Source organism: Paracidovorax konjaci (assembly GCF_900112675.1).
Taxonomy (GTDB): Bacteria; Pseudomonadota; Gammaproteobacteria; order Burkholderiales; family Burkholderiaceae_C; genus Paracidovorax; species Paracidovorax konjaci.
This window is the reverse complement of the sequence record NZ_FOMQ01000006.1, coordinates 222,290-336,264: the sequence shown is the minus strand read 5'-3', so window position 1 is coordinate 336,264 and position 113,975 is coordinate 222,290. Positions and strand designations below refer to the sequence as shown.

The 113,975-nt window shown below is 70.1% G+C and carries 99 protein-coding genes and 2 pseudogenes (2 of these 101 running past the window's edge); 51 read left to right on the top strand and 50 right to left on the bottom strand.

Annotated features, from left to right (window positions below; genetic code table 11):
* Positions 1–1,407: the 5' portion of a lytic transglycosylase domain-containing protein gene (locus BM144_RS11895; RefSeq protein ID WP_092952432.1), read on the bottom strand. It extends 579 nt beyond the left edge of the window; only the first 1,407 of its 1,986 coding nucleotides appear in the window; its start codon is at positions 1,405–1,407; its stop codon lies off the left edge, out of view.
* A gap of 14 nt (positions 1,408–1,421) precedes the next feature.
* On the opposite strand from BM144_RS11895, the gene BM144_RS11890 reads away from it, so the two are divergent.
* Positions 1,422–1,997 (top strand): 5-formyltetrahydrofolate cyclo-ligase, encoded by a 576-nt coding sequence (locus BM144_RS11890; protein ID WP_092952430.1) that lies wholly within the window; start codon positions 1,422–1,424, stop codon positions 1,995–1,997.
* A 338-nt stretch (positions 1,998–2,335) separates the two neighbouring features.
* On the opposite strand, the gene BM144_RS11885 is transcribed toward BM144_RS11890, so the two are convergent.
* Positions 2,336–4,108: a diguanylate cyclase gene (locus BM144_RS11885; protein WP_245783634.1), complete on the bottom strand. Its 1,773-nt coding sequence runs from the start codon at positions 4,106–4,108 to the stop codon at positions 2,336–2,338.
* A 297-nt stretch (positions 4,109–4,405) separates the two neighbouring features.
* On the opposite strand from BM144_RS11885, the gene BM144_RS11880 reads away from it, so the two are divergent.
* The gene (locus BM144_RS11880) at positions 4,406–5,092 is read left to right on the top strand and encodes a glutathione S-transferase family protein (RefSeq protein WP_092952426.1); all 687 of its coding nucleotides are present in this window, start codon (positions 4,406–4,408) and stop codon (positions 5,090–5,092) included.
* Positions 5,093–5,109: 17 nt separating this feature from the next.
* Here the strand turns inward: BM144_RS11880 and BM144_RS11875 are convergent, their stop codons facing one another.
* Both BM144_RS11875 and BM144_RS22730 read right to left on the bottom strand, forming a co-directional pair.
* Positions 5,110–5,571, bottom strand: a complete 462-nt coding sequence (locus BM144_RS11875) for a hypothetical protein (protein ID WP_092952424.1) — start codon at positions 5,569–5,571, stop codon at positions 5,110–5,112.
* Positions 5,572–5,820: 249 nt separating this feature from the next.
* On the bottom strand, positions 5,821–6,543 hold the full coding sequence (locus tag BM144_RS22730; protein WP_139225697.1) for a hypothetical protein: 723 nt from the start codon (positions 6,541–6,543) through the stop codon (positions 5,821–5,823).
* 316 nt (positions 6,544–6,859) lie between these two features.
* On the opposite strand from BM144_RS22730, the gene BM144_RS11865 reads away from it, so the two are divergent.
* Positions 6,860–8,101, top strand: coding sequence for a multifunctional CCA addition/repair protein (locus tag BM144_RS11865; RefSeq protein ID WP_092952419.1), 1,242 nt, complete (start codon positions 6,860–6,862; stop codon positions 8,099–8,101).
* A 22-nt stretch (positions 8,102–8,123) separates the two neighbouring features.
* Here the strand turns inward: BM144_RS11865 and trxC are convergent, their stop codons facing one another.
* Positions 8,124–8,582 (bottom strand): thioredoxin TrxC, encoded by a 459-nt coding sequence (gene trxC / locus BM144_RS11860; protein ID WP_092952417.1) that lies wholly within the window; start codon positions 8,580–8,582, stop codon positions 8,124–8,126.
* A gap of 111 nt (positions 8,583–8,693) precedes the next feature.
* Here trxC and otsB point away from each other — a divergent pair, with 111 nt between their 5' ends.
* The 4 genes from otsB to BM144_RS11840 all read left to right on the top strand — a co-directional run bounded on the left by otsB (position 8,694) and on the right by BM144_RS11840 (position 13,262).
* A complete protein-coding gene (otsB, locus tag BM144_RS11855; protein ID WP_092952415.1) occupies positions 8,694–9,431 on the top strand; it encodes a trehalose-phosphatase in 738 nt (245 codons plus the stop codon).
* Complete coding sequence (locus BM144_RS11850; protein WP_434802659.1) at positions 9,428–11,326, top strand: glycoside hydrolase family 15 protein; 1,899 nt, start codon at positions 9,428–9,430, stop codon at positions 11,324–11,326. Before otsB ends, BM144_RS11850 begins: the two co-directional genes overlap by 4 nt.
* Positions 11,327–11,596: 270 nt before the next feature.
* Positions 11,597–12,976 carry an alpha,alpha-trehalose-phosphate synthase (UDP-forming) gene (gene otsA / locus BM144_RS11845; protein WP_092952413.1) on the top strand — a complete coding sequence of 460 codons (1,380 nt, stop codon included), beginning with the start codon at positions 11,597–11,599 and terminating at the stop codon, positions 12,974–12,976.
* Positions 12,977–13,001: 25 nt separating this feature from the next.
* Positions 13,002–13,262, top strand: coding sequence for a helix-turn-helix transcriptional regulator (locus BM144_RS11840; RefSeq protein WP_092952411.1), 261 nt, complete (start codon positions 13,002–13,004; stop codon positions 13,260–13,262).
* Between the two features lie 16 nt (positions 13,263–13,278).
* Here BM144_RS11840 and BM144_RS11835 read toward each other — a convergent pair whose 3' ends face one another.
* The 9 genes from BM144_RS11835 to BM144_RS11795 all read right to left on the bottom strand — a co-directional run bounded on the left by BM144_RS11835 (position 13,279) and on the right by BM144_RS11795 (position 23,000).
* The gene (locus BM144_RS11835) at positions 13,279–14,214 is read right to left on the bottom strand and encodes an ROK family protein (protein WP_092952409.1); all 936 of its coding nucleotides are present in this window, start codon (positions 14,212–14,214) and stop codon (positions 13,279–13,281) included.
* Positions 14,215–14,341: 127 nt separating this feature from the next.
* Entirely contained in the window at positions 14,342–15,253 is a 912-nt protein-coding gene (locus BM144_RS11830) for an amino acid ABC transporter substrate-binding protein (RefSeq protein ID WP_092952407.1), read from the bottom strand.
* An 85-nt stretch (positions 15,254–15,338) separates the two neighbouring features.
* The gene (locus BM144_RS11825) at positions 15,339–15,533 is read right to left on the bottom strand and encodes a DUF2905 domain-containing protein (protein ID WP_092952405.1); all 195 of its coding nucleotides are present in this window, start codon (positions 15,531–15,533) and stop codon (positions 15,339–15,341) included.
* Between the two features lie 184 nt (positions 15,534–15,717).
* Entirely contained in the window at positions 15,718–17,898 is a 2,181-nt protein-coding gene (locus BM144_RS11820; RefSeq protein WP_092952403.1) for a putative bifunctional diguanylate cyclase/phosphodiesterase, read from the bottom strand.
* Between the two features lie 5 nt (positions 17,899–17,903).
* Positions 17,904–18,830: an ABC transporter permease gene (locus tag BM144_RS11815; protein ID WP_245783633.1), complete on the bottom strand. Its 927-nt coding sequence runs from the start codon at positions 18,828–18,830 to the stop codon at positions 17,904–17,906.
* Positions 18,827–19,855: an ABC transporter ATP-binding protein gene (locus tag BM144_RS11810; RefSeq protein ID WP_245783632.1), complete on the bottom strand. Its 1,029-nt coding sequence runs from the start codon at positions 19,853–19,855 to the stop codon at positions 18,827–18,829. Before BM144_RS11810 ends, BM144_RS11815 begins: the two co-directional genes overlap by 4 nt.
* A 2-nt stretch (positions 19,856–19,857) precedes the next feature.
* Complete coding sequence (locus tag BM144_RS11805; RefSeq protein WP_092952401.1) at positions 19,858–20,898, bottom strand: ABC transporter substrate-binding protein; 1,041 nt, start codon at positions 20,896–20,898, stop codon at positions 19,858–19,860.
* 28 nt (positions 20,899–20,926) lie between these two features.
* The gene (locus tag BM144_RS11800; protein WP_092952399.1) at positions 20,927–21,991 is read right to left on the bottom strand and encodes an ABC transporter substrate-binding protein; all 1,065 of its coding nucleotides are present in this window, start codon (positions 21,989–21,991) and stop codon (positions 20,927–20,929) included.
* Positions 21,992–22,106: 115 nt separating this feature from the next.
* Positions 22,107–23,000 (bottom strand): TauD/TfdA dioxygenase family protein, encoded by an 894-nt coding sequence (locus BM144_RS11795; protein ID WP_092952397.1) that lies wholly within the window; start codon positions 22,998–23,000, stop codon positions 22,107–22,109.
* A gap of 392 nt (positions 23,001–23,392) precedes the next feature.
* On the opposite strand from BM144_RS11795, the gene BM144_RS11790 reads away from it, so the two are divergent.
* From BM144_RS11790 to BM144_RS11770, 5 genes are read left to right on the top strand one after another with little or no spacing between them, the layout of a single operon-like run.
* Positions 23,393–24,349 (top strand): TauD/TfdA dioxygenase family protein, encoded by a 957-nt coding sequence (locus tag BM144_RS11790; RefSeq protein ID WP_092952395.1) that lies wholly within the window; start codon positions 23,393–23,395, stop codon positions 24,347–24,349.
* Positions 24,350–24,396: 47 nt separating this feature from the next.
* Complete coding sequence (locus BM144_RS11785) at positions 24,397–25,731, top strand: ABC transporter substrate-binding protein (RefSeq protein ID WP_092952393.1); 1,335 nt, start codon at positions 24,397–24,399, stop codon at positions 25,729–25,731.
* A 7-nt stretch (positions 25,732–25,738) separates the two neighbouring features.
* A complete protein-coding gene (locus BM144_RS11780; protein ID WP_092952391.1) occupies positions 25,739–26,662 on the top strand; it encodes a carbohydrate ABC transporter permease in 924 nt (307 codons plus the stop codon).
* Positions 26,649–27,536 carry a carbohydrate ABC transporter permease gene (locus tag BM144_RS11775; RefSeq protein WP_092952389.1) on the top strand — a complete coding sequence of 296 codons (888 nt, stop codon included), beginning with the start codon at positions 26,649–26,651 and terminating at the stop codon, positions 27,534–27,536. Before BM144_RS11780 ends, BM144_RS11775 begins: the two co-directional genes overlap by 14 nt.
* Before the next feature lie 22 nt (positions 27,537–27,558).
* Complete coding sequence (locus BM144_RS11770) at positions 27,559–28,650, top strand: ABC transporter ATP-binding protein (protein WP_092952387.1); 1,092 nt, start codon at positions 27,559–27,561, stop codon at positions 28,648–28,650.
* Between the two features lie 11 nt (positions 28,651–28,661).
* On the opposite strand, the gene BM144_RS11765 is transcribed toward BM144_RS11770, so the two are convergent.
* Positions 28,662–29,816: a class I SAM-dependent methyltransferase gene (locus BM144_RS11765; RefSeq protein ID WP_092952385.1), complete on the bottom strand. Its 1,155-nt coding sequence runs from the start codon at positions 29,814–29,816 to the stop codon at positions 28,662–28,664.
* Between BM144_RS11765 and BM144_RS11760 the strand changes: the two genes are divergently transcribed.
* The 4 genes from BM144_RS11760 (at position 29,815) to BM144_RS11745 (ending at position 33,225) form a co-directional block, all read left to right on the top strand.
* On the top strand, positions 29,815–30,621 hold the full coding sequence (locus BM144_RS11760) for an SDR family oxidoreductase (RefSeq protein ID WP_092952383.1): 807 nt from the start codon (positions 29,815–29,817) through the stop codon (positions 30,619–30,621). The two genes, BM144_RS11765 and BM144_RS11760, sit on opposite strands and share 2 nt — an antisense overlap.
* A 64-nt stretch (positions 30,622–30,685) precedes the next feature.
* Complete coding sequence (locus BM144_RS11755) at positions 30,686–31,057, top strand: dihydroneopterin aldolase (protein ID WP_092952381.1); 372 nt, start codon at positions 30,686–30,688, stop codon at positions 31,055–31,057.
* Positions 31,058–31,221: 164 nt separating this feature from the next.
* Positions 31,222–32,232 carry an AraC family transcriptional regulator gene (locus BM144_RS11750; protein ID WP_092952379.1) on the top strand — a complete coding sequence of 337 codons (1,011 nt, stop codon included), beginning with the start codon at positions 31,222–31,224 and terminating at the stop codon, positions 32,230–32,232.
* 153 nt (positions 32,233–32,385) lie between these two features.
* A complete protein-coding gene (locus tag BM144_RS11745) occupies positions 32,386–33,225 on the top strand; it encodes an oxidoreductase (protein WP_092952377.1) in 840 nt (279 codons plus the stop codon).
* A 26-nt stretch (positions 33,226–33,251) separates the two neighbouring features.
* On the opposite strand, the gene BM144_RS23425 is transcribed toward BM144_RS11745, so the two are convergent.
* The 4 genes from BM144_RS23425 to BM144_RS11725 form a co-directional block, all read right to left on the bottom strand.
* The gene (locus tag BM144_RS23425; RefSeq protein WP_281246087.1) at positions 33,252–33,449 is read right to left on the bottom strand and encodes a YbdD/YjiX family protein; all 198 of its coding nucleotides are present in this window, start codon (positions 33,447–33,449) and stop codon (positions 33,252–33,254) included.
* Positions 33,450–33,517: 68 nt separating this feature from the next.
* Positions 33,518–35,581, bottom strand: coding sequence for a carbon starvation CstA family protein (locus BM144_RS11735; RefSeq protein ID WP_092952373.1), 2,064 nt, complete (start codon positions 35,579–35,581; stop codon positions 33,518–33,520).
* 189 nt (positions 35,582–35,770) lie between these two features.
* Entirely contained in the window at positions 35,771–36,427 is a 657-nt protein-coding gene (locus tag BM144_RS11730; RefSeq protein ID WP_092952371.1) for a response regulator, read from the bottom strand.
* The gene (locus tag BM144_RS11725) at positions 36,424–37,875 is read right to left on the bottom strand and encodes a cache domain-containing protein (protein WP_245783631.1); all 1,452 of its coding nucleotides are present in this window, start codon (positions 37,873–37,875) and stop codon (positions 36,424–36,426) included. The genes BM144_RS11730 and BM144_RS11725 overlap by 4 nt, the downstream gene beginning before the upstream one ends.
* A gap of 193 nt (positions 37,876–38,068) precedes the next feature.
* Here BM144_RS11725 and ttcA point away from each other — a divergent pair, with 193 nt between their 5' ends.
* From ttcA to BM144_RS11705, 4 genes are all read left to right on the top strand, one after another.
* Positions 38,069–39,001 (top strand): tRNA 2-thiocytidine(32) synthetase TtcA, encoded by a 933-nt coding sequence (ttcA, locus tag BM144_RS11720; RefSeq protein WP_092952369.1) that lies wholly within the window; start codon positions 38,069–38,071, stop codon positions 38,999–39,001.
* A gap of 66 nt (positions 39,002–39,067) precedes the next feature.
* Entirely contained in the window at positions 39,068–39,703 is a 636-nt protein-coding gene (locus BM144_RS11715; protein ID WP_092952367.1) for a DUF4136 domain-containing protein, read from the top strand.
* 24 nt (positions 39,704–39,727) lie between these two features.
* The gene (locus tag BM144_RS11710) at positions 39,728–40,366 is read left to right on the top strand and encodes a histidine phosphatase family protein (protein WP_092952365.1); all 639 of its coding nucleotides are present in this window, start codon (positions 39,728–39,730) and stop codon (positions 40,364–40,366) included.
* On the top strand, positions 40,350–41,528 hold the full coding sequence (locus BM144_RS11705) for a DSD1 family PLP-dependent enzyme (RefSeq protein WP_092952363.1): 1,179 nt from the start codon (positions 40,350–40,352) through the stop codon (positions 41,526–41,528). Before BM144_RS11710 ends, BM144_RS11705 begins: the two co-directional genes overlap by 17 nt.
* Positions 41,529–41,570: 42 nt before the next feature.
* On the opposite strand, the gene BM144_RS11700 is transcribed toward BM144_RS11705, so the two are convergent.
* The 6 genes from BM144_RS11700 to ruvA form a co-directional block, all read right to left on the bottom strand.
* Positions 41,571–42,182: a phage tail protein gene (locus BM144_RS11700; protein WP_092952361.1), complete on the bottom strand. Its 612-nt coding sequence runs from the start codon at positions 42,180–42,182 to the stop codon at positions 41,571–41,573.
* Positions 42,183–42,198: 16 nt separating this feature from the next.
* A complete protein-coding gene (locus BM144_RS11695; RefSeq protein ID WP_092952359.1) occupies positions 42,199–42,810 on the bottom strand; it encodes a phage tail protein in 612 nt (203 codons plus the stop codon).
* A gap of 356 nt (positions 42,811–43,166) precedes the next feature.
* The gene (locus tag BM144_RS11690) at positions 43,167–43,778 is read right to left on the bottom strand and encodes a phage tail protein (RefSeq protein WP_092952357.1); all 612 of its coding nucleotides are present in this window, start codon (positions 43,776–43,778) and stop codon (positions 43,167–43,169) included.
* Positions 43,779–44,047: 269 nt separating this feature from the next.
* Entirely contained in the window at positions 44,048–45,115 is a 1,068-nt protein-coding gene (gene ruvB, locus BM144_RS11685; RefSeq protein ID WP_092952355.1) for a Holliday junction branch migration DNA helicase RuvB, read from the bottom strand.
* A gap of 41 nt (positions 45,116–45,156) precedes the next feature.
* Entirely contained in the window at positions 45,157–47,097 is a 1,941-nt protein-coding gene (locus BM144_RS11680) for a trypsin-like peptidase domain-containing protein (protein ID WP_092952353.1), read from the bottom strand.
* Between the two features lie 163 nt (positions 47,098–47,260).
* Positions 47,261–47,833 (bottom strand): Holliday junction branch migration protein RuvA, encoded by a 573-nt coding sequence (ruvA, locus tag BM144_RS11675; RefSeq protein ID WP_092952351.1) that lies wholly within the window; start codon positions 47,831–47,833, stop codon positions 47,261–47,263.
* 46 nt (positions 47,834–47,879) lie between these two features.
* Here ruvA and BM144_RS11670 point away from each other — a divergent pair, with 46 nt between their 5' ends.
* Both BM144_RS11670 and ybeY read left to right on the top strand, forming a co-directional pair.
* Positions 47,880–48,830, top strand: coding sequence for a PhoH family protein (locus BM144_RS11670; RefSeq protein WP_092952349.1), 951 nt, complete (start codon positions 47,880–47,882; stop codon positions 48,828–48,830).
* A gap of 64 nt (positions 48,831–48,894) precedes the next feature.
* Entirely contained in the window at positions 48,895–49,353 is a 459-nt protein-coding gene (gene ybeY, locus BM144_RS11665; protein WP_092952347.1) for an rRNA maturation RNase YbeY, read from the top strand.
* 88 nt (positions 49,354–49,441) lie between these two features.
* Here the strand turns inward: ybeY and dtd are convergent, their stop codons facing one another.
* The 6 genes and pseudogenes from dtd to dbpA all read right to left on the bottom strand — a co-directional run bounded on the left by dtd (position 49,442) and on the right by dbpA (position 55,590).
* Positions 49,442–49,915 (bottom strand): D-aminoacyl-tRNA deacylase, encoded by a 474-nt coding sequence (dtd, locus tag BM144_RS11660; RefSeq protein ID WP_092952345.1) that lies wholly within the window; start codon positions 49,913–49,915, stop codon positions 49,442–49,444.
* Between the two features lie 91 nt (positions 49,916–50,006).
* Positions 50,007–50,906, bottom strand: a pseudogene (locus BM144_RS11655) (cation diffusion facilitator family transporter); the annotation flags it as partial.
* Between the two features lie 183 nt (positions 50,907–51,089).
* Positions 51,090–51,908 (bottom strand): amidohydrolase family protein, encoded by an 819-nt coding sequence (locus tag BM144_RS11650; protein WP_092952343.1) that lies wholly within the window; start codon positions 51,906–51,908, stop codon positions 51,090–51,092.
* A gap of 5 nt (positions 51,909–51,913) precedes the next feature.
* Complete coding sequence (locus BM144_RS11645) at positions 51,914–52,930, bottom strand: tripartite tricarboxylate transporter substrate binding protein (RefSeq protein WP_092952341.1); 1,017 nt, start codon at positions 52,928–52,930, stop codon at positions 51,914–51,916.
* Positions 52,931–52,943: 13 nt separating this feature from the next.
* Positions 52,944–53,687, bottom strand: coding sequence for a GntR family transcriptional regulator (locus BM144_RS11640; RefSeq protein ID WP_092952339.1), 744 nt, complete (start codon positions 53,685–53,687; stop codon positions 52,944–52,946).
* A gap of 475 nt (positions 53,688–54,162) precedes the next feature.
* Positions 54,163–55,590 carry an ATP-dependent RNA helicase DbpA gene (gene dbpA, locus BM144_RS11630; protein WP_092952337.1) on the bottom strand — a complete coding sequence of 476 codons (1,428 nt, stop codon included), beginning with the start codon at positions 55,588–55,590 and terminating at the stop codon, positions 54,163–54,165.
* Between the two features lie 63 nt (positions 55,591–55,653).
* Between dbpA and BM144_RS11625 the strand changes: the two genes are divergently transcribed.
* The gene (locus BM144_RS11625; protein ID WP_092952335.1) at positions 55,654–57,135 is read left to right on the top strand and encodes an AMP nucleosidase; all 1,482 of its coding nucleotides are present in this window, start codon (positions 55,654–55,656) and stop codon (positions 57,133–57,135) included.
* A 62-nt stretch (positions 57,136–57,197) separates the two neighbouring features.
* Positions 57,198–58,364, top strand: a complete 1,167-nt coding sequence (locus BM144_RS11620; protein ID WP_092952333.1) for a GGDEF domain-containing protein — start codon at positions 57,198–57,200, stop codon at positions 58,362–58,364.
* A 31-nt stretch (positions 58,365–58,395) separates the two neighbouring features.
* Here the strand turns inward: BM144_RS11620 and BM144_RS11615 are convergent, their stop codons facing one another.
* From BM144_RS11615 to ptsP, 3 genes are all read right to left on the bottom strand, one after another.
* Entirely contained in the window at positions 58,396–60,177 is a 1,782-nt protein-coding gene (locus BM144_RS11615; RefSeq protein WP_092952331.1) for a PTS fructose transporter subunit IIC, read from the bottom strand.
* 21 nt (positions 60,178–60,198) lie between these two features.
* Positions 60,199–61,194: a 1-phosphofructokinase family hexose kinase gene (locus BM144_RS11610; RefSeq protein ID WP_092952329.1), complete on the bottom strand. Its 996-nt coding sequence runs from the start codon at positions 61,192–61,194 to the stop codon at positions 60,199–60,201.
* Between the two features lie 99 nt (positions 61,195–61,293).
* Positions 61,294–63,855 (bottom strand): phosphoenolpyruvate--protein phosphotransferase, encoded by a 2,562-nt coding sequence (gene ptsP / locus BM144_RS11605; protein WP_092952327.1) that lies wholly within the window; start codon positions 63,853–63,855, stop codon positions 61,294–61,296.
* 325 nt (positions 63,856–64,180) lie between these two features.
* Here ptsP and BM144_RS11600 point away from each other — a divergent pair, with 325 nt between their 5' ends.
* Positions 64,181–65,188: a LacI family DNA-binding transcriptional regulator gene (locus tag BM144_RS11600; protein ID WP_092952325.1), complete on the top strand. Its 1,008-nt coding sequence runs from the start codon at positions 64,181–64,183 to the stop codon at positions 65,186–65,188.
* A 363-nt stretch (positions 65,189–65,551) separates the two neighbouring features.
* On the opposite strand, the gene BM144_RS11595 is transcribed toward BM144_RS11600, so the two are convergent.
* Positions 65,552–67,456: a S8 family peptidase gene (locus tag BM144_RS11595; RefSeq protein ID WP_092952323.1), complete on the bottom strand. Its 1,905-nt coding sequence runs from the start codon at positions 67,454–67,456 to the stop codon at positions 65,552–65,554.
* 338 nt (positions 67,457–67,794) lie between these two features.
* On the opposite strand from BM144_RS11595, the gene xopAE reads away from it, so the two are divergent.
* Positions 67,795–69,813: a type III secretion system effector XopAE gene (gene xopAE / locus BM144_RS11590; RefSeq protein ID WP_217644340.1), complete on the top strand. Its 2,019-nt coding sequence runs from the start codon at positions 67,795–67,797 to the stop codon at positions 69,811–69,813.
* Between the two features lie 63 nt (positions 69,814–69,876).
* Here xopAE and purT read toward each other — a convergent pair whose 3' ends face one another.
* From purT to BM144_RS11570, 4 genes are all read right to left on the bottom strand, one after another.
* Entirely contained in the window at positions 69,877–71,082 is a 1,206-nt protein-coding gene (gene purT, locus BM144_RS11585) for a formate-dependent phosphoribosylglycinamide formyltransferase (protein WP_092952321.1), read from the bottom strand.
* A gap of 138 nt (positions 71,083–71,220) precedes the next feature.
* On the bottom strand, positions 71,221–72,027 hold the full coding sequence (locus BM144_RS11580; RefSeq protein WP_092952319.1) for an alpha/beta fold hydrolase: 807 nt from the start codon (positions 72,025–72,027) through the stop codon (positions 71,221–71,223).
* Entirely contained in the window at positions 72,024–72,332 is a 309-nt protein-coding gene (locus BM144_RS11575; RefSeq protein ID WP_092952317.1) for a YciI family protein, read from the bottom strand. The genes BM144_RS11580 and BM144_RS11575 overlap by 4 nt, the downstream gene beginning before the upstream one ends.
* Positions 72,333–72,381: 49 nt before the next feature.
* Positions 72,382–73,008, bottom strand: coding sequence for an FMN-dependent NADH-azoreductase (locus BM144_RS11570; protein WP_092952315.1), 627 nt, complete (start codon positions 73,006–73,008; stop codon positions 72,382–72,384).
* A 124-nt stretch (positions 73,009–73,132) separates the two neighbouring features.
* Between BM144_RS11570 and BM144_RS11565 the strand changes: the two genes are divergently transcribed.
* Complete coding sequence (locus BM144_RS11565; protein ID WP_092952526.1) at positions 73,133–74,086, top strand: LysR substrate-binding domain-containing protein; 954 nt, start codon at positions 73,133–73,135, stop codon at positions 74,084–74,086.
* 81 nt (positions 74,087–74,167) lie between these two features.
* Positions 74,168–75,016 (top strand): 3-hydroxybutyryl-CoA dehydrogenase, encoded by an 849-nt coding sequence (locus BM144_RS11560; protein ID WP_092952313.1) that lies wholly within the window; start codon positions 74,168–74,170, stop codon positions 75,014–75,016.
* On the opposite strand, the gene BM144_RS11555 is transcribed toward BM144_RS11560, so the two are convergent.
* Together BM144_RS11555 and BM144_RS11550 are read right to left on the bottom strand one after the other, a co-directional pair.
* On the bottom strand, positions 75,010–75,822 hold the full coding sequence (locus BM144_RS11555; RefSeq protein WP_092952311.1) for an IclR family transcriptional regulator: 813 nt from the start codon (positions 75,820–75,822) through the stop codon (positions 75,010–75,012). The two genes, BM144_RS11560 and BM144_RS11555, sit on opposite strands and share 7 nt — an antisense overlap.
* Positions 75,823–75,838: 16 nt before the next feature.
* Complete coding sequence (locus BM144_RS11550) at positions 75,839–76,471, bottom strand: flavin reductase family protein (protein WP_092952309.1); 633 nt, start codon at positions 76,469–76,471, stop codon at positions 75,839–75,841.
* Positions 76,472–76,681: 210 nt separating this feature from the next.
* On the opposite strand from BM144_RS11550, the gene BM144_RS11545 reads away from it, so the two are divergent.
* The 14 genes from BM144_RS11545 to BM144_RS22725 all read left to right on the top strand — a co-directional run bounded on the left by BM144_RS11545 (position 76,682) and on the right by BM144_RS22725 (position 90,080).
* The gene (locus BM144_RS11545) at positions 76,682–77,671 is read left to right on the top strand and encodes a Bug family tripartite tricarboxylate transporter substrate binding protein (RefSeq protein WP_092952307.1); all 990 of its coding nucleotides are present in this window, start codon (positions 76,682–76,684) and stop codon (positions 77,669–77,671) included.
* A complete protein-coding gene (locus BM144_RS11540; protein ID WP_092952305.1) occupies positions 77,668–78,075 on the top strand; it encodes a RidA family protein in 408 nt (135 codons plus the stop codon). Before BM144_RS11545 ends, BM144_RS11540 begins: the two co-directional genes overlap by 4 nt.
* 101 nt (positions 78,076–78,176) lie before the next feature.
* Positions 78,177–79,067, top strand: a complete 891-nt coding sequence (locus tag BM144_RS11535) for an amidohydrolase family protein (RefSeq protein ID WP_092952303.1) — start codon at positions 78,177–78,179, stop codon at positions 79,065–79,067.
* On the top strand, positions 79,064–79,930 hold the full coding sequence (locus BM144_RS11530; protein ID WP_092952301.1) for a fumarylacetoacetate hydrolase family protein: 867 nt from the start codon (positions 79,064–79,066) through the stop codon (positions 79,928–79,930). Before BM144_RS11535 ends, BM144_RS11530 begins: the two co-directional genes overlap by 4 nt.
* Positions 79,927–80,757, top strand: a complete 831-nt coding sequence (hpaH, locus tag BM144_RS11525) for a 2-oxo-hept-4-ene-1,7-dioate hydratase (RefSeq protein WP_092952299.1) — start codon at positions 79,927–79,929, stop codon at positions 80,755–80,757. The genes BM144_RS11530 and hpaH overlap by 4 nt, the downstream gene beginning before the upstream one ends.
* Before the next feature lie 37 nt (positions 80,758–80,794).
* Positions 80,795–81,589 carry an aldolase/citrate lyase family protein gene (locus BM144_RS11520; protein ID WP_092952297.1) on the top strand — a complete coding sequence of 265 codons (795 nt, stop codon included), beginning with the start codon at positions 80,795–80,797 and terminating at the stop codon, positions 81,587–81,589.
* A gap of 102 nt (positions 81,590–81,691) precedes the next feature.
* Positions 81,692–82,162 (top strand): MarR family winged helix-turn-helix transcriptional regulator, encoded by a 471-nt coding sequence (locus BM144_RS11515; protein ID WP_092952295.1) that lies wholly within the window; start codon positions 81,692–81,694, stop codon positions 82,160–82,162.
* 61 nt (positions 82,163–82,223) lie between these two features.
* Positions 82,224–82,640, top strand: coding sequence for an organic hydroperoxide resistance protein (locus BM144_RS11510; RefSeq protein WP_092952293.1), 417 nt, complete (start codon positions 82,224–82,226; stop codon positions 82,638–82,640).
* Positions 82,641–83,066: 426 nt separating this feature from the next.
* Complete coding sequence (locus BM144_RS11505; protein WP_092952291.1) at positions 83,067–85,310, top strand: type VI secretion system Vgr family protein; 2,244 nt, start codon at positions 83,067–83,069, stop codon at positions 85,308–85,310.
* A 6-nt stretch (positions 85,311–85,316) separates the two neighbouring features.
* A complete protein-coding gene (locus tag BM144_RS11500) occupies positions 85,317–86,630 on the top strand; it encodes a DUF2169 family type VI secretion system accessory protein (protein WP_092952289.1) in 1,314 nt (437 codons plus the stop codon).
* A complete protein-coding gene (locus tag BM144_RS23725; protein WP_353615076.1) occupies positions 86,620–87,561 on the top strand; it encodes a DUF4150 domain-containing protein in 942 nt (313 codons plus the stop codon). Before BM144_RS11500 ends, BM144_RS23725 begins: the two co-directional genes overlap by 11 nt.
* An 11-nt stretch (positions 87,562–87,572) precedes the next feature.
* Positions 87,573–87,998, top strand: coding sequence for a hypothetical protein (locus tag BM144_RS11490; RefSeq protein ID WP_139225696.1), 426 nt, complete (start codon positions 87,573–87,575; stop codon positions 87,996–87,998).
* Positions 87,999–88,077: 79 nt separating this feature from the next.
* A complete protein-coding gene (locus BM144_RS23130; RefSeq protein ID WP_175525996.1) occupies positions 88,078–89,100 on the top strand; it encodes a hypothetical protein in 1,023 nt (340 codons plus the stop codon).
* Between the two features lie 8 nt (positions 89,101–89,108).
* Positions 89,109–90,080, top strand: coding sequence for a beta propeller repeat protein (locus BM144_RS22725; protein WP_139225695.1), 972 nt, complete (start codon positions 89,109–89,111; stop codon positions 90,078–90,080).
* 3 nt (positions 90,081–90,083) lie between these two features.
* Here BM144_RS22725 and BM144_RS22720 read toward each other — a convergent pair.
* Positions 90,084–90,188 (bottom strand): annotated as a pseudogene (locus tag BM144_RS22720) (helix-turn-helix domain-containing protein); the annotation flags it as partial.
* A gap of 196 nt (positions 90,189–90,384) precedes the next feature.
* Here BM144_RS22720 and BM144_RS11480 point away from each other — a divergent pair.
* From BM144_RS11480 to BM144_RS11460, 5 genes are all read left to right on the top strand, one after another.
* Positions 90,385–90,801 (top strand): hypothetical protein, encoded by a 417-nt coding sequence (locus BM144_RS11480; protein WP_245783630.1) that lies wholly within the window; start codon positions 90,385–90,387, stop codon positions 90,799–90,801.
* Between the two features lie 295 nt (positions 90,802–91,096).
* On the top strand, positions 91,097–91,855 hold the full coding sequence (locus tag BM144_RS11475; protein ID WP_092952285.1) for a metallophosphoesterase family protein: 759 nt from the start codon (positions 91,097–91,099) through the stop codon (positions 91,853–91,855).
* Between the two features lie 32 nt (positions 91,856–91,887).
* Positions 91,888–93,348, top strand: coding sequence for a serine/threonine protein kinase (locus BM144_RS11470; protein ID WP_092952283.1), 1,461 nt, complete (start codon positions 91,888–91,890; stop codon positions 93,346–93,348).
* Positions 93,317–94,372, top strand: a complete 1,056-nt coding sequence (locus tag BM144_RS11465) for a serine/threonine protein kinase (RefSeq protein ID WP_092952281.1) — start codon at positions 93,317–93,319, stop codon at positions 94,370–94,372. Before BM144_RS11470 ends, BM144_RS11465 begins: the two co-directional genes overlap by 32 nt.
* Before the next feature lie 151 nt (positions 94,373–94,523).
* Complete coding sequence (locus BM144_RS11460; protein WP_092952279.1) at positions 94,524–95,213, top strand: response regulator transcription factor; 690 nt, start codon at positions 94,524–94,526, stop codon at positions 95,211–95,213.
* Positions 95,214–95,370: 157 nt separating this feature from the next.
* Here the strand turns inward: BM144_RS11460 and BM144_RS11455 are convergent, their stop codons facing one another.
* Complete coding sequence (locus BM144_RS11455) at positions 95,371–99,042, bottom strand: IPTL-CTERM sorting domain-containing protein (protein ID WP_092952277.1); 3,672 nt, start codon at positions 99,040–99,042, stop codon at positions 95,371–95,373.
* Between the two features lie 317 nt (positions 99,043–99,359).
* On the opposite strand from BM144_RS11455, the gene BM144_RS11450 reads away from it, so the two are divergent.
* Both BM144_RS11450 and BM144_RS11445 read left to right on the top strand, forming a co-directional pair.
* On the top strand, positions 99,360–100,694 hold the full coding sequence (locus BM144_RS11450) for an ABC transporter substrate-binding protein (RefSeq protein WP_217644339.1): 1,335 nt from the start codon (positions 99,360–99,362) through the stop codon (positions 100,692–100,694).
* A gap of 47 nt (positions 100,695–100,741) precedes the next feature.
* Complete coding sequence (locus tag BM144_RS11445) at positions 100,742–103,657, top strand: hybrid sensor histidine kinase/response regulator (RefSeq protein ID WP_092952275.1); 2,916 nt, start codon at positions 100,742–100,744, stop codon at positions 103,655–103,657.
* Positions 103,658–103,670: 13 nt separating this feature from the next.
* Here the strand turns inward: BM144_RS11445 and BM144_RS11440 are convergent, their stop codons facing one another.
* From BM144_RS11440 to xrtH, 3 genes are all read right to left on the bottom strand, one after another.
* Complete coding sequence (locus tag BM144_RS11440) at positions 103,671–105,095, bottom strand: carbohydrate porin (RefSeq protein WP_092952273.1); 1,425 nt, start codon at positions 105,093–105,095, stop codon at positions 103,671–103,673.
* An 86-nt stretch (positions 105,096–105,181) separates the two neighbouring features.
* The gene (locus tag BM144_RS11435) at positions 105,182–105,994 is read right to left on the bottom strand and encodes an exosortase H-associated membrane protein (protein ID WP_092952522.1); all 813 of its coding nucleotides are present in this window, start codon (positions 105,992–105,994) and stop codon (positions 105,182–105,184) included.
* Between the two features lie 14 nt (positions 105,995–106,008).
* Positions 106,009–106,545 carry an exosortase H gene (gene xrtH, locus BM144_RS11430; RefSeq protein ID WP_092952271.1) on the bottom strand — a complete coding sequence of 179 codons (537 nt, stop codon included), beginning with the start codon at positions 106,543–106,545 and terminating at the stop codon, positions 106,009–106,011.
* Positions 106,546–106,853: 308 nt separating this feature from the next.
* Here xrtH and BM144_RS11425 point away from each other — a divergent pair, with 308 nt between their 5' ends.
* Both BM144_RS11425 and BM144_RS11420 read left to right on the top strand, forming a co-directional pair.
* Positions 106,854–107,510: a peptidoglycan recognition protein family protein gene (locus BM144_RS11425; protein WP_092952269.1), complete on the top strand. Its 657-nt coding sequence runs from the start codon at positions 106,854–106,856 to the stop codon at positions 107,508–107,510.
* Positions 107,501–107,971: a hypothetical protein gene (locus BM144_RS11420; RefSeq protein ID WP_092952267.1), complete on the top strand. Its 471-nt coding sequence runs from the start codon at positions 107,501–107,503 to the stop codon at positions 107,969–107,971. Before BM144_RS11425 ends, BM144_RS11420 begins: the two co-directional genes overlap by 10 nt.
* A gap of 109 nt (positions 107,972–108,080) precedes the next feature.
* On the opposite strand, the gene htpG is transcribed toward BM144_RS11420, so the two are convergent.
* The 4 genes from htpG to BM144_RS11400 form a co-directional block, all read right to left on the bottom strand.
* Positions 108,081–110,036 carry a molecular chaperone HtpG gene (htpG, locus tag BM144_RS11415; RefSeq protein WP_092952265.1) on the bottom strand — a complete coding sequence of 652 codons (1,956 nt, stop codon included), beginning with the start codon at positions 110,034–110,036 and terminating at the stop codon, positions 108,081–108,083.
* Between the two features lie 273 nt (positions 110,037–110,309).
* Positions 110,310–111,038, bottom strand: a complete 729-nt coding sequence (locus tag BM144_RS11410) for a pseudouridine synthase (protein ID WP_434802661.1) — start codon at positions 111,036–111,038, stop codon at positions 110,310–110,312.
* 343 nt (positions 111,039–111,381) lie between these two features.
* A complete protein-coding gene (locus BM144_RS11405; protein WP_092952261.1) occupies positions 111,382–113,721 on the bottom strand; it encodes a putative bifunctional diguanylate cyclase/phosphodiesterase in 2,340 nt (779 codons plus the stop codon).
* Positions 113,718–113,975 carry the final stretch of a methylamine utilization protein gene (locus tag BM144_RS11400; RefSeq protein WP_245783629.1) on the bottom strand. Its footprint extends 357 nt past the window's final position, so the window shows 258 of its 615 coding nt (coding positions 358–615); its start codon lies beyond the right edge, outside the window; its stop codon occupies positions 113,718–113,720. The genes BM144_RS11405 and BM144_RS11400 overlap by 4 nt, the downstream gene beginning before the upstream one ends.

Below are 113,975 nucleotides of genomic sequence, written 5' to 3'. Positions count from 1 at the left end.
GCTGGTGTTGATGCAGCGGTCCCAGATCTCGCGCTGGCAGGCGAGGTCGGCGGCGGCCAGCAGCTCGCGGTCGCCCAGGCCGCCCGGCGTGTGCAGGTTGGCGGTGTAGTTCCACTCGCGCACGCCCTCGTGCCGCAGCCCCAGCCCGATGGCGTAGAGGCTGCGCACGAAGCCCGGGTTGGCGCGCGCCGCCGCCTTCTCTTCCGCCGTGGGCGGCAGGGGCGCGAGCGGAGCGGTGACACGCTGGCCCAGTTCCTCCAGCGCCAGCTGCTCGTAGAAGCCGCCGGGGCCGGCGATGCGCTCGAGCAGTTCGCGTGCCTTGGCGCGGTCTTCGTCGCCCGGGCGGTTGGAGAGGTGGACCCGGGCGCGCCAGTAGGTCCAGGTGCTGTCCTGGCGGGCCGCCGGGCCCATGGCGTCGATGGCGCGGGCCACCACCTTCCACTGGCCGGCGCGCAGAGCGGCGCGCACCTTCCAGCCCAGCATGTCGTCGTTCAGGTCGCCATCCTTGGTGACGTTGCCGAAATACCCCATGGCGTCCGGCGAGAGCGCGATGGCCGCCTGCTTGCCGATCACGCCCCAGACCCAGTTGCGCTCCTCGGGGCTGAGCTGCACGCCCCACTTGGCATCCAGCAGCCGCGCGGCGGCGGCATGGTCGGCCATCGCCATCTTGATGAGGGCCAGCACCACCAGCTCCTGCCGCACGCGGCCCGGCGCCGTGGCACGGCCGGCGAGGAACTTGACCGGCGCATCGAACACCTCGCGCAGCATCGGCAGCGCATCGGGCGCCACGATCTCCACCGCATTGCGGGTCACGCGCGCCCGGTTGGCCTCGGCGGCCAGCCGCGCCTTGCGCCACACGTCCATGGCGTTGATGCGCTTGTCGGCCAGGAATTCGGCCGCGGCATGCGTGCAGCCGTCGTCGGCCTCGCGCAGCGCATACCAGTTGCGCAGCACCTCGTCGGCCGCGCCGGCCGGGGCGCTGCCCTTGATCTGGTCCACCAGCAGCGCGTAGCAGCGCACCTCGCGGTCGTCGTTCATGCGGTAGAGGGGGTGCAGCTCGCTGAACTGCGCCCAGTCGCGCCGCTGGCCGAGCAGCAGCAGCCAGTCGTTGCGCAGCCGGTCTTCCTGGTAGGTGCCCGCGAAGCGCTGCAGGAAGGCCGCCACCTCCTGCGGGGTGGCCTGGTCGAGGCGCGCGCGCAGTTCCCAGTAGGCGCCCCACGGCTCCAGCACGTGGCCGCGCAGGTCGGGCAGCAGCTGGGCGAGCCGCGCGCGGTCGCCCTTGCGGTAGGCCTGCTGCATCTGCAGCAGGGCGTCGTCGCCCCGGTTTTGTTGCGCCAAGGCAGGCGGCGTGGCGACCGCGAACACGGCGGCGGCCACCAGCGGTGTCAGAATCGTGAGCAATTGCATTGGGGAATTATGTGATGGACAAAGCAGCCCTGCGACGCGCATTGATCGAGGAACGCCTGAACCTGCCGGACCGCCTACAGCGGGCCGACCTGCTGCAGCGCGTGATGCGCATTTGGCTGGTGGACCGGCCGGACATCTCCATCGGCGCCTATTGGCCGATCAAGGGCGAGTTCGATCCCCTGCCCGCCCTGCACCGCTGGAAGGAAGATGGCGAACTGCTGGACGAACCCCAGCGCCGCCGCATCGGCCTGCCCGTGGTCAACAAGGAACACAAGACCCTCACCTTCCATGTCTGGTACCCCGGCTGCCCCATGGAGGAAGACGCCTACGGCATCCCCAAGCCCAAGGACACCGAGGTCATCGTGCCCACCCTGCTCTTCGTGCCCTGCGTGGGCTACGGTCCCGGCGGCTACCGCCTAGGGTATGGCGGCGGCTTCTACGACCGCACGCTGGCCACGCTGCAGCCGCAGCCCACCACCGTGGGCCTGGGCTTCACGCACGGCTTCCTGGAGGATTTCGACCCCGAGCCGCACGACCTGCCGCTGGACGCGATCCTGAACGACAACGGGGTGGTCTGGCCGGTGAAGTGAGATCCCCCCTGAGTCGCCTTCGGCGCCTTCCCCCCAGGGGGACGACGCCAGCGGCCCGGCGGAGCCGGTTCCGCGGCGTCTGCTGGCGTGGCCTGCTCCGCGGCCCTCTGACGGGTGAAACCCTGCGCTGGCCCGGAAGCGCTCGCCCCGCCATCGCTCTCGGAATTTGACCGCTTCGGCGTTTTCCCCCCAGGGGGACGACGCCAGCGGCCCGGCGGAGCCGGTTCCGCGGCGTCAGCTGGCGTGGCCTGCTCCGCGGCCCTCTGACGGGTGAAGCCCTGCGCTGGCCCGGGAGCGCTCGCCCCGCCATCGCTCTTGACCCCGAATCGCCTCAGACTTCAAGGACACCGGCAATGCGGCGGCGCCAGGTCGCTCGCGAAGGCGAAGGATTCGGCGCGGTCGGCCGGGCCCCGGCGCTTGCTGGCGTACATGGCGGTGTCGGCGGCGCGCAGCAGCGCTTCCAGGGTGTGGCCGTCGTCCGGGGTGCGGGCGATGCCCACGCTGAGGCCCACGGACAGGCTGCGGCCTTCGAAGTCGAGCGGCACGGCCACGGCCTGGGCCATGGCGCGGGCCTTGGCCGCGAGCGCCGCGCGCGGGGGAGCGCCGGCCAGCAGCACGGCGAACTCGTCGCCGCCCAGGCGCGCCACGAGGTCATCGGCGCGCAGCGTGGCACGCAGGCGCTGCACCAGGGCCACCAGCACCGCATCGCCGGCCGCGTGGCCGTGGGTGTCGTTCACGGCCTTGAAGCCGTCGAGGTCGAGCAGCATGAGCGCGAACGGCTGGCCCGCCTCCAGCGCCGCGCCGGCACGCCGCGCCAGGCCCGCGCGGTTGGCGGCGCCGGTGAGCGCATCGGTGCCCAGCACCTCGACCAGCTCGCGCGTGCGCTGGCCCAGGGCCTGCTCCGACACGCGCAGCATGCGCACCCGCGAGGCCATCGCGGCCGCGAACACCACCGATTCGGCCACGAGCGCGGCCTGCGTCAGGTCCATCTGGCCGGGGGTCCACACCACCCAGCCCCAGCTTGCGACGATGATGGCGCAGATCCCCAGCAGCAGCACCACGATGCCGATGCAATAGAACACGGCCGGCCAGTAGCGCCGCCGCATCGCGATCAGCGCCCCTGCGGCCAGCACCACGGTGGAGACCATCACCGACGCCTGCACCGCACGGAACAGCCACAGCGGATGCGAGCCGGCGAACCCGTACACCGTGGCCGCCGCCAGGGCGGCGACCAGCGCCAGCACCAGCCGGTCCAGGCGCGGCGCATAGTGCGCAAGGCGCAGCAAATGGCGCCCGAACATCAGCTTGGAGATCGCCCAGAGGGGCGGCGCGAGCGCGTAGGTCAGCCCCGCCGCGGCCGGCCAGTGCGCGAACGGGTAGCGCAGCGTGTGCCCGTTGAAGCCGGCCAGGGCCAGCAGCGCGCACAGGCACGAGAGCGAATACCACGCATAGATCCCCTCGCGGAACACCAGCAGCATCGCGAGGCTGAACACCAGCAGCCCCGCCAGCAGGCCGTAGCAGGCGCCGTCGAACATGCGCTTGTCCTGCGTGCCCTCCAGGTAGGCCGCGAGGTCCCAGGCCCTCGCGGCGTAGAAGCGGGCGAAGGTGGATTCCACCCGGAAATACGCCGTGTAGGTCTGCGCGTCCGGCAGGCGGAAGCGCCAGGCCATCTGCTCGGAGCCCGCCGGCCGCGTCGCCCACGGGTGGCGCATGCCCGTGACCACGGGGGGCGCCAGTGCGCGCCCGTCGGCGCCGAACGGTCCGTAGAAGCGCAGTTCATGCGTGGAGACAGTGGGCACGACCAGCAGCCATTCGCGCGCGGCATCCGCCGGGTCGGCCAGGCGCATCTGCACGCGGAACCACAGCACGCGGTCGGCCTCGGCGCCCTGCAGCGGGTTCTCGGGGTGTGTGAACCGGCCCGCCGGCCCTGGCGCGCGGACATCGTCGATCCCCCACTGGCGGCCGGCATCCTCCAGCACCTCCATGTGCGGGACAAGATCGACCCCGCCATCCCGCAGGGCGAGCACCGCCGGCACGGTGCCCGAAGCCGCAGCGGCGGTGGCCAGCGCCAGGGTCGGCCACAGCAGGCACGACAGGACGCACAGCAGCACGAGGCGCAGGGCCCGGGCGGGCCCGGAAAATGGCGCAGAAAAGGCGGAAGACACCGGCGGCACGGCGCGCCCTCGCAAGGGCGCAGACAACAGGAGGAAACGGCGGGAAGAAAAAGGGGGCGCGGGGCCGCGGCGGATTGTGCCGCACCCACCTGCCCGCACCACGCCCCGCGTGGCGGCGTTCCATTTCCGCATTGATGCGCTCCGCGTATCAATGCAGGGGCCAGACGGCATTGGCAGGCGGCGCCGGCTCCCCTAGCATCGGCATCCCTTCTGTTCCCTCCAGCGGTCTGCACCATGCTCCAGCTCTACATCGGCAACAAGAATTACTCGTCCTGGTCCATGCGCCCGTGGGTGCTGCTGCGCGAAGCCGGCATCCCGTTCGAAGAGGTGCGCGTGCGCTTCGACAGCTTCGAGCCCGGCTCGCGCTTCAAGCAGACCCTGCAGCCGGTGAGCCCCACCGGCAAGGTGCCCGTGCTGGTGGATGGCGGAATCACCGTCTGGGACACGCTCGCCATTGCCGAGTACGCGGCGGAAACGCACCCGGACAAGGGCCTGTGGCCGCAGGACCCTGCCGCCCGCGCCTGTGCGCGCAGCATCGCCGCCGAGATGCACAGCGGGTTCACCGCCCTGCGCGGCGCCTGCCCCATGAACATCGAGGCCCACCTGCCCGACGTGGGCGCCCTGCTCTGGCGCGACCGCGCCGACGTGCGCGCCGACGTGCAGCGCCTGGTGGACATGTGGGGCGGGCTGCTGCGCCAGCACGGCGGGCCGCTGCTCTTCGGCACGCAGTTCACCATCGCCGACGCATTCTTCGCGCCCGTGTGCATGCGCCTGCACACCTACGCCCTGCCGCTGCCCGAACCCATCGCCGCCTACGTGCAGACGGTGCGCGCACGTCCCGGCGTGAAGGCGTGGATCGACGACGCCCTGGCCGAGCAGGACTTCCTGGATTTCGAAGAACCCTACCGGCTGCGCCGCTGAGCCCGGCGGGCGGATGCTCAGCCCGGCCGGAACTGCTTGCGCAGGAACGGCCGGTGCCGCGCGATGTGCGCCATTTGCGCTGGGGCGATGGAGCCGCCCAGGTCTTCGTCCTCGGTATTGAGCACCTGGTTGGCGCGCGCCAGCGCACGCGCCACAACCGTCTCCTCGGCCACGCCCTGCGCCGCGGCCAGTTCCATGGCCACGTGGCGCATGGCGCGCTGCGACAGCACCCACATCGCGGCGAAGGCATCCCACGCGGCCGCCGTCTCCTTGAAACGGTCGCGCTCGGCCAGGATCTCGCTGAGCGGCTTGTCCAGCACCTCCTGCAGCGCCTGCATGCGCTCCGTCAGCGCCTCCACCGCCTCCTCGCGCCGCAGCGCCTCCACGGCCGCGTTGGCCGCGGCATCCGGCGACTCGGGCACCGGCACGCTGCCGTCGGGGTTCATCTGGGCGATCGTGAGCGAGGAGGAGAGGGACATTGAGAGGGTGATAGGAAAAGCGCTGACGACTATACGCCCCAGGCTACTACGCTTGTGTCGGCATACGCGACCTCGAGGATTTGCCTAGGTCATAGGCCGACTCGATGTTCGAACCTGCCCGCAGCGGACCCAGCCGGGAGCCCCCAAACCTAGCCACCAAAGGCCGCCGGCTCCAGTCCTGGCAGACACCGCACAGCAGCTTGTAGAAACCACCAGCTCACTCGTACGTTCAGATCGCTGAGGTGCCGTCTAGAGCATTTTTCGGCCTTCCAAAACAGCGTCTACCCAATTCTTATCGGTAGGCAGAACGAAGCCCTCTGGTGGATTGCCTACCAGTTTGCCGGCCTTTTCCCACTTCACCATCTTTGAGGCGAACTCCTTTGGATACTCCCTGGCACTGCACGCGATATTGCACCAGGGATCGCAGACATAAACGTCCGGATGCCAAGTCGTCATGTCCGCAGGCAAAGGATTCGAAGCCGGGCCGATGATGGCGACTTCGTGTACCGCGTCCTCTTCGTCTCCGCCAAGAAGGAGGCTTTGGGCTTCCAGCCCACGCTCCTTCAGGTGATGCATCGCCAGAAGCGTCAACTCTCCACATTGGTGCGCCTTGCCCGCCATGGTGGCAGCGAGTTCATCCTCTTCGTCACGAATCCGCTCAACCTCTTTTGTCGCCAACATCTGACGACGTTCCTCAGCAGGTCCACCTTCGGCCTTCACCTTGTTGCCCGACTTCAGATTGGGTTTGTAATAGGTTTCCCGCACAAACTTGAGGACGTCTGTGACCGCCTGCCGCATTTCAGGCGCGTTGCCTCGCCGTGTCAGCAGTAGCGCTGAAGTCTGCTGCCGCTGAGGACTCGCAGCCCCGGTGCCAGGATGTTCGGGCCTGCTGCGGCTTAAATTGCTTAAATATCCGAGATGCGCATCGGCATGGGTGTCTGCACGCTTCGATGGCGAACGCTCAAATGGCACGCTTGAACTCCCCGGGGAGTCTGATCTACGGACAGTGACATTGGAATGTCCATCCAATTTCGAAGAACTTGAGCCCATGATTGGCTACCTACCTTAATGCAGACTTCCTGTAGCATGGCTGCCAGCACGGCGTTGACAACGAAGCAGAGCGAAAAGGTCCGCATCTGCACGAACCGACGCCGCCGTTTCCCACACTGACCCGTCGGGCAGGCTGCTCGGCAGGCCGACCCGCCCCCCGATCCGGCCATCACCATGGCAGCAACGGGACTACCGGACCCGCAGCCAGCGAACAGCCTCCCAACGTACACTGCCCCGCATGCAGATCTACATGGTGGGCGGCGCCGTGCGCGACCGGCTTCTGGGCCGCCCGGTGAACGACCGCGACTGGGTGGTGGTGGGCGCCACGCCGGACGCGATGGTGGCGCGCGGCTTCCTGCCCGTGGGGCGCGATTTCCCGGTGTTCCTCCACCCCGAGACGCGCGAGGAATACGCCCTGGCGCGCACCGAGCGCAAGAGCGGCCGCGGCTACCGTGGCTTCGTGGTGGACGCCGATCCCGGCGTGACGCTGGAGCAGGATCTCTCGCGCCGCGACCTCACTATCAATTCAATAGCAGCAATCCCAATGGATTCGGCGGCATGGGAGCTTTTTGACCCCTATGGCGGCGAGCGCGACCTGCAGGCGCGCGTGCTGCGCCACGTGACCGATGCGTTCCGCGAGGACCCCGTGCGCATCCTGCGCGTGGCGCGCTTCGCCGCGCGCTTCACCGATTTCACGGTCGCGCCCGAGACGATGGCACTGATGCGCGAAATGGTGGAGGCCGGCGAGGCGTCCGACCTCGTGCCCGAGCGCGTCTGGCAGGAGATCGCCCGGGGGCTCATGGAGGCCGCGCCGTCGCGCATGTTCGGCGTGCTGCGCGACTGCGGCGCTCTGGCCGTGCTGCTGCCCGAGGTGGACCGCCTCTGGGGCGTGCCGCAACGCGCCGAATACCACCCCGAGGTGGACACCGGTGTGCACGTGATGATGGTGCTGGACATGGCCGCGCGCCTGCGGGCTCCGCTCGCCGTGCGCTTCGCCTGCCTGGCCCATGACCTCGGCAAGGGCACCACGCCCGCCGACGTGCTGCCGCGCCACATCGGCCACGAGCAGCGCAGTGCCGATCTGCTGGCCGGGGTCTGCGAACGCCTGCGCGTGCCGGCCGAATGCCGGGAGACCGCCGACGTGGTGGCGCGCGAGCACGGCAACATCCACCGCAGCGGCGAGCTGAACGCCGCCGCCCTGGTGCGACTGCTGGAGCGCTGCGACGCGCTGCGCAAGCCGGCGCGCTTCGCCGACGTGCTGCTCGCCTGCGAGTGCGACGCGCGCGGCCGGCTCGGATTCGAGGAGCGCCCCTACCCTGCGCGCGAGCGCCTGCTGCGCGTGCTGGAGGCCGCGCGCTCGGTGGACACCGCCAGCGTGGCCGCGCAGGCACAGGCGCGCGGCGCAGCAGGGCCGCAGGTCGGCGAATGGATACGCCGCGCGCGCACCGAGGCGGTGGGCGCCTTGCCCGCTTCGGTGTGAAGGCCGGCCTGCCGGGCTGCGGCTACTGCCCGCCGCCCATCGAACGCACCCAGCGCGCGATGTCGGCCGCGCCCATCGCCCCCGACGCGCGGCCCACCTCCTGCCCCTGGCGGAACATCACCATCGTCGGGATGCTGCGGATCGCGTAGCGCGTGCCGATGCCGGGGTACGCCTCGGTATCGAGCTTGGCGAGCCGCACCGCGGGCTCCAGCGCGCGGGCGGCCTGCGCGAAGGCGGGCGCCATCGTGCGGCAGGGCCCGCACCATGGCGCCCAGAAGTCCACCACCACCGGGATGTGGCTGCGCTCCACGTGGCGCGCGAACGAAGCGTCGTCCAGCGCCACGGGCTCGCCGGTGAAGAGCGGCCGGTGGCACTGACCGCAGTCGGCCTGCAGCGTGCCCGGTGGCGCAGCCAGGCGTTCGGCTGCGATGCGGTTGGTGGTGTGGCAATGCGGACAGACGATGTGCAGGGATTCGGCCATGCCCGCACATGCAGCGCCGCAGGGCGGTTTTCAAGGCGCTCGGCGCTGCCTACGGCCCGCCGGCCTTGCGGCCTACAGGCTCTGCAATGCCATCTGGTAAGGTACGTGCCAATGCAAAAGCCCCCGTTGCTGACCGCGCGACACGCGCTGTTTCTCGACTTCGACGGCACGCTTGCCGACATCGCACCGCACCCCGACGCGGTGCAGGTTCACCCGGGCGTCGTGCCGGCCCTGCAGGCCCTGCACAGCCGCCTGGACGGTGCCCTGGCCATCGCCACGGGCCGCACGCAAGCCGACATCGACCATTTCCTCAGCCCCCTGAAGCTGCCCCTGGCCAGCGAGCACGGCGCCCAGTACCGCCTGGGCAGCGGCGTCGCCGGCGGCGTGCCCCCGCCCGATCTCTCGCCCGTGGTGCGCGTGGTGCAGCCGCTGCTCGACCGCTACCCTGCGCTCGTGCTGGAACGCAAGAGCGCGGGCATGGCGCTGCACTACCGCCAGGCGGTGGAGCTGGAGCCGCTGTGCCGCGCGGCGCTCGAGCACGCCATCGCCCAGGCCCCGGGCCTGGAACTCATGCAAGGCAAGTGCGTGCTGGAGGTCAAGCCGTCCGGCCCCAACAAGGGCCGCGCCATCGCCGACTTCATGCAGCACGCGCCGTTCGCCGGCCGCATACCCGTGTTCGCGGGCGACGACGTGACCGACGAGCACGGTTTCGTGGCGGCCCAGGCGCTCGGCGGCATCGGCATCAAGGTCGGCCCCGGAGACAGCAGCGCGCTGGCCCGCTGCGAGGACACCACCATGCTGCGCGAGTGGCTCTTCCAGATGGCATCGCCGGAAGGATTTCCTGTATGAGCCACAGCGAATCCATGGCCCGGGCCAGTGCCGCCGCCGCGCCCCCGTACGCCGATGGCCACCGCGGCCTGTCGCGCGAGCCGTTCCCGCGGCCACCGGGGTTCGCGGAGCCGGGAGAGTCCTCGCTCGCGCTGGGCATGATCGGAAACTGCGCGGTCAGTGCGCTGGTGGATGCCAATGCGCACATCGTCTGGTGCTGCCTGCCCCGCTTCGACGGCGACCCGGTCTTCAACGCGCTCATCCAGCCCGGAGAACAGGGCAGCCGCTTCGCCATCGAGCTGGAGGACCAGGTCGAAAGCCGGCAGTGGTACGAGCCCAATACCGCCGTGCTGCGCACGCGGCTCACCGACCGCTCGGGCAACAGCATCGAGGTCACCGATTTCGCGCCGCGCTTCTATGCCCGCTCGCGCTTCTTCCGGCCGATGCTGCTCGTGCGCCGCATCCGGCCCGTGCAGGGCTCGCCGCGCATCCGCGTCACCGCGAACGTGCGGTTCGGATGGGGCAGCGAAAAGCCCGAGATCACGCAGGGCAGCAACCATGTGCGCTTCGTGGGCGCCGACCTCACGCTGCGCCTGAACACCGACGCGCCGCTGTCGCACGTGCTCTCGGGCCAGCCCTTCGTGCTGTCGCGGGAGTACAGCTTCCTGCTGGGCGCCGACGAGTCGCTGCCGGGTGGCATCGCGGACACCGCGCGCTCCTACGAGCAGGAAACCGTCGCCTACTGGCGGCAATGGACGCAGCGCCTCGCCGTGCCGCTGGAATGGCAGGAGGCCGTGATCCGCGCGGCCATCACGCTCAAGCTCTCGCTCTACGAGGACACGGGCGCGATCGTCGCGGCCATGACCACGAGCATCCCCGAATCCGCGCACAGCGGCCGCAACTGGGACTACCGCTATTGCTGGCTGCGCGACGCGTTCTTCGTCGTGCGGGCGCTCAACAGCCTGTCCGAGACCGCCACGATGGAAGACTACCTGCGCTGGCTCAGCAACGTGGTGGTGGAAGCGAGCGGCGGTCATATCCAGCCGCTCTACGGCATCGGCCTGGAGCGCGAGCTGCCCGAGTTCTTCGTGCCGCAGCTCGCCGGCTACCGGGGCATGGGCCCCGTGCGCGTGGGCAACCAGGCGGCGGAGCACTTCCAGCACGACGTGTACGGCAACATCATCCTCGGCGCGGCGCAGGCATTCCACGACAAGCGCCTGCTGCACGTGGGCGGCCCGGCCGAATTCGCGCGCATGGAGCAGATCGGCGAGCTGGCGGTGAAGGTCTATGGCACGCCCGATGCGGGCATGTGGGAGCTGCGCACGCGCGCCCGGGTGCACACTTCTTCGGCGCTGATGAGCTGGGCCGCCTGCGACCGCCTGGCCAAGATCGCCGATGCATTGCAGATCGCCGACCGCGCGGCCTACTGGTACGACCATGCCCGGCGCATGCAGAGCGAGATCCTGGAGAAGTCATGGAGCGACAAGCGCCAGGCCTTCGCCGAGAGCTTCGGCGGGCACGAGCTGGACGCCAGCGTGCTGCTGATGGCCGAGGTCGGTCTCATCGATCCGCGCGATCCGCGCTTCGTGAGCACCGTGGACGCCATGGAGGTCACGCTCTGCGATGGACCGTACATGCGGCGCTACGAGGCGGCCGACGATTTCGGCAAGCCCGACACGGCCTTCAACATCTGCACGTTCTGGCGCATCGATGCGCTGGCGCGCATCGGCCGCCGCGCGCAGGCGCGCGAAATCTTCGAATCCATGCTCGCGGCCCGCAACCCGCTGGGGCTGCTCTCCGAAGACACGCATGCGCAGACCGGAGAGATGTGGGGCAACTTCCCGCAGACCTACTCCATGGTCGGCATCATCAATGCCGCGATGCGCCTTTCGGCGCCTTGGGACAGCGTGATATGAAGGGGCATCCCCCTGAGGCGCTGCGCGTCGTCCCCCTTCTCTCGCCGCGCTGCGCGCGGCGGGAAGGGAGACGACGCCGGTGGCCCGGCGAAGCCGGTTCCAAGGCGTCCGCTGGCGTGGCCTGCTCCGCGGCCTTCGGAAGGGATGCGCCGGGGTCGATCGACCGGCAGCGCGTGTCGCCTTCTCCCTGCCCCGCGGTTCTCGGAGCGGGTGTACCGGCGCGGTACCTGCGGGCCGTGCCCCGCTGAATCGAATAACCCAGGAATCCCCATGAGCCGCCTCGTCGTCATTTCCAATCGCATTGCCGATCCCCGCAAGCCCGCGGCAGGTGGGCTGGCCGTCGCCCTGGGCGAAACCCTGAACCGCACCGGCGGCATGTGGTTCGGCTGGAGCGGCACCATCGCGGAGGACGGCGTGCCGGGCGAAGGCAAGCTGCAGACGCGCCAGGCCGGTGCGGTCACGCTCGCCACGGTGGACCTGTGCCGCGAGGACCACGACACCTACTACGGCGGCTACAGCAACAGCGTGCTGTGGCCGGTCTTCCACTACCGGCTTGACCTGGCCGACTTCAACGCGGGCTACATCGCGGGCTACCGCCGCGTGAACCAGATGTTCGCGCGCAAGCTGCTGCCGCTGCTGAAAGAGGACGACATCCTCTGGGTGCACGACTACCACCTGATCCCGCTCGCAGCCGAGCTGCGGGCGCTGGGCTGCCGCCAGCGCATCGGCTTCTTCCTGCACATCCCCGTGCCGCCGCCGCTCATCATGGCGGCCATCCCGCAGCACGAATGGCTCATGCGCTCGCTGTTCGCCTACGACCTCGTGGGCCTGCAGAGCGAGGCCGACGTCTCGCATTTCACGCAGTACCTGCGCACCGAGGGCGGTGCCGAGAGCGTGGGGCCGCAGCGCCTGCGCGCCTTCGGCGGCACCGTGCAGGTGGGGGCTTTCCCCATCGGCATCGACGTGGACGAATTCACGCGCCTCGCCAGCGCCCCCGAAGCGGTGCAGACCCACGAAGCGATGAAGAACGAGTATTCGCGCCGGCGGCTGCTCATGGGCATCGACCGGCTCGACTATTCCAAGGGCATTCCGCAGCGGGTGCGCGCCTTCCGCGAGCTGCTGGCGCGCTACCCCGAAAACCAGCACAGCGCCACGCTCATCATGATCGCCTCGCCCACGCGCGACAGCGTGGATGCGTACGCCGACCTGCGCCACGAACTCGAAGGCCTGTGCGGCGCCATCAACGGCGACCACGGCGACCTCGACTGGATGCCCGTGCGCTACATCCACCGCACCGTGGCACGCAAGCGCGTGCCCGGGCTGTGCCGCGCGGCGGCCGTGGGCCTCGTCACCCCGCTGCGCGACGGCATGAACCTGGTGGCCAAGGAATACGTGGTGGCGCAGGACCCCGAAGACCCGGGCGTGCTGGTGCTGTCGCGCTTCGCGGGGGCGGCAGAGCAGCTCAAGGAGGCCCTGCTCGTGAACCCCTACGACACCCAGGGCATGGCCGACTGCATCCAGACGGCCCTGCGCATGCCGCTGGAAGAGCGCCAGCAGCGCCACCGCGCGCTCATGGACCGCATCCGCAGCCAGGACATCCACTGGTGGCGGCGCACCTTCCTCGAAGCGCTGGAAAAGGCGCAGGACTGACGCTCCGGCACTGCACAATCCGCCGATGGCTCAAGGCAAACGCATCTCCGTGGACATTGCAGACAGTGCGCTCGAAGCGATCAAGGCGCTGGGCGCTGCGGCAAAGCAGGCCCGCCTGGCGTCGGGCGAGGGGCAGGCCGCCGCGGCGACACGCCTGGGCGTGCATGTGCAGACCATCGCCCGCATCGAATCCGGCGAGCCCGGCGTGGCCATCGGGCATGTGCTGGGCCTTCTGGCGCTCTACGGGGTCACGGTGGAAAGCTCAGGCCCCGCAGCACCGGCGTGAACGGGCCGCGCCGCCCTCAGCTGGCGACGGCCAGCGCAGCGTAGTCACCGACCCGGTGCCCCAGCCCCGCAGGCACCACCTGCACCCCTGACGTGAGCGAGGGCAGGTGGCCCGACACCTCGGCCTGCAGCCGGGGCAGCAGGAATTCCTGGTGGTGCAGGAACACGCTGCCGCCCACGCTGATGCGCTGCAGATCCAGCGTGGCCACCAGGTTGTAGAGCATGCGGCCGAGCACGCGGCACATCTGCGCGACGGCGTCGTCCGCCGCGGCCTCTCCGGCGCGCGCGGCACCGACGAGATCGCTCGCATCGCGGCCCCAGCGGCGCGGGATGGCGTTGCCGGCCACCAGCGATTCGACATCGCCCACGTTGCCGCAGCCGCACCTCGCATCGGGCGGCCCGTCGCTGGAAAAACTGTGGCCGGCATGGCCGGCGTTGCCGTTCTTGCCACGCAGCACGCGGCCATCCACGCACAGGCCCACCCCCACGCCCGTGCTCCAGGTGACATACGCACAGTGGTCCAGCCCCTGCAGCGCACCCCAGCGGCGCTCGGCCACCAGGGCCGCCACGGCGTCGTTTTGCACATGCACGGTGCCCAGCGCCTCGGCCAGCGGCGCCTGCAGGGGGATGCGCGTCCAGTCGTTGGGCAGCAGGCTCCGGTCCGCCCCGGGAAGGCCGCCGCAGATATTGGGGGTGGAGACTTCGACGAACCCGTCCTGCAGCGCGAACGGTCCGCAGCACGCCACTCCGGTGGACTGCAACTGCGCGCGCGATATGCCGGCTTCGGCGCAGGCCGCATCCACCATGCGCAGGGCCTGGCGCGCCAGGGCGTCGGGCGGGCCCTCCTTCACGGTCGCCTCGCTGCGGCGCGCCACCAACTCCGCCAGGTCGGTCCCGCCGGGGGCCAGCGCCACCGCGATCTTCGTGCCCCCTATGTCGATACAAGCTCTCATCGCCACCTCGGTCGTTCAGGATGGGCGGAGCGCAGCGGGGCGCACCGCAAAAACAACGAGCCGACAGTATGGGCGGCCCGGCCCGGGGGTCCGTGTAGGCCGGGGGCGCTGACGGGTCAGGCGCGCGTCAGAGCGAGTAGCCCAGCATCATGGCCACGCCGGCTTCCTTGTTGGGGCGGCTGAAGCTCTCGCGCGTGAGGCGGCCCACCGGGATCGTGATCTGCCCGGTGGCGAACCACTTCTTGTAGAACTGGTCGATCTCGCGGCTCGCGTAGAGCTTGCCCAGGGCCTTGTCGACCACGCCCATGAGCGCCGTATCGTTCTTGCGCATCATGATGGCGTAGGGCTCGACGGAGAGTGCGAAGTTGCCGAGCACGAGGGCGTCCTGCGCCTTGTTGCGGGCCACCAGCCCGAGCAGCAGCGAATCGTCCTGCGCGAAGGCCTTCACCGTGCCGGCCCGCAGCGCCTTGAAGGCCTCGTCGTTGTTCTCGAACACCTTCACGGTGGCCTTCACTTCGCTCACGGTGAGCTGGGTGAGCAGCTTCTCGGAGGTGGATCCCTTGCTCACGGCCACCGTCATGCCTGCCAGGTCCTGCACCGTCTCGGCCTTGGTGCCCTTGGGCACCAGCACGCGGATGCCCGCCACGAACATCGTCGGGCCGAAGGCCACGCGGTCCTGCCGGGCCTTGGTGTTGGTGGTGGAGCCGCATTCGAGGTCGATCTCGCCCGATTCGAGCTTCGGTATGCGCTCGGAAGCGCTCACCGTGCGGTACTTGACGTCCAGCTCCTTGAGCTTGAGCGTGCTCTTGATCTCTTCGACGGCCGCAAGGCACAGGTCGACCGAATAGCCCGCAGGCTTGCCGGCATTCTGCGCATCCACGAACGAGAACGGCCAGGCCGACTCGCGCACCCCGAGGGTGATCGTGTGCGTCTGCTGGATGCGGGCCAGCGTGTCGGCAGGCGCCTGGGCCAGCACAGGGGTGGAGAGGGCGGCGAAGGCCGTGGCGAGCGCCAGCAGCCGGAAGGAACGGCGGATCATGGGGGCAACCGGGAGGTGTAGGTAGGGTGGGGAAGTGAGGCAATCACCGTGCCAGGAGGGAAGGCCGGGCATGTGACGGGCCGGTTCATAGCCACTTGGCGATGAGGCCCGCGGCGGCGCTGAGCAGCAGGGTGCTGCCCAGCGGCAGGTTCCATTCGCGCCCGAAAAAGCGGAAATGGAAGTCGCCCGGCAGGCGCCCCACACCCAGGCGCTGCAGGAACGGCGCGAGCCCCTGGATCAGCAGCAGGGCCAGGACAACGACGATCAGCCAGCGCAACATGCCGCGAGTGTAGGTGCAGACCCCTCTTTTCCCATACCCCCACGGGGCCGTGGGCCGCCCCGTCCCGGCGTGCATTCCGCGTGCGGGAACGCCAGGGCCGCTCCACGGTGCGGATTCCGTGCGAAGCATCCTGCACCCTTCGGTCCCGGAGGGCCCGGTGCCCCGGGACCCGGTGGAGCCCCGCTCAGACCGCGAAGCGCAGCCGGCCGTCGCCCACGAAAGGCGCCCAGGGCGCCCTCACGTCGCTGCCCGCGGCCCCGGCCGCCTCGCGCTGCTGCGCATGTGCGCCCAGGAACGCCGTGATGCCGTCGCGGTCGAGCGGCCGGCTGAAGTAGTAACCCTGCACCCCATCGCATTCGAGGTGGTGCAGGTACTGGAGCTGCTCGCCCTCCTCCACCCCCTCGGCCACCACCGCCAGCCCCAGCCGCCGAGCCATCCCGACGATGGCGCCCAGGATCACCTGCACGCTATGGTCGTGTTCCACGCCCTGGATGAACGTGCGGTCGATCTTGATCTTGTCCACCGGCAGGCGGCTGAGCAGGCTCAGCGAGGAATAGCCGGTACCGAAATCGTCGATGGAGAACCGTACCCCGCGCTCGCGGCAGCCGTGCATGAAGGCCAGCACCACATCGGGGTGCCGCATCATCGTGCTTTCGGTGATCTCCCATTCCAGGCAATGCGCGGGCACGCCGCTGGCGTCCACCAGAGACAGGAAGCGCGCGAGGAAATTCTGCTCCTGCAGCTGCCGCAGCGAAAGATTCAAGGCCACGGGCACCCACGACTGGCCGAGGGCCTTCCAGTGAAGGATGTCGCGGCAGGCCTGCGCGATGATCCACCGACCCAGCGGCTGGATCAGCCGCGACCTCTCCATGGCGGGGATGAACGCCGCCGGGGGCACCAGGCCGCGCTGGGGATGCTGCCAGCGGATCAGCGCTTCCACGCCGCCCACACGGCCGTTGCGCAGGTCGATCTGCGGCTGGTAGTGCAGCACGAACTGCCCCGTCTCCAGCGCGTGGCGCAATTCGTTTTCGAGCGCATAGGGGTGCTCGATGCGGCTCGCCATGCCGGCATCGAAGAAGCGGTGGCCGCGCCCGGACTCCTTGGCGTGGTACATGGCGGCATCCGCGTTGCGCGTGAGCGCCATGCGGTCCGCGCCGTCTTCCGGGTACACGCTGATGCCGATGCTCGCCTGCACGGAAAGCAGCTCGCCTTCGATCTCGAACGGCTCGTCGACCAGACGCCCCACCTTCTGCGCCACATGGGCGGCCGCCGCACGCCCCGCGCCGGGCAGGACGATGATGAACTCGTCCCCGCCCAGGCGACCGACGGTGTCGCTCTCCCGCACGCCCTGCTGCAGGCGCTGCGCCAGCTGGCGCAGCAGCAGGTCGCCCATCGCATGACCGAGCGAATCGTTGATGTGCTTGAAGTCGTTCAAATCGACGAACAGCACGGCCACATGTCCCCGCACGAGCCGGGCCTGGGCGATGGACTGGTCGATGCGCTGCTGCACCAGCACGCGGTTGGGCAGATCGGTCAGTGCGTCGTAGTGCGCCAGGCGGTGAATCTGGCGCTGCGAGCGCACGCGCGCCGTGATGTCGAGCAGCGTCACCACCACTTCGCGCACGCGGCCCGTCCACTCCAGGTCCGGGAAGGCATTGACGATGACCCAGGCCGGCTCCTCGCCGGGCGCGCGGCGCATGCCCAGCGTCTGGTTCTCCAGCACGCGGCGCTCGCGCACCACCACGGTCGGCGGCCAGGCATCGGCCGGCAGCGGCGCTCCGTCCTCGTCCAGCCACAGGCTGTGCAGGCTGCCGGGCTCCTGCGCGGCCAGCACCTGCGCGGACCGCCCCAGCAGGGCCTCGGCCTGCCGGTTGGCATAGCCGATGCGGCCATCGGCCGTGTAGACCAGCACACCGGCATTGATGTGGTCGAGCAGAAAGCGGTGCTTGGCTTCGCTGTTGCGCAGCGTTTCCTCGGCGCCGATCAGCTCGGTGATGTCGTTCCAGGAACCGACGATCTCCTCGTTGCCGTCCGCACCCACGCGCCGCGCGCGCTCGCGGATCCACTTCCAGCTGCCGTCCGCGCAGCGCATGCGGTACTTGCGCAGCAGCAGATCGCCGGGCGCCAGTGCACGGCGTTCGGCCACGATGTCGTCCCGGTCCTCCGGATGGAGATGGGCCATCCAGAAATCCGGCTGGGCCAGGAAGGCCGAGGGCGCATGCCCCAGGAGTTCGGTGACGGTGGCCGACACGAAGGCCAGCGCGAACATGCCGCCCGGTCGGCAGACGAACAGCGTGACGGGCGCCTGCGCCAGCAGATCGGCCAGCGGCCGCAGGCCGACCTCGTCAGGCAGAGGAGGTGCCATGGATGTCAACGCTGCACGCCCCAGCGGCGCACGGTCAGCCGCTCCAGCGTGTGGAAGCCCAGGCTTTCGACCAGCAGGCCGATGATGATGACCAGCGCCAGACCGGCGAACACCTTGTCGGTGTAGAGCTCATTGCGGTTCTGGAAGATGTACCAGCCCAGCCCGCCCTTGCCCGAGGACGCGCCGAACACCAGCTCCGCCGCGATGAGCGTGCGCCACGCGAAGGCCCACCCGATCTTCAGCCCCGACAGGATGGACGGCAGCGCGGCCGGCACCAGGATCTGCAGCACGTAGCGGATGCCCGTGAGCCCGTAGTTGCGCCCGGCCATGCGCAGGGTCTCCGGCACGGCCTGGAAGCCGGCGTAGGTGTTCAGCGCCAGCGGCCACAGCACGGAATGGATCAGCACGAAGACCAGGCTCCCCTGCCCCAGCCCGAACCACAACAGCGCCAGCGGCAACAGCGCGATGGCCGGCAGTGGATTGAACATGGAGGTGAGCGTGGAGAGCAAATCGCGGCCGAACTGCGTGGACACGGCCAGCGTGGTCAGCACGAAGGCGCCCGCGATGCCGGCGATGTAGCCCTTCAGCAGCACGGACAGCGAGATGGCCGTCTTCGCCAGCAGCTCTCCCGACGCCAGGCCTTCGCCGAGCGCACGCGCGGTCTGCAGGAAAGTGGGCAGCAGCAGGTCGTTGTCCTGCCAGCGGGCCAGCGCCTCCCACAGCAGGGCCAGCACGGCCAGGATGGCGAAGCGGCGCACGGTGCCCACCTGCCACGCGCGCGCCGTCCAGGGCAGCGCCTGTTCGGGGGCGAAGCCGGTGAGCGGCGGCAGAGTGTGCTCGACGTCGGGGCGCACGGGCGGCACGCGAGGCGCAGGCAGGGCGGTTGCAGGCAGGGCGGTTGCAGGCACGGCGGAGGCAGAGGGTAGGCTCATATGGCGATCCGGAAAGGCAAGGCGGCAGCGGGGCGCTGCGCCAACGCGGCGGCATCGGCCGCGACGGAGCCAGGCGCGCCGGGCGCACTGCCATCCGCGGCGGGCTCGTCGAACAGCAGCCGGTGGATGCGCTGGGCGGTGGACTGGAATTCCGCCCCGCCCAGGCTGTGCAGCCCGAACTGGTGGCTGTTGATCTCCGCGCGCAGCCGGCCCGGATGGGGCGACAGAATGGCCACGCGGTTGCCCACCACGAGCGCCTCTTCGATGGAATGGGTGACGAAGATCAGCGTGAAGCGGAACTCGTCCCAAAGCGCCAGCAGCTCCTCCTGCATGCGCCGGCGGGTGAGCGCGTCGAGGGCGGCGAACGGCTCGTCCATCAGCAGCACGCGCGGCTGCATGGCCAGCGCCCTCGCAATGGCCACGCGCTGTTTCATACCGCCCGAGAGCTGGTGCGGATGCACGTCGGCGAAAGGCGCCAGCCCCACCTTGTCCAGATACAGGGCCGCGCGCTCGGCGGCCTCGGCGCGGCCCACGCGGCGCGAGGCGAGCAGCGGGAACATCACGTTCTCGCGCACCGTCTTCCAGGGCGGCAGTTGGTCGAACTCCTGGAACACGACCACGCGATCGGGCCCCGGCCGGGTGACGGCACGGCCATCCAGCAGGATGCGCCCCTCGGTCGGAGGGATGAACCCGGCGATGGATTTGAGCAGCGTGGACTTGCCGCAGCCCGATGCACCCAGCAGCACCAGCCGGTCGGCCTCGTGCACGTCGAAACCCACGCGGTGCGTGGCGCGCACGGAGCGCTGCGGTGTGCGGTAGTCGATGCTCACGCCATCCACGCGCAGCAGCGGCGGCGGCACGAAGGCCGCGCCGGGAGCACGCGGCACGGCCGGTGCGGCTGCGGCTGGATCGCCGCGGCCCGGGTTGCCCCACAACGCCTCGCCGCCGGTTTCCTCGTCCACGCGGTCCAGCAGCACGCTGGCCATCGGGCCGAGCCGCAGGGTCAGGTCTCCGTTGCGTGCCATGGTCAGCTCCCCGCCCCGCCGTGCGCCTCGGGGAAGAAATAGTCCTTCCACGAAGCAGCCGGATGCTGCAGGACACCCAGGTGGTGCAACTCCCGCGCATACACGAAGGTGCGGTGCGGCACGATGGTGAAATCATTTTCCGGGTCGTCCAGAATCCTGCGGACGAAATCCGGCGACAGTTTGGACTGCTGCACCCGGATGAAGGTCTCTGCGGCCTGCGCCTTGTTGGCACGGATCCATTGCGCCGCCTCGTCCAGCGCGCGATAGAACGCCTGGTAGGTCTTGGGGTTCCCGTCGTGGAACTTGCGCGTGGTGTAGAGCACGTTGAACGTCGCCGGCCCGCCCAGGATGTCGTACGAGCTGATCACCTTGTGCACCGCGGGGTTGGCCTGCAGCGCCTGGTAGTAGAACGGCGCGCTGGAGAAATGCGTGTTCACCTCGGTGCCGCCCGAGATCAGCGCGGCCGTGGCATCCGGATGCGGCATGCTGACCGAGAGGGCGTCGAAGCGCTTGAACTCCGCGCGCCCGAACACCTTGGCCGTCTCGATCTGCAGGGTGCGCGACTGGAAGCCCACCCCGGCCGCCGGCACGGCGATGCGATCCCTGGGCCCCAGGTCCTTGAGCGTCTTCACGGCCGGATTCGTCGTGATGAGGTAGTTGGGCAGCGAGCCCAGCGCGGCCACGGCCTTCACGTCCTGCTTCCCGCGGGTGCGGTCCCACAGCGTGAGCAGCGGCGGCACGCCGGCCGACACCACGTCGATGGCGCCGGCAAGAAGCGCTTCATTCATGGCCGTGGCACCCGAGATGCTGGCCCACTCGACGGCCACGGGCTGGCCCAGCGCCTGCGCATGCTTTTCGATCAGTTGCTGATCGCGCACCACGTCGAGGATCAGGTAGGCGATACCGAACTGCTGCGCGATGCGGATACGCCCCTCGGCATGGGCGAGCGGCGCCTGGACGAATGCGGCCGCCGCGGCGAGCGCCGCGACGGCGCGGCGCAGCCGCGGGCCGCGCGGGGAAGTGGCAGTGGGGAGGGACGGCATGGCGTGGGCAGGCAGGTGGAGAACGCGATCAGCTGCCGCGCGCGGTCAACGCATCGTCGAAGAAGTAGTCCTTGAGGGACTCCGGCTTGTTCTTGATCGCACCCACGCGGTGCAGGAACTGGCCCAGCCCCAGCGTGTTCTCGGGCTGCACCTTGAACTGCACTTCGGGGTTCTTGATGATCTGCAGCAGCAGGGCGCGATCGGTCTTCGCGCCCGTCACCTTGAGGTAGAAGTCGGCCGCCTTCTCGGGCTGTGCGGTGACGAATTGCGCCGCCTCGTTCAACCCGTCGACGAACGCCTTGTAGGTCTTGGGGCTTTCGTTCCTGAACTTCTCGGTGGCGTAGAGCACCGTGGCCGACGAAGGGCCGCCCAGCACGTCGTAGGACCTGAGCACGATGCGCGCATTGGGGTTGCCGGCCAACTCCTGCTCCTGGAACGGCGGGTTGCCGAAATGGCCGGTGATCTCGGTACCGCCCTTGATGATGGCCGCCGCCGCATCGGGGTGCGGAACGGCGACCTGGATCTTGTCGAGCCGGTTGAATTCCTTGTCGCCCCACAGCTTGGCGGATGCGAACTGCAGCACGCGCGATTGCACCGAGACACCCACGGCCGGCAACGCGATGCGGTCCTTGTCGGTGAAGTCGGCGATGGTCTTCACCGCCGGGTTGTTGCTGACCAGGTAGTACGGGAAGTTGCCGAGCGAAGCCACGCCCTTCACGTTCTGGCGGCCCCGGGTGCGGTCCCACAGCGTGAAGAGCGGGCCCACGCCGGCACCGGCGATGTCGATGTTGCCCGACAGCAGCGCATCGTTCACGGCGGACCCGCCTGACAACTGCAGGTACTCGACCTGGATGTCCACGCCCGCGGCCTTGCCGTGCTTCTCGATCAGTTTCTGTTCCTGCGCCACGTTGAGCAGCAGGTAGACGATGCCGAACTGCTGAGCGATGCGCAGCCGGCCCTCCTCGGCCCGCGCCATGCCCGGCAGGGCCCACCCTGCTGCGAGCAGGCCGGTGGCCGTGGCCAGCGAGGCAGCCTTTCGCAGCAGGGAGCGGCGCAGGAAAGGGATGGCGGTGGCGTGGACAGAGCGCGGCATGGGCGGGGGCTTTCGGGAAAGTTCGGGAAAGGTGACGTGGGGCTGGAGGCGGCCGGACGCGGGCAGCGGCACGGCGAATGGCTGGGCGGGGAGCAGGCTGCGGACCCGCCCCTTTTCAGAGCGGCAGATCGCCCTCGACGGTGGTGCGGTAGAGCTTGCGGCGCTGCGTATCGGGCGTGCCGGCGGCCAGGTGCTGCACCGAACGGTTGTCCCAGAAGACCAGATCATGCGGCCGCCAGGCATGGCGGTAGACGAACTCCGGCCGCACGCTGGCGGCGAACAGCTCCTGCAGCAACTGCTGGCTCTCGTCCTCGGGCAGGTCGACGATGCGGGTGGTGAAGTGCTCGTTCACGAAGAGCGCGCGGCGGCCGGTCTCCGGATGGGTGCGCACGACAGGGTGCACGGCAGGCGCCACCTCGGCGATCTGCGCGGGAGTGAGTTTGGGCCGCCAGGGGCTGCGCGCGCGCAGTTCCTCGTATTTGGCAAGGTAGCTGTGCTCGGCGCGCAGCGGCGCGATGTTCTTCTTCAGTGCTTCGGGCAGCGCGTCATAGGCGGCATGCTGGTCGGCAAACAGCGTATCCCCCCCTTCGGAAGGCAGCTCCTGCGCGTGCAGCAGCGACCCCAGGCTCGGGCGCTCCTTGTAGGAGAGGTCGGAGTGCCAGAAGTGGCCCGCATCTCCCAGGCCCACGGGCTCGCCGTCCGCGTTCTTGATGTTCGACACGATGAGGATTTCAGGATGGCCCGCGAGCTGGAAGTTCTTCAGCACATGGATCTGCAGCGGTCCGAAGCGGCGGCTGAACTCCACATGCTGGTGCGGCGTGATGCGCTGGTCCCGGAAAACGACCACATGGTGCTCCAGGTGCGCGCGGTGCAGCCGCGCGAAGTCGGCATCGCCCAAGGGCCGCGACAAATCCAGCCCCAGCACCTCCGCGCCCAGCGCGGCACCGGGCAAGGGACGAATCTCGAAATCTTGCAGGGGCACTGCGGCGGGGGACAGGACTGCGGACATGGCGAGGGATCTCCGGGTGGCTGGCGCCGGGCTCGCCCATCGGGCCGCAGACGCGTGAGATCGCACTCTATGCAGCACGCTTCATACCGGGAACGAATGATTTTTCAGTTGTTAACTACGAAAACAGCTAAAAGCGGCTGGCAAGACGCAGCGAGGCGGTTCTGGCCAGACGTCGCTCGCAGGCAGTACGGGCAGTGCGACAAGACGCGGCAACAACGCCAGAAGAGTTTTGTCAGCTCGCTCCGAGCAACGCTTTTCCGCGCGCTTCGGATATTTGCCGCATGTGCTTGTGCACACACGTTCTTCGCGCATGCATGGCCGGAAAACGCGCTTCCCGCCGCAGGCACGGACTTCCAGAATCCGCCGGACATTCCCCTCTTCTGGAGACTTCCGTGAGCCTTGCTTCCGACGATTCGATTGACACCTCCTTCGGCGATCTGCGCATCCGCCGCGTGGCCGGCGCGCTCGGGGGCGAGGTGCAGGACCTGCAGTTGTCCGAGAGCCTGGACGACACCACGGTCGCCCACCTCACCGCCGCGCTGGTGCGCCACAAGGTACTGTTCTTCCGCGGCCAGGACCATCTGGACGATGCCCGCCACCAGGCATTCGGCGAGCGCCTGGGCAGGACGGTGGCCCACCCGACGGTGCCGGCACGCGAGGGCACGCGCATCTTCGAGCTGGACGCGTCCAAGGGCGGCGGACGGGCCGATTCGTGGCACACCGACGTGACCTTTCTCGATGCCTTCCCCAAATACGGCATCCTGCGCGCCGTCACGGTGCCGGCCTATGGGGGCGACACGGTCTGGGCCAATACGGCAGCGGCGTATGCCCGCCTGCCAGAAGATCTGAAACGCCTGGCCGACAGCCTCTGGGCCGTGCACAGCAACAACTACGACTACGGCGCCGACCGCCTGGTGGTGGAGGAATCGCGCCTCAGCCACCACCGCGATGTCTTCGCCTCGGCGGTCTACGAGGCCGAACACCCGCTGGTGCACGTGCACCCGGTGTCGGGCGAACGGGCACTGCTGCTGGGCCACTTCATCCAGCGCATCCAGGGTTTTTCCAGCACCGAATCGGCACGCCTTTTCGAGTTGCTGCAGAACCGCGTCACGCGGCTGGAGAACACCGTGCGCTGGAGCTGGCGCCAGAACGACGTGGCCATCTGGGACAACCGCGCCACGCAGCACATCGCCATCAACGACTACGGGCAGCAACCCCGCGTGGTGCGCCGCGTCACCGTGCACGGCGACGCGGCCGTGGCGGTCGACGGGCGGCGCAGCCGCACCCGCCGCCGGCCCGAGGCGACGAACGACGCGCACATCGACACGCTCATCGCCACCACGGCCTGACGCCTTTACTCTCCCGCTCCACCGCTCCAACGACTGCCTCCGCACCCATGACGCAACGCCGCCACCTTCTGCAAGCCGCCACCGGCATCGGTGCTTCCCTGCTGCTGCCGGGCCTGGCCTCCGCCCAGGCGGGGGGCGCCCGCAGGTTCCAGGGTGTCACGCTGAACGTGTCCACCTTCAGCGCCGCCTACCCCAAGCTGCTGCAGCAGTGGCTGCCCGAGTTCGAGGCGCAGACGGGCGCCAAGGTCAACTTCGACGCGCCGTCCTTCCCCGTCTACAACCAGCGCGCGGACCTGGAGCTGTCCACCAAGGGCTCGGCCTACGACGTGGTGAACGTGACGTTCATCTACTCCAGCCGCTGGATCAACTCCGGCTGGCTCACACCCCTGGACGAATTCATCGCCAACCCGCAGCTCACCGCGGCCGACTGGGACGTGAACGATTTCCTGGGCGGCGCGCGCGCCCCCGAAACCGGCCGCGACGGCAAGCTCTACGGCATTCCGTGGACGGCCGAGGCGCTGCTGTCGGTGTCGTCGCGCTTCGATCTCGTGCAGCAGGCGGGGCTGGAGTTTCCCGATACCACCGACGACCTGGTCAAGGTGCTGCGCGCCGTGAACAAGAAGGAACGCGTGGCCGGCTTCGTGTCCGACAGCCACTACGGCTGGACTTTCGTGCCCTACCTGCATGCCTTCGGCGGCGATGTGTTCCGCAAGGCGCCCGACGACCTCTTTCCCACGCTGGACACGCCCGAGGCCATTGCCGCAGCCGACTACTACGCCCAGCTGATCCGCGAGTTCGGCCCTGATGGCGCCGTGACCTACCAGCCGGACCAGGTCACGCAGGCGCTGAAGCTCGGGCGCGTCAACTTCTCCGACGCGGGCCAGTTGCACCTCGCCCAGCTGGGCGATGCGGCCACCAGCAAGACCTTGAAGACGGTGAAGTTCGGCTTCGTCCCCAAGGGCCCGGCCGGGCGCTTTCCGGGCACCGCCGTGCACGGGCTGGGCATTCCTGCCGGCTCGCGCAACAAGGAAGCCGCGTGGGCATTCATCCAGTGGGCGCTGTCCAAGCAGACCACGCGGCGCGCCGTGGCGGCCGGCTATGGCTCGCCCTCGCGGCGATCCGACATCGATTCGGCGGAATTCCGCAGCCGCCAGCGCATCAACGGCAGCGACCTCGCGCAGTTGTCGCTCGACACCATCACCCAGGCGGAGCGCACGGGCCACATGAAGTACCGCACCGTGTCGGTCTACCCGCAGGTGGACCAGCAGCTCAACAAGGCCATCGCGCTCATCGCCACAGGCCAGGCCAACGCGCGGCAGGCGATGCAGCAGGCGCAGGCGCAGTCCATCGCCGAGCTGCGCCGCGCAGGCCAGAAGATCTGAGCCACCCATGGCCGATGCCACCGTGCTCGCCCCGCCCGCATCGCAAGGTTGGCAGGCCACCCGGCGCCGCGCCTTCGCGCTCGGGCTGGCGCCGTCGCTCATCGTGCTGCTGGCGATCACCCTGGTGCCCGCAGCGGCCCTGCTGGTGGCCAGCTTCACGCCGCTGAGCCTGACCGACCCGGCAGGCACCTTCCACTTCCGCGACCCGCTGGGCAACTACCGGCACCTGCTGGAGGACGCGCGCTTCCTCGGCTCCATCGCCACGCAGCTGAAACTGTCGGCTGCCAGCGTGGCGCTGCAGCTGGCCGTGGGGCTGGGCCTGGCGCTGCTGCTCAACGGGCCGTCGCGCGTGCTGGGCGCGGCGCGGGGCGGGTTCCTCATCCCGATGGTGCTGCCGCCCATCGTCGTGGCGCTGATCTGGAAGATCATGTTCACGCCCGACGTGAGCCCGCTGCACCGGGCGCTCGATGCGGTCGGCTGGCCGGTGCGCTCGGTCATCGCCAACCCCGACACCGCCCTCTGGGCCATCGCCTTCGCCGATACCTGGCAGTGGTTTCCGTTCACCATGCTCATGGTGCTGGCCGCGCTGCAGATGATGCCCGCCGACCCGATCGAAGCCGCCAGCCTGGACGGCGCCGACCGCTGGCAGCTCTTTCGCTACATCGTGTTCCCGCACATCCGCCCCGTGCTGGTGGTGTGCGGCCTCTTCCGGCTCATCGACAGCTTCAAGGCCTTCCCGCTGATCTTCGTGCTGACCGACGGCGGGCCGGGCACGGTGACCGAGGTCACCAACTACTACGGCTTCATCCAGGCCTTCAACTTCTCCTACTGGGGCTACGCCAGCGCGATTGCCATGGTGATCCTGGCAGGCGTTTTCACGCTGAGCTGGCTGGTGGGGCGACTGGGATGGAACGATCATGACAAGCGCTGACGCCGCACTGCCCGCCCGCACCCTGGAGGCCGCCCCCGCGGCACACCATCGCGCGCCGCGCCGGCCTTCCTTCGTGCGGCGCCATGGGCGCGCCATCGCCGCACTGGCGCTGCTGGCGGTGGTGATGTTCCCGTTCCTCTGGCTGGTGCACCTGGCCTTCAAGCCGGCGGCCGACCTGTTCGAGGACAGCCTGCTGTTCACCCCCACGCTGGACGGCTTCCGCGCGCTGCTGCAGGGCAACTTCCTGCGCTCGTTCCTCAACAGCCTGGCGGTGAGCACGCTCTCCACCGGCCTGTCGCTCGCCATCGGCGTGCCGGCGGCCTATGCACTCACGCGCTGGCGCTTTCCGGGCCGCAGGCACGTGGCGCTGTGGATCCTGGTGACGCGCATGGCGCCGCCCATCGCGTTCACCATTCCGTTCTTCCTGGCCTACCGGTGGCTGGGGCTGCAGGACACCATCCTCGGCCTGGCGCTGGTCTATCTCACCTTCAACCTCGCCATCGTCATCTGGCTCATGCAGACCTTCTTCGAGGCCGTGCCCACGGCGCTGGAAGAGGCCGCCTACATCGACGGCTGCGGCGTGTGGCAGGCGTTCTGGCGCATCACGCTGCCGCTGGCCGCGCCGGGCGTGGCCGCCACGGCGGTGCTCTGCTTCATCTTCGCGTGGAACGACTTCTTCTACGCCCTCATCCTCACCCGCACGCAGGCGGTGACGGCCCCGGTGGCCATCGTCAACTTCCTGCAGTACGAGGGCTGGGAGTGGTCCAAGATCGCCGCCGCCGGAACGCTGGTGATGCTGCCGGTGGTGGTGTTCACCGTGCTCGTGCGCAAGTACCTCGTGCGCGGCCTCACGGCCGGCGGTGTCAAGGACTGAACCCTTTTCCCCCCAAAGAACCATGGCCGCCCTCACCCTGCACCAGATCACCAAGCACTACGGCGACACCCCGGTCATCCACGGCGTGGACATCGGCATCCAGGACGGCGAGTTCGTCGCGCTGGTCGGCCCGTCGGGCTGCGGAAAATCCACGCTGCTGCGCATGATCGCGGGCCTGGAGGCGGTGACCGGCGGCGAGATCCGCCTGGGCGGCCGCACCATCAACGACACGCCGCCGCGCGAGCGCAACATCGCCATGGTGTTCCAGAACTACGCGCTGTACCCGCACATGACCGTGGCCGAGAACCTGGGCTTCGCGCTCAAGCTGCAGGGCCAGCCGAAAGACGCCATCCAGCGCCGCGTGGGCGAGGTGGCGGACATCCTGGGCCTGGGCCCGCTGCTCTCGCGCACCCCGCGCCAGCTCTCCGGCGGCCAGCGCCAGCGCGTGGCCATGGGCCGCGCCATCGTGCGCCAGCCCGATGCCTTCCTCTTCGACGAGCCGCTCTCCAACCTGGACGCCCAGCTGCGCGTGCAGGTGCGCACCGAGATCAAGGCGTTGCACCAGCGGCTGGGCACCACCACCGTCTACGTGACCCACGACCAGGTCGAGGCCATGACGCTGGCCGACCGCATCGTGGTGCTGAAGGACGGCCGCGTGGAACAGGCCGGCTCGCCCCTGGAGCTGTACGACCGCCCGCACAACGCCTTCGTGGCCGGCTTCATCGGCTCGCCATCGATGAACTTCATCCCCGGCCGGCTGGAGCTGGAAGGCGGCCCCCGTGTCGTGACCGACGACGGGCTGCACCTGCCGCTGGTGCAGCCCCCGCGCGCACGCCAGGGCGACCGCGTGCTGTACGGCACCCGGCCCGAGCACTTCGCGCTGGCGGACGGCCAGGACGGCGCGCTGCCCGCCCGCGTGGTGGTGGTGGAACCCACCGGCGCCGAAACCCAGGTGGCGCTGTCGGTGGGCGGCAGCGGCGGCAGCAACGGGCACGGTGTGCTGGCCGCTTTCCGCGACCGCATCGCGGTGCGGCCCGGCGAGGCGCTGTGGCTGCGGCCGCAGGCGGCGCAGGCGCACCTGTTCGACGCGGCGAGCGGCGCCCGGTTGAACTGACGCAAAGGCAGCTACAGCCGGTGCGTGCGGTCCCCGCGCGCGAAGCCCATGGGCGCCCAGGCCTCGGGGCCCGTGCCCACGGCCAGCACCTTGAAAAGCTCGCCCATTTCGTGCTCCATCATCAGCTTGGCCGCCTGGGCCCGCTCTGCCTGGGGCAGCGGCTCCAGCAGCGACAACAGGCCGCAGTTGATGAGGAAGTGCGCCTGCGTGGTGTAGCCCAGCACCTGCAGGCCGGCCTCCTGCGCCGCCAGCGCCATGGCGGTGAAGTTCACGTGGGCGGTGATGTCCTTGGCCCCCACGTCCGCCAGCGGATCGGAATCGACCTGGTGGGCCCGGTGGCAGACCAGGGTGCCCATGTGGCGCTGCGGGTGGTAGTACTCCGCCTCGGGAAAGCCGTAGTCGATGAGGAAGGCGGCGCCGCGTGCCAGGCGCTGCGCCAGCATGCGCAGGAAGCCTTCGCCCTGCGCATGGATCTCGGTCAGGTAGTCCTGCGGGCCTTCGGGCTCCACCGGCGGGCGCAGCAGGGTGGGACGGTCGGCCCACCCGAATTGCGGAGCCTCCCCGGTGGATGCCGGCCGGGCCACCACCACGCCGCGCTCGTGCCACACGCCGTCCGCGGCACCGCCATGGCGGGCCAGCAGTTGCACGGGCATCGCATCCAGCACCTCGTTGCCCACCACCACGCCCTCGAAGCGCTCCGGCAGGGACTGGGCCCACTGCACGCGCGCCCCCCATGGGGCGAGCCGTTCCCGCTGGCGTTCGCGCAGGCTGCCGGACAGATCCACGATGGTGTAGCGCCGCACGCGGTCGCCCAGGGCTTCGAGCAGTTGCGCGGCCAGTGCGCCCGAGCCCGCGCCGAATTCCCACACGTCGTGCGTGCCGGTCACGTCCAGGGCCTCGGCCACCTGCCGCGCCAGTGCACGGCCAAAGACCGGCGAGAGCTCCGGGGCCGTCACGAAGTCGCTGCCCGATTGCGGGAGGGTGCCGAATTTCGGCGATGCATTGGCGTAGTAGCCAAGGCCGGGTGCATAGAGCGCCCATTCCATGAACCGGTCGAAACCGACCCATCCTCCGGCGCCGGCGATGCCGTCCGCCACCTGCTGCGCCAGGGCGCTCGATAAACTGGGGTGCTGTTCTGTCGTCGTCACCGCCCGATTGTCCCCCATGCCCCTTCCCGCCCCTCCCCGCACCGTGCTGGTCACCGGCGCCGCCCGGCGCCTTGGCCGCGAAATCGCCCTGGCACTCGCCGCAGCGGGCTGGCAGGTGGCCGTGCACTACCGCGGCTCGCGCGAAGACGCTATGAAAACAGTAGCAGATTGTTCAATGTTTACGGCGGCATGCGCGGCATTCGATGCCGATTTCCAGGACGAGGCCGCCGTACGGGGCCTGCTGCCGCGCGTGGCGGCGCACTTCGGTTCGGTGGATGCGGTGGTGAACAGCGCCTCGCTCTTCGAGCACGACGACGCGGCCAGCTTCGGCTTCGCGGCGCTCGAGAGGCACCTGCGCAGCAACACGGCCGCGCCCATCCTGCTCGCGCAGGCGCTGCATGCGCACCTCGCCTCGCGCAGCGACGGTCCCGATGGCGGCGGCAGCACGGTGGGGCCGGAGCCCCAGGGCGCCGTCGTGAACCTGCTGGACCAGAAGCTCTGGAACCCGAACCCCGACTTCCTCAGCTACACGCTGTCGAAGGCAGCGCTGGAATCGGCCACCACCCTGCTCGCCCAGGCGCTCGCGCCGCGCGTGCGCGTGGTGGGCGTGGCGCCAGGACTCACGCTCACGAGCCACATGCTCTCGGACGAGAAATTCCGCGAACTCCACAGGCAGAGTCCCCTGGGCCGTTCCTCCACTCCGGAGGACGTGGCGGCCACCGTGCGTTTCGCGCTGGAGAACCGCTCGATCACGGGCACGACCTTGCTCGTGGACGGCGGCCAGCACCTCATGCGGTTCGAGCGCGATTTCTCGCTCATGTAGGGCGCCGTCGCCGCGCCCCCTCCACCCCTTTTCCCCCTTACGTTCTTTTCCCTGCCCGATGCAAATGCACCACGACGGCGGCCTCCAGATCCTCACGCTCACCGGTTTGCGCTTCGACGCCAACCTGGGCATCCTCGACCATGAGAAGGCCGCGCCCCAGCCCATCCAGGTCGATGCCGAACTCAACCAGGGCCGCCAGCCGCTGCTGCCGCATGACGACGACATCGGCCACGTGCTCGACTACCGCAAAGTGCGCCAGATCATCATCGACGAATGCACGGCCGAGCACGTGAACCTGCTCGAGAGCCTGATCGGCAAGCTCACCCGGCGGCTGATGCAGCTGCCCGGCGTGATCGGCGTGCGCGTGAAAATCGCCAAGCTGGAGATCTTCAGCGACTGCGAGGTGGCGATCCGGATGGAATGCGGGGAGTGGTGAGGCGTGCCCTGGAGACTGGACAGGCCGCCCGCCGATGGTGCCGTGGCGCAATCAGCAGCCCGGATGGCACGCCGTGCGAGCCCGCCGCCGAAACCGGGCGCCTACACTGCCTTCCCATGCCCGGCTGAGCAGATCGCCGGAGAAGGACAGCGATTGGAGACCCGATGACGAGCAACAAGACCTTTTTGCTGTCCATGGGCTGGCAGACCCTCCTGAAGGATTTCGGCCTCCGGCCCGACCATGTGCTGCGCCGCGCAGGGCTGCCGGAAGACCTGCTGACGCGCGCGGAGCACGGCCTGCGCACCGACGAGTATTTCCGCTTCTGGCGCGGTCTGGAAGCAGAAGCCGCCGATCCGTTGTTCCCCTTGCGCATCGTCGAGACGGTATCTGCCGAGTCGTTCGATCCGCCGCTCTTCGCGGCCCTGTGCAGTGCCCACCTCATGCAGGCCGTGCAGCGCCTCGCGAAGTACAAGCAGCTCATGGCGCCGGTGCGTCTGGACGTGTCCGTCGGAGCCGGGGGCGAGCTTTCCGTGTCCCCCCAGTGGCTGCAGGCGCGCAACGATGTCCCGTATTCGCTGCAGGTGGCCGAAATCGCCTTCTTCCTGCGGTTGGCGCGGCTTGCCACGCGGGAGCCCGTCCAGGCCCTGCGCGTGGCCCTGCCGCAATTGCCGCCCGCATCCTGCGCAAAGCGGTACGAGGACTTCTTCGGCGTGCCGGTGCAGCAGGCGCCTGCGCCCTGCATCGCATTCAGCGCGGCCGACGCCCTGCGCCCGTTCCTCACGGTGAATGAAAGCATGTGGCACGTCTTCGAACCCGTATTGCGCCGCCGGCTGAGCGAACTCGATGCCACGGCGAGCACCGCGGAGCGCGTGCGCGCCCTGCTGCTGGAAATGCTGCCCGGCAACGCCGCCACCATCGACAGCGTCGCCGGCCGGCTGGCATTGAGCCGGCGCACGCTGCAGCGCCGGCTGGAAAGCGAAGGAGAGAGCTTCCGCACGCTGGTCAATAGCACGCGCGAGGGCCTGGCGCGGCATTACCTGGAAAACACCACGATCTCCGGGGGGGAGATCGCCTTCCTGCTGGGCTTTGAAGACCCCAACTCCTTTTACCGGGCCTTTCAGGACTGGACCGGTCAGACCCCCGACAGCGCGCGGCATGCCATGCGCCTGAATTGACGGGGCTTTCGCCGCAATGGCGCATTTCGCCTGGACGGTGGCACCCATTGCCAGAGCCCTGGCGCCCTTCGCTCCCTACAGTAAAGGCCAGCCCGGACGGGTCTGTCACCCAGCACCGTCCGCCGCTCCCACCCACCACTGAAGGACCATTCCATGAACGCCAAGACCGCTCTCGTGACAGGCGCGTCATCGGGCATCGGCGAAGCCGCCGCGCTCAAACTGAAAGCCCTCGGCTACACCGTGTACGCCGCCGCACGCCGCACCGACCGGATGCGCCACCTGGCGAATGCCGGCATCCACGTCCTCGCGATGGACGTGACCGACGACGAATCGATGCAGGCCGGCATCCAACGGATCGTCGCCCTTTCGGGCCGGATCGACGTCCTGGTCAACAACGCGGGATATGGCTCGTATGGGGCCGTGGAGGATGTGTCCCTCGATGAAGCCCGGGCCCAGTTCGACGTCAATGTGTTCGGCGCCGCGCGCCTCATCCAGCTGGTACTGCCGCACATGCGCAGGCAGGCCTCGGGCACCATCGTCAACATCACCTCGATGGGCGGCAAGATCCACACGCCGCTGGGTGCCTGGTACCACGGCACCAAGTTCGCGCTGGAGGCGATCAGCGACTGCCTGCGCATGGAGGTGGAGCCCTTCGGCATCGATGTGGTGGTGATCGAGCCGGGCGGCATCAAGACCGAATGGGCCGGCATCGCAGCCGACAAGCTGCGTGCCGTCTCCGGCCACGGACCCTATGCCGCCCAGGCCCGGGCCATGGCACAGTCGATGGACGGCGAGGCCAGCCGCAAGCGCCAGTCGCCGCCCGAATTGATCGCGGAGACCATCGCGCGGGCCGTCACTGCCCGCCGTCCGAAAACACGCTATGCCGCCGGGTTCGGCGCCAAGCCCATAATTTTCCTGCGCGGCTGGATGTCCGACCGCGTCTTCGACGGCTTCATGCGCATGGCCACCGGCATGTCGCGCCAAAAATCCTGAAAGGTGCGGACCGGCGGGGCGCCGCATCAGCAGCAGCGCCCGATCCGCCCCTTGCCGCCGTACCGCGCGTCATGCCGCTCGCGGAAGAATTCGGCATAGCTCATGACCGGTTCCCCGGGATGCGTGCGTTCCTGGTGGGTCAGGTAGGTATCGTAGTCGGGCAGGCCCACCATGAGGCGCAGCGACTGCGCGAGGTAGCGACCGCCCGTGGCGACGGCCTGCACGGCCCCGCGGGCGGCCTGCAGCGGGCGGCCTGCGCGGCTGCCGCCGTCGCCATCGGTGACCGCTTCCTTCACCGCGCGCCCTCCGGCAGCGCCTCGAACGGCGTTTCCTGCGCCGTGGGGCGGTTCGCCGCGCGGGCCTGCAGGCAGGCGCGCACGCTGTAGGCCAGCACGCTCAGCACCACGAAGATGAACAGCGCGCACAGGCCGGCGTTGATGCGGTCGTTGAGGACGATGCGCGACATGGCTTCGGCCGTCTTGGCGGGTGCGATCACCGTGCCCTGGGCCAGGCCCTCGGCGTATTTCGCGGCGTGCGACAGGAAGCCGATCTTCGGGTCGGCCGAGAAGATCTTCTGCCAGCCGGCCGTGAGCGTGCAGGCCAGCAGCCAGGCGGCCGGGGCGATGGTGACCCAGGCGAAGCGCTCGCGCTTCATGCGGAACAGCACCACGGTGCCCAGCATCAGCGCCACGGCGGCGAGCATCTGGTTGGAGATGCCGAAGAGCGGCCACAGCGTGTTGATGCCGCCCAGCGGATCGACCACGCCCTGGTAGAGGAAGTAGCCCCACGCCCCCACGCAAAGCGCCGTCGCGATCAGGTTGGCGGGCAGCGAATCGGTGCGCTTGAGCGCGGGCACGAAGCTGCCCAGCAGGTCCTGCAGCATGAAGCGGCCCGCGCGCGTTCCGGCATCGACCGCGGTGAGGATGAAGAGTGCCTCGAACAGGATCGCGAAGTGGTACCAGAAGGCCATCATGGCCGGCCCGCCCACCACCTGGTGGAGGATGTGGGCCATGCCGACGGCCAGCGTCGGCGCGCCGCCGGCGCGGCCCAGGATGGTGGATTCGCCCACGTCCCTGGCGGTCTGCACCAGCATCTCGGGGGTGACCACGAAGCCCCAGGTGGAGAGCGTCTGGGCCACGGCTTCGGGCGTGGTGCCCACGAGGGCCGCCGGGCTGTTCATCGCGAAGTAGATCCCGGGATTGATGCACGAGGCCGCCACCAGCGCCATCACCGCCACGAACGATTCGGCCAGCATGCCGCCGTAGCCGATGTAGCGCGCGTGGGTTTCGTTCTCCAGCATCTTGGGCGTGGTGCCCGAGGAGATCAGCGCGTGGAAGCCCGACACCGCGCCGCAGGCGATGGTGATGAAGAGGAACGGGAACAGGCTGCCCGACCACACCGGGCCGTTGCCCTGCGCGAATTGCGTGATGGGTGGCATCTCCAGCGTGGGCGCCACGAACACGATGCCGACGGCCAGCGCCACGATGGTGCCGATCTTCAGGAAGGTGGAGAGGTAGTCGCGCGGCGCGAGCAGCAGCCACACCGGCAGCGATGCGGCCACGAAGCCGTAGCCGATCAGCATCCAGGTGAGCGTGGTGCCCGAGAAGGTGAAGGCCGGACCCCAGGTGGGGTGCGCGGCCACGGCCTGCCCGCCGAAGATGGCGGCCATCAGCAGCACGAAGCCGATGATGGACACCTCGGCGATGCGCCCGGGTCGCAGGAACCGCAGGTACACGCCCATGAAGAGCGCCACCGGGATGGTGGCCGCCACGGTGAATGCGCCCCAGGGCGATTCGGCCAGGGCCTTCACCACGATCAGGGCCAGCACCGCCAGGATGATGATCATGATCATGAAGGTGCCGAAGAGCGCGATCAGGCCCGGCACGGTGCCCATCTCCTGCTTGACGAGATCGCCCAGCGAGCGGCCGTCGCGCCGCGTGGAGATGAACAGCACGATGAAATCCTGCACCGCACCGGCGAACACCACGCCCGCCAGCAGCCACAGCAGCCCCGGCACGTAGCCCATCTGCGCGGCCAGCACCGGCCCCACCAGCGGCCCCGCGCCCGCGATGGCGGCGAAGTGGTGGCCGAAGAGCACGTGCTTGTTGGTGGGCACGTAGTCCAGCCCGTCGTTGTGGCGCCACGCGGGGGTGGAGCGCCGGGCATCGAGCCCCAGCACCCGCTGGGCGATGAACAGGCTGTAGTACCGGTAGGCGATGAGGTACACGCAGACCGCCGCGACGACGATCCAGAGCGCGCTGATGGCCTCGCCGCGGCTGAGCGCGACGGTGCCGAGCGCCCAGGCACCGAGCAGGGCGATGCAGAACCACACGAGGTGGCGGCGGATGATGGACATGGTTTTTTGTCTCCTGGCTGGATGCATGGTCGCCCCCAGGGCCCGGGGGTGGGCCAGTATCCCGGCGCGCGGGGCGGCGCGCATCCGTCGCGCCACGTAGGCACCGCGGGTGGCATTTCGTAAGGGACAACCCTCTCGGTATTTACCCGGAGCGACCGGCCGACGCGGCCAGCACGCAGCGGTGCGCGCTCAGCGGCCGGCGTCGAACCCGTTCGCGTGCTCGACCGCGTAGCGGATCAGCTCGGCCAGGCTGCCCAGCTCCAGGCGCCGCCGGATGTTCTGCCGGTGGGCCTCCACCGTGCGCACACTCAGGCCCAGTTCGGCGGCGATCTGCTTGCTCGATGCGCCACGGCCCAGGGCGGCGAGGATCTCGCTCTCGCGGGGTGTGAGCAGCGGCTTGGGCGCCTGGTTGCGAAAGAGCCGCTGGGAGACGGCCGGGCTCAGGAAGGTCCCGCCGGCCGCCACCGCTTCCAGCGCCGCGACCAGTTCGGAGGCGGGCGCATCCTTGAGCACATAGCCGCGCGCGCCCACCTGCAGGGCCCGCTGCACGTATTCGGGGTTGTCGTACATGCTCAGCATGAGCACCCGCAGGTCGGGATGGCGCGCCAGCAGCCGTGCGGCGAAGTCCAGGCCGTTCACGTCCTTCATGCCGACATCCATGAGGACCACGCCGGGCGCGAGCCGGGCCAGCGGTGCCTCGGCCTCGGCCGCGCCGGAGGCCTCGCCGACCACGTCCACCCAGTCGAGGCTGCCCAGGCGGGCGCGCAGCCCGTCGCGCACGAGCGCGTGGTCGTCCACGAGGAAGAGTCGGACGGGGCGGTCCAGCGGGGCGAAGGCGGCGGTCATGCGGAAGGCATCCTATCGCCTGGCACCTCCGCCACGACGCGCGTGCCCCCGGGGCCGGAGCGCACCTGCAGGCGGCCACCGATGGCTTCCATGCGTTCATGCATGTTGCGCAGCCCGATGCCGCGGTGCGGATCGTGCTGCAGCGCGGCCGGGTCGAAGCCGCGGCCGTCGTCGCGCACCTCCAGCTGCACGCCCCCGCCCACGCATTCGAGCGTCACATGCACGTTCCGCGCATGGGCATGCTTGCGCACGTTGGTGAGCGCTTCCTGCGCCACGCGGAACAGCGCGGTGGTCACGTCCCGGGGCAGCGGCTGCGGCGGCTGGGCCACGTCCGCGGCGGCGGCCACGGGGCCGTGCTCGCCGAACGCGCGTGCCAAGTGCTCCAGCGCCGCGGGCAGGCCCAGCGTGTCCAGCAGCGCGGGCCGCAGTTCGTGCGAGAGGCGCCGCACCTCGCCGAGCGCTTCGTTCAGGTGCTGCAGCGCGGTGCCCAGGGTGGCGGGCGCCGGGCGCTCGCGCTCGATGTCTTCCACGGCCGATTCGATGAGCAGCTTGGCGGAAACCAGCGTCTGGCTGGTGCCGTCGTGCAGCTCGCGCGCCAGGTGGCCGCGCTCCTCCTCCTGCGACTGCACCACGCGCCGCGCGAGCAGGCGCATGCGCGCCTCCGCCGTGCGGTGCTCGCTGAGGTTGAGCAGCAGCCCGCAGGCGCTGATCGCCCCGAGCCCCAGCGCCGCGAAGCCCGCGATCCACCACATGGTGGCGCCCACGTTGGCGCCCACTTGGCGCTCCAGGCCGGCCTGCGTGGCTTCGATGTCGTCGAGGTACAGGCCCGTGCCGACCATCCAGTTCCAGTGCGGCAGCGCGATCACGTAGCCCAGCTTGGGCGCGAGACGGCCGCCGCCGGACGGCTTGGGCCAGGCGTATTCCACGAAGCCGCCGCCCGCGTTCGCCCGCTCGATCAGTTGCTGGATCGTAGGCCGCCCCTGCGGATCGCGCAGGTCCCAGAGCAGCTGCCCCACGAGTTCGGGCTGGCGCGAATGCATGAGGGAGCGGCCCTGCAGGTCGTAGACGAAAAAATAGCCGTCGCTGCCGTAGTCCAGCGCGGCCAGCCGGCGCATGGCCTCTTCGCGCAGCTGCGGGTCGTCCCGCCCGCTCTCGTAGAGGGGGCGCACCGTGCTCACGGCCAGCTCCACGTAGCTGCGCAGCTCGCTGCGGCGCTGCTCCAGGTACGACTGCTCCACCAGGGCCCGCTCGCGCTGCGCGAGGTCGTGGGCCTGGTAGCGCACCACGGCCGTCACCAGGGCCAGCGTGATGAGCAGCGGCACCACGGCCAGCGCCACGATCTTCGTGCGCAGGCGCGCCGCGGCGTCGGCGCCCTGGCCGCCCTGCGGCGGTGCGCCCGCTGCGCCTGCCGTGGCCCCGAAGGGCGGTGATGCCTTGTCTGTCGCCATGCGCTTTTGTCCGAATCCATTCCCGGGCCGGGGCGGTCAGCCCGCCGGACCCGGCGATCCACTAAAATCCGCGGTCCTCCGGACCTTTCCCGCCCCAGCGCCGCCGCACGTGCCGCGGCGCCCGCGCGGGCCAGGAGGCGCGCCGCCGGCCTGCCTTCCCTCCACCGCACGGACCCGATTGTCCCCCGCTTCCATGACCGCCCTGCCCCAAGACACCGACTGGACCGCCGACGCCGCGCGCCCCGCACAGGCCAAGATCGAGCGCGAGGCGCACAAGCTGGAAAAGCGCCTGTGCCGCGAGACGGGCCGCGCCATCGTGGACTACCGCATGATCGAAGAAGGCGACAAGGTCATGGTGTGCATGTCCGGCGGCAAGGACAGCTACACCCTGCTGGACATCCTCATCAAGCTGCAAAAGCGCGCCCCCATCCATTTCGACCTGGTGGCCGTGAACCTCGACCAGAAGCAGCCCGGCTTCCCGGAACACATCCTGCCCGAATACCTGAAATCCACGGGCGTGCCGTTCCACATCGAGAACCAGGACACCTACAGCATCGTCCGCCGCGTGGTGCCCGAGGGCAAGACCACCTGCGGCCTGTGCAGCCGGCTGCGCCGCGGCATCCTCTACCGCGTGGCCGACGAACTGGGCTGCACCAAGATCGCGCTGGGCCACCACCGCGACGACATCCTGCAGACGCTGCTGCTCAACATGTTCTTCGGCGGCAAGCTGAAGGCCATGCCCCCGAAGCTCGTCAGCGATGACGGCCGCCACGTGGTGATCCGCCCGCTGGCCTACGTGACCGAGAAGGACACCACGCGCTGGGCTCAGCAGCAACAGTTCCCGATCATTCCGTGCAACCTCTGCGGCAGCCAGGAGAACCTGCAGCGCAAGCAGGTCGGCGAGATGCTGCGCGACTGGGACAAGCGCTTCCCCGGCCGCGTGGACAACATGTTCAATGCCCTGCAGAACATCGTCCCCTCCCACCTGCTCGATGGAACGCTGCACGACTTCCAGCATCTGAAGGCCACGGGCACCCCCAGCGAAGACGGCGACAAGGCTTTCGACACCGAGGAGTTCCCGGCGGCGCCTGCCCTGCCGGGCCTGCAGGTGGTGCAGATCTCCTGACACTCCGCGGCCCTCCGAGCGACCCGTGAAGCCCATCCCTTCGAACCGGATTCCAGGAGACCGCCCATGAACGCCACCCCCGCCGGATTCCCCCGGTACCTGCGCTGCCTCTGGCTGCTGCTTGCCGCCGCCCTGCTGGCGGGCTGTGCCACCACCCGCACGGTGGACAGCACCGTGTCCACCTTCTCCACGCTGCCCGGACTGCCGTCGCCGCCCACCTACCGGCTGGAGCGCCTGCCCTCGCAGCAGGCGTACGCCGCGCAGTTCGCGCCCATCGAGGCGCTGGCCCAGCAGTCGCTCGCGCGCGTGGGCCTGCAGCGCGACGACGCCAACGCCCGGCTGGTGCTGCAGATCGGTGCCAGCGCCAGCACCACATGGCCCTCTTCCTGGCCTTACTACGGCGCTGCCTACCCCGGTTGGGGTTGGGGGCTCGGCTGGGGCGGCCGCGGCGGCTGGGGATGGGGCGTGGGCGGCAGCTGGATGGTGGACCGCCCCCCGACGCTCTACCGGCGCGAGGCCAGCCTGGTGCTGCGCGATGCCGGCACGCAGCAGATCGTCTACGAAACCTCCGCGGTGTACGAAGACATCCGGGCCGACGACCCGGCCATCTTCGGCATCCTCTTCGACGCGGCCCTCACCGGATTCCCGCAGCCGCCGGCCGGGCCGCGGCAGGTCCGCACCACGCTCACTCCGGTGCCCTGACGGCCGGACGCCCCACCCTCCCCCATGGACGCCACCCGCATCATCGCCATCCGCCACGGAGAGACCGCCTGGAACGTGGACACGCGCATCCAGGGCCACCTCGACATCCCCCTCAACGACACGGGCCTCTGGCAGGCGCGGCAGTTGGGGCAGGCCCTGGCGGACGAGCCGGTGGCGGCCATCTACGCCAGCGACCTGCTGCGTGCCCGCGCCACGGCCCAGGCCGTGGCCGATGCCACGGGTGCGCCCCTGGCTACCGACACCCGGCTGCGCGAGCGCGCCTTCGGGCAGATGGAGGGCCGCACCTTCCGCGAGATCGAGGCCGAGCTGCCCGAGCAGGCCCGCCGCTGGCGGCAGCGCGACCCGCATTTCGAGCCCGAGGGCGGCGAATCGCTCATCGCCTTCCGCGAGCGCATCACGCAGGCCACCCATGCCATCGCCCGCAACCACCCCGGCGAGCTGATCGCGCTGGTGGCGCACGGCGGCGTGATGGACGTGCTCTACCGTGCCGCGACAGGCCAGGAACTGCAGGCCCCGCGCACGTGGCTCCTGGCCAACGCGGCCATCAACCGACTCCTCTGGACCGAAGACGGGCTCACCCTGGTGGGATGGGCCGACACGCAGCACCTCGAAGACGCCTCCCGCGATGAAAAACATGCCTGACCCCGCCACCGCACTGCACGCCACCATCGGCCAGCGCGTGGACCTGATCGACACCCCCGCGCCCGTCGTGGACCTCGATGCCATGGACCGCAACATCCAGCGCATGGCCGACTTCGCGCGCAAGCACCAGGTGCGCTGGCGCCCGCACGCGAAGATGCACAAGTGCGCCGAGCTGGCGCTGCGGCTGCAGCAGTCCGGTGCCGGTGGCGCCTGCGTGCAGAAGGTCTCCGAGGCCGAGGCGCTCGCCGCCGGCGGCGTGACCGACATCTACATCAGCAACGAAGTCATCGCGCCGGCCAAGCTGGCGCGGGTGGCGCGCCTGGCGCAGCAGCTGGCCGTGCGCGGCGGCCGCCTGGCCATCGCGGTCGACAGCCTGGAGGGCATCACGCGCCTGGCCGAGGCCATGGAGAGCGCGATGAGCGATGCCGGCATCGACGTGTTCGTGGAGATCGATGTGGGGCAGGGCCGCTGCGGCGTGCTGCCGGGCGAGCCCGCGGTGGCCCTCGCCCAGGCGGTCACCCAGCATGCGCGGCTGCATTTCGCGGGGCTGCATGCCTACCATGGCCGGGCCCAGCATCTGCGCGGCGCCGCCGAGCGGCGCGAGGCCATCGCCGTGGCCGTGCTGGCCGCGCGCGCCACGCGCGACGCCCTGCTGGTAGCCGGGTTGCCCGTGCCGCTGGTCACCGGCGCCGGCACGGGCACGCTGGTACACGAAGCAGCGAGCGGCATCTACGGCGAACTGCAGGCGGGCTCGTTCCTCTTCATGGATGCCGACTACGCCTCCAACGAACGCGAGCCCGCGCAGCCCGCGTTCGAGCATGCGCTGTTCATCAAGACCCAGGTGATCTCGTGCCGTGACACGCATGCCGTCTGCGACGCAGGCCACAAGAGCCACGCCATCGATTCCGGGCTGCCCCAGGTGGCCTTCCTGCCGCCCGACCGGGCGCTGCGCTACGCCAATGGCGGCGACGAACATGGCCTGCTTTTCACCGACAGCCCCAAGGCGCGGTTGCCGTCCATCGGCCGCATGCTCTGGCTGATTCCGGGGCACTGCGACCCGACGGTGAACCTGCATGGCCACCTCATCGGCGTGCGCGGCGGGCTGGCCCACGGGGTGGTGGAGCGCATCCTGCGCGTGGACGCGCGCGGCGCGCTCACCTGACGGGGCGCCGGGCCCGCCGGGCCGCGGCACCCCCCGGTGACGTCAGTCCGGACGGGGCGGGAACAGCCCCTGCACGCAGATGATGAAACTCACCGTCAGCGAAGGCTGGATGGTGTTCATCGTGCCGGACACCGCCACCGGCAGGGTCAGCGGCTGCTGCGCCGTGGCGGGCACCGTGACGGCTGCGTCGAACGGCTTGAGGTTCGCATTGGCCGCGTCGCTGGTGTAGATCTTGGCGCCGAAGTTGCTGCCCGTGCCCTTGTCCTGCACGACCGCGGGACCGGGCGTGTCGGTGATGTTCGCGGCCGTCGGGGCGTTGTTCGCCGGAATCTGCAGGGACACCTTGCCGTTCACCGCCGGCAGCTGGTTGGCCGAGAGCATGCCCGCGGCCGTGCCGGTGATCACCACGGGGTGCGATGCCGCACCCGTTGCCCCGGGGGCCTGCGTTACCGAGGCGAGCCCCATCGGTACGCGGTTGCGCAGGTCAGGGAGCTGGAAGGTGGTGCGGCCGTCGCCCCCGTAGCGGGTGCCCAGGATCGCGAAGAGCGCCGGGTTCTGCGTGATGTTGAGCAGCGAGCCGTCGCACAGCGCCCATCCGCGCGGCACGAAGCTTGCGGTCCACAGGAGGATCGTGCCGATATAGCATTCATCCATCGTTTTCTCCTTCGCTTCAGGGACGGTCCGGGTACAGGCCCAGCAGGCAGATGATGAAGTTCACCGTCATGGAAGGCTGGATGGTGCTCACCGTGCCGGACACCGAAACCGGCAGCGACAGCGGCTGCTGCGCCGAGGTCTGGGCGATCGTGACGGGCGCGTCGAAGGGCTTGAGGTTGGTGTTCGCGGCATCGCTCGTGTAGATTTTCGCGCTGAAGTTGCCGGCCACGCCCTTGGCCAGCACACCGGTGGGGCCCGGGACGTCGGTCAGGTTCGCGGCGACCGGTGCGTTGTTCGCGGGAATCGACACGGATGCCTTGCCGCTCAGCGGGGGCAGCTGGTTGGCCGCGATCATGCCGGTCACCGCGCCCCCCAAGGTCAGGGTCTGGGAGGCCGCGCCCGTGGCGCCCGGCGCCTGCGAGGCCACCTGCAGGCCCATCGGCACGCGGTTGCGCAGGTCCGGCAGGTTGAACGTGGTGCGGGCGTCGCCGCCATAGCGCACCCCGATGAGCGAGTACAGCGCCTGGTAGTCCATGATCTTGAGCTGCGTGCCGTCGCACAGCGCCCAGTTCCGGGGCACCCAGCTGCCCCCCCACATCAGAATTGTGCCGATATACGCTTCATCCATGATTCACCTCTCACGTCGTTGAATGTCTGTCGTCTGCGCCGCCACGGAGCGGTGAACGGCGCGAAGGGGCCACGCACGGATGGCTGAAGAAGCAGCTTGCAAGCATCTGCCGCACGTCACCCATGCACGGCCCGGGAATGGCATCGCCTGGCGGTCCGGAAGCCGCCAGCCAGTTGTGTGAACCCAGTTGCGGCGGTCGATGGAAAACCCGCGCGCCCGATGCATCGGGATGCGCCCAGGCACCAGCCCACCTCCGGCGCGTCAACGAACGCGCCAGGGGCCGTCTGGGCCGGGACGGATCGCCTCGCACCGGCGCGCTCCACGCACCGCGCGCGCTGCGGCGAAACGCCGGCCGCTCAGGCGCGGGACGGGAAGATGCCCTGCACGCAGATGATGTAGTTCATCTGCAGCGACGGCTGGATGGTGCTCACGGACACGGGCACGCTCACCTGGACGGGAAGGGGCTGCGCGCTGGAGCCCGTGCCGGTGATGGTCACAGGGGCGTTGAACGGCTTGAGGGTCGTGTTCGCGGCATCCGTGCTGTAGATCTTGGCCGGGAAGTTGCCGGCCGCGCCCTTGGCCTGCACCAGCGTCACACCGGGGGTGTCGCTGAGGTTGGCCGCAGTGGGTGCGCTGGACACGGGGATGGCCACGCTGGCGGTGGCGGAGAGCGGCGGCAGGTTGGCGGCACCGATGGTCACGGCACCCGCGCCCACGGCATTGACCTGGGCGGTGGCGGCACCGGTGACAGCCGGGGGCTGGACCACCGAGGTGGTGCCCATCGGCACACGGTTGCGCAGGTCGGGCAGGTTGAAGGTGTTCACGCCATCGCCGCCGAAGCGCGTGCCCAGCAGCGCAAACAGGGCCTGGTTCTGATTGATGCTCAGTGCGGTGCCATCGCACAGGGCCCAGCCCTGCGGAATGAACGGCACGGCCCAAAGAATGACTTGCCCGAGATAACCTTCCATTGCAATTCCCTCTCAAAAAACTGTTGATACGTCGCCGCACCAGAGGGGAGGTTGACAGCCCCGCAAGCACTGGCCGAGAGAAGTAAACAACAGAAACAAGAAGTCACCACCCTAGTGTTTACCCTGATGGACTTGGCCGCGAGAATAGAAAACGCCAATGAACTGAACCGTGGGCGAACAATGTGCCTACTGCCTCGAAGGTGCAGGCCATTCCCCTCCCCGCGGGGCCTCCGGAAACGCCCGGAAAACCGACCCGGGGGGCCGTGCGGTCAGCCTGCGGCGCCGCCGAAGAGGTCGGTATGCTGGCGCGTGGGCGCCACGCCCAGGTGCCGGAAAGCCGCCAGGGTGGCGATGCGGCCGCGCGGCGTGCGCTGCAGGTAGCCCTGCTGGATGAGGTAGGGCTCGATCACGTCTTCGATGGTGCCGGGCTCCTCGCCGATGCTCGCGGCGATGTTGTCCAGCCCCACCGGCCCGCCGTCGAAACGGTGGATGACGGCTTCGAGCAATTTGCGGTCCATGACGTCGAAGCCCTGCGGGTCCACGTCCAGCATGGCCAGGGCGCGCTGGGCGATGTCCTCGGTGATGTGGCCGTCGCCCTTCACGTCGGCGTAGTCGCGCACGCGGCGCAGCAGGCGGTTGGCGATGCGGGGCGTGCCGCGCGAGCGGCGGGCGATCTCGAAGCCGCCCTCCGCGTCGATGGGCGCATTGAGCAGGCCGGCGCTGCGCATCACGATGCGCGCCAGTTCCTGCGGGGTGTAGAACTCCAGCCGCGCGACGATGCCGAAGCGGTCGCGCAGCGGGTTGGTGAGCATGCCCGCCCGCGTGGTGGCGCCCACCAGCGTGAAGGGCTGCAGGTCGAGCTTGATGCTGCGCGCGGCCGGCCCTTCGCCGATCATGATGTCGATCTGGTAGTCCTCCAGCGCGGGGTAGAGGATTTCCTCCACCACGGGCGAGAGGCGGTGGATCTCGTCGATGAAGAGGACGTCGTTGCGCTCCAGGTTGGTGAGCAGCGCCGCGAGGTCCTTGGGTTTTTCGAGCACCGGGCCGCTGGTCTGCCGCAGATTCACCCCCAGTTCGGCCGCGATGATGTGGCTGAGCGTGGTCTTGCCCAGGCCCGGCGGCCCGAAGAGCAGGACGTGGTCCAGCGCTTCCTCGCGCTTGCGCGCCGCGCCGATGAAGATCTCCAGCTGCTCGCGCGCCTTGGCCTGGCCCACGTACTCCTGCAGCGCCTTGGGCCGCAGCGCGCGCTCCAGCGCCTCCTCCTGCGGGGAGCTGGGGGCGGCGGACACCACGCGCTTGGGCGGTGCGGGCACGAAATCGTCGGTCTGGATGCTCATGGGCGCGCGGCTGCGGAAAAGTGCATGGGAGGCGGGGCCGGTCAGTTGGTCCAGGCGTAGTACACCGCGCCCTCGTACTGGAAGACCGGGTAGGTGGCGATCACGAAATCGCGCTCGCCCTGGCTGATCGTGTAGAAGTGCGTGCCCGTGCTCCGGTTGAAGAAGCGGTACATGGCGGTGGCACCGTTGCCTGCGGCCGTCTGCGCGTACCACGCGGGGCCCTCATACTGGAACGCGGGGTAAGTAGCCCGCACGAAATCGCGCTCGCCCGCGTCGATCGTGTAGAAGTGCGCGCCGTTGCCCGTGTTGAAGAAGCGGTACACCGCGCTCTGGCCGGCCGTGGCGTTGGCATACGCATAGAAGGCCACGCCCTCATAGCTGAAGGCCGGGTAGGTCTGCTGCACGAAATCGCGCTCGGCGGCGTTCGACGTGTAGAAATGCGCGCCCGTGCTGCCGTTGAAGAAGCGGTAGATCGCGGCGCGCCCGCTGGCGCTGGCGGCCGGCGAGAGCCACTGCTGCAGCGCGGCGTTGTAGGCCACGTCGAAGCGGCCGTAATAGTCGGAGCCGGTGCGCGCGGTGCAGGTGACGCTGCCGCCATAGAGCGTGCCCACCAGCGCGCCGTTCACGAAGACGCCCGAGCCGCTGCTGCCGCCCTCGGTCACGCCCTGGGTCCAGTTCACGCGGTAGTAGTTGCCCGACGTTCCGCTGCAGGAGAAGGTGGTGCTGGAGCCGGTCAGGGCGCTGCAGGAGCTCAGCGCGGCGATGTTGCCGAACGCGATTTTCTGCAGGTCGCCGCGCGGGTGGTGGATGCCCGCCGCCGCCGTGCCCAGGGCCTGGGAACCGGCGTTCCAGGCGGCGAACACCGCGCCGGCCGGCGGCGTTTCGTTCAGGCGCAGGAACAGCGTGTCGGAATTGGTGCTGGCGTACAGCAGCGTGGCACCACCGTTGCGGGCCACGGTGCTGGCCGACAGGGTCCGGCTGTTGCAGCTAGGCGAGCGGTAGAACCAGTCTGTGCGCAGCGTGGAGGCCACCGTCTGCGTGGAGAAGCAGTGGTTGGCCGAGATGAAGTACGGCGTGCGGCTGCCGTCGCGGTCGTTCAGCAGCGTGCCAGTGCACACGTAGGCGTTGCCATCGTCGCGCACGAAGACCATGCGCGCCACGGCGTTGCGCTGGCTGGCGTAGTCGTCATAGCAGGTGGAGTCCAGGTTGCAGGAGCCGGACTCGTTGATCTTCACCTGCTCGGCTTCCTCGGCCGTCGGCAGCGAGAGGTCGGCATAGATGTGCGAGAGGCGCGGGACCGAGACCTGCAGCGCGCCGGCAGGCGTGCCGGGCGGCAGCTCGATCTCCAGCGTGGCTTCGTTGCCCCCGGTGTCGGGCGTCCACCACGTGTGCGCCGCATCGGACGTGTCGCCGGAGGCGACGTTGCGGTCGATGGACTGCAGCACTTCCTGCCCCGATATCTCGAGCACCGCCGACGGGCTCGCCTGGCTGTAGACGCGCAGCATCGCACCGCCCGGCAGCGCCTTCACCAGCACGCCCAGGCGCAGGCCATGCGCATCCTCGGCGGCAAAGCTGATCGCCGCCACCAGCCCGCCGGCCGGCGTGGCCGTCCAGCGCAGGCGCTGGGCCGTGCCGGCGACCGTGTCGGTGTCGCCCACCTGGCGCACGCTCCCGATCTGGCGCGCGCCAGGCCCCGAGGCCGCGGCGGCATCCTTCTGCTGGACCAGCGGGCCCAGCGCCACGCGCGCGGGCACCACCGCGGCGCGCGCGGCCATGTCCTTCACCCGCACCGTGTCCTGCACGGCGTCGGCGGGCTGCTGGAGCGACGCCACCTGGGTGACCACCGCCCGCGCCTGGGCCGCCGCCGGCGCGGCCGAGGCCGCCTGTGCGGCATCGCTGCCGCCGCCACCACCGCAGGCCGCCAGAAGCGCTGCCGCCCCCAGCAGGACCATCGACCGAATCCCCGTTGTGCCGAATGTCATGGATCGTTTCCCCGTCATTGCATTTTTCGGGCGGGCACCCCGCACCGCCCTTGCCGACTACTGTGCCACGGCGCGGTGAAAGCACGCCGGGCACGCCCCTGGATGCCCGCCCGTGGCGCGCGCTGCGGCACAGCCGCCGCCGCGCGCGCCCGGCCGGGCCCTGTCATTTCGCCAGCGCCTTGAGCGCCAGCTTGATCCCCTCGCTCACCCCCACGTCCTTCGGCAGGGCCTTGAGCGCGGCGGCGGCTTCCTTGTCGTTGTAGCCCAGCGCGAGCAGGGCCTGCAGGATGTCAGCCTGCGCGTCGCTCGCGGCCTCGGGCCGCACGCCGATGTCGGCGCCGAGCTTGCCCTTGAGTTCCAGCAGCAGGCGCTCGGCCGTCTTCTTGCCGATGCCGGGCACCTTCACGAGGCGGCCGGCCTCCTGCAGCGACACCGCCTGCGCCAGGTCGTCCACCCCCATGCCCGAGAGGATGGAGAGCGCCGTGCGCGGCCCCACGCCCGAGATCTTGATGAGTTCGCGGAACGCCTGACGCTCCGGCGCGCTGCCGAAGCCGTAGAGCAGCTGCGCGTCTTCGCGCACGATGAACTGCGTGAGCAGCTGCACGCGCTCGCCCACGGCGGGCAGGTTGTAGAAGGTGCTCATGGGCACCTGCACCTCGTAGCCCACGCCGTGGCAGTCCACCAGCACCTCGGGCGGGTTTTTCTCCAGCAGCATGCCGGTGAGTTTGCCTATCATCGTTGTCCTGTTTCTGTCCCACGTCTGTCCAACCGGAATTATCCGCGTGATCCTGCGCCACACCTTCTCCCCACTCAACAACACCCGGCTCGCGCACCTGTGCGGCCCGGCCGACGCCCACCTGCGCACCATCGAGGCCGCCCTCTCCGTGGGCATCGCGCACCGGCACGAGCAGTTCAAGGTGGACGGCCCGAAGGCGCGCGCGACCCAGGCGATGGAGCTGCTGCAGGCGATCTACGAGATCGCGGACCGCCCCGTGAGCGAAGAGAACGTGCAGCTCATGCTGGCCGGCGACGGGTCCATGCGCGAGGCGCCGGAAGGCGCCGCCGTGCTGGCCACGCGCCGCGCCGACCTGCGCGCGCGCACGCCCACGCAGGGCGTGTACCTGGACAACATCGCCAGCCACGACATCACCTTCGGCATCGGCCCGGCCGGCACCGGCAAGACCTACCTGGCCGTGGCCTGCGCCGTCGATGCGCTGGAGCGCAGCGCCGTGCAGCGCATCGTGCTCACGCGCCCGGCCGTGGAAGCCGGCGAGCGCCTGGGCTTCCTGCCGGGCGACCTCGCGCAGAAGGTCGATCCCTACCTGCGGCCGCTCTACGACGCGCTCTACGAGCTGATGGGCTACGAGCGCGTGATGAAGGCGTTCGAGCGCAACGCGCTCGAGATCGCGCCGCTCGCCTTCATGCGCGGGCGCACGCTCAACAATGCCTTCGTGATCCTCGACGAGGCGCAGAACACCACGCCCGAGCAGATGAAGATGTTCCTCACGCGGATTGGCTTCGGCGCCCGCGCCGTGGTGACCGGCGACGTGAGCCAGATCGACCTGCCCAAGGGCGCGATGAGCGGGCTCATCGACGCCGAGCGCGTGCTCAAGCGCGTGAAGGGCATCGCCGTGACGCGCTTCACCAGCGCCGACGTGGTGCGCCACCCGCTCGTCGCGCGCATCGTGGACGCCTACGACGCGCAGCGCAGCAGCCGGTCCGGCGCGGCATGACGCCTTCCGTTTGCTATGCTTTCAATAGCAAACTATTCAATGAATCCGACGGTATGAAGCCCAAATGGCCCTGAACCAGCTTTCCCTTTCCCTGCAGTTCGCCCGGTTCGCCGGGGTGCAGGCCCACCGCGACGCCCTGCCCCGCCATGCCGTGGCCCGCTGGATCCGCCACGCGCTCGCCACCGACGCCGAGATCACCGTGCGCATCGTCGATGCCGACGAGGGCCAGGCGCTCAACCGCGAGTACCGCCAGAAGGACTACGCCACCAACGTGCTCACCTTCGACTACGCGCAGGAGCCCGTGGTGGCGGCCGACCTCGTGCTCTGCGCCCCCGTGGTCGAGCGCGAGGCGCGCGAGCAGAACAAGGACCTGCGCGAGCACTACGCCCACCTGCTCGTGCACGGCACGCTGCACGCCCAGGGCTGGGACCACGAGACCAGCGCCGAGGACGCCGACGAGATGGAGGCCTACGAGACGGCCATCCTGCAGGAACTGGGGTTCCCGGACCCGTACGCGGACTGAAGGCGCAGACCCGCAGGCCCGGGGGCCCCTCTGCGCCGGCATCCAGGGTGTTTCATGCCCCATGCCGCCGTATCCATTCGATAGTTTGCTATGTTTTTGGTAGCAAATCGGCTGCCGGCTTCGGCTCGATCCGCAGCGGGATCGTCACCGGCCCGTCGTTGACCAGATGCACCTGCATCTCGGCCGCGAAGCGGCCGGTGGCCACCTGCGGGTGCAGCGCGCGGGCGCGGGCCACGAAATGGTCGTAGAGGCGCCGGCCCTCGTCGGGCGCGGCCGCCTGGGTGAAGCTCGGGCGGTTGCCGCCGCGCGTATCGGCCGCCAGCGTGAACTGGCTCACCAGCAGCAGGCCGCCGCCGATGTCCTGCACGCTGCGGTTCATCTTGCCGGCCTCGTCCTGGAAGATGCGCAGCTTGAGCAGCTTGTCCAGCAGGCGGTCGGCCTCGGCCTCGCTGTCGCCGCGCTCGGCGCACACCAGCACGAGCAGGCCCGCGCCGATGCGGCCCGCGATCTCGCCATCGATCTCCACGCGCGCCTCGCGCACGCGCTGCAGCACGCTCATCATGTCCGGGAGTCCTGGTGGTTGGGGGGATGCCGTGGCCCTGGGCGGGGCCGTGTTCGCTGGTGTGTGCGCTTTCGCTCCCGCCGCCGGGCCCGTCTTCCGCCATGGGGGTGGCCACGGCCTCCATGCCGGTGGGCAGCAGTTCGATGGTGGCGCGCAGGCCGGGCACGGCACCCACCAGCGCGTGCTCCACGGCGGCCCGCAGACGCGCGGCCTCCGAGAGGCTCCAGTCGCCGGGGACGTGCAGGTGCAGCGCCACATGGCGGCGCTGGCCCGCGCGGCGCGTGGCCACATGGTCGAAGCGCACGCGGGGCTGCCGCCGTGCGAAAGCCGCCAGCGCGCCGTCGATGGCCGCGCGCTCGGTGGGCTCCAGCGCCTCGTCCATGAGGCCCTGCGAGGCCCGCCAGACGAGCCGCCCGCCCTCGCGCGCGATGTTCAGCGCCACCAGGATGGCCACCGCCGGGTCGAGCCAGAGCCAGCCCGTGGCCATCACGCCCAGAATGCCCACCACCACGCCGGCCGAGGTCCACACGTCGGTGAGCAGGTGCCGCGCATCGCCCTCCAGCGCCGCCGAGCGGTACACGCGCGCCGAGCGCAGCATGAGCCAGGCGAGCAGGCCATTGAGCGCCGAGCTGGCCACCGACAGCGCCAGCCCCCAGCCCAGCTGCGAGATGGGAGCGGGCGCGAACAGGCGGTGCACCGACGCCCAGAGGATCGCCAGCGCCGCGCCCAGCACCAGGATGCCCTCGAAGCCCGACGAGAAATACTCCGCCTTGTGGTGGCCGAACGGGTGGCCGCCGTCGGCCGGGCGCTGCGCCACCGTGACCATCATCAGCGCGAAGACCGCGCCCGCCAGGTTCACGAACGACTCCAGCGCATCCGACAGCAGCCCCACCGAACCGGTGAGGTACCAGGCCGATCCCTTGAGGAAGATGGTGACCACCGCCACGGCGACGGAGATCCACAGCAGCGTGCGCGGCGGCAGCGGCGTCATGCGCAGCCCTCCACGGCCCAGCGGCGGGCAGGGCAGGCACGGCAGGTGGTGACGAGACAGCGGGCGGATCGGGCGGAGTGGGTCGGGGGCATGGCCGGCGCGGAAGAGTCTGCGGCGATTCTGCCCCACGGGCACCCGGGGCCGGTGCCGGGAACCCGCGCCGCGCGGCCCCGTCAGACGCGGTCAGGCATAGAGCGACGCGGCGCGGCGCGCGGCGGCGTCGGCCGCGGCCTCGCCGAGCGCGGTCACCACGGGGTCCCACACCGCCGCATAGGCCGGCTGCGCCCCTTCGGCAAAGGAGGTGTGCGGCCAGTCGGAGCCCCACACCACGCGCTCGGGCAGGCAGCGCGCCACGCGCTCGATATGCGGCCCCAGCAGGCCGTAGGGCAGCGGCGCGCGCAGGCGGTACCAGCCCGAGAGCTTGACCCAGGCGCCCAGCCCCGCCAGCCGTTCGAGGTGGCCCCAGGCGGCATCGCCGGCCGGCAGCTCCGCGTGCAGGCCGGCCAGGTGGTCGAGCACGCAGCCCACCCCGCTGCCCGCGTGCCAGGCCGCGATGCGCTCCAGGTGTTCTGGCGCGGCGTACCACTGCACGTGCCAGCCGCGCTCGCGCAGCCGCGGCGCCAGCGCATCCAGGTCCGCGGGGCCGTTGCCCACGGGCGAGACGAGGTTGAAGCGGATGCCGCGCACGCCCAGCGCGTGCATGCGGTCCAGCTCCGCGTCGCCGATGCCCGGGTCCACCACGGCGATCCCGCGGTGCACGCCGGGGCGCTCGGCCAGCGCGCGCAGCATCACCGCGTTGTCGGTGCCATAGACGCTCGGCTGCACCAGCACCAGGCGGCCCACGCCGTGCGCCGCCGCCAGCGCCTCGATGCGCGCGAGCGGCTGGTGCGCGGGGCGGTAGTGCCCTGGCTGCGTGGGCGCCGCGCCGTCGAACACGTGCACGTGCGCATCCCAGCGTGCCGGCATGCCCGCCGATGGCGTTGCGGCAGAGGAATCCGCCATGCGCGTCAGCCCACGGAGATGTTGCGCTCGCGGACCACCTTGGCCCACTGCGCCTGCTGGGCCTGGATGAACCTGCCGGCGCTGGCCTGCGAGGCATCGGAGAACACGTCGCCGCCCAGGGCGCGCACGCGGGACAGCACTTCGGGATCGGCCAGCGCCTTGCGGATGGCGCCCACCAGCAGCACGCGCGTCTCGGGCGGCAGGCCGGCCGGGGCCATCACGGGGTTCCACTCCAGCACCTCGTACTGCTTCACGCCGGCCTCGGCCATGGTGGGCACGTCGGGCAGCGAGCGCGCCCGCAGCGGCGCCGTCACGGCCAGCGCCCGCAGCTTGCCCGACTGGATGTGCCCCAGCGCCGACGCCACGTTGGCGAAGAACAGCGGAACCTGCCCGCCCATCACGTCGTTCATGGCCGGGCCGCCGCCGCGGTAGGGGATGTGCACCAGGTTCACGCCCGCGCGCTCCTCGAACAGCGCGCCCGCGAGGTGCTGCGCCGAGCCGTTGCCCGACGACGCGTAGGCGATGTTGCCCGGCTTCTCCCGCGCCATGCGGATCACGTCCTCCACCGTGCGCGCGGGAAAGCCCGCGGAACACACGAGCACGTTCGGGAAGGTGGCCAGCACCGCCAGCGGCGTGAACGCCTTCTGGGTGTCGTAGGCCATCTTGGGGTAGAGCGACGGGTTCACCGCGAACGACGAAGCGTCCAGCAGCAGCGTGGTGCCGTCCGGCACGGCGCGCGCCACGAACGCACCGGCGATCTGGCCGCTCGCGCCGGGCTTGTTGTCCACCACCACGCCCTGGCCCAGCGCCTCGCCCAGGCGCGGCGCGAGGATGCGGGCCATCAGGTCGGCGCCGCCGCCGGCAGGGTAGGAGACCACCAGCGTGACCGGGCGGCCGCCCGCGACCGGTGTGGCCGCACGGGCCGCCCCTGCGGCCGCAGACAGGGCCGCGGCCGCGGTGCCCAGCACGAAGCCGCGGCGCGAGAGGAAAGTGCTGCCGGGCAGGCGCATCGGTTCGGTCATGGGAAGAACTCCTTCAGGTCAGGGTGACGGTGTAGTGGAAGGCGTGCGCATCGCCGCGCGTGGCGCGCCATTCGATGCAGCGGCCGGCCAGGTCCATGGCACGGCGCGTGACGAGCGCGCAGGGGTGGCCCGCCTGCAGCTCCAGCGCGCGCGCCTGCGGAGCGGTGAGCGTGCCGAAGCCGATGTCGTCGATGGCGCGCTGCACGCGCACGCCGAAGCGGCTCGCATAGAACGGGTAGAGCAGATCGCCCCAGGTGCGCGGGTCGTCCTGCTCCAGCGCGCCGAACAGGTCCAGCGGCAGCCAGATCTGCTCCAGCAGGCAGGGCTCGCCATCGACCAGGCGCAGGCGCTGCAGGCGCAGCGCGCTCTCGCCCGCGGCCAGCCCCAGCGCCTGGGCCGCGGCGGGCGGTGGGGCCGCGCGCTGGCGCGAGAGGATGCGCGAGGTGGGCTCCTGGCCCTGCGCCTCGCCGAAGCGGAAGAACCGCAGCATCGATGCGCCCGCGATGCCATTGCGCACGAAGGTGCCGCGCCCATGGATGCGCTCGATCAGCCCCTGCTCCACCAGCAGCTCCAGCGCGCGCCGCAGCGTGCCCAGCGCCACGCCGTGCTCCGCGGCCAGCGCCTGCTCGGCCGGCAGCGCCGCGCCGGGTGGCCATTCGCCGCGCACCACGCGGTGGCGCAAGGCCTCGGCCAACGCCGCATAGCGCGCCAGCCCGGGGCGCTCGGCCTCGGCAGCCAGGGCAATCACTTTCGGCATCAGATCTACTCCTCTAGATGACTTTGGAGTCTAGCCGAGCGCGCGGCGCAGATGGCCGGAAAGCAGGGCCCTCTCCGGGAAAGTCCTGAGAACGTGTTCACGATCTCCCGGGGGTCGCGCAGTGGAGTGTGCGGGATGGGATGCAAGGCGCGGTGCGCCGCCAATAGCTCGGCTATTGGCAAGCGCCGCAACGCCGCAGACCGCCCGCACACTCCACTGCCCTTCGGGTTGGAGCGAAATCGGGCGATTGGACGCCCCGGCTGCTTGCATGGGCACAGGCCCATGCGGCGCATCCGAAGCATCCACTCATCCCGATTGCGCTCCAACGCGACCCCTGCGAGATCGTGAACACGTTCTGAGGCCGGGCAGCGCCCCGCCGAGGCGGCCGGGCCCGTTCAGCCGCGCGGCATGCGCCCGCCCAGGCACGGCCGGCGCACCACCACCGCCGCCAGCGGCGGCAGTGCGCGGCACCGCGTCACTCGTCGTCTTCGACCAGCCGCGCCTTCACGGTCTTGCCCTTCACGCGGCCGGCCGAGAGGCGCTGCGCCACCTGGCGTGCGATGCCGCGCTCCACGGCCACATAGGTGGAGAACTCGTTCACGTTGATCTTGCCCACCTGCTCGCGCGTGAAGCCCATCTCGCCCGTGAGCGCGCCTAGCACGTCGCCGGCGCGGATTTTTTCCTTGCGCCCGCCGACGATCTGGATGGTGGCCATCGGCGGCACCAGCGGCCCGCCGGGCGCGGGGGCCAGCTCGGCCAGCGGGAACCACTCCGACGGGCGGCCCTGCAGCACCTCGATCATGCCCACGTTGCCCATCTCGGGCAGGCTCGCGAGGCTGAGCGCCAGGCCTTCGGCGTCGGCGCGGCCCGTGCGGCCGATGCGGTGGATGTGCACCTCCGGGTCGGGCGTCACGTCCACGTTGACCACGGCCTGCAGCTGCGCGATGTCGATGCCGCGCGCGGCCACGTCGGTGGCCACCAGCACGCTGCAACTGCGGTTGGCGAACTGCACCAGCACCTGGTCGCGCTCGCGCTGCTCCAGCTCGCCGTAGAGCGCCAGCGCGCTGAAGCCCTGCGCGCGCAGCACCTGCACCAGGTCGCGGCACTGCTGCTTGGTGTTGCAGAAGGCGATGGTGGACTCGGGCCGGAAATGGTTCAGCAGCTGCGAGACGGCATGCAGGCGCTGGCGCTCCTCCACCTCGTACCAGCGCTGCACGATCTTGGCCGCGCCGTGCTGGGCCTGCACGGCGATGCGCTGGGGCTCCTTCATGAACTGCCGCGCGATGCGCTCGATGCCCTCGGGGTAGGTGGCCGAGAACAGCAGCGTCTGCCGCGCGGCCGGGCAGCGGCGCGCCACCTGGGCGATGTCGTCGAAGAAGCCCATGTCGAGCATGCGGTCGGCCTCGTCGAGCACGAAGGTGCCGAGCGCGTCGAGCGAGAGCGTGCCGCGCTCCAGGTGGTCCATCACGCGGCCGGGGGTGCCCACGACCACGTGCGCGCCGTGCTCCAGGCTCGCGGCCTGCCCGCGCAGCGGCACGCCGCCGCACAGCGTGACCACCTTGATGTTTTCCTGCGCGCGGGCCAGGCGGCGGATCTCGGCCGTGACCTGGTCGGCCAGTTCGCGCGTGGGGCACAGCACCAGCGCCTGCACCGCGAAGCGGCGCGGGTTCAGGCGCTCCAGCAGGGCGAGGCCGAAGGCCGCCGTCTTGCCGCTGCCGGTGCTGGCCTGGGCGATCAGGTCGCGGCCCAGCAGGGCGGGCGGCAGGCTGGCCGCCTGGATGGGCGTCATGCGGTCATAGCCGAGCTGCCGCAGGTTGGCCAGCGATTCGGGGGCGAGCCCGAGCGCGTCGAAACCGGCGGGCGCGGCCGAAGCGGCGGCCTGGGAGGGGGAAGAGGATTGCATGGGCGCGATTATCCCGGCCCGGCCGCCGCGGCCACTGCCACGCGGGGCGTGGACAATACGCCCATGGCCCAGATACCCGAATTCACCGAGCCCACCTTCCACACCGACCCCGCCGACGCCCTGGCCCAGGTGCAGCGCATCTACCAGCAGCAGATCGGCCACCTGCGCGAGGCCATGCAGCGCTTCGTGTCGGGCGAGACGCCGAACGGCCATGTGCGGGCCTTCTACCCCTTCGTGCGGGTGCAGACCAGCACCGTGGCGCGCGCGGCCACGCAGCTCGCCTACGGCTTCGTCGAAGGCCCCGGCCGCTACGAGACCACGCTCACCCGGCCCGACCTGTTCGCGCGCTACTACGCCGAGCAGTTCCGCCTGCTGCGCGCCAGCCACAACGTCGAACTGGAGGTGGGCATCAGCAACCAGCCCATCCCGATCCACTTCTCGTTCGCCGAGCACGACCACATCGAGGGATCGCTCTCCGCCCAGCGCCGCATGCTCATGCGCGACGTGTTCGACCTGCCCGACCTGGCCGCCATGGACGACGGCATCGCCAACGGCACCTGGAGCCCGCGCCCGGGCGAGGCGCAGCCGCTGTCGCTCTTCACCGCGCCGCGCGTGGACTATTCGCTGCACCGTCTGCGCCACTACACGGGCACGGCGCCCGAGTGGTTCCAGAACTTCGTGCTGTTCACCAACTACCAGTTCTACATCGACGAATTCGTGCGCCTGGGCCATGCCGAGATGGCCAGGCCCGACAGCGAATACATCGCCTTCATCGAGCCCGGCAACGTCGTCACGCGCCGCACGGGCCTGCCTCCGCAGGCCGGCGACGAACTCGGCCTGCCGCCCCCCCGGCTGCCGCAGATGCCCGCCTACCACCTGGTGCGCGCGGACCGCAGCGGCACCACCATGGTCAACATCGGCGTGGGGCCGTCCAACGCCAAGACCATCACCGACCACATCGCCGTGCTGCGCCCGCATGCCTGGATGATGCTGGGCCACTGCGCGGGCCTGCGCAACAGCCAGCAACTGGGCGACTACGTGCTGGCCCACGCCTACGTGCGCGAGGACCACGTGCTCGACGAGGAACTGCCGCTGTGGGTGCCCATCCCGGCGCTGGCCGAGATCCAGCTCGCGCTGCAGCAGGCCGTGGCCGACGTCACCCAGGTGCCCGAGGCCGACCTCAAGCGCTTCATGCGCACCGGCACCGTGGCCAGCACCGACAACCGCAACTGGGAGCTGCTGCCCGACAACATGCCCCAGCGCCGCTTCAGCCAGAGCCGCGCCGTGGCGCTGGACATGGAAAGCGCCACCATCGCGGCCAACGGCTTCCGCTTCCGCGTGCCCTACGGCACCCTGCTGTGCGTGTCCGACAAGCCCCTGCACGGCGAGATCAAGCTGCCCGGCATGGCCAACCACTTCTACCGCGAGCGCGTGGACCAGCACCTGCGCATCGGCATGCGCGCCATCGACATCCTGCGCGCGGGCGGCGTGAGCCGGCTGCACAGCCGCAAGCTGCGCAGCTTCGCGGAAGTGGCTTTCCAATAACCCCAGCGGCGCGCGGCCGCACCGTTGGTGCGCGCCCCCGCCCCGCACACCCGCCCGGCCCCATGGCGCTGGATTTCGTCACGCTGCTGGCCGTCACGGCCACCAACCTGCTCATGCTCTCGCTGGCGCTGCCGCTCATCATGGGCCGCGGCGTGAGCCGGGCCGCGCGCTGCGCGCAGGCCAGCATCGGGCTGCAGGCGCTGTCGTGGGCGGCCATCATCGCCTCCTCGCATGCCTGGGACCGGGCGCTCTCCACGCTTTCCATCGCCTGCACGGCCGCGGCCCAGTGGGCACTGTTCGCGGCGCTGTCCGAATGGCTGGGGCCGCGCCCCGGACGACGCTGGCTGCCCTGGCTGGCGGCCGCGATCCCGCTGGGCTACACGCTCGGGTTCGGGCACTACGCCTTCCGCGTGGGCTGGTCCAACCTGCTGCTGGCCGTGCTGATCGCCACCGTGGCCCGCGCCACCCTCGCGCCGCTGCGGCCCTCGCCGCTGCGCTGGCGGCTGCTGCTGTGCGCCTGCCTGGTCACCATGGCCGGCTTCACCGCGGCGCGCGGCGTGCTGGGCGCTTTCACCGATGCCTACCCGAGCTTTCGCACGCCCCATCCGGTGAACATCGGCGCCGCCCTCGCGGCCAACGTCACGCTGGTGCTCGGCATGGTCGCGCTGCTCGTGGCCTGGCGCACCGAAGCCGAGGAAAAGCTGCGCGCCCTGGCCACCACCGATGCGCTCACGGCCCTGCTGAACCGCCGCGGCTTCGACAGCCAGGGCCGCGCGATGCTCGCCCATGCGCTGCGCCAGCGCCAGCCGCTCACCGCGCTCATGGTGGACGTGGACCATTTCAAGCAGGTCAACGATGCGCACGGCCATGCCGCGGGCGACCGTGCGCTGGTGCTGTTCGCGCGGCTGCTGCGCGAGACGGCGCGCGCCAGCGACATCGTGGCGCGCATGGGCGGCGAGGAGTTCGGCGTGCTGCTCTCGCACGAACCCGGCGTGGACGCGGCCTGGCATTTCGACCGCCGCCTGCGGGCACGCCTGGCCGCCGAAGGCCCCGAGACCCTGGGTTTCACCATCGGCTACAGCGCGGGCGCCACCACGCTGGATTGGCACGCGCCCACGCCTGCCGCCACCCACCTGTCGGACGTGATGGCGCGCGCCGACGCCGCCCTGTACGAAGCCAAGCGCCGCGGGCGCGGGTGCCTGTGCCGGCTGGACGCGCCGGACGCATGACCCTGGCGGGGTGGACAGGCCCCCGGCGACCTCAGGCCGCCGCGGCCGCCGGCAGTTTCTTCTTGAACAGCCCCAGTGCCAGCGCCGTCACCACCGAGCCGGCCGCGATCGCGGCCGCGTAGAGCAGCACGTGGTTGACCGCGTTCGGGATGGCCAGCACGAAGACGCCGCCGTGCGGCGCCTGCAGGCCGATGTTCCAGGCCATCGAGAGGCCGCCCGCCACGGCCGAGCCCAGCACGCAGGCCGGGATCACGCGCAGCGGATCGCGCGCCACGAAGGGGATGGCGCCTTCGGTGATGAAGGCCAGCCCCAGCACGGCCGAGGCCTTGGAGGCCTCGCGCTCCTCGGCCGAGAAGCGGGTCCGGAACAGCCAGCAGGCGATGGCGATGCCCAGTGGCGGCGTCATGCCGGCCGCCATGGTGGCGGCCATGGGGTTGGCCACGCCGCTCGCGATGAGCGTGGTCGAGAACACGTAGGCCGCCTTGTTGACCGGCCCGCCCATGTCCACGGCCATCATGCCGCCGAGCACGATGCCCAGCAGCACCGCGCTGCCGGTCTGCAGGCCCTTGAGCCATTCGGTAAGCGCGCCCATCACCGCGGCCATGGGCGTGCCGATCACCATCATCATGAGCACGCCCACGATGGCCGCGCCCAGCAGCGGCAGGATGAGCACGGGCTTGAGGCCCTCCAGCCCGCGCGGCAGCCGGATGAAGCGGTTGAGCCAGTGCACCGCATAGCCTGCGATGAACCCCGCCGCGATGGCGCCCAGGAAGCCCGCGCCCACGGTGCCCGCGAGCAGGCCGCCGATCATGCCGGGCGCGATGCCGGGCCGGTCGGCGATGGAGTAGGCGATGTAGCCCGCCAGCGCCGGCAGCATGAGCGCGAAGCCCGCCTTGGCGCCCACCTGGAACAGCACCCAGCCGAGCGTGCCCTTGTGCGCGTCGTCGTACACGTAGATGCCGCCGAGCGCGAAGGCCAGCGCGATCAGCAGGCCGCCCGCCACCACGAAGGGCAGCATGAACGACACGCCCGTCATCAGGTGCTTGTAGGCGCCTGCGGCTTCGCGCCGCGCGGGTGCAGGGGCCGCCGCCGCGTCGGTGGCGGTGCGGCCGCCCCAGACGGCGGCGCTCGCGCGCGCCTCGGCGATCACGGCGGCCGCGTCGTGGATGGCGGCCTTGGTGCCCGTGGCGTGCAGCCGCTTGCCCGCGAAGCGGTCGCGGTTGACCTGGGTGTCGGCCGCGATCACGACGAGGTCGGCCGCGGCGATGTCTTCGGGCGTGAGCGCGTTCTGCGCGCCCACGGAGCCCTGCGTCTCCACCTTGATCGCATGGCCCAGCGCGCGGGCGCCCTGCTCCAGCGCCTCGGCCGCCATGAAGGTGTGCGCCACGCCCGTGGGGCAGGAGGTGATGGCGACGATGCGCAGCGGCCCGCCGGACGCCCCGCCCGCACCGGTGGAGGGGGCCGGGGCAGCCGCATTCGCGGGCACGGCGGCCGGCCCGCCCGCGCGCGCCAGCGCGCCGCGCACCACGCGCTCCGCATCGGCCAGCACGTCGGCCGGGGAGGCCTCGTGCACGGGCGCGGTGGCGGTGCCCAGCAGGTCCTGGCGGTCCACCGCCATGTCGGCGGCGACGATGACCACCGCGGCGCCCGCCAGTTCGGTGTCGCTGAATCCGCCCTGCGTGCCCAGGCTGCTGTGCACGCTGAGCGCGATGCGGTGGCCGAGCGCCCCTGCGGCGGCGCGCAGCGCTTCGGCCACCAGGAAGCTGTGCGCCGGGCCGGAGCGGCTGGCGGCGATGGCGATGAGTTGGGCCATGGGAATGTCTCCTGTGTTGCTTTACAGCGGCGTGGCCGCGATGGCGGCCGCCAGCGCATCGACCTCGGCGCGCGGCGGCAGGCCCGGCGCGATGCGCTGGATGCGCGCGGCCGCGCAGGCCATGCCGAAGGTGGCGGCGCCGGGCATGGCCTGCCCCCGCGACAGGGCGGCGAGCGTGCCGGCCACGAGCGCATCGCCCGCGCCCACCGTGGTGGCGACGGGCACGCGCGGCGCGGCGGCATGCCAGCAGCCGGTGGCGGTGGCGATCACCGCGCCCTCGCCGCCCAGCGACACGGCCACCTGCCGCACGCCGTGGTCGCGGCAGAGTGCGCGCGCGGCACCGGCCACATCGGCGAGCGTGGGCAGCGCGCGGCCGGCCAGCTCTTCCAGTTCGGCCCGGTTGGGTTTGATGAAGGCCACCGGCACCACGGCGCCCCGCGCCGGGTCGGCCAGCGCGCGCAGCAGTTGCCCGAGCACCGCGCCGCCCGTGTCGATGGCCAGGTGCGCGCCGCGCGCGGCCAGGGCGCGCGCCAGGCGCTCCCACACCGCCGCATCGGCGCCGGGCGGCAGGCTGCCGGCCAGCTCGCACCAGTCGCCCGCGCGCACCTGCGCCTGCAGCCGCGCGCACAGGTCGGCCTCGGCACGCGCCAGGGCTTCGGGCTCCAGCGCCAGGCCCGGCAGGTTGATGTCGGTGGAGTCGCCGCGCCCGGCATCGGCGATCTTGATGTTGGTGCGCGTGGCGCCCGGCAGGCGCAGCATGCCGTCGGCGATGCCGCGCGCGGCGAAGGCGGCGGCGAACACGGCATCGTTGTCCGCGCCCAGCCAACCGGTGGCCGTGGCGGGCACACCCAGCGCCGCCAGCACGGCCGCCACGCCCACGCCCTTGCCGCCGGCCTCCACCTGCTGGCCCAGAGCGCGGTGCACGCTGCCCGGCACCAGCGCAGGCACGCGCACCGTGTGGTCGATGGCCGGGTTGAGCGTGACGGTGAAGACGCGCGGGATGGATGGCTCAGCCATGGCACACCTCCGCAAGATCGGAATGAAAAACGGCGCATGCCGCCGATTCCATTGAATAGTTAGCTATGATTTTTATAGCGATTGACATACAACCTCCGGTCATTGGGCGGCGGGGTGCAACTCCGCGCCCAGCGCGCGCACTTCGTCGGCGGTGTCCACTTCCAGCGCGCGGCGCGCCAGGCCCTGCAGTTCGGCCAGCGAGTGGCGGCGCAGCAGCGCCTTGACGGTGCCGATGTCGCCGGTGCTCATGCTCAGCTCCTGGACGCCCAGGCCCGTGAGCAGCGCGGCTCCCAGCGGTTCGCCCGCGAGCCCGCCGCACACGCCCACCCAGCGCCCGTGCAGCCGCGCGCCGGCCACCGTGCGCTCCACGAGGCGCAGCACCGCCGGGTGCAGGCTGTCGGCCATGCCGGCCAGCTCGGGGTGCTGGCGGTCCACGGCCAGCACGTACTGGGTGAGGTCGTTGGTGCCGATCGAGAAGAAGTCCACGTGCGCCGCGAGCCGGTCGGCGATCAGCGCGGCGGAGGGCACCTCGATCATGATGCCCACCGGCACGGCGGGCGCCCGCAGCTCGGCGCGCACGGCTTCCATGCGCGCGCGCAGCGTGCGCACTTCCTCCACGGTGCTGATCATCGGGAACATCACCTGCAGCGGGCCGTGGCGCGCGGCGCGGTAGAGCGCGCGCAGCTGCGGCACCAGCAGATCGTCGCGCCGCAGCGCGAGGCGTGCGCCGCGCACGCCGAGGAAGGGGTTGTCCTCCACCGGCAGGTCGAGGTGCGGCACGCGCTTGTCGCCGCCGATGTCGAGCGTGCGCACCACCAGCGGCCGGCCCTGCAGGGCCTCCACCATGGCGCGGTAGGCCTCGTACTGGTCGTCCTCGTCCGGCACGGTGTCGCGTTCGAGAAAGAGGAACTCGGTGCGCATCAGGCCCACGCCCTCGGCGCCGGCCTCCAGCGCTTTCGTGGCCTGGTCGGCGCGGTTCACGTTGGCGGCGATCTCCACCGTGTGGCCGTCGGTGGTGGTGGCGGGCTCGCGGCGCGTGCGCGCCTCTTCCTCCTGCCGCCGCGCGAGGCGCTCCATGCGCTCGCGCGCCTCGACCAGCGCCGTCTCGCTGGGCGCCACGTACAGGCGCCCGCGGTAGCCGTCCAGGATGGCCACCGCGCCGGCCAGGGCCGGGCCCGCGGCGCCTCCCTGCGCGGGCAGCACGCCCGGGCCGGCGGCCACCACGGCCGGCAGGCCGAGCGCGCGCGCCAGGATGGCGGTGTGCGCCGTGGGGCCGCCGCGCGCGGTGCAGAAGCCGCGCACGCGCGTGGTGTCGATCTGCGCAGCCACCGAGGGCGAGATGTCGTCGGCCAGCAGGATGGCATCGTCGGGCCAGGCGTCGCCGTCGCCCGCACGGCCTTCGTCGCCGCGGCCCAGCAGGTGGCGCAGCACGCGTTCGCCCACGTCCTGCAGGTCGGCCGCGCGCGCGGCCAGCGTGGCGTCGGGCAGCGCGCGCTGCGCGGCCACGCGCTCGTTCAGCGCATGGCGCCACGCCCAGGCGGCGCCGTGGCGCTGCACCACCGCGCGGCTCACGGCCTGCAGCAGCTCGGCGTCCTGCAGCAGGCCCTGGTGCGCGCCGAAGATGCCCGCCTGTTCGGCCCGGCCCGCGCCGCGCGCGTCGGCGGCCAGTTGTTCCAGTTGCGCCTGCGCGGCGGCGAGCGCGCGGTCCAGCGCGCCGGCCTCGGCCGCCACCGAGGCGAAGCGGTCTTCCACCTCCAGCGCGGTCTCGCCCGCGAGCACCAGCGTGCCCACCACGAGGCCCGGGCTGGCCGCGATGCCCGTGAACGTGTGCCGCGCCGCGGGCTGCCAGTCGCCCAGTTCGCGCCCCAGGCCCTGCGCCTGGGCCTGCCGCGCGGCCGACAGCTCGGCCTGCCGCGCCTCTTCGTCGCCCAGCCGCACGATGGTGGCGTGCAGCGTGGAGAGCGCCGCCGACGCATCGGGCCCCTGTGCCGACAGCCGCAGCTGCGCGCCGCGCCCCGCGCCCAGGCCCAGCAGCGCGGCCACGCTCTTGGCATCGGCCACGGTGTCGCCGCAGCGCACGTGCACGCGCGCCTGGAAGCGGCCGGCCACGCGCGCCCATTCGCCGGCCGGCCGCGCATGCAGCCCGCTCGGGTAGTTGAGGGACAGCTCGCGCCCCAGCGGAAAGTCTTCGAGCGCCGTGCCCTGCGCACCGCCGCCCGGCTCGCCGGCCGGCGCATCGGCGGTGAGGGCGCGCACGATGTCCTGCGCGTCGCCCGTGGTCGCCAGCCGCTGCATGAGCGCGCCGTCGCGCATCACGCGCGTGAGCCGGCGCAGCACCTGGATGTGCTCGTCGGAGGCCGCGGCGATCGCCACCACCAGCCGCGCCTGCTTGGCGTCGTCGCCCCAGCGCACGCCCGCGGGCACCTGCAGCACCGCCAGGCCCGTGCGGCGCACGAGGTGCTTGTCCTCCACCATGCCGTGCGGAATGGCCAGCCCCTCGCCGAGGAAGGTGTTGGCCACCTTCTCGCGCTGCAGCAGGCTGTCGACATAGGCGGGCTGGATGTGGCCGGCCTGCGCCAGCAGCGCGCCGGCGGCGCGCACCGCGTCCTCGCGGTTGTGCGGGGCCGCTCCCAGGCGGACCTCGACCGGAATGGTGGACATGGGCACTGTCTCCTGAAGTTTTGGTATCGATTCCAAGCCCGATTATGAAATGGTGATCCGCCACCGGGCAAGCCGGCCGCCGGCCTTTCCCCCAGGAGTGATCGGGAAAACACCTATGAAATGGCATGTTCCGCGCCATGGATCGCGCCGCCGGGACGGCATCCCACGCCGCACTCGCCGTTCTCCCCACCCCGGGAATGCGCGACTTGCCCGCTCGCGGCTGGAATCGTTACCATGCCTGCAAAGGATCCGGTGCGGGACATCGCCCTGCCCCGCCGGCCCCGCTTTTTTTCTTTGTTCTTCGTTTCCATCCCAGGAGCCCGGATTGGCCAGCATCAAGGATGTCGCGCAGCATGCCGGCGTGTCCACCACCACCGTCTCGCGCGTGCTCACCACGCCGGGCGCCGTGCGCGCCCCGCTGCGCGAGCGCGTGGAACGCGCCATCGCCGAACTGGCCTACCGCCCCAACCTCGCGGCGCGCCGGCTGCGCCAGCGCCGCGCCTCGCTCGTGGGGCTGATCGTCTCGGACATCCGCAGCCCCTTCTTCACCGACGTGGGCCGCGCCGTGGAAGACATGGCCTACCGCCACGGCCTGCGCCTGATCCTGTGCAACAGCGACGAGAACCCCGCCAAGGAGCAGTCGTACCTGGAGCTGATGGCCGACGAACAGGCGAGCGGCGTGATCCTCTCGCCCACGATGGAGGGCCTGCAGCGCCTGCGCCCCGAGGCTTGGCCCTTCCCCCTCGTCCTGGTGGACCGCGCGCTGGACGGCACGCGCGTGGACCGCGTGGTGCTGGACAACCATGCCGCCGCGCGCCGCGCCACCGAGCACCTGCTGCAGTCGGGCTACGAGCGCATCGCGCTGCTGGCAGGCACGCACAGCACCACCGGCCAGCAGCGCCACGCGGGCTATGCCGAGGCGCTGGCCGCGCGCGGGATCGCGCCGCAACCGCTCTGGGTGGAGCCCACGCGCGACGCGGGCGAACGCACCACGGCGCACCTGCTGTCGGCACGGCCGGCAGAGCGCCCCGATGCGCTGCTCGCCACCAACGGCCTGCTGCTGCTCGGCGCCCTGCAGGCCGTGCAGGCCGCGGGCCTGCGCACACCGCAGGACATCGGCATCGCCGGTTTCGACAACAACGACTGGACCGCGCTGCCGGCCCTCGACGTGACCACGGTCGCCCAGCCCACCTACGACATCGGCCGAACGGCGGCGGAGCTGCTGCTGCAGCGCATGCAGGACCCCGCGCGGCCGGCGCGGCGGGTGGTGCTGGAGGGGGAACTGGTGGTGCGGGGGTCGAGCGCGGGGCGGCAGCACATCGCGCGGCGCTGAGTGCGCGGCGCCTGGCCGCACGCGTTCGATCCCGGCCGATGCCCTTCACGCTCCGCCGATCCGATGTTCCCCTGCGCACCTGCCCGCGCATGGCTCTCCGCTAAGACAGGCACTGGTGGATCGCATGCGCCGGCGGCCTACCGGCCATGCCACCGATCCAACGCATTCTTTCTTATCGCACTTTTGTACCGCGGCCCCATCCGCGAGCCCGAAGCCATGGCACCGGCCGGCACGGCCCGGGCGAAAGCCAACGACATGGCTGAAATGCGGGCCCGGGCGCTTCTCGGTGGGTGGGAGATCGACCACTTGCCGAAACAATGAAGCCGGCGGCGGGCGGCGGGAAAGCCGGCCACCGCCGTCTCATCAGGGCCGGTAGCGCAGTGCCATCGCCCGCGCCACCGCCAGGTCGGCGTTGACGAAGCCGTAGCCCGAGCGCAGGTCATAGCCCGGCCCGCTCAGCGGATCGCTGAAATCCACCATGTCTCGCGCGGTCTCGCGCAGCGCCGGTGCCACCTCGGCGGCACGCATCTTCATCCCGGAAGCCTGCAGCATCAGCGCGGCGACGCCCGCCAGGTGCGGGGAAGCCGCGGAGGTGCCGAGGAAGTTGGGCCAGCCGTTGCCGTCGATGTCGAAGCCGAAGAACGACGTGTCCACGCCGTCGGGCGCGCACAGGTCGGGCTTGTGCGTATCGAGCGGCCGGGGCAGCAGGTTGCCGTCCGCATCGCGCGTGCGGGCGAAGCCGCCCGTGGAGGAGAACGGCTCTGCCACCGGGCCGCGCGGCGTGTTCACCTGCGAGTAGCGCACGGCGCAGGCGATGATGGCGCCCTCGGAAGCGTTGTGGCCCACGGCGGTGGCCGAATGGAAGGCCGCATCGCGCGGCCAGTCCACCACGCCCATGTCGTTGGGTTCCGCGATCAGCTTGAACCGGCCCGGCAGGCTTCCGACGCCTTCGGGCATGCCAACGCCGATGTGGATGGTGAAGGTCTCATCGGTGGCATCCGGGTTCAGGAACGCGAAGACGTACTCGACGGGATCGCCGCCCACATTGCGCGCTGCCGAGAGGAAGGCGATGTTGCTGCCCTGCGCTTCGGTGAAGGCGAACAGGTCGAGGTCGGACGCCGAACCCGCGCGCGACGGGGTGAACGACGCGAAGGGCTCGTCCCACTGCATCACGATGCGCACGCGGCCGCCGCGGTGCACGGTGACCGGGAACGTGGTTTTCCCACCGCCCCAGTCGTGCAGTTGCCAGCGGCCCGCGGCGAAGCCGCGCACCGTGAGGTCGCGCGCGGGCAGCGGACGGAAGTTGCCTTCGGCGGACCAGTCGCCGAGGTTGGCCGCGGCATTGATCGAAACGACGTTCTGCCGGGCCAGGATCTCGCGGTGGGCGACGCCGATGGGGCTTTCCTGGAACCAGGGATCGTTGGTCCAGAGCATGTCGTCGCTGATGACGTTCGCGCCGGCCCGGGCCAGGGCGCGCAGGCCGTCGGCATGATCCTGCACGTTCTCCGGGATGTAGACCGCCAGCGACGCGCCGGGCGCGACGTCGTGGATGATCTGCGCCATCGCGCGGCCTTCGTCGCTGTCCGGGCCGTTGCGGTCCTTCAGCACGCGCACGGGCTGCAGGCGGCCGTTCGGGTTGCCGGGGCCGGGAAGGTCGCCGCGCGCCACGTCGGCGGCGGCGCCGCCCTGCGTGTCGTAGCCCGTGGAGGTCACACCCACCACGACGCCGGAGCCGTCGAGGCCGAGGAAGCGGCGCACGCGCTCGCTGCCCTGCACGGCATCGCCCTGGGAGGTGACGGAGCCCACGCTGCCGAACGGCTCGGGAGCGGGGCGCACGAAGCGCGCCGTGCGCAACGACCGCAGCGCGCCCAGTCCGCCGACAGCGATGCGGCCCAGCACCAGATTGCCCTGTTGCCGCACGTCGGTCGCGCCCAGGCGCTTCAGGTCGGCCACCAGCGCGGCGTCGTCGCCCGTGGACATGGCCTCGATGCGGACCACGCCGTCCACCACCTTGGGTCCGATGAAGCCCTTCGCATCGGTGTCCGCGGGCGCGGCCAGATTGCCGCCGCGGCGCAGGTACTCCGTCCAGAGTATCTTCAGTTGCGGATCGATGAAGGACTGCCCGTCCATCGCGGCACCGACGCTGTCGGGCTGGACCACCACGCCGCCGGCGGGGTCCGGCGCGGCGAGCGCAGCGCTGGTGCCGAGGGCGCACAACGCCCCCACACCCCACGCCAGCAACTGCTTATTGTATTGAATTTGCAGCATTCGAAAAAAAACCTCTCTGGCGCACCGCGCCAAGACTATCGCCTTCATCAAATCGCCCACGAGCGGATGTGAGTGTCCATGCCGCTTTCGATGGACGACACCTTGCATCCATGCGAAACGGCACGGATAGCCCCGCATTAGTACCAAATTCTTTTCGAATCGACTCTCATTTTTTGCAAAATTAACATTTATTTAATATTGAGAGAGCCGCATGGCTGCGCATTCGGTTGCAGCACACGCGCTTCGCGCCAGCGCCGTGAGCGGCCGGCGGCCGGCACTACGCTGCGTTGGTCGCCCCTCTTTTTTTCATGGAAGCGCCTTCACCCGCGCACGGACCCGTGAACCCTCTCAACCGCCTCTCGCCCTTTCGCCAACGGCCGAACACGCCGTCGCAGCAACCGCTGGAGCAGGCCCCGCCCCGCTTGACTCCGCCCTCCCCGGAAAGCCTGGACGGCCCACATCTGGCGCGCCGGCGGCGCAACCACGCCTCGCCCGAGCGCGGGGCCGAGCCCAGGAGCCCGGAAACCATCCGCCCGCGCGGCAACTTCCTGGGGCGCCTGCTGCGCACCGGGCCCGCATCTCAGGCGCACTCGCAGGAGGCGGCGGCCGCTGCATCCGCGTCCACCTCGGCCACGCGCCAGCCGGCCAGCGTGGGGCAGGAGATCGACCAATGGCTGGCGCAGAACCGCCCAAGCGCGCAGAGCGTGCGCACGGGCCTCAATTTCCACGACGGCACGGAAGACACCTCTCGGCAAATATTGGACAGCGTGGCCGCAGCGATGCAACGTGCCGCTGCGACGAACGGCACCAGACTCGAACTGGAATTCGGATTACCTGCCACTTCGCTGCCCGAGGCCCTGGGCCGCATCCAATCGCTGCAGCAAATCACGCTGCGCAGCACGGGCCTGCAGTCCCTGCCCGAGAGCCTGGGACAGTTGAGCCAGCTCAACCATCTGGAGATTTCTTCGAGCCAGGCCCTGCGGCGACTGCCCGCATCGCTGACGCAACTGCCGTCCCTGAAAACGCTCACTTTGGCGACGCTGCCGCTGCACGAACTGCCCGCGGACATCGGCCGCCTGCAAAGCCTGCGCAAACTCACGCTGAACAGCGGCGAATACTCCCGCCTGCCAGCGAGCGTCACGCAACTGACCGGGCTGCGGGAGCTCCAACTGAGCCACTCGTCCCATCTGCAAGGCCTGCCCGATGACATCGGCCGCATGGCAGGACTCCAGACCTTGACGGTGTCGTCGCAGACGCATCTGAGCCAGCTCCCGGCCAGTCTGACCGATTTGGCGCGACTGCAGAGCCTGCAGCTCGAAGGCAACCGGCAACTGCGGGCTTTGCCGGACGACTTGGGCCGGCTCGACAACCTGACTTCGCTGTCGCTCAGGAATTGCAGCGCGCTCACGCAACTGCCCGATAGCGTGGGAAACCTGCGGCATCTGCGCCGGCTGGATCTCACCGGCACCGGATTGCAGAGCCTTCCGCCCTCGCTGGCGAGACTGCCGGCGCAGTGCGAGATTCTCGTGCCGGACTCTTTGAGACGGCAACTGCGCGAGCTGCGCAATCCGCAGGCGGCGCAGGCGCCCCGCCGCCAGAGAGCGGACCAGCCCGGCCCCTCGCGCAGCGCGGGTGCGGGCCCGTCCACCCGCAGGCCACAGCTCCCTCGGGCCGTACCGACGCCGCTTTCCAATCGCCTGGCTGCACTTGCGCAGGGGCTTGATCGCACCGATAGGGAGCTGGCGGCAGATTTCCGCAAATGGACGAACTTCCTTTCCCAACGGGCTGCACTGCTGCACCACCCGGTTTCCGAGACGGACCTGCGGTTGCTCGACAAGGTGGTGGCAGAAGCCGTCTCCTCCGAGACGTTCCGAAGCAGCTTTTCCGAATTCCTGCAGGCCAACACGCCCAGAAGGCTCAATGAAGAGGGCGCCACCCAGGTGCTGCGCGGACAAGACATGTACCGTGGCGTCGACGTGCGCACGGCCTACGCACATCTCCTGGAACATAAGCTCATGCGCATGCCGGATGCGAAGAACGCCGAGACGTTTCTCCGGGCCTCGATCCAGGAGCTGGGAATGGGCCACCGTGAACTGCTGAGAGGGCTCAACCCGCTCACCGGCCGGGCCCAGATCTGGCCGCCGCTGCGCGCCTATGTCGCCATGCAGGACGAACTGGGCATGGCCGCGCAGGAAGCCGCCACCACCTGGGCCATGGCGCAGGCCGATGAAGCAGAGCAAGGCGTCATCGGAGAGGGAGAAGCCATGCAACAGGCCGAGCACGCCCAGGTGAATGCGAACTCTTTCATCGACCAGCGCGCCCGCGAACTGCTGGCTGAGTGGAACATCGCCCGCTGAGGACGGACATCCCACCCGGATCCCGGGCGGCTGCCGCGGAAGCGCCCGACGGCCCCGCGCGGCTCACGCCTTGCGCGGCTTCACCCTGCCCGCGGCGAGCTGGGCCCGCTCGCGCGCCACGTCCACACTGGCGTTGAACGCCACCGCCACGCCCATGCGGCGCTTGGCGAAGCTCTCGGGCTTGCCGAACAGGCGCAGGTCGGTGTTAGGGACCCGCAGCGCCTCGTCCACGCCGTCGAAAGCGATGCCCTGGGCTTCCATGCCGCCGTAGATCACGGCGCTCGCACCCGGGCTGCGCAGCGTGGTGTCCACAGGCAGGCCGAGGATGGCGCGCGCATGCAGCTCGAACTCGCTCTGGTGCTGCGTAGCCAGCGTGACCAGGCCCGTGTCGTGCGGGCGCGGGCTCACCTCGCTGAACCACACCTCGTCGCCCTTCACGAACAGCTCCACCCCGAAGAGGCCCTGCCCGCCGAGGTCGTCGGTCACGGCCTTGGCGATGGCGCGGGCGCGCTCCAGCGCCGCGGTGCGCATCGGCTGGGGCTGCCAACTCTCCACGTAGTCGCCGCTCACCTGCACGTGGCCGATGGGCTCGCAGAAGTGCGTCTCCACCTGCCCGTTCTCGCCGAGCGCGCGCACGGTGAGCTGGGTGATCTCGTAGTCGAAGTCGATGAAGCCCTCGACGATCACGCGGCCGTGGCTCACGCGGCCGCCGGCCATGGCGCAGTCCCAGGCCTTGCGCACGTCGGCGGGGCCGTCGATCTTGCTCTGGCCCTTGCCGGAGCTGCTCATCACGGGCTTGACGATGCAGGGGTAGCCGATGCCGGCGTCGATCGCGGCCTGCAGCTCTTCCAGCGAGTCGCAGAAGCGGTAGGGGCTGGTGGGCAGGCCGAGCGTCTCGGCGGCCAGGCGGCGGATGCCCTCGCGGTCCATGGTGAGGCGCGCGGCGCGGGCCGTGGGGATCACGCGCACAGTGCCGGCGGCCTCCAGCTCTTCGAGCATGGGCGTGGCGATGGCCTCGATCTCGGGCACGACGAGGTGGGGGCGCTCGGCCTCGATGAGGCTTTTGAGCTGCGCCGGGTCGCTCATGGCGATGGTGCGCGCATGGTGGGCCACCTGCTGGCCGGGCGCGTTGTCGTAGCGGTCCACGGCGATGGTTTCCACGCCCAGGCGCTGCAGGGCGATGAGCACTTCCTTGCCCAGCTCGCCGGAGCCGAGCAGCATGACTTTGGTGGCGGAAGGCGAGAGGGGGGTGCCGAGGGTGATGGGCATGGCAGGTCAGGAAAGGTGTTGCGGCGCGAAAAAAGCCGCCCCCGTGGCGCGCCGTACGGGGCTCTGCACAGTGGGGCGGGGCGGAGCCCGCCATCATAGGCGCCGCCCGCACCGCCACGGCCTGCGCCCCCGGGCTGTTCAACGCCCGGCTTCGCGGGCGGCCCGGTCGATCAGGTCCGCCACGGCCCGCGGGTGCGACACGAACGACAGGTGGCTCGACGGCAGCGAGGCCACGCGCGCGCCGATGTGGTCCGCGATGGTCCGCTGGACCGCGGGCGCCAGGGCGCGGTCCCGCCCGGTCACCAGGTACCACGTGGGCCGGTCGCGCCAGGCCGCAGCGGCCACCGGTTCCCTGAACGCACCGGCCGACATCGGCGGCTGCGCTGCGGCCAGCAGCCGGACCGCCGCCATCGGCACGTCGGCCGCCATCATGCGGCGGTAGGCCTCGGGGCCGTCCAGCCAGACGAAGCCGTCCGCATCGGGCGCCAGCCCTTCCATGGGGGCCTGCAGGCGCGACAGCAGCCCCGCCACGGATTCGCCGGCATCCGGCACCAGCGCGGACAGATAGACGATGCCTTTCACCGCGGCGTCGTTGCCGGCTTCGGTCACCACGGCACCGCCCCAGGAATGGCCCACGAGCAGGACGGGGCCTTTCTGCCGGCGCAGCACGCGGCGCGTGGCGGCCACGTCGTCGGCCAGCGAGGTCAGCGGGTTCTGCACCGCGGCGACGCGATAGCCCCGCTGCTGCAGGATGCGCATGACCTGCGACCACGAGGACCCGTCCGCGAACGCTCCATGCACCAGCACGATGTCGCGCACGCCCGCGCCCGGCCCGGCGCCCCGGGCCGGCGCGGGCTGGGCCATCTGCGGCAGGGCCGCGCCGATGGCGAGCGCGGCCACGGCCCAGCGGCGCAGGCGCCCGCGGGCCTTGCAGGGCCCGCTCATGGCGCCTTGCTTCCAGGCGCCCAATCGGCGGGGAACGCCGCCGCGCGCAGCGCCGGCTCGAAGGCGCGCACCTCGCGATCGACCAGGCCGTGGAGGTGGAACGAATCCAGCGCCAGCACCTGGTCCAGCTCGGCCCGGCTGCTGCAGCGCAGCAGGACCAGGCCGCCGACGCGCGGCTCCAGCGGGCCCGCCGCGAGGATGTGGCCGGATCGGATGTGCTGCAGCAGCCAGTCGCGGTGGGTGCCGAGGTGCGCATCGATGTCTTCGGCGGGGCGGATGTAGGTGAGGGTGACGGCGTAGAGCATGGGAGGGGCCTCGGAGGTGGGGAATGTCGGGGGATGGCGGGCGGGCGCTTCAGGCGGCCAATGCCCAGCGGGCCAGGGACAGGGCCTCGCCGCGCGCCGCCTCCAGCGCCTGGCGGCGCAGTTCCGGGCCGCGGGACAGCAGCTCGGCACGCACGGTCCGGACTTCGCGGATGCCCATGAAGCCCAGGACGGCCCGCAGATAGGCTTCCTGGAAGTCCATGGGATGGGGCGTGGGCTCCGAATACAGTCCGCCGCGGGTGGAGACGACGATGGCGCGCTTGCCCTGGGTCAGCCCGATGGGGCCGGTCTCGGTGTAGCGGAAGGTGCGCCCCGGCTGGGTGACGCGGTCGACCCAGGCCTTGAGCTGCGTGGGCACCGAGAAGTTGTACATCGGCGCGCCGATCACGATCACGTCGCTGTCCAGCAGCTCGCCCACCAGCGCACTGGAGCGGTCGTGCTCGGCCAGGACCGCGGCGCCGAACGCCTGCGGGTCCTGCGAGCGGAACCCCGCGGCGATGGGGCCGGTGAGGTGGGCAATGGGGTCCGCGGCGAGGTCGCGGTAGACGGTGCGCGCGGCGGGGTGCTGCTGCAGCAGGGCGTCCACGGTGTGGCGGGTGAGTTCGCGCGATGCGGAGGCGTCGCCGAGCACGCTGGAATCGAGGTGGAGGATTTGCATGGAGGGGGTCCTGTGGATGGGATGCCTCTACGGTAGAGATGGGCGGACTGTCCTGCTAGACGGTCTTTTCAGGACGCTTTGTCCTATCCATAGAATGCCGGCTCGTCTGTTCCAGGAGATGTCCATGCAGGACCTGAACGATCTGGGCCTGTACGCGGCCGTGGTGACCCATGGCAGCTTCTCGGCCGCCGCGCGCGCGCTCGGGCTGCCGAAATCGAAGGTGAGCCGCCGCGTCGCCGAACTGGAGCAGCGCCTGGGCGTGCGCCTGCTGCAGCGCTCCACGCGGGCGGTGAGCGTGACCGAGGTGGGCGCCGCCTTCTTCAAGCACTGCGAGGCGGTCACGCAGGCCGCGCAGGCCGCCTTCGACGTGGCCGAGCGCGCCACCGACCGGCCCGCGGGCCGCATCCGCGTGAGCAGCCCCGTGGGCGTGGCGCACATGTTCCTCGCCCCGCTGCTGCCCGCGTTCCTCAGGCAGCACCCGGGCGTGCAGGTGGACCTGGACCTGACCAGCCGGCGCGTGGACGTGATCGCCGAGGGCTACGACGTGGCGCTGCGCATCCGCTCCGCCCTGGACGATTCGGACCTGGTGGTGCGGATGCTGGGCTCCAGCCCGCAGGTCCTGGTGGCCGCTCCTGCGCTGCTGGCGGGGCATGCGCCGCCCGGCACGCTCGCGCAGTTGGTCGGCGCACCCGGCCTGGGACCGCGGGGCACCGGCGGCGCCGCGCCGCGCTGGCGCATCCAGCCGCCCGGCGGCGACTGGGCCGAGGTGGAGTACCGGCCCGTGCTGGTGAGCGACGACGTCCACCTGCTGCACACCGCGGCGCTGGCCGGCTCGGGCATCGCGCAACTGCCGGCCCACATGTGCGCGGACGACATCGCGCAGGGCCGCCTGCAGCCGTTGCTGCCGGACCACGCGCTGCCCACCCACCAGCTGCATGCCGTGTATCCGTCGCGCAAGGGCGTGGTGCCGGCCGTGCGGGCGTTCATCGACCACCTCGTGCACGCGCTGCCGGACACGCTGGCCATGGCGGGGGGCGCGCAGGGCGGCGCGGCGGGCCTGCCGCCGCTCCCCGGATGACCCCGCGGGCCCGATAGGATCGGGGCGGCACATTCCCACCCATCCCTTGTTTTTTCTTTCATCTTTCAGGAGGCATTCCCAATGACGATCAAGACCGTCGGCATCATCGGCGCGGGCACCATGGGCAACGGCATCGCGCAGGCCTGCGCGGTGGCCGGCATCGACGCGGTGATGGTGGACATCTCCGACGCGGCCGTGCAGAAGGGCCTCGCCACCGTGGCGGGCAGCCTGGACCGGCTCATCAAGAAGGAGAAGATCGGCGCGGCCGACAAGGACGCGGCGCTCGCGCGCATCAAGACCTCGACGGACTACGGCGACCTGAAGGTCGCGCAGCTCATCATCGAGGCGGCCACCGAGAACCATGCGCTCAAGGTGAAGATCCTGCAGCAGGTGGATGCGCTCGTGGGGCCCGAGGTGATCATCGCGTCGAACACCTCGTCGATCTCCATCACGCAGCTGGCCGCCGCCACCTCGCGGCCGGACCGCTTCATCGGCATGCACTTCTTCAACCCCGTGCCGATGATGGCGCTGGTGGAGATCATCCGCGGCCTGCAGACCAGCGACGCCACGCACGACGCCGTGAAGGCGCTGTCCGAGCGCCTGGGCAAGAGCCCCATCACCGTGAAGAACGCGCCGGGCTTCGTGGTGAACCGCATCCTGGTGCCGATGATCAACGAGGCGTTCTTCGTGCTGGCCGAGGGCCTGGCCACGCCCGAGGACATCGACGCGGGCATGAAGCTCGGCTGCAACCAGCCCATCGGCCCGCTCGCGCTGGCCGACATGATCGGCCTGGACGTGTGCCTGGCGGTGATGAACGTCTACCTCGAAGAGTTCGGCGACAGCAAGTACCGCCCCTGCCCGCTCCTCAAGGAAATGGTGGCCGCGGGCCGCCTGGGCCGCAAGACGGGCCAGGGCGTCTACCGCTACTGAAGGAGGTCCGCGCCGAGGCCGCGCGACTGCACCTCGTGGCCGATGGCCCGGGCCTGCGCGTGCATCGCCTGCACCACCTGCGGCAGGCGCGCTTCGGTCAGGCGCGAGGAGATCGCCGTGACCGCGATGCCCGCCACCGTGCGGCCGTCCGGCGTGCGCACCGGCACGGCCACCGCGCGCGTGCCGCGCACCACGCCCACGGGCGCGTAGGCATGGCCCAGGGCGCGCGCCTGCGCGCAACGCTCCAGCACGCCCGCGGCATCGAGCCGCAGGGCGCGCAGGCGCGCCGCGTTGCGCTGCAGGATGTCGGCCGCCTCCGCCGTGTCCAGCGCGGCGAGCAGCACCACGCCGCTCACCCCCACGCCCAGCAGCCGCCGCGCTCCCACCTCGATGGAGAGCACCTTGACCGGGTAGCTGCCGATGGCGCGGTCCAGGCACACCGAATCGTCGCCCTGGCGGATCGTGAGGAAGGCGGTCTCGCCGAGCGTCTCGCCCAGGTGCCGCAGGTGCGGCGCGGCGATCGCGCGCACCGGAAAGCCCGCGGGCCGTGCGAGCCCCATGAGCGAAACCTCGCGGCCGATGCGGTAGCGGCGCGTGGCCGCGTCCTGCTCCACCGCGCCCTCCTCCACCAGCGCGCGCAGCAGGCGGTGCGCCGTGGGCCGGTTGAGCCCCGTGGCGAGGGAGACGTCGATCAGGCGCACGCCGCCCTCCTGCCCGCCCGCGACGATGCGCAGCACCGCGATGGCGCGGCGCACGCTCTGCGCGCCGTCGCGCGGGCCGTCGGGGAGCGCGGGAGAACGGGACATGCGCGCCGCCCCGGGCTCACCGCGCCGTGGTCACGGTCTTGGCCGTCTGCGGCATCGAGCGCAGCGTGACCACGCGCCCCAGCGTGGCGTAGTTCGGCCCGCCGATGCGGCAGACGGGATCGAGCGCGAGGGTGTCGATCTTGCCGTCCCGCAGCAGGCCTTCGCGCACGTGAAAGCGCAGCACCTCGCCCACGAAGAACTCCGCGCCCGTGTCGCCGAACGGGATCACCTGCGACAGCCGGCACTCCATGGCCACGCCCGCCTCCGCCAGGCGCGGCACCGCGACGGCCTCGCCGGGCGCGGTGGCCAGGCCCAGCAGGGCGGCCTCGCTGACCTCGGGCGGGTGCTCGGCGCTGCTCTCGTGGATCTGCTGCAGTTGCCCGCCGTGGCCGATGTTCACCACGAACTCGCGCCGCGAGAGGATGTGGGCGCCCGTGTCCTTGCGCCGTCCGGCCTTGCGGCCGATGTTCACGCCCAGCAGCGGCGGCTTGTTCGAGACGAAGGTGAAGCACGAGAACGGCGCGAGGTTCACCACGCCCGTCTCGGACAGCGTGCTGATCCACGCGATGGGGCGCGGCACGACGATGCCGCTCAGCAGTCGGTAGGTGGCTTCGGGGCCGAGGTCGGCGGCGTCGAGGGTATCGGTCATGGCAGTGCGTCAGGGTCGAGGAAAGGGATCTGCCGGATTGTGGAAAGGGTAGCCGCTGGCGGCGCGTGCGAAACGCCGGTTTGTTCCACATCGCGGACTCTTGCGATGCGGGCGCATTGCCGCGGCCGCAGCCGCTTCCTACGATGGATCCAACGGCTGCGAAGACCTCTCGACGGCACCGGCCGCCCAACGAGACAGGAGACAAAACCCATGCACAGACGCCTCATCCTGCGTTGCGCGGGCGGCCTCGCAGCCGCCACCGCCGCGCTGCTGGCGGGCCCCGCAGCGGCCCAGCCCGGCCACTGGCCCGACAAACCCGTGAAACTCGTGCTGCCCTACCCGCCCGGCGGCAACGTGGACGGCGCGGCACGCATCGTGAGCGAGCAGCTGCAGACCCGGCTCGGCCAGCCGTTCATCGTGGACAACCGCCCCGGCGCGGGCGGGCTCATCGCGGGCGAGGCCGTCGCCAAGGCCGCGCCCGACGGCTACACCTTCTTCATGGGCGCGAACGGGCCGATCCTGTTCTCGCCGCTCATCTTCCGCCGCAACGCCTACGACTGGAAGAAGGATTTCGTGCCCGTAAGCTCGGTCTCCTTCACGCCGCTGGTGCTGCAGGTGCACCCGTCCACGCCGTACCGGTCGCTGCGCGAGCTGCTCGCCGCGGCGCGCGCGGGGGGCCAGAACATCACCATGGCCTCGCCGGGGGCGGGCACCACCAACCACCTGGTCAGCGAATACCTGCAGCGCGAGAGCGGCGCGAAGTGGCTCACGGTGCACTACAAGGGCAACGCCCCGGCCACCACCGATCTGCTCGGCGGGCAGGTGCAGTTCAACTTCGACCAGATCTCGGTGGCCCAGCCTTTCATCCAGGCGGGCCGCACCCGCGCGCTGGCCGTCACCTCGCGCGAGCGGCTGCCGCAGCTGCCCGACGTGCCGACGCTGCGCGAATCGGGATTCGCGGACTTCAGCGCCGAGACCTTCACCGGGGTGCTCGCGCCGCGCGGCACCCCGCAGGCCGTGGTGGACCGGTTCTCGGAAGCGCTGCGCGCCGTGCTCGCCGAGCCCGCCGTGCAGGAGAAATTCCGCGTGCTCGGCTCCGACGCCCGCGGCAGCACGCCCCAGCAATTCACCCAGTACCTCACCCAGGAAGACCAGCGATGGACACCGATCATCCGGCAGGCCGGCATCACGGCGGAATGACGACCGCCCCCGCGCCAGCCCCGGCGCGCACGAGCATCTACGTCGAGGGCTTCAGCCACAAGAACCCCATCCCCGCGGCCTGCCGCATCGGGCCGCTCGTGGAAAGCGGCAGCGTGCTCGGCACCGACCCGGCCACGGGCGCGGTGGCGCCCACGATCGAGGCGCAATGCCGCTTCATGCTGGACAACCTGCGCCGCATCGTGGAGGCCGCGGGCGGCAGTACGGCCGACGTCGTGAAAGTCACGGTATGGATGAAGGACCGCAGCCAGCGCCCCGCGCTCAACGCGCCCTGGCTGGAAATGTTCCCCGACCCGGCCTCGCGCCCCGCGCGCCACGCCATCCACGCGCCCGACCTCGACATGGGCAAGCTCATCGAGTGCAGTTTCACCGCCTACATCGCCTGAGAGCGGCTCACACCGCCGCTCCGCGCCCTGGCCCTCTCAACGCTCAACGCTCAACGCTCAACGCTCAACGCTCCATCTTCCACCGCATTGAAAGCGACCGGATGCCCGACTACCTTCCCTTCGACCCCCATCCCCGCGCGCCGGTGCCGCTGCCGCCGCCGCACGCCTGCGACAGCCAGTTCCACGTGTTCGGCCCGCGCGACCGCTATCCCGTGCGCGCCGGCGCGGCCTACGAGATGCCCACCGCCACGTGGGAGGTCGCGCAGCGGCTGCACGCCACGCTGGGCATCGCGCGCGGCGTGATCGTGCAGGCCACCACCTACGGCGCCGACCATGCGGTGGTGCTGGACGCGCTCGCCGCCCTCAATGCGGGCGGGCCGCGCCGGTACATGGGCTGCGCCAACGCGGCCGTGCTGCTGGAGCGCGACGACGCCTACCTGCAGACGCTGCACGACGCCGGCGTGCGCGGCGCGCGCTTCACGCGCGGCGGCCTCGGCATCCAGTTCACGGCCGACCAGATGGACCGCGCCCTGGCGCGCGTGCGCGAACTCGGCTGGTACGTGAAGGTGCAGCCCGAGCCCTCGGGCATCGCGGCGCAGATGCGCGCCTTCGACGCGCTGCGGGACGTGCAGGTCGTCATGGACCACATGGGCCGCGCCGACCCGGCGCTCGGCGACGCCGACCCGAACCTCGCCGCCGTGCAGGAGCTGCTCGCGCGCGGCAACTACTGGGTGATGCTCTCGCTCTCCGAAAAACTCTCCCACGACGGCCCGCCGTGGAACGACGTGGTCCCGCTCGCGCAGCGGCTGATCGACGCCGCGCCCGGCCGCTGCATCTGGGGCAGCGACTGGCCGCACCCGGTCTCCGTCAAGCAGCCGCCCAACGAAGGGGACCTGCTGGAACTGCTCTACCGCTTCGCGCCCGACGCCGCCGTGCGCGAGCGCATCCTCGTCGCCAACCCGGCGCAGCTCTTCGGATTCGACACGCCATGAAGCTCCTCTCCTTTCTCACGGGCGGCCAGGCGCGCTGGGGCGCGGCCACGGCGGACGGCATCGTCGATCTGGGCCGGCGCCTTCCCGCGTACGGCAGCGTGCTCGCGCTGCTGGAGGGCGGCGAGGCGGCCCTGGCGCAGGCGCGCGAGGCGCTCGCCGGCGCGGCACCCGACCATGCCACGGACAGCGTGGCGCTGCTGCCGCCCATCCCCGCGCCGCGCAAGATCTTCTGCATCGGCGTGAACTACGCGCACCGCAATGCCGAGTACCGCGACGGCAGCGACCTGCCGCGCTACCCGAGCATCTTCCTGCGCGTGCCGGATTCGTTCGTCGGCCACGGCCAGCCGCTGCTGCAGCCGCGCGAGTCGCGGCAGCTCGACTACGAGGGCGAGATCGGCCTGGTGATCGGCCGCGGCGGGCGGCGCATCGCGCGCGAGGACGCGCTCGGCCACATCGCGGGGCTCACGTGCGTGAACGAAGGCACGGTGCGCGACTGGGTGCACCACGCCAAGTTCAACGTCACGCAGGGCAAGAATTTCCACGCCTCGGGCGCGATGGGCCCGTGGATCGCCACGGCCGACGAGTTCCCGCAGGGCTACGGCCGGCTGCGCGTGCGCACGCGTGTCAACGGCGAGCCGCGGCAGGACGACACGACCGAGCACCTGATGTTCGACTTCGCGCAGCTCATCCACTACCTCTCCACCTTCACCACGCTGGAGCCGGGCGACGTGGTCGTGACCGGCACGCCCACGGGCGCGGGCATCCGCTTCGATCCGCCGCGCTTCCTGCAGCCCGGCGACGTGGTCGAGGTGGAGGTGGACGGCGTGGGCGTGCTGCGCAACGCCGTGGAGGCCGAGGCATGAGCGACGCCCCCGCACTCACCCTGTCGCCCGCGCAGCTCGCGGAAGCCGCGCGGCAGCTCGACGAGGCCGAGCGCACGCGCGTGCCCTGCGCGCAGTTCTCGCAGCAGCATCCGGGCATGGGCATCGACGACGCCTACGCGGTCCAGGCCGCGTGGATGCAGCGCAAGCAGGCCCAGGGGCGACGCGTCATCGGCCACAAGATCGGCCTCACGTCCAAGGCAATGCAGCGCGCGGTGAACATCGCGGAGCCCGATTTCGGCACGCTGCTGGACGACATGCTGTTCCGCGACGGCGCGAGCCTGCCGGCCGACCGCTTCCTGCAGCTGCGCATCGAGGCCGAACTCGCCTTCGTGCTCGCGCGGCCGCTCGCAGGCCCGCACTGCACGCTCTACGACGTGCTCGACGCCACGGCCTACGTGACCCCGGCGCTGGAGATCCTGGACGCCCGCATCCAGCGCGTGGACCCGGAGACCGGCCGCACGCGCACCGTGATCGACACCATCTCCGACAACGCGGCCAACGCGGCGCTCGTGCTCGGCGGGCGGCCCTTCAAGCCCGCGCTGCTCGACGCGGACCTGCGGCGCATCGGCGCCATCGTCACGCGCAACGGCGACGTGGAGGAGACCGGGCTCGCGGCGGGCGTGCTGAACCACCCGGCCAACGGCGTGGCCTGGCTCGCCAACCGGCTGCACCGCCACGGCATCGCGCTGCAGGCCGGCGAGGTGGTGCTGGCGGGCTCGTTCATCCGGCCCATCGACGTGGCGCGCGGCGATACCATCGTGGCGGACTACGGCGAATTCGGCACCGTCGCGTGCCATTTCGGCTGAGCCACTTCCTACCTCCTCCACAGCGCCTTCGCCCCCCATGCCCCAGCCCAACCGCTTCAAGCGCGCGCTCGCCGCCGGCCAGCCGCAGATCGGCCTCTGGTCCACCCTGGCCTCGCCCTACGCGGGCGAGCTGCTCGCGGGTTCGGGCTTCGACTGGATGCTGCTGGACACCGAGCATTCGCCCAGCGACGTGCCGCACATGCTGCAGCAACTGCAGGCCGTGGCCGCCGAGCGCGAGGGGCATACGGCCGCGGTCGTGCGGCCCGCGTGGAACGACCCGGTGCTCATCAAGCGCTACCTCGACATCGGCGCGCAGAGCCTGCTGCTGCCCTTCGTGCAGGACGCGGACGAGGCACGCGCCGCCGTGGCCGCGATGCGGTATGCGCCGCGCGGCATCCGCGGCATGGGCGGCTCGGTGCGCGCCACGCGCTTCGGGCGCGACACGCACTACCTCGCGCAGGCCGAGAGCGAGCTGTGCCTGCTCGTGCAGGTGGAGACGGCCGAGGCGCTGGAGCGCATCGAGGCCATCGCCGCGGTCGATGGCGTGGACGGCATCTTCATCGGCCCCGCCGACCTCTCGGCCAGCATGGGGCACGCGGGGCAGCCGCAGCACCCCGAGGTGCGCGCGGCCATCGACGGCGCGATCCGGCGCATCCGCGCCTGCGGCAAGGCGCCCGGCATCCTGATGGCCGACGAGGCCCGCGCGCGCGAATGCCTGGACCTCGGCGCCCTCTTCGTGGCCGTGGCGATCGACATGCTGCTGCTGCGCCAGGGCGCCGACGCCGCGGCCGCACGGTTCCGCGGCGGCGCGGCCACCACCACCCCCTACTGAACCGAGCCGCGGCCTCCCGCCCCGCCGCTTGCCCCCACCGGCGGCAGGGTCGCCCGGCTGATTCAATTGCACACAATTCAATTGACATCAACAATACGCCCCATGCCTTCCCGCACCGCCCCAGCCGCAGCCCCGGTACCCGCCCTCCAGCGGCTGGACAACCAGGTCTGCTTCGCGCTGTATTCGGCGTCGCTGGCGATGACCAAGCTCTACAAGCCGCTGCTCGACGGCATCGGACTCACCTACCCGCAGTACATCGCCATGCTCGCGCTCTGGGAGCGCGACGGCGTCACCGTCTCCGAGCTGGGCGAGCGCCTGTGCCTCGACTCGGGCACGCTCACCCCGCTGCTCAAGCGCATGCAGACCTCCGGGCTCGTGGTCCGCGAGCGCGATGCGCAGGACGAGCGGCGCGTGCGCATCACGCTCACGGCCGAAGGGCGCGCGCTGCGCGGCCGGGCAGAGGCGATCCCGCATTGCGTGCTGGAGCGCAGCCAATGCACCATTCCCGAGCTGCAGGCGCTCACCTCGCAGCTCACCGGGCTGCGCGAGCGGCTCTCACGGTCCCCGGGCTGACGGGCCCGCCCGGCCAGCCCCCTTTCCGATCTTTCCCGTCCACCAACCCAAGGAGTCCACCATGACCACGCTCGAAAAAGTCCTCTACACCGCCCGCGCCCACACCACCGGCGGCCGCGATGGCGCCTCGCGCACCGACGACGGCCGCCTGGATGTGAAGCTGTCCTCCCCCGGCACCAGCGGCACGGGCACGAACCCCGAGCAGCTCTTCGCCGCCGGCTACTCGGCCTGCTTCATCGGCGCCCTGAAGGCCGTCGGCGGCAAGCTGGGCATCGCCGTGCCGCAGGACGTCTCGGTCGACGCCGAAGTCGATCTGGGCCCGATCCCCAACGCCTACGGCATCGCCGCGCGCCTGACGGTGACGCTGCCGGGCCTGGACCGCGAAAAGGCCCAGCAACTGGTGGACGCCGCGCACCAGGTGTGCCCGTACTCCAACGCCACCCGCGGCAACATCGACGTGACGATCACGCTGGCCTGACCTTCCCGGTCCGGCACGCCCCCGGCTGCGCTGCCGCGCGCCCGGGGGCGTTTTGCTTTCTGCGCCGCCGGCCGCGGGCGGGCGCCGGATGCACGGGGGTTCGCGGCCCCACCGTCCGGGCTAGAGGCCTTTCATGCTCCATGCCGCCGGTTCCATTGAATAGTTTGCTATATAAAACATAGCAGCAACCTTCCCCCAGGCACAGCGTGACTTTCGACACGAACGCAGGCGTCCGCCAGGCATCGCACCTTGTGAAGCAGCCCTGGCTGCATGGCAGATAACGGCCCGTTCTCTCCCCTATAAATATCGACATTCCGACACACAACATTTCCCCAGGAGCCCTTCCCTGGCCTTGGCGCCATGCCTATCATCGCGGCCGTTACCACTTGACTCTGCAGCAACCTCCTGGGAACTGCACCCACCACAATGACACGCCGCGTCACCATCCAAACGCCCCTGGGAGAGCAGTTGCAGTTCCGGCAATTGCGGGGCCGCGAGGATCTGAGCCAGCTTTTCTCGTTCGACATCGATCTGCTCTCCGAGAGCCGCGACATCGAACCCAAGGCGTTGCTGGGCAAGAACGCCACGGTCGTGGTGGAGACCGAAGGCGGGGGCAGACGCTACCTCGACGGCATCGTCACCCGCTTCGGCATGCAGGGACAGGACCACCGTTTTTATTCCTACCACCTGCGCCTGCAGCCCTGGCTGTGGATCGCCACCCGCAAGCAGGACTTCCGCATATTTCAATTCAAGAGCGTCCCGCAGATCGTGCAGGAAGTCCTGGCGCCCTACGGCTTCCCCCTGCAGCAGAAGCTCACGCGCAGCTACCGCACCTGGGACTACTGCGTGCAGTACGACGAGAGCGATTTCACCTTCGTCTCGCGGCTGATGGAGCATGAAGGCATCTACTACTACCACCAGCACGCCGCCGGCCAGCACACGCTGACGCTCGCCGACGACATCGTGGCCTCGCACGAGCCGCTGGCGGGGGCGGCGGTGATTCCGTTCTACCCGCCGGAGAAGGCGGCGGCGGCGGACCGGGAGAACATCCACGCGTGGGAGCTGTCCGAGGAGATCAAGTCGGGGCGGTACTACAACGACGACTACGACTTCCGGAAGCCGCGCTCGGACCTGTCGAACATGCGCCAGCAGCCGCCCGGGCACAGCCACGACGCCTACGAGACCTATGAATGGCCGGGCGGCTACGTGCAGCATGGCGACGGCGAGACTTATGCCCGCGTGCGGCTGCAGGAAAACCTGAGCGGGCAAAGCGTCGTGCAGGGCGAATCCCGCCACCGCTCGCTCGCTACGGGCTACACCTTCACTTTGGAGAACTACCCGCGCGGCGACCAGAACCGGCAATATCTCATCACCGGGCTGGCGTACCACTTCAAGGAAAACCCCCGCGTCAGTGCGATCAGCGCCATCGCCGCGAGCACGCCGGGCGCCGAGCAGGAGGAAGGCTCGTTCCAGAAATTCAGCCTCTCCGCCCAGCCCACGAGCCTGCCCTATACCCCGGCCCGGACGACCCCGAAGCCCCGCACCACCGGCCCGCAGACCGCCGTCGTGGTGGGGCCGTCCGGCGAGGAAATCTGGACCGACGAATACGGGCGCATCAAGGTGCAGTTCCACTGGGACCGCCTCGGCGCCATGGACGAGAACTCCAGTTGCTGGGTGCGCGTGTCCACCAGTTGGGCCGGGCCGGGCTTCGGGGCCATCGCCATCCCCCGCATCGGCCACGAGGTGGTCATAGACTTCCTGAACGGCGATCCGGATTACCCCATCGTCACGGGCAGCGTCTACAACGCCGCCAACATGCCGCCGTGGGCGCTGCCGGGCAACGCCACGCAATCCGGTATCAAGACGAAATCCAGCAAGGGCGGTGCGGCAGGCGACGGACTGAAGAGCGGCGCGGGCGATGCGAACGCGCTGCGCTTCGAGGACAAAAGGGGCGCCGAGCAACTATGGCTGCACGCACAGAAGGATCAGCTCACCGAGGTCGAGAACGACGAGGACAAGTGGGTCGGCCAGGACCGGCGCAAAACTATCGACCGGGACGAGACCACCATCGTCCACCGCGACCGGACAGAGACAGTCGATAGGGATGAAAAAATCACGGTCCACAACAATCGCACGGAGCGGGTCGATCACGACGAGAAGATCAGCATCGGCGACAACCGCCGCGAAGACGTCGGCATCGACGAAACCGTCTCCATCGGCAAGAACCGGACAAAAACGATAGGTCGCAATGAGAAGGACAAGATCGGCAAAAACTGGTCGATCAATGTCGGCAGGTTCAAGACCGAAACCATCGGCATCGCCTATCTCCAGAATGTCGGTTTGGCCAAGATGATGAACATTGGTGCGGCCTACAACGTCAATGTCGGGGCGGCCATGATCGTCAACGTGGCATTCACGCAGTCCACCAACGTGCTCCAGAGCCGGTCCGTCACGGTCGGGAAGGACCAGGACACCAAGGTGGGAGACAACTGGAACCAGACCACCGGCAAGACCATCCGCATCCAGGCCGGCGATGCGATCGAACTGGTGTGCGGCGAATCCATCCTGCGGATGGACAAGGACGGGCAGATCTCGATCAACGGCAACAACATCGATGTCGTTGGAGCGACGCATATCGGCTTGGATGCCAAGCGCATCGATGTGAACTGAGCAGCCATGGCGCGCCCGTCCCATGCCCTGCCCTCCCCCCTACGTTCCGCCGCGGTTCCCGAGGTTGCGAACCACACCCAGTGGCCCAGCCAGTATTTCCAGCACGTGGACCCGCTTGGGGACATCTATCACGTCATGGTCAGCCGCACCTCCTATTCCATGCTGGATCTGGAGAAAACCGACAGGGGAATGGTGCCCCGGCTGCTGCCGGCGCAAGAGCAGTCACCGCTATGCGAAGCCGATCAATTCCTGGGCGAGCCCAACGAAACCAGTACCCTGCAGGAAAGTGACTTCGCGCCCTACAAGCCGAAGTGCGACGTGCTGCTGGTGAATGCCACGGCACACTCCCCCACGGGCCAGCCGATGCAGCGCTGGCCCGCGGGCTTCCGCTTCGGCAATGCCATCGAGAAGCGCTTCCACGTCACGGGCCCGCGGCGGTTCGCACGCTCCATCGGAACGCTCGGCACGCTGCAACTGACCGAGCCGGAGCCCGTGAAGCATGTTCCGTTGCGCTACGAGCTGGCGTTCGGCGGTCCGAATGTCATCCGGCAAGAGCAATTGCTGCAGGCCCATGCGGACGGAACAATCGCCGGGCTGACCGACCAGCAGCGCACGCAGGCCCGTGACGCCCATGTCAGGCTGCCGGCGTTTTTTGCGCCCAATCCCATCGGGTGCGGTCGCTTGCCCGATGCCATTCCCGATGCTGGCGCAGCGCTCGACAGGTTCTCCGCTGGTGATCCCGCCCGGGCCACGGCGGATTCCTTGCGCCCCGCTCCGCAAATCGAGGCGTTCGATCACCCCTACGATGGCCAGCGCGACTATCCGGTGATCGGGGTCGGGTCGGTCGGGCGCTGGTGGGCGCCGCGCGTCGGGCTCGCCGGAAAGCACGACGAACGCTGGAAACAGACGCAATGGCCGAAGAGCCCGCGCGATCACGACTACCGATACTGGAACTGCGCGCCCGAAGACCAGCAGATCGACTATCCCCAGGGTGGCGAGGAAATCGTGCTGGTGCATTTCACATCGGCCGCACACCACCCAGGGCCTTACCGCTTTCTCCTGCCGCGCCAGGATCTGCAATTGCTGGTGCGTTTGCATGTCGGGGTGCTGGCGCTCGCCCCCATGAACATCGATACGGTGATCCTCGACATGGGCACCGGCATCCTCAGCATCGTGCGCCGCGCCGTCGTCAGCGGCAAGACAGGCGTGCGGCGGCTGGAACTGGGCACCTGGCCCCCCGGCACGGCCATGGAACTCGATGAGGAAATGATGCAGGCCGCTCGCGCGAAGGCCGCGGAAAGAAACAGCCGTGGCCAGTGAATCCATCACCGCCAAGGACGCCCGTTTCAAGGTCATTTGCATGGCGCCGGACGTGTGCCTGACGCCCGGCAAAAACGGTGTGCCGGTGCCCTATCCCATCGTTCACATGATGGACCAGAGCATGCACTGCTCGCCGAATGTCTTCATCGCCAGCAAGCCTGCCTACCTGCATAACCAGAGCTACGTCGATAACGTCAAAGGCGATGAGGCGGGCGGGGGCAAAGGTGTCGTCAGCCAGACGCACATGAAGATCAGCCACGACATAGACTACAGTAAATCGGTCTTCATCAACGGCCGCGCCATCGTCCGGACCGGCGACAAGATGTGGATGAACTGGACAGAGCCCGGGGGAGGTGCGGCCGGCAAGGCCGGCCCATCCACCGGCCTTGGCAAGGGGATGGACGATCTCGTGGCCAAGTCGCCCACGCTGCAACAGGATCTGGAAAAGCTGCAGCAGGACGGCTGGAAGATCGAGTATGGGAAAGAAGGCGGCGGCAGCTTTGCCAACCAGGGCACGAAGACCATCACGCTCGACGGCAACCTCAAGAACGATCCGACGGCCGCGACACGCGTCCTGTCGCATGAAGTCGGTCACGCGACCTACTCCTACCAGGCCGATTTTTCATCCCGGTCAGCCTACGTGAATGGGCAGTTGGCGGATGAAGGCGCGGCGGCTATGAAGAACATCGAGGTCCAGCGTGAAATCATCAAGAACGGCGGTCCGGACATCGGCATCGCCGGCAACAGCGCGAACCACGGCGCCTACAACGGTGCATTCGACCAGTACGTGAAGGACGGCAACGCCGCTGCGGCGCGCGACAGCATGGGGAAAGTGTTTGGCCAGGGCGAGATCACATCGACCACGAAGCAACCCTATGCGGACTATTACGGTGACTGGTACGACCAGAACATAGCGGGCAAAAAGAAATGAAGGCAACGATGATGCAAACCTTGTGGGCTCTGATCGAAATCCTTGCTGCGCCAGCGGGCGGGCAGGATGCCGCTGCCATCGCGCGCGTATCGGGCATCGAACTGCGCCAGGCCAGCGAGAACGCCTACGTGGTGTTCTTTGAAAGTACGGGGCCGCTGAAGCTGCAGGATGGCGTTGTCGTCGGCGTGGCCGACGTGCGCGAGTTCAAGACACAGAACAAGCCGCCGTTTGTCGTGCTGCGCGAATTGCAGGGCGCATGCGTGGACGTGGCGGCGATCGAGCGCCACCTGGGCCCGGTCAGCCCGCCCACCCCGCCCTCCAATCCGGTGCCCGACGCGCTTGTCACCCGCGAGGTGACCTTCAAGGGGCAGCGCATTTCGCTGGGCTTCAAATGGTCCAAGCCCGATTGCCTGTCGTCTGTCTCGTTCAAGGGCTGACGGACACAGCTCCAATGCCCACCTCCTGCGGACCTGACGCTGCGGATGGTGGATGAATTGATCCAACCTCCATTGCTGTATGGCAACCAGAAAACGCGGGCCGGATGACGACCCGTCCGATGCTGCGCAGCCGCGAGCGGCGCGCATCAAACCCAACAGTTGGTCGTCGCCCGGTCCCATCGGCAACACGACCGGGCTGGTGGTGCCGGAAACGGCTCCCAATCCCCACTTCGCCAGTGCGCCTGCGATCAAGCCGACCGAAACCGAAAAGGGCTGGTGGGCGAGCTGGGGCAGCGATGTACTGCACACCGGGCTGGATGTCGTCGGGCTGGTGCCCGGCTTCGGAGAGGTGGCGGATGGCGCCAACGCCCTGATCTACCTCGCCGAGGGTGACAAGGTGAATGCGGCCATCAGTGCCGCGGCCATGATCCCGGGCCTTGGCGCTGGCGCCACCGCCACCAAGTACGGCAAGAAAGCTGCGGAAATGGGTGCCGAGGCCCTGGGCAAGACGGCGGGGCGCGAGGCGGCCGAAGCGGCGGGTCAAAAAACGGCACGAGAGGCCGAGGAAGCCGCAGCGAAGAAATCTACCGACAACGGCAATCCCCAGGGGGGAAATTCAAAAGGAAACCCAAGGTGCATATTGCGCCCTTACAAGCCCGATACATGCAAAGCTGAAGGCCGCACGGGACATCATGTGGTGCCGGATAGGGTTTTCCGCACGGGCGCACGCGGCAGCTCTCATCCCTTTGGAGTCTCAGAAGACGATGGCCTCGTCATTTGTGTCGATGGCGCAAACCTGAACAGTTCGAAAGAGCACGGAAAAATACACAAAATATATGACCAGGCAGAGCGGGCGCTGGGGAAGGCTGGTAAACCACCCGGGACAGCGCCGCTAGGGTTATTGGAGGCGACTGGCGCGTTGGCTGTGGGAAAGGTCACCGGCTGCAATCCTCTACTTTTGGAAGCACAACTTCGCGCCTATCACGAGCTTAAAGGCTTGGGCCCTGGGACGATTGTCAGAGCCGATCCTTCTGGTAAATTGCCTATCGATTTTTCAAACATTGGCGTTGGAAATACGACTCCAAACCTACCGCGAAAATAAGGTGTTCTGTGTCAAAAGTTCCTGTTTCATTTTTGAAGTGTAAAGTCATCGAGAAAAATTATTATTTCTTTGCTGCAAGACCGGATGACCTCGATGAGGATGCCGAGTTTTCACGAATATTTTTCTACGATGACGAGGATCATGGAAATAAATGGCGACATCTCGATTTGCCGCACATTACGGTGGAGTCTTTGTGTGTAGTAATCACTGCGATAGACGGGCACCGCTGCTATGCCGCCCTATCTAAAGAGGGAAGCGTTTCGTTCATCAGAACCGATAGGCGCTGGCTGGAGAAAGTTGGAGACTCTGGAGTTAAGACCAGGGATGTTCTCCCGATTTACGGGTATCTCAATGCGCTCAAAGAGATTTCCGGAGAACTCTACGCTTGTGGAGGTGGGGGGCAAATCTATCGAAGGAACTCCGGGGAATGGGTTGATATTGCTGGAGATTTGCGAAAAAGCACACCAGATTTAACGCAGCCTATTCCACTCAATCAAATAAAACTCGGAGAAGATATTTCGGACATTGATGGATACGCGAATGACGATATTTACGCTGCGGGAATGGATGGAATCTATCACTACAACGGTGTTTCTTGGACTGCATGCGACAATCCAACCGATGAAATATTGACGAGCGTCTTATGCCTCCCGGGGCGCAAGGTTTTCGCTTGTGGTTTTAATGGAACCATCTTATCCGGTAACGCCAGGCAGGGCTTCAAAGATATCAGTCACTACGATGACAACATGATACTCACGAAGGTCGTAGAGTTTCAGGGCGACCTTTATTTCTCGTCGAACGCCGGCCTGTTTTCTATGAATAAGGGTGAAGCTGGAAGCAGATTACAAAAGATACAAGAGGTGGATGACTGCGAGGATATCTCAGTCCTTGATGACGTTCTCCTTTGCGTTGGTTGGAAGACGATCCAAATTTTTCAATCTGGTCGCTGGAAGCAATTGCTGCATCCTGACAATGATTAATTAGCGTGAGAGCAGGCGGGCGATGGATCGCCCGCTCCATCCTTGCTGGACCAGCGAGGACAGCGTGAGGCGCTCTTCGGGCTGCAAGTGCGTGTATCGCGAAGTCATCTGTGCAAGTTACCTGAGGTTCAGGTGTCGCACTTCAGGTTTGAGACCGCCGATCATATTTTTCGAAAACCGGCCTTTTTGTTTATGCCCTCCCGTTTCGCCCCCTGCCCGACATGCTGCTGCGCAACCTCGGCCGCTACATCCTCCCGTCCGCGACCTGCACCAGGGCCAGGACCAGGGCGCGGACCCCTACTACGTGGGCGTGAAAAGCCTGGGGCTGGACCTGATGCTGCAGTGCATGGACCCCGGCCTGCCCGCTCAGGAGCAACTGTGGGGGGTGCATGCGCTGACCTTCCACGCCCCCTTGTCCCAGCCGGCGAATCCCTGGAAAGGAGAGTGGCCCCAAGGGCTCGACGCCGCCACGGCCACCTCGCGCGACATCATGGCCCTGCTGGCGGAGCAGGACGACGAGGCGGTGCTGGAACTGCCCACGATGGCATGCTTTCTGGTGCCGGGCTTCGATGGGCAGACCTGGGCCGTGCAGTGCGCCTTCGGTGGGCCGGGCAAAACGCTGAAGCCCCTGAGCCTCGTGCGCACCGGGGCTTGGGTGGGTGCCTCCTGGCTTCCTGCGGGCAGCGCCTGGTCGTCCCATCCGGATGGGACCATGCAGTGAGATCGACCGGCCTTCCGCTGCACGCTTGAAGCCTTTCATGCTCCATGCCGCCGTTTTCATTGAATAGTTTGCTATACAAAACATAGCAAACGTGCTGCCACGGACCTGCGCGGTGCCGGGCGGGGGGCGCTGCGCTGCGATTGCGACTTTTTCGCACTCCGCGCACACTCACGCCGGTCAGAGGCAGCATTCGGGGCCATCATCGCGGGTGCCCCGGCGCCCGCCGCCTGCATTGCGCTGCCCCGGCGCCTCCCCTCCGTTCCCGCCCCCTTCGCGCCTTCCACACGCGCCCGCCATGAAGATCGCCCTGCTCTCCGACATCCATGCCAACCGCCAGGCCCTGGACGCCTGCCTGGCGCATGCGCGTGCCCAGGGCGCCGAGCAGTTCGCGCTGCTGGGCGATCTGGTCGGCTACGGCGGCGACCCGGTGCACGCGATGGACTGCGTGATGCAGCTCGCCGCGCAGGGGGCGCCGTGCGTGCTCGGCAACCACGACGCCGCGGCGCTGGACCCGCCCGTCGATTCGCCGCTGCTGGGCGAGCAGAGCGCGCAGTGGACGCACGCCCAACTCGCGCCGCGCCACCTCGAATTCCTCGCGGGGCTGCCGCTCACGCGCCGGCTGGGCGCCTCCGCGCTGCTGGTGCATGCGAGCGTGGACGGCCCCGGGCAATGGCACTACGTGCACGACGCGGGCGCGGCCGAGCGCAGCATGGCGGCCGCGAGCGCCATCGACCCGGCGATCCGCTACGTCTTCTGCGGCCACGTGCACGAGCAGGCGCTCTACTTCCTCACGCCCACGGCCAAGCTCATGCGCTTCGTGCCGCAGCCCGGCGTGCCCGTGCCCGTGCCGCCGCACCGCCAGTGGCTGGCGGTGGTGGGCTCGGTGGGCCAGCCGCGCGACCGCGACGTGCGCGCGATGTATGCGCTCTTCGACGACGGTGCGGCCACGATCACCTTCCACCGCGTGCCCTACGACCATACGGCCGCCGCCACCGCGGTGCGCGCCGCGGGCCTGCCCGCCTTCTTCGCCGACCGGCTCGAAGAAGGGCGCTGACGGCGCGCCCGGGCCGACCACGACCACCCCCGATGAAGCTGCTCTCCCCCGGCACCGCTGTGGACGGATTCCTGGTGCACGAATGCCTGCACGCGGGCGGCATGGCCCATATCTACCGCGTGGCCTGCGCCGATCCCACGCACGACCCGGGCTTTCCGCTCGTGATGAAGGTGCCGCGCATGACCGCGGGCGACGGCGCCGAGAACATCGTGGGCTTCGAGGTGGAGCTGCAGATCCTGCCCGCGCTGCAGGGCCCGCACGCGCCGCGCTTCGTGGCGGCGGGCGACCTCGCGCGGCTGCCCTACCTGGTGATGGAGTACATCGAGGGCGACACGCTGCAGCACCGGCTGGAGGCCGGCGCGCCGCCGGGCGCCGCCGCCATCGCGCGGCTGGGCGCGGCCATGGCGCTGGCCGCGCACAGCCTGCACCAGCAGAACGTCTGCCACCTCGACCTGAAGCCCGCCAACGTACTGCTGCGCCCGGACGGCAGCGCGGTGCTGCTGGATTTCGGGCTCTCGTTCCACGCGCACTACCCCGACCTGCTGGCCGAGGAGATGCGCGAGGCCGTGGGCTCGCCCGCCTGGATCGCGCCCGAGCAGGTGGTGGGCGTGCGCGGCGACCTGCGCAGCGACGTGTTCGCGCTGGGCGTGATGCTTTATGAACTCGCGACCGGCGAGCTGCCCTTCGGCGCGCCGGCCACGCGCGGCGGCCTGCGCCAGCGCCTCTGGATGACGCCGCGCCCGCCGCGCCAGCACCGCGCGGGCGTGCCGCCCTGGCTGCAGGAGGTGATCCTGCGCTGCCTGGAGCCCGAGGCCGCGCAGCGCTACCCCTCGGCCGCGCACCTGGCCTTCGACCTCGCCAACCCCGGGCAGGTGCCGCTCACCGAGCGCGCGCACCGGCTGCGCGGGCCGGGCGTGCGCGCACACCTGCGCCGCTGGCTGCGAGCGGCGGGCATGCACTACCAGCCGAGCCCGCTGCCCGCGCGGCTCATCGAGGCCGCGCCCATCCTCATGGTGGCGCTGCCCGGGGAGGATGCGAGCGACGCCACGCTGCAGTCGCTGCGCGAGGCCGCCACGCGTTCGCTGGGTATCCGGCCTGGCGCGCGGCTGGCCTGCGTGACCGTGGTCTCGCCCTCGGACAGCAGCGCCACCGACCCCGACCGCAGCGAGACCACGCTGCACCGCCGCCACCTGGTGCGGCTGCGCCAGTGGGCGGCGGGGCTCGACCTGCGCAGCCACGGCGCGAGCTTCCACGTGCTCGAAGCGAGCGACGTGGCCCAGGCGCTGGTGCGCTACGCGGCGGGCAACCGGGTGGGCGTGATGATCCTGGGCGCGGCCACGCACGGCACGACGCTGCAGCGCTTCGTCGACACGATCCCGCTGCGCGTGGTGCGCGACGCGCCCTGCACGGTCATCCTCGTGAAGCCGCCGCAGGTCCCGGCGCCGGCGCCCCCCGGCGACAATGCCGGCCATGCCCTCCCCCACAGCGCCTGACGGCGACGCTCCGCCCCACCCCTACGCCCCGCTCACGCCCGACCTCGTGCTGGACGCGCTCGCGGCCATCGGCCTGCACGGCGACGGCCGCCTGATGGCCCTGGGCTCCTACGAGAACCGCGTGTACCAGGCCCATCTGGAAGACGGCGCGCGCGTGGTGGCCAAGTTCTACCGGCCGGGCCGCTGGAGCGATGCGCAGATCCTCGAGGAGCACGCCTTCTCCGCCGAACTGGCCGCGGCCGAGGTGCCCGTGGTGGCGCCGCTCGTGGTGGACGGCCGCACGCTGCACGCGCACGCGGGCTTCGCGTTCTCGGTCAGCCCCTGGCGCGGCGGGCGCACGCCCGACCTGGACGATTTCGAGACGCTGGAGTGGATCGGCCGCTTCCTCGCGCGCATCCACACCGTGGGCGCCGCGCAGCCGTTCGTGCACCGCCCCGCGCTGGACGTGCGCAGCTTCGCCGCCGAGCCGCGCGATGCGCTGCGCACCACCCGGGCGATCCCGCTGGACCAGGAATCCGCCTGGCTCGCAGCCTGCGAGGACGCTATTGAATTAATAGCAGAAAAGCTAATGGAATCGGCGGCATCGGGCACTTCCGGCACATACAGGCCGGCCACGCTGCGCCTGCACGGCGACTGCCACCCCGGCAACGTGCTGTGGACGCCCGCCGACCTGCCCGGCGGCGGACCGCACTTCGTGGACCTGGACGACGCGCGCACGGGCCCGGCCGTGCAGGACCTGTGGATGCTGCTGTCGGGCGACCGCCGCCAGCGCACGCAGCAGCTCTCGGCGCTGCTGGACGGCTACGAGCAGTTCCGCGACTTCGACCGGCGCGAGCTGGCGCTGATCGAGCCGCTGCGCACGCTGCGGCTCATCCATTACAGCGCCTGGCTGGCGCGGCGCTGGAGCGACCCGATCTTCCCGATCAACTTCCCGTGGTTCGGCAGCAGCGACTATTGGCGCGGCCAGGTGGACATGCTGCGCGAGCAGATCGAGGCCATGCAGGAAGAGCCGCTGGCCGCCTGAGGAAGTGTGCGCGGCAACCCACAGACGCGCCGACCGAACGCAAACAATTGTGAAATTCCATGCAGGGCGCGAACGCGGCGTTAGCTTCTTGCGCGCTGCGCTTTCCTGAACGGACGGCAGGCATTCCCTCGTTTTCCCAACCGGCCTCGCCATGCGCATCGCAGTCCTCGACGACGATTTCATCCTGCTCGAACTCATCCAGGCCGCCGCCGCGAAGGCCGGCCACGCCTGCCACCTCTTCCAGGAAGGACGCGACCTGCTGAAGGCGCTGCGCTCGGAGACCTACGACCTGCTGGTGGTGGACTGGCACCTGCCCGATATGGAGGGCATCGAGGTGATCCGCGCCGTGCGCGCGGGGCCCGTGCCGGCGCTGCCGATCCTGTTCGTGACGCGGCGCAACGCCGAGCAGGACCTGGTGGCCGCGCTGGAGAGCGGCGCGGACGACTTCATGACCAAGCCCCTGCGCATGGGCGAATTCATGGCGCGCTGCGGCGCGTTGCTGCGCCGCGCCTACCCGCAGGCGGTGTCGGGCGCGCTCGCGTTCGGCCGCTACCGCTTCGACCCGGAGCAGCGCAGCCTGCAGGTGGCCGGCGAAACGGTCGGGCTGAAGAACAAGGAGTACGAGCTGGCGCTCTTCCTGTTCCAGAACGCAGGCCGGCTGCTCTCGCGCGAGCACCTGCGCGAGGTGGTGTGGGGCGACATCCACGACGCGCCCTCGCGCTCGCTGGACACCCACATCTCGCGGCTGCGCGCCAAGCTGGCGCTGGCGCCGGACCACGGCTACGTGATCAATGCGGTCTACGGGGTGGGTTACCGGCTGGAGGCTGTGGCGCCCCCCTGAGTCGCCTGCGGCGCATTCCCCCCTTGAAGGCGGGACGCCGCCGTGGCCTGCTCCGCGGCCATTCGACGGGACCGGTCGCGCGGGAGCGAGGGCAGCGGGCCGTCAGCAGAATGTGGCACCCAGGGACCTGGCGGCCCCTGGTTCACTTCACTTCACATCACCGTCCGCGCCGCGAGCCCGGCGTGGACTGGCGCAGCGCCAGCAAGCCGAGCAGGCACGACAGCACGATCAGGCCCCACTGCGACAGCGTCGGGATCGCCGAGAGCTGGTCCGGCGGGGGCTGCACGGTGGTCGTCTTGGACGCGCTGTTGTTGCCGGGGTTGGTGTCTCCCGGCGCGTCCAGCGTGGCCGTGTTCACGAGCGGACGGGCGCCGTTGTAGGGCGAGTCGAGCCGGGCCTTGAAGCGGAAGTCGCGGCTGGCGCCGGACAGCAGTTCGCCGACCGTGCAGTTCACCGCGCCGCCCGCGAACGTGCAATCGGTGGACGAGACGAACGACAGCCCCGCGGGCAGCGTGTCCAGGGCCTGCGCGCCCTGGCTCGTGAGCGGGCCGAGGTTGCGCACGGTGAGCACGTAGTCCACGTCCGCGCCGGGCGCGAGCGGGCCGTCCGGGCCGTTCTTCGTGATCGACAGGTCGGTGGCGATCGGGTCGCGCTTGGTCGATGTCTGGTCGTAGGTGGTGTTGTTCACCAGCACGTCCTGCCCGCCGCGCAGGAATTCCGTCTCGCGCACCGTCACCACGGCCTTGTGGAACACGGTGCCGGATTCGGCGCCCGCCGGCAGGCTCAGGGCCTTCATGCGGAACGTGATGGTGGCGATCTCGTCCTTGGCGAGCCCGGGGAAGGTGCAGACCACGCTGCCCGCCGTCGCGCCCACGGCAGGCTGCGTGCAGGTGCCGTTCTGGTCCACCGTCAGGTTGCCGGTGTAGCCGAAGGTGGCCGACGTGGCGCCGTTGGTGGGGTGCGTGACCGGGAAGGTGTCGGTCATCACCACGTTCGTGCCGAACGACGGGCCCGAGTTCTTCACCGTGATGGTGTAGGTGGTCTCGGTGCCGAGCGCGATGGCATCGGCGCTGTGCGCCATCGACACCAGCACGTCCAGCTCGGGCTGCGTCAGCTCGACCTGCGCCTGCGCCTTGTTGTTGGACTGGTTGGGCTCGTCGGTCGCGGTGCCGATCTCCACCTCGTTGTTCAGCATCTGGCCGGCCGTCCACGCGGTGGTCGGGCGCAGGCGGTAGGTGACCTCGTACTGGCCGCCATTGGCCAGCAGGAGGCTCGCGCCCGTGGTGCCCCAGCGGCAGTTGAGCGTGCCGCCGTTGCCCACGGGGTCGCAGGTGCCGCCGCCCGTGGCGGTGGGCGTGCCGATCAGCACCGTGCCGGCCGGCAGCGTGTCGCGCAGCCAGACGTTCTCGGCCGACGACGGGCCGTCGTTGCGCGCGCGCACCGTGTAGGTGATGGGTTCGCCGGAGATGGCGCGCGGCGTGGGCGACACGGTCTTGGAGGCGACCAGGTCCACGCGCGCCGTGACTTCGCTCTGCACGGGCGAGGTGTTGTTGCCCAGCACCGGGTCCACCACGTCCGCGGAGAACGCGGTGGCGGTGTTGGTGCGCTGGCCCGTGGTGGCCACCGTCGGCCGCACGGCCACGGTCACCGTGGCGCTGGCGCCGCTCGCGAGCGTGCCGAGCTGGCACACCAGCGTGGCCGAGGTGCCGGCCGTCGCGCCCGAGGGGGTGCAGGAGCCGGCCGTGGTGTTCACCGACGCCAGGCCCGGCGCGCCGGTCTTCGACACGAGGCTGCCCAGCGCATCGCGCAGGCTCACGTTGGTGGCGGTGCTCGGGCCCAGGTTGGTCACCACCATGGTGTAGGTGAGCAGTTCGCCGGCCGGCACGGAGGGCTGGTCCACCGTCTTCACCACGCGCACGTCGGCGGAGACTTCGCTGCCCGGCGTCTGGCTGGAGGCGCCCACGCCGATGCCCTGGCAGTTGATGCCGTGGGCGGAGTCGTTCAGCCACGGGTCCACGCGCGTGCCGCCGCTGGCAGGGTTGAAGTTCACGCAGGCGTTGTTGGTGACCGAGCCCGCGGTGGTGCGCACGGCATCCACCACGATGTCGGGGGCATTGGCGTTCACCGCCAGGCCCGCGCTGCGCTCGCAGCTGAAGGTGCCGGGGCCCACGATCGGCAGCGCGCTGCAGCTCCAGCCGGCGCCCGTGCCCGCATTCATCGCGGTGAGCGTCACGCCCGCAGGCACCGAGTCGGCCACCACCATGCTGGGGTGCTGCGGCGTGGCGACCGAGGTCGCCGGCACGGCCAGCGGCCCGAGGTTGCGCACGCGCAGCCGGTACTGGTAGGTCTGGCCGATCGCCACCGCCACGCCCTGACCGTTCTGGTAGTTGGACGCCGTCTTGGTGATCTGCAGGTCGGCCACGTTGGTGGCGGTGATGAAGACGTCGGGCGTGGTGTCGTTGTTGGTGTTCGGGTCCGTGCGGCCCGTGAGCGCCACCGTGGCGCTGTTGGCCAGCGTGCCGATCTGCTGCACCTGCGCCCGCACGGTGATCACCGGCAGGTTGGTGTAGTTGGCGGCATTGGCGGCGGGCAGGTCGCACGTGATCGCCTGGCCCGCGGCGCTGCAGGTCCAGCCAGAGCCCGCGGCGGAGACGAACGACAGCCCCGTGCCCAGCGTGTCCACCACGCGCACCGGCACGCCGTCGAGCGGCGTGCCGCCGTTCATGCGGGGCGTGAGCGTGTAGGCCACTTCATCGCCGATGGCGTAGGTGGTGCCGCCGCTCACCGCCTTGGCGAGGGAGACATCGGACGCCGTGCCGGCCACGTTGACCTCGGCCGTGTCGGTGTTGTTGTTCAACTGGCCGTCGGGCATCTCGGCGGAGCCGTCCTTGTAGCCCTTGACCGAGAACGAGGTGGTGATGGAGCCCTGCACGTTGGGCGCGGCTTCCACGCGCAGCTGCGGCAGCGTGCCTCCGCTGGCGAGCGCGCCGAAACGCGTGCAGGTCACCACCGTGGCGGGCGCCGGCGCGCCGGGCGAGACCAGCGGCGAGGCGTTGGAGGCCGTGGGCGAGCAGGTCCAGCCGTTGGTGCCGCCCGCGCGCGTCACCGCGGCGCCGGAGGGCACGCTGAAGGACACCTGCACCCGGCCGGCGGCCGGGATGTCGATGGGGCCGAGGTTGCCCACGTCCACCAGGTAGGCATACGGCTGCCCGGGAGCGATGGGGCTGCCGGGCGGCGCGAGCGGGTCGGTCGCCACCGACAGCGACAGGTCCGCCGCTTCGGTGGTGGTGATGCGGCGGTCCAGCGCGTCGTTGCTGGGATCGGAGTCGGTCTCGTTGCGCGTGACGCGCGCGGTGTTGATCCAGTTGGTGGAGACCGACGGCAGCACCAGTTCGAAATCCACCGTCTTGATGGCGTTCACGGCCAGCGTGCCGAGATCGCACTGCACGGTGCGGTTGGCGTTCGTGATGGCCGTGCCCGGCGCGATGGCGGGCAGGCAGGAGGCGCCTGCCGGGCTGGTGGTCACCGAACGGAACACCGCGCCCACGGGCAGCGTGTCGGTCAGCCGCACGCCCGTGGCGGCGCTGCCGGTGTTGTGCCGCACCTTGACCACGTAATGGAAGGTACCGCCCGCCGGGCCCGAGGCCGATGCCGGGACCGCGTCCTGGTTGACGAGCACATCCGTGGTCTGGGCGAATGCCGCGCCGCCGGCCGCCAGGCCTGCCGCGAACAACGCGTGGCGGACGCCGCGCACCGCTGCCGCGGAGAGCGCACGGCTGCCGCCGGGCGGCGCGGATGCGCCGGCCCATCGGGCCAAAGTGAGAAACATACCGGTCTCCTGGATTGAAAACGATCGGGAACCGGCCACGCCGCAACGGCACGTCGGCACCTGCGCGGTGCGCTTGGGAATCGATGCGGGCCCAGACGCCTGTCTCCGGCAGCTGGGCAGTGGCTGGAGAGTTGGCGAAATCTATTGGATGGATCACATCGATTGCGGAATGCCACAATTGTTGACAATCTCCGCTCTACCGTGCGTTCCGCACCACAGCACACTCCGGGTCCGGCCGCAGCACTGCCGTGCACACCGCGGGTGTGCCCGCCGCCGTTCCATTTCCTGTTGCCTGCCTGCTCTCCGCTCCCGTCCGCATGTTCCTGCCCGCCGCCCCTCCGACACCCCGTTCCTGCCCGTTCCCGGCCGCGCCCGTGGCCCCCCGGCGGGGCCGGGTCCTGCGTGCCCTCCATGCGCTGCGGGCGGGCGCCCTGGCGGCGGGCCTGGCGGGCACGGCGCATGCGCAGCCGGCGGGCGTGTCGGTGATGCACTGGTGGGTCTCGGGCGGCGAGCGCGCGAGCATGGACACGGTCCGCGACTTCGCCCTGGCGCGCGGCATCGGCTGGTCCGAGAGTTCATCACCCGGCAGCGGCACCGCGCGCTACACCGACGTGCTCGCCACCCGCGTGCGCGCCGGGCAGGTGCCCTCGGCCGCGCAGATGATCGGCTACGAGATCCATGAGTGGGCGCGCCGCGGACTGCTGGACAACCTGGACGACATCGCCGCGCGCGAGGAATGGGACGAGGTGGTACCCGACGAGATACAGCGCATCTCCAAGTGGCAGGGCCACTGGGTCGCCGCGCCGTTCAACGCGCACTCCACCAACTGGCTCTGGGTGAACCGGGCCCTGGCCGCCCGCCTGGGCGCCACGCGCCCGCCCGACACCTGGGACGACCTGATCGCCCTGCTCGACCGCGCACGCGCCGCGGGCATCGCGCCCATCGCGGTGGGCCACGAGGCCTGGGAGCACACGCTGCTGTTCGAATCGGTCGCGGCGGGCACGGGCGGCGCGGCGTTCTACCGGCGCGCGTTCGTCGATCTCGACCCCGAGGCGATCACCGGCCCCGTGGCGACCGCGATCTTCGAGCGCATGCGCAAGCTCTCGGACTACCTCGACCCGGGCTTCATGCGCCGCCGCTGGGACGAGGCCACCGTGCGCGTGGCGCGCGGCCAGGCGCTGATGCAGATCCAGGGCTCGTGGGTGGATGGCGAATTCCGCGTGCGCGGCCTGTACGCGGGCGTGGACTACCAGTGCTGGCGCTTCCCGGACACGCAGGGCATGGTGCTGTTCAACAGCGACCAGTTCATCTTCTTCCGGCGGCCCGCGCGCGAGCGCGAGGCCCAGCTGCACCTCGCCTCCATCCTCCTGGACCGCGACCTGCAGACCGCCGTCAACCTGCGCACCGGCGCGGCACCCGCCCGCGTGGACGTGCGCGAGGCGCCCTTCAACACCTGCGGCCGCCAGGCCATCGCCGAGCTGCGCGGGGCCAACATGCGCCGCACGCTGCTCGGCTCCATCGGCATGGGCAATGCCCATCCGTCGGCCGTGAAGGTCGCCATCTACGACGTGGTCACGCGGCACCTGCAGCGCCAGATCGACACCCCCACCGCGGTGGCGGCGCTGCGCGAGGCCATCGCGCGCAACCGCTGAACGCGCCGCCGCCCTTTTTTTCCATCCATCGCATCCGGAGCCGCCGCATGGACCGTGCACGCCAGCTATCGCACCTCCCGCTCACCGCCAAGGTGGTGTTCCTCGTCGCCCTTATGGGCGTGATCTCGATCGCCACGGCGGTCTACACCACGGTGACGATGCGCGGCATCACCGACGACTACAAGGCCCTGATCGACCGCGAGGCCCAGAGCGCGCTGCACGTGAGCGACGCGGCGCTGCTGCTGGGCGAATCGAGCCGGCTGGTCTACGCTGTGCTCACCGAGCAGAACGAGAACACCATGCGCGGCGCGCTCGTGAGCCTGGAGCGGCTGCAGGCGCAGTTCCAGGCGCAGATCGAGACCACGGAGCGGCTCGTGCCCGGCGATGCCGGCGCGCTGCGGTCCATCCGCGAGCAGGCCGCGCAATCGTTCGCGCTGGCCGCGCGCATCGTGGACGCCGCCTCCCGATGGCGCGGCGACCGGGCGCTGCAGATCATCCACGGCGAATTCGAGCCCACGCTGCGCGCGCTGCAGCAGGCCATGAACCGCCAGCGCGACGAATCGACCAACCGCTTCCAGACCGCCTCGGCCCGGCTCGGGCAGCTCACGAGCAGCACCATCCTCAATACCGCGCTGGCCGTGGCGGGCGGCCTGGCCGTGGTGATCGCGCTCTCGACCTGGGTGGCCATCTCGCAGATCTCGCGGCCCATCATGCTGCTCACGCGGCACATGGAGCGCCTCACCGACCGCAACTACGGCGACGCCATCACCGGCACCGGCCGCCGCGACGAGGTGGGCACCATGGCCAAGGCCCTGCAGGTGTTCCGCGACAGCATGCAGCGCGAAGACCGGCTGGCCGTGGAGGTGGCGGCCAGCGCCGAGGCGCGGCGCCTGTCGGAGCAGCTCGTCGACCTGACCGGCGCCATCCCCGGCGCGGTGTTCCAGTTGCGCATGGACGCGGACGGCGGGCACCGGTTCCTCTTCGCGAGCGAGAAGGCCGAGGACCTGCAGGGCCTGCCCGCGCACGAGCTGCTGGGCCTGCAGGGCCCGCTGCACGCCGCCTACGGCCTGCCCGAGGCGGGCCAGGAACCGCTGCGGGAGGCCTTCGCCCACAGCCTGCGCACCCTGGAGCCGCTGGATTTCGACGTGGAGGTGCAACGCGGCGAGCGCACGCGCTGGATCAAGACGCTGGCCACCGCGCGCGCCCTGCCGGGCAACGCCGTGCTGTTCAACGGCGTGTGGCTCGATGTCACCGAGCAGCGCAACCAGGCGCGCGCGCTCGCGCAGGTGGCCGAGGAGAAGGCCACCTTCCTCGCGGTGATGAGCCACGAGATCCGCACACCGCTCAACGCGAGCCTGGGCCTGGCCCAGCTCGCGCTGAAGGAGCCGTTGCCGCCCGCGCAGCAGGACCGCGTCGAGAAGATGTTCCAGGCCGGGCGGCGGCTGCTGGGCATCGTGAACGACACGCTGGATTTCTCGAAGATCGACGGCGGGCACCTCGTGCTGGAGGACGTGCCCTTCGACGTGGAACGACTGCTGGACGACCTCTCCGACCTGTTCGTGCACCAGGCCCGCGAAAAGGGCCTGACGCTGCGCATCGGCATGCCGGACACGGTGCCCCGGCACCTGGTGGGCGACCCGCACCGCATCGCGCAGATCCTCACGAACTTCGTGAACAACGCCCTCAAGTTCACCCAGGCCGGCGAAGTGGCCGTGGCGCTGGATGCCATCGCCCAGGACGGCGACGGGCTGCTGCTGCGCGGCACCGTGCGCGACACCGGCATCGGCCTGACCGCGGCGCAGCGGGACCACCTGTTCCAGGCCTTCCACCAGGCGGATGCCACCATCACGCGGCGCTTCGGCGGCACGGGCCTGGGGCTGGCCATCTCGCGCCAGCTGGCCCAGCGCATGGGCGGCGAGACCGGCGTGGAGAGCGCGCCCGGCCTGGGCAGCACCTTCTGGTTCACGGCGCGCGTGCGGCGCGCGGACACCGCCGCGCAGGAGGGGCTCGCGGCCCGCGCCGGCGCGGACGGTGCCCGTGCGGCCCCGCGCCGCGCGCCGGCCGCGCTGGCCGGCCGCCGCGTGCTGCTGGTGGACGACAACGAACTCAACCGCCTCGTCGCCACGGGCCTGCTGGAAGCGGGGGGGCTGCGCGTGGACACCGCCAACGACGGCGTACAGGCGATCGACCAGCTGGTCCGCGCGCCGGACGGCACCTACGACGCCGTGCTCATGGACATGCAGATGCCGGTCATGGACGGCCTGACCGCCACGCGCCGCCTGCGCGCGCAGGCGCGCTTCGCCACGCTGCCGGTGATCGCCATGACCGCCAACGCCGCCCCGCAGGACATCGAGCGCACGCGCAGCGCGGGCATGGACGACCACCTCTCCAAGCCGGTGCTGGAAGGCGCGCTGTGGGCGGTGCTCACGCGCTGGCTGGCGCCGGAAGCCGCCACGGCACCCGCCGCCACGGCCGCGCCCCGGGCGCCCGAGCCCGTGCCGGACGCCCAGGCCGTGGCCGCGCTGCCGGCCTTCGACGCGGCCGCCGTGCGGGAGCTGCAGGACCTGCTGCCCGCGGACCGCCTGGCAGCACTGCGCGAGCGCTTCATCCAGGACAGCGAGGCGCGCATGCGGCGCACCGCGCAGGCCTGCGCGCAAGCCGACTGGACCGCGCTGCGCGAAGAAGCGCACGAGTGGGGCGGCACCGCGGGCCTCTTCGGCCTGCAGCGCCTGGGCGCGCTCACGCGCGTGCTGGAAGACGCCGCGCTGCAGGCCCTGGCGGCAACGCGCCCGCAGGCAGCCGGCAGCCACGGCGAGGCCGGTACGGACGCCGATGCCGGCGGCCCGCCCGCCGCGGTGCTGGACGCCACGCGCACGGCCCTGGCCGAGGGCGTGGCGCAATTGCGGGCGCATGCCCTGGCGGCCACCGGAACGGCCTCCCGTGCGGCGGGGCCCCAGGCCTAGCCGGCCGGGGCCGTCAGAACTCGGCGTGCAGCCGCACCGAGAAGATGTCCACCGGCCCGCGGTCGCGGTTGTAGCCCGGGTGCACGATGTGCTGCGCACCCAGCGACACGGCCGTCTGCAGCGGGCCTGCCGCCGTCTGCGCGGGCGGCAGCACGAGGCGGTAATACGCCTCCCACACGCGCTCGCTGCCGTAGCGCAGCGCACCGTCGCCCAGGAAGGCGCCCTGCCCGCCCGCGGCCAGGTAGTCGCGGTGGCTGGCCGACAGCGCATTCACCGCCAGCGCAGCGCCCATGCGGTCTGCCGGGCGGCCCCAGGCCGCACCCGACCATTGCCCGCCCACAGACACCTGGCGGTCGATCTCGGTGAACGCATAGGTCTCCTGGCGGCCGCCGCTGCGGCCCGCGCGCGCGAACAGGCCGGCGTCCGGGCCCAGCGGAACCTCCAGCGTCAGCGCCCAGCCGCTCTTGGTCTGCAGGCGCCGCACGTCCGCCACGCTGGGCACGCCGCCCGCGGCCCGGCCTGCCGCCAGCGCATCGCCGAAGCCGCCCATCACCGCACGGTTGCGGAACAGCAGCACCCGGCCGCGCAGCGGGCCCGCGGGCAGGGCCACGGGCAGGTCGGACTCGGCCTCGATCTGGTCGCCGTAGTGGCGCTGCCAGTCGCGGTCGAGCTTGGGGCCGTTGGACTCGCGCGGCTGCAGCGCGCGCCCGCCGCGCACCGCCCACTGCGGCGTGCGGTACTCGAGGATGCCCGCCCAGGTGTAGCCGCGCGCGTCGGCCGCATAGTCCCAGGCGCCCGGCGTGAGAAACGACCAGTTGAAGAACTGCTCGCGCGGGTCCTTGGCGTAGGGGTTCGGATCGAAGTAGTCGAGCAGCGACACGTTGCCCGCCACCAGCGTCCACCGGCGCGCGGTGGAGGTGCCGCCCATCTCGTTGAAATCGGGTTCGATGCGCTCGGCCTCGCCGCCCGCGTCCCAGCGCTGCAGCAGGAAGAAGCGCGCGCGGTAGGCCTTCAGCCGCGCGCCCGAGGAGCGTGCCAGTTCACCGTTGGAGAGCCCGCCCGCCCCCGCCAGGTGCGACAGCGGAATGCCCTGCGCGGCCTCCGGGTTGAAATGCCACTGCGCGCCGTCCCAGGCGCGCAGCGCCAGATCGGCCGTCGCGGTGAAGGAGTACGAGCGCTCCCGTGTGGGCACGAGGCTGTTGGGGCCGGTGTAGGCGGCATCGAAGGCCGGCTTGCGCTGCCAGATGTAGGTGGTCTGGGCATGCAGCGCCACGCGCGGCGGCTCCTCCGGATCCCCCGGGGCGGGCACGTCCGGCGCGGCGCGGGCCGGGGTGGCGGCAGCCAGGGCCAGCCAGGCCGCGGCAGACAGGAAGGTGGCGGCGCAGGGGCGGCGAGGCGCCAGCGGGCGCACGGAACGGAGGCGGGGAAGCGTGGACATGGGGCGGCATTCTGGCAGCGCCCGGCGGCACGGTCGTGTCGAACCGCCCGGTGTGACGCGCGCGCCACACCGGCCGTGCAGTCGCCTCAGCGCAGGGGCCGGCGCGGCGGCAGCCCGGCCGCGGTGCTCGACGAGACCGGCACGCCCCCGATGGCGGGCTCCGGTGCCGGCGCCGAGGCGGCCGCGGGCGCGGGAGCGGCGCCTTGCTGCGTGCCATCGGCGGCTGCAGCGGCCGGTGCCGTGCCCCCCGGCGCCGGGGATGCGCCGGCCGCCACCACCGGCGCGGCCACCGGACCCCGCGCAGGCAGCGAACGCCGCCAGGCGCCGATCACCACCTCGTTCACGAAGGCGCGGTCGAGCCACAGCCACACCACGATCGGCGCGAGCGTGGGCACCACCAGCGACCCCAGCTGGTAGCCGTAGACCAGCGCCTCCATCTGCCACTGCTCGACGCGCAGTGCGCGCACGTCGAACTGCGCCGTGAGCAGCAGCTGCATGAGCAATTGCATGGCCAGGCTGAAGGCCTGCAGCGGCACCAGCAGCGCAAAGCCCGCCAGCGCGCGCACCGCACGGCCCGGCCCGCGCGCGGCCAGCAGCAGCGCCAGGAAGATCGGCAGCCCGTAGGCATAGCGGCCCGGATCGGATTCGAGGGTGATCTCGACCATGCGGTTGCCGGTCTGCTGCGTGGCGATCGCCACCGAGGTGTCCACTTCGAGGCGGCCCGGCGCAAGGCGCGACTCGCGCACCCAGCCGGGCGCCGTGTGCTCCATCGCCACCGCCGCGACCATGCCGACGGGGTAGGAAGTCCATGGCGACACCCGGGTCCACGCGAGCGTGAGCACCACGACCCCCACGAAGAGGCCGATGACGAATGCCTTCAGGCTGGCAGCGCGGCGCATCGCGGCACGCGCCTTCAGGCCAGGGCCGCGGCCGGCGGCGTGGCGGGCGGCTCGCCGGATTCGGGCGGCTGCGCGCCGCGGCTGCCCGCGCGCACCCACAGCAGCCAGACGATGAGCACGTCCACCATGATGAGCGCCTGCCAGAGGTATTCGTGCGCGAAATTGAACACCGGGGTGCTCCACTGCCCCAGGTAGAACAGACTGATCACCCGCACGATGTTGAGCGCCTGCACCGCCACGAAACCCGCCACCAGCCCGATGAGCTTGTGCCGCCACGTGGAAGGAAACGCCATCACCGCGGCGAACAGCACGATGCACGCCTCGATGCCGTTGCAGCCCGCCTCGATCGACACGCCGAACCCCGTCTCGTGGTTCCAGAGCACCTTGCCCGCCGCTGCGGCCGAGCTGTCGAACCACATCACCAGCGTTGCGCAGATCCGCGCGAGCAGCGCCGTCCACGGCAGGACGAGGTGCTGCTGCACCCAGTTGAGCATGTTGATGCCGAAGAGGGAGAGCTGAAGCGTGAGGAAGATGAGGAAGAAGCGCAACATGGCCGGGAAAGCTCCGCGAGGGCGGTGGAAAGACCGCTGCATATTATCGAGGCCGCCCACCCACGCCTACCCGGGGAAAAGCCTGCGGATCGGCGGTCAACTCCGGGGCAACGTGCTCCCCCACGGTCTGGCCGCCAATGCTGTTGCCGCATCAGCAATTAGCTGCGTTTTTTTAACGGATGCACAAAAGAGCCGCAACAACCAGTCACCAAATCAAAAGAGGCACGGCCTGATCGATCACTATGATTCCGCGCTTGGCACAGTCGGGAGGGGCTATGCCAGTGATCCTTACATAGAGCAGGGAAAACATGCTGCACATTGATCTACAAGGCATGCTCACGACATCACGAGTGCAACCGCGCCGATTCACCATGATCGAGCGTTCGCCGATGAAAACCATTTCAGGAATCGTCGTTCATCAGACCGGATCAGCCAACGAGCAAAGCGTTTTTGCAAGCTACCGGGCTGGAGGAAACGGTGCCCATTTCCTTATCGGGAAGAACGGCGTCATCTATCAAACCGCTTCCGTGAATCATCGAACCAACCACGTGGGTCCTCTGAAAGCACGGTGTCTTGCCGAACACCGATGCACTGCTGCCGCTTTTCAGAAATCAAAGGAATTTCCGCAGGGAAGCGCGGTTGAGCGCATGAACAAAATCGAGATGACCAAGGCTGTTCCGGTCCGGTACCCCAGCAATGTGGATTCGATAGGTATCGAAATAGTGGGAATGTCCTCACTGCCCCCGAATGTGAGGATGCCTGCGGGACTGAGCAAAGCCCAGCAAGATGCGTTTTTGGGCGAAAAATCGGTGTACGAGCCTGTCAATGCTGTGCAAAACGACTCCTTGCGGTGGCTCATCAATGGATTGACCGACACGCTTCGCATCAGTTCATCGGAAATTCATCGACATCCGGATGTAAGCCGGAAAAACGTCACCGAAGCGAGCACTGCATCATGGCGCTGAAAAACCGCGCTATTGCTGCACTGTGTTTTGTTGTTCACACCCATGTGATTTCTGCACAGGAATCCCAAGGGAGGCAACCCTTGCCAAGACTGCCCCCCTTGGGCACGGTTTCGTCCATTCAAATCACCCGGGCCACTGCGGAAAATGCCGTGGGGGAGAAAGCCCCCTGCACGGGCATGCGGCCTTTGGCGGAGCGTGACGTCCGCCACTTCCTGGGCCATGCGCGCCCGATCAGCCGGCGCGCCGCTCTGCACGACCATTTCCTCACAGGCGACTGCTACACGGAGGCCAGGCTCACATTCAAGGATGGGCGCGTGGCAACGCTGGGCATCGCCAACGATGCGGGTACTGCCCGGCTCACGCCTGTGGTGCAGGGCAAGGAGCAGGAGCATGGGCACCATTTGCGCTGCGCGCAATGCGCGGGGTTGCTCGATCTGCCGGGCCGGCTCCCGCCGCAGTGACGGGGCTTGCCCATCCCCTCGGGCCGCCAGGCAATAAAAAAGGCCGCGCGAGCGTTGCAGACGCTCCCGCGGCCCCGGCCCCGGGTGGGGGCCTGCGCGCCGGGACGGTTTACGCCAGCAGCGCGTTGACGCGCTTCACATAGGCCGCCGGGTCTTCCGGCAGGCCGCCTTCGGCCAGCAGGGCCTGGTCGAAGAGGATGTGCGCCAGGTCGTGGAAGTGGACGCTGCCGTCCAGCTTCTTCACCAGCGCATGCTCGGGGTTCACCTCCAGCACGGGCCGGGTTTCGGGCAGGGACTGGCCGGCCTGCTTCATGAGGCGCGCGAGCTGCGTGCTCATGCCGTCTTCCTGCACCACGAGGCAGGCCGGCGAATCGACGAGGCGGGTGGTCACGCGCACGTCGCCGGCCTTGTCCTTGAGGGCTTCCTTCAGCTGGGCGAGCATGGGCTTGAAGGCTTCGGCCGCCTCTTCGGCCGCCTTCTTTTCGGCCTCGTCCTGCAGCTTGCCCAGATCCACCGCGCCCTTGGCGACGGACTGCAGCGGCGTGCCGTCGAAGTCGTGCAGGTAGTTGAGCGCCCACTCGTCCACGCGGTCCGTCATGAGCAGCACCTCGATGCCCTTCTTCTTGAAGACTTCGAGCTGCGGGCTGTTCTTGGCGGCGGCCAGGGTGTCGGCGGTGATGTAGTAGATGGCCTCCTGGCCTTCCTTCATGCGGGCCTTGTAGTCGGCCAGCGAGACGGTCACCGTGTCGGTGGTGGTGGAGGCGAAACGCAGCAGCTTGGCCAGCCGGTCGCGGTTGCCGAAGTCCTCGCCCAGGCCTTCCTTCAGCACGGCGCCGAACTCGGCATAGAACTGCGTGTACTTGCCTTCCTTGGCCTTGTCCTCGTCGCTCACCACGTCGGTGACGCCGTCGTCTCCCTCGCCGGCCGCCGCCGCGTGGCGGCCATGGCGGGCCAGGTCTTCGAGCATGGAGAGCACGCGCTTGGTGGAGCCTTCGCGGATGGCGCGCACGTCGCGGCTTTCCTGCAGCAGCTCGCGGCTCACGTTGAGCGGCAGGTCGCTGGAGTCGATCACGCCCTTCACGAAGCGCAGGTAGGTGGGCATCAGCGCCTCGGCCTCGTCCATGATGAAGACGCGCTTCACGTAGAGCTTCACGCCGGCCTTCTTGTCGCGGTTCCAGAGGTCGAACGGCGCCTTGGCGGGGATGTAGAGCAGTTGCGTGTATTCGGTGTTGCCCTCGACGCGGTTGTGGCTCCAGGTGAGCGGGTCCTCGTGGTCGTGGCTGATGGCCTTGTAGAACTCGCGGTACTGCTCGTCGGTGATGTCCTTCTTGGCGCGCGACCAGAGGGCGCTGGCCTTGTTGACGGGCTCCCATTCGCCGGTCTGGACCATCTGGCCGGGGTCGCCCTCCTTCTCGCCGTCCTTCCACTCTTCCTTTTCCATGAGGATGGGCAGGCTGATGTGGTCGGAATACTTGGCGATGACGGACTTGAGCTTCCAGGCGTTCAGGAACTCCTCGGCCTCGTCCCGCAGGTGCAGGATGATGCTGGTGCCGCGCTGCGCGCGCGTGATGGCCTCCACCTCGAAGTCGCCCGTGCCCGCGCTGGTCCAGCGCACGCCCTGCTCGGGCGGCACGCCCGCGCGGCGCGATTCCACGGTGATCCTGTCGGCGACGATGAAGCCCGAGTAGAAGCCCACGCCGAACTGGCCGATGAGCTGGGCGTCCTGCTTCTGGTCGCCCGAGAGGCGGCTCATGAAGTCCTTGGTGCCGCTCTTGGCGATGGTGCCCAGGTGGTCGATGGCCTCCTGCTCGCTCATGCCGATGCCGTTGTCGGTGATGGTGAGCGTCTTGGCGGCCTTGTCGAAGGACACGCGCACTTCGAGGTTGGGTGCGTCTTCGTACAGGCCGGCATTGTTCAGGGCCTCGAAGCGCAGCTTGTCGCAGGCGTCGGACGCATTGGAGATCAGCTCGCGGAGGAAGATCTCCTGGTTGGAGTACAGCGAATGGGTGACCAGGTGCAGCAGTTGCGAGACTTCGGCCTGGAAGGAATGGGTGTGCTTGCTCATGGTTGGTGGTGTGCTCTTGTGAGAGGTTCGCAACGAAAGGGGAACGCCCCGCCAACTGGGGGCCGGGCGCGGATTATCAAGGATCGTCCCCGCGCGGCGCCTTCGGTGCCCGGCGCGCCCCTGCAGCGAAAGCTCCAGGGCATTTTGCCCCCATGCCGCCGGATCCATTCAATAGTTTGCTATTAAATATATAGCAAACAAACTTGTGAATGCGGGGGCCGCCCGGCGGGGCCGGGCGCGCCACCCATGCCGGGCACGGCCAGCGGCGCCGGATCAGAACCGTTCGTTCGGCCCCAGGTAGCGCCACTGCCCCGCGGGCAGGTTGCCGAGCACCACGCGGCCGATGCGGATGCGCTTCAGGCCCACCACCTTGAGGCCCACCAGTTCGCACATGCGGCGGATCTGGCGCTTCTTGCCCTCGGTCAGCACGAAGCGCAGTTGCTCGGGGTTCTGCCAGTCCACGCGGGCGGGCTTGAGCGCCTGGCCGTCCAGCGAGAGGCCGTGGCAGAGCCGCGCGAGCTGGTCGGGCGGGAAGGCGGCCTGCACGTCGGTGGCCACGTCGCCGTAGTGCACGCGCACGAGGTACTCCTTCTCCATGCCGGAGTCCTCGCCGATCAGTTGCCGTGCGATGCGCCCGTCCTGCGTGAGCACCAGCAGCCCCACCGAGTCGATGTCGAGCCGGCCGCAGGGCGCGATGCCGCGCAGTTGCGGGGGAGAGAAGCGCTGGCGGCTCGGGTCCTCGCGCCAGTGCGTGCGCGGGTTGATGAGCGCGACCGCGGGCGTGTGGCCGTCCTCGGCCTGCCCGCTGACGTAGCCCATGGGCTTGTGCAGCAGGATGGTCACCTGCCGCTCCTGCTGGCCCTGGGCTGCGGGGTCCACTTCGATGCGGTCGAGCGGCGTTACCTGCAGCCCCATCGGCGCCACCTGGCCGTTCACGCGCACCCAGCCCTGCTCGATCCAGGCATCGGCCTCGCGGCGTGAGCACAGGCCCAGCTCGGCCATGCGCTTGTTGAGGCGCGCGGTCCCTGCCGGGCCCTCTGCCCGCGCCACGCTGCCGATGTGCCCCGGGCCGGCGGGGGCCCGGTCCGGGCGCGCCGGTGCCGGCGCGCGCACGGCGGCGGGGCCACCGGCCGCCCGCGGGGCCGGCGGCGGCGCGGCGCTCCGGACCGCGGGGGCCGCGGCGGCCTCGGTCGAGCGCAGGGTGAACCGCCCCGGAGGCCGTGCGCCACCCTTGCGGGGCGGGGAGGAAGGCGCACCGGGCGCGGAAGAAGACGCGGGCTGGCCGGCACGGGCGCCGCCCGGGGGCAGCGACAGGCGGGAACGGGAAGACGGATCGGACATGGCGCTATTTTGGCGCGGCGGCCGTGGCCTGCCATCCGAGGAAGTCGTCGGCGGGCATGGGCCGGCCGATGTGGTAGCCCTGCGCCTCGTCGCAGTACAGGGCCCGCAGCCGGTCCAGGATGGTGCCGGACTCCACGCCTTCGGCCACCACCGACAGGCCCAGGTTGTGCGCGAGATCGATGGTGGAGCGCACGATCTGCTCGTCGCCGTGGTCCACCACCATGCCCATGACGAAGGACTTGTCGATCTTCAATTCATCCACGGGCAGCCGCTTGAGGTAGGCCAGCGAGGAATAGCCCGTGCCGAAATCGTCGATGGAGAGCTTGAAGCCCTGGGCGGACAGGCGGTTGAGCGTGGCCTCGGCGCGCTCCGGATCGTCCATGATGGCGCTTTCGGTGATCTCCAGGCAGAAGGCGCCGGCGGCCACGCCGTGGCGCGCCATGATGGCTTCCAGCCGCGTGCTCAGCTCCGGGTCCATCAGGTCGCGCGTGGAGAGGTTGACCGAGATGCGCAGCCCCAGCGGGCGCACCTGCGGCCGCGCCAGGTAGGCCGCGGCCTCCTCGAACACCCAGAGCGTGAGCTGGCGCACGAAGCCCGTCTGCTCGGCGAACGGGATGAACTGCATGGGCGGCACCAGGCCGCGCGCGGGGTGCTGCCAGCGCACCAGCGCCTCGGCGCCGCAGCCCGACTGCCCGTTCAGGCCCAGCTTGGGCTGCAGGAACAGGCGCAGCTCGCCCGCCTCGACCGCATGGCGCAGTTCGGAGAGCAGCGACAGGCCTCCCGCGCTGGAGGACTCCATCGAAGGGTCGTAGAGCAGCGCACCGTTCAAGCGCCGCTTGGCCGCGTACATGGCGATCTCGGCGTGGCTCAGCAGCGTGTCGGCATCGCCGGCCGGGCCGGGCCAGCAGGCGATGCCGATGCCCGCGCTCAAGTCGACCATCTGGTCGTCGAACGCCAGCGGCGACTCGAACGCGCGCGTGATGCGCTGCGCCATGTCCACCGCGGCGGCCATGTCGGCGGCGGGCATCAGCAGCGCGAATTCGTTGCCCCCCAGCCGCGCGACCAGATCGTGCGGCGAGCGCAGGTGCGCGCCGATGCGGGCCACCACGGCCTGCAGCAGCCGGTCGCCCAGCGCATAGCCCAGCACGTCGTTGACGTGCTTGAAGCGGTCGAGGTCGAGCGCGATGACGGCCAGCGGCTCGCCCAGGCGCTCCCCGTGCTGCAGGGCTTCCATCAGCATGCGGCGGAAGCGCTCCCGGTTGGGCACGCCGGTGAGCCGGTCGGTGTCGGCCAGGCGGCGGATCTCCCCCTGCTGGGTCGCGATGTCGATGCGCATGCGGTCGAACGACCGCGCGAGGTTGCCGATCTCGTCCCGGCGGCGCGTGTGCTCGATCGGCACTTCGTAGTCGCCGCGCGAGATGCGCTGCGTGGCGGCCACCACCGAACGCAGCGGCGTCGCCACGCGCCGCGCCATGATGGCGAAGCCCAGCGCGAAGAGCACCACGCCGCCCAGCGTGATCGCGCCCAGCAGCAACTGCAGCTGGCGATAGGGGTCGAGCACCTCGTCGAGCGAGCGCAGCAGCAGCGCCCGGCTGTCGCCGTTGACGCTCTCCATCCCCACCGTGCGGACCAGCATGGTGCCGGCGCCCATGCGAACCTCGCTTTCGCCCTGCAGCGCGGCCAGCACCTCCCGGTCTCCCGCGGGCAGCGTGCTCACGGGCACGGCGACGCTGCCCTCCGCGCGCCGCACGACGATGGCCACGTCCACCGCCTGCAGCTGCTGCATCTCCGTCGCCAGCGTCTCGTCGATCGGAAAGCCCATGAGCACCCAGCCGATCACGAGCGGCGCGCGCATCGGCACCATGACGAACTGGTAGGGCATGCCGCCCACCACCGCGATCTGGCTCCCCTGCGGATGCGCGGTGAGCGCGGGCACCACGCCGCGTAGCGCAGCGCGGTGGTCGCCCGGAATGTGCGAGATGGTGGAGATCACCAGCTGCATGCGCGTGTCGAGCAGCGCGGCAACGGCCGCGCCGATGCGCCCGCCATGGTTCTCCAGCACGGATTCGATGGTTTCCGCGTCGCCCGAATTCACGGCGGAGCGGAACCCGTAGTCGGCCGCCAGCAGCGCGGAGGCCTGCTGCAGCCGCTCGGCGTTCTGGTTGATGAGGCGCCGCCAGACACGCTCGTCCGAATCCAGCCCCCGGGCGATCTGCACGCGCGCATTGCGCTCGATGGAGGCGCGCACCACCGCGAAACCTGCTGCCTGCACGATCAGCAGCAACAGCAGCGAGATGGCCGCCAGCCGGAACATCAGGCTGCGGCCCAGGGCGCTCCAGGTCACGGCACCACCCCCGCCAGCCGCACGGCCACCGGCGCGCCACCGGGCTCGGCCACCACGAGCGGCACCGCCTGTGCCGGCGCGCCGACCGGCAGGCCCGGGTGCCATACGCGCAGCGTGTATTCGCCGGGCGGCACCTTGTCGATGCGCGCGCCGCCCGAGGCCTCGGAGCGCGCGAAATAAGGGGTCTCGACCACCAGCACCCAGCCCACCATCTGGTCGTGGATGTTGCAGCCCAGCACCACGACGCCGGGCTG

Bases quoted from the DNA above. Each gene is read 5' to 3' on its own strand.
- htpG (WP_092952265.1), bottom strand. From the start codon at position 110,036: ATGAGCAAGCACACCCATTCCTTCCAGGCCGAAGTCTCGCAACTGCTG.
- BM144_RS11645 (WP_092952341.1), bottom strand. From the start codon at position 52,930: ATGACCGAACCGATGCGCCTGCCCGGCAGCACTTTCCTCTCGCGCCGC.
- BM144_RS11410 (WP_434802661.1), bottom strand. From the start codon at position 111,038: ATGGCCGAGCTGGGCCTGTGCTCACGCCGCGAGGCCGATGCCTGGATC.
- dtd (WP_092952345.1), bottom strand. From the start codon at position 49,915: ATGATGAGCGTGCTGCAGCGCGTGCGCGAGGCGCGCGTGGAGATCGAT.
- BM144_RS11515 (WP_092952295.1), top strand. From the start codon at position 81,692: ATGCCTTCCCGCACCGCCCCAGCCGCAGCCCCGGTACCCGCCCTCCAG.
- BM144_RS11810 (WP_245783632.1), bottom strand. From the start codon at position 19,855: ATGGCACGCAACGGAGACCTGACCCTGCGGCTCGGCCCGATGGCCAGC.
- BM144_RS11705 (WP_092952363.1), top strand. From the start codon at position 40,350: ATGAAAAACATGCCTGACCCCGCCACCGCACTGCACGCCACCATCGGC.
- trxC (WP_092952417.1), bottom strand. From the start codon at position 8,582: ATGGCCGAATCCCTGCACATCGTCTGTCCGCATTGCCACACCACCAAC.
- BM144_RS11540 (WP_092952305.1), top strand. From the start codon at position 77,668: ATGACGACCGCCCCCGCGCCAGCCCCGGCGCGCACGAGCATCTACGTC.
- BM144_RS11750 (WP_092952379.1), top strand. From the start codon at position 31,222: ATGACGAGCAACAAGACCTTTTTGCTGTCCATGGGCTGGCAGACCCTC.
- ybeY (WP_092952347.1), top strand. From the start codon at position 48,895: ATGGCCCTGAACCAGCTTTCCCTTTCCCTGCAGTTCGCCCGGTTCGCC.
- BM144_RS11465 (WP_092952281.1), top strand. From the start codon at position 93,317: ATGCCGGCCATGCCCTCCCCCACAGCGCCTGACGGCGACGCTCCGCCC.
- BM144_RS11470 (WP_092952283.1), top strand. From the start codon at position 91,888: ATGAAGCTGCTCTCCCCCGGCACCGCTGTGGACGGATTCCTGGTGCAC.
- BM144_RS11730 (WP_092952371.1), bottom strand. From the start codon at position 36,427: ATGACCGCCGCCTTCGCCCCGCTGGACCGCCCCGTCCGACTCTTCCTC.
- BM144_RS11425 (WP_092952269.1), top strand. From the start codon at position 106,854: ATGCTGCACATTGATCTACAAGGCATGCTCACGACATCACGAGTGCAA.
- BM144_RS11760 (WP_092952383.1), top strand. From the start codon at position 29,815: ATGCCCCTTCCCGCCCCTCCCCGCACCGTGCTGGTCACCGGCGCCGCC.
- BM144_RS11595 (WP_092952323.1), bottom strand. From the start codon at position 67,456: ATGCTGCAAATTCAATACAATAAGCAGTTGCTGGCGTGGGGTGTGGGG.
- BM144_RS11565 (WP_092952526.1), top strand. From the start codon at position 73,133: ATGCAGGACCTGAACGATCTGGGCCTGTACGCGGCCGTGGTGACCCAT.
- BM144_RS11620 (WP_092952333.1), top strand. From the start codon at position 57,198: ATGGCGCTGGATTTCGTCACGCTGCTGGCCGTCACGGCCACCAACCTG.
- BM144_RS11615 (WP_092952331.1), bottom strand. From the start codon at position 60,177: ATGGCCCAACTCATCGCCATCGCCGCCAGCCGCTCCGGCCCGGCGCAC.
- BM144_RS11490 (WP_139225696.1), top strand. From the start codon at position 87,573: ATGCAAACCTTGTGGGCTCTGATCGAAATCCTTGCTGCGCCAGCGGGC.
- BM144_RS11460 (WP_092952279.1), top strand. From the start codon at position 94,524: ATGCGCATCGCAGTCCTCGACGACGATTTCATCCTGCTCGAACTCATC.
- BM144_RS11455 (WP_092952277.1), bottom strand. From the start codon at position 99,042: ATGTTTCTCACTTTGGCCCGATGGGCCGGCGCATCCGCGCCGCCCGGC.
- BM144_RS11510 (WP_092952293.1), top strand. From the start codon at position 82,224: ATGACCACGCTCGAAAAAGTCCTCTACACCGCCCGCGCCCACACCACC.
- otsA (WP_092952413.1), top strand. From the start codon at position 11,597: ATGAGCCGCCTCGTCGTCATTTCCAATCGCATTGCCGATCCCCGCAAG.
- BM144_RS11450 (WP_217644339.1), top strand. From the start codon at position 99,360: ATGTTCCTGCCCGCCGCCCCTCCGACACCCCGTTCCTGCCCGTTCCCG.
- BM144_RS11725 (WP_245783631.1), bottom strand. From the start codon at position 37,875: ATGGCGACAGACAAGGCATCACCGCCCTTCGGGGCCACGGCAGGCGCA.
- BM144_RS11780 (WP_092952391.1), top strand. From the start codon at position 25,739: ATGGCCGATGCCACCGTGCTCGCCCCGCCCGCATCGCAAGGTTGGCAG.
- BM144_RS11640 (WP_092952339.1), bottom strand. From the start codon at position 53,687: ATGCCGAAAGTGATTGCCCTGGCTGCCGAGGCCGAGCGCCCCGGGCTG.
- BM144_RS11475 (WP_092952285.1), top strand. From the start codon at position 91,097: ATGAAGATCGCCCTGCTCTCCGACATCCATGCCAACCGCCAGGCCCTG.
- BM144_RS11580 (WP_092952319.1), bottom strand. From the start codon at position 72,027: ATGAGCGGGCCCTGCAAGGCCCGCGGGCGCCTGCGCCGCTGGGCCGTG.
- BM144_RS11880 (WP_092952426.1), top strand. From the start codon at position 4,406: ATGCTCCAGCTCTACATCGGCAACAAGAATTACTCGTCCTGGTCCATG.
- BM144_RS23130 (WP_175525996.1), top strand. From the start codon at position 88,078: ATGGCAACCAGAAAACGCGGGCCGGATGACGACCCGTCCGATGCTGCG.
- BM144_RS11610 (WP_092952329.1), bottom strand. From the start codon at position 61,194: ATGGCTGAGCCATCCATCCCGCGCGTCTTCACCGTCACGCTCAACCCG.
- BM144_RS11745 (WP_092952377.1), top strand. From the start codon at position 32,386: ATGAACGCCAAGACCGCTCTCGTGACAGGCGCGTCATCGGGCATCGGC.
- BM144_RS11875 (WP_092952424.1), bottom strand. From the start codon at position 5,571: ATGTCCCTCTCCTCCTCGCTCACGATCGCCCAGATGAACCCCGACGGC.
- BM144_RS11520 (WP_092952297.1), top strand. From the start codon at position 80,795: ATGCCCCAGCCCAACCGCTTCAAGCGCGCGCTCGCCGCCGGCCAGCCG.
- BM144_RS11695 (WP_092952359.1), bottom strand. From the start codon at position 42,810: ATGGATGAAGCGTATATCGGCACAATTCTGATGTGGGGGGGCAGCTGG.
- ttcA (WP_092952369.1), top strand. From the start codon at position 38,069: ATGACCGCCCTGCCCCAAGACACCGACTGGACCGCCGACGCCGCGCGC.
- BM144_RS11785 (WP_092952393.1), top strand. From the start codon at position 24,397: ATGACGCAACGCCGCCACCTTCTGCAAGCCGCCACCGGCATCGGTGCT.
- BM144_RS11500 (WP_092952289.1), top strand. From the start codon at position 85,317: ATGGCGCGCCCGTCCCATGCCCTGCCCTCCCCCCTACGTTCCGCCGCG.
- BM144_RS11775 (WP_092952389.1), top strand. From the start codon at position 26,649: ATGACAAGCGCTGACGCCGCACTGCCCGCCCGCACCCTGGAGGCCGCC.
- BM144_RS11535 (WP_092952303.1), top strand. From the start codon at position 78,177: ATGCCCGACTACCTTCCCTTCGACCCCCATCCCCGCGCGCCGGTGCCG.
- BM144_RS11625 (WP_092952335.1), top strand. From the start codon at position 55,654: ATGGCCCAGATACCCGAATTCACCGAGCCCACCTTCCACACCGACCCC.
- BM144_RS11825 (WP_092952405.1), bottom strand. From the start codon at position 15,533: ATGTTGCGCTGGCTGATCGTCGTTGTCCTGGCCCTGCTGCTGATCCAG.
- BM144_RS11445 (WP_092952275.1), top strand. From the start codon at position 100,742: ATGGACCGTGCACGCCAGCTATCGCACCTCCCGCTCACCGCCAAGGTG.
- BM144_RS11700 (WP_092952361.1), bottom strand. From the start codon at position 42,182: ATGGATGAATGCTATATCGGCACGATCCTCCTGTGGACCGCAAGCTTC.
- BM144_RS11770 (WP_092952387.1), top strand. From the start codon at position 27,559: ATGGCCGCCCTCACCCTGCACCAGATCACCAAGCACTACGGCGACACC.
- hpaH (WP_092952299.1), top strand. From the start codon at position 79,927: ATGAGCGACGCCCCCGCACTCACCCTGTCGCCCGCGCAGCTCGCGGAA.
- BM144_RS11680 (WP_092952353.1), bottom strand. From the start codon at position 47,097: ATGACATTCGGCACAACGGGGATTCGGTCGATGGTCCTGCTGGGGGCG.
- BM144_RS11735 (WP_092952373.1), bottom strand. From the start codon at position 35,581: ATGTCCATCATCCGCCGCCACCTCGTGTGGTTCTGCATCGCCCTGCTC.
- BM144_RS11800 (WP_092952399.1), bottom strand. From the start codon at position 21,991: ATGCCGCGCTCTGTCCACGCCACCGCCATCCCTTTCCTGCGCCGCTCC.
- BM144_RS11505 (WP_092952291.1), top strand. From the start codon at position 83,067: ATGACACGCCGCGTCACCATCCAAACGCCCCTGGGAGAGCAGTTGCAG.
- BM144_RS11815 (WP_245783633.1), bottom strand. From the start codon at position 18,830: ATGAGCCTACCCTCTGCCTCCGCCGTGCCTGCAACCGCCCTGCCTGCA.
- BM144_RS11850 (WP_434802659.1), top strand. From the start codon at position 9,428: ATGAGCCACAGCGAATCCATGGCCCGGGCCAGTGCCGCCGCCGCGCCC.
- BM144_RS11560 (WP_092952313.1), top strand. From the start codon at position 74,168: ATGACGATCAAGACCGTCGGCATCATCGGCGCGGGCACCATGGGCAAC.
- BM144_RS11765 (WP_092952385.1), bottom strand. From the start codon at position 29,816: ATGGGGGACAATCGGGCGGTGACGACGACAGAACAGCACCCCAGTTTA.
- BM144_RS11890 (WP_092952430.1), top strand. From the start codon at position 1,422: ATGGACAAAGCAGCCCTGCGACGCGCATTGATCGAGGAACGCCTGAAC.
- ruvB (WP_092952355.1), bottom strand. From the start codon at position 45,115: ATGAGCATCCAGACCGACGATTTCGTGCCCGCACCGCCCAAGCGCGTG.
- BM144_RS11440 (WP_092952273.1), bottom strand. From the start codon at position 105,095: ATGTCCACGCTTCCCCGCCTCCGTTCCGTGCGCCCGCTGGCGCCTCGC.
- BM144_RS11550 (WP_092952309.1), bottom strand. From the start codon at position 76,471: ATGACCGATACCCTCGACGCCGCCGACCTCGGCCCCGAAGCCACCTAC.
- BM144_RS11545 (WP_092952307.1), top strand. From the start codon at position 76,682: ATGCACAGACGCCTCATCCTGCGTTGCGCGGGCGGCCTCGCAGCCGCC.
- BM144_RS11570 (WP_092952315.1), bottom strand. From the start codon at position 73,008: ATGCAAATCCTCCACCTCGATTCCAGCGTGCTCGGCGACGCCTCCGCA.
- BM144_RS11530 (WP_092952301.1), top strand. From the start codon at position 79,064: ATGAAGCTCCTCTCCTTTCTCACGGGCGGCCAGGCGCGCTGGGGCGCG.
- BM144_RS11840 (WP_092952411.1), top strand. From the start codon at position 13,002: ATGGCTCAAGGCAAACGCATCTCCGTGGACATTGCAGACAGTGCGCTC.
- BM144_RS11755 (WP_092952381.1), top strand. From the start codon at position 30,686: ATGCACCACGACGGCGGCCTCCAGATCCTCACGCTCACCGGTTTGCGC.
- xrtH (WP_092952271.1), bottom strand. From the start codon at position 106,545: ATGTTGCGCTTCTTCCTCATCTTCCTCACGCTTCAGCTCTCCCTCTTC.
- BM144_RS11420 (WP_092952267.1), top strand. From the start codon at position 107,501: ATGGCGCTGAAAAACCGCGCTATTGCTGCACTGTGTTTTGTTGTTCAC.
- BM144_RS11830 (WP_092952407.1), bottom strand. From the start codon at position 15,253: ATGATCCGCCGTTCCTTCCGGCTGCTGGCGCTCGCCACGGCCTTCGCC.
- BM144_RS11435 (WP_092952522.1), bottom strand. From the start codon at position 105,994: ATGCGCCGCGCTGCCAGCCTGAAGGCATTCGTCATCGGCCTCTTCGTG.
- BM144_RS11710 (WP_092952365.1), top strand. From the start codon at position 39,728: ATGGACGCCACCCGCATCATCGCCATCCGCCACGGAGAGACCGCCTGG.
- dbpA (WP_092952337.1), bottom strand. From the start codon at position 55,590: ATGCAATCCTCTTCCCCCTCCCAGGCCGCCGCTTCGGCCGCGCCCGCC.
- ptsP (WP_092952327.1), bottom strand. From the start codon at position 63,855: ATGTCCACCATTCCGGTCGAGGTCCGCCTGGGAGCGGCCCCGCACAAC.
- BM144_RS11650 (WP_092952343.1), bottom strand. From the start codon at position 51,908: ATGGCGGATTCCTCTGCCGCAACGCCATCGGCGGGCATGCCGGCACGC.
- BM144_RS11795 (WP_092952397.1), bottom strand. From the start codon at position 23,000: ATGTCCGCAGTCCTGTCCCCCGCCGCAGTGCCCCTGCAAGATTTCGAG.
- ruvA (WP_092952351.1), bottom strand. From the start codon at position 47,833: ATGATAGGCAAACTCACCGGCATGCTGCTGGAGAAAAACCCGCCCGAG.
- BM144_RS11555 (WP_092952311.1), bottom strand. From the start codon at position 75,822: ATGTCCCGTTCTCCCGCGCTCCCCGACGGCCCGCGCGACGGCGCGCAG.
- BM144_RS11820 (WP_092952403.1), bottom strand. From the start codon at position 17,898: ATGGCACCTCCTCTGCCTGACGAGGTCGGCCTGCGGCCGCTGGCCGAT.
- BM144_RS11690 (WP_092952357.1), bottom strand. From the start codon at position 43,778: ATGGAAGGTTATCTCGGGCAAGTCATTCTTTGGGCCGTGCCGTTCATT.
- otsB (WP_092952415.1), top strand. From the start codon at position 8,694: ATGCAAAAGCCCCCGTTGCTGACCGCGCGACACGCGCTGTTTCTCGAC.
- BM144_RS11715 (WP_092952367.1), top strand. From the start codon at position 39,068: ATGAACGCCACCCCCGCCGGATTCCCCCGGTACCTGCGCTGCCTCTGG.
- BM144_RS11805 (WP_092952401.1), bottom strand. From the start codon at position 20,898: ATGCCGTCCCTCCCCACTGCCACTTCCCCGCGCGGCCCGCGGCTGCGC.
- BM144_RS11835 (WP_092952409.1), bottom strand. From the start codon at position 14,214: ATGAGAGCTTGTATCGACATAGGGGGCACGAAGATCGCGGTGGCGCTG.
- BM144_RS11865 (WP_092952419.1), top strand. From the start codon at position 6,860: ATGCAGATCTACATGGTGGGCGGCGCCGTGCGCGACCGGCTTCTGGGC.
- BM144_RS11575 (WP_092952317.1), bottom strand. From the start codon at position 72,332: ATGCTCTACGCCGTCACCCTCACCTACATCCGCCCCGCCGAAGACATC.
- purT (WP_092952321.1), bottom strand. From the start codon at position 71,082: ATGCCCATCACCCTCGGCACCCCCCTCTCGCCTTCCGCCACCAAAGTC.